This window comes from uncultured Leifsonia sp., assembly GCF_945957465.1.
Taxonomy (GTDB): Bacteria; Actinomycetota; Actinomycetes; order Actinomycetales; family Microbacteriaceae; genus Leifsonia.
In genome coordinates, this window is the sequence record NZ_CAMFLC010000006.1 from 55,115 (window position 1) to 138,322 (window position 83,208).

Annotated in this window: 81 protein-coding genes and 1 pseudogene (1 of these 82 running past the window's edge); 42 read left to right on the plus strand and 40 right to left on the minus strand. The window is 70.6% G+C overall.

Features of this window, described 5'->3' with window-relative positions:
• The 5 genes from Q0Q23_RS04860 to Q0Q23_RS04880 all read right to left on the minus strand — a co-directional run.
• Nucleotides 1–144, minus strand: partial view of an isoprenylcysteine carboxyl methyltransferase family protein gene (locus Q0Q23_RS04860; RefSeq protein WP_295120163.1) — the 5' portion only. It extends 390 nt beyond the left edge of the window; 144 of the gene's 534 nt are visible here — the first part of the coding sequence; the start codon lies at nucleotides 142–144; the stop codon falls past the left edge of the window.
• Entirely contained in the window at nucleotides 141–1,250 is a 1,110-nt protein-coding gene (locus Q0Q23_RS04865) for a type III polyketide synthase (protein WP_295120166.1), read from the minus strand. Before Q0Q23_RS04865 ends, Q0Q23_RS04860 begins: the two co-directional genes overlap by 4 nt.
• A gap of 73 nt (nucleotides 1,251–1,323) precedes the next feature.
• Nucleotides 1,324–1,728 carry a RidA family protein gene (locus Q0Q23_RS04870; RefSeq protein ID WP_295120169.1) on the minus strand — a complete coding sequence of 135 codons (405 nt, stop codon included), beginning with the start codon at nucleotides 1,726–1,728 and terminating at the stop codon, nucleotides 1,324–1,326.
• A complete protein-coding gene (locus tag Q0Q23_RS04875; protein ID WP_295120172.1) occupies nucleotides 1,725–2,507 on the minus strand; it encodes an IclR family transcriptional regulator in 783 nt (260 codons plus the stop codon). The genes Q0Q23_RS04870 and Q0Q23_RS04875 overlap by 4 nt, the downstream gene beginning before the upstream one ends.
• Nucleotides 2,504–3,523, minus strand: a complete 1,020-nt coding sequence (locus Q0Q23_RS04880; RefSeq protein WP_295120175.1) for a sugar kinase — start codon at nucleotides 3,521–3,523, stop codon at nucleotides 2,504–2,506. Before Q0Q23_RS04880 ends, Q0Q23_RS04875 begins: the two co-directional genes overlap by 4 nt.
• A gap of 98 nt (nucleotides 3,524–3,621) precedes the next feature.
• Between Q0Q23_RS04880 and Q0Q23_RS04885 the strand changes: the two genes are divergently transcribed.
• From Q0Q23_RS04885 to Q0Q23_RS04900, 4 genes are read left to right on the plus strand one after another with little or no spacing between them, the layout of a single operon-like run.
• Nucleotides 3,622–4,902 (plus strand): alanine racemase, encoded by a 1,281-nt coding sequence (locus Q0Q23_RS04885; RefSeq protein WP_295120178.1) that lies wholly within the window; start codon nucleotides 3,622–3,624, stop codon nucleotides 4,900–4,902.
• 25 nt (nucleotides 4,903–4,927) lie between these two features.
• Nucleotides 4,928–5,548 (plus strand): bifunctional 4-hydroxy-2-oxoglutarate aldolase/2-dehydro-3-deoxy-phosphogluconate aldolase, encoded by a 621-nt coding sequence (locus Q0Q23_RS04890; protein ID WP_295120180.1) that lies wholly within the window; start codon nucleotides 4,928–4,930, stop codon nucleotides 5,546–5,548.
• Nucleotides 5,545–7,161: an amidohydrolase family protein gene (locus tag Q0Q23_RS04895; RefSeq protein ID WP_295120183.1), complete on the plus strand. Its 1,617-nt coding sequence runs from the start codon at nucleotides 5,545–5,547 to the stop codon at nucleotides 7,159–7,161. The genes Q0Q23_RS04890 and Q0Q23_RS04895 overlap by 4 nt, the downstream gene beginning before the upstream one ends.
• Complete coding sequence (locus Q0Q23_RS04900; RefSeq protein WP_295120186.1) at nucleotides 7,146–7,721, plus strand: alpha/beta hydrolase; 576 nt, start codon at nucleotides 7,146–7,148, stop codon at nucleotides 7,719–7,721. Before Q0Q23_RS04895 ends, Q0Q23_RS04900 begins: the two co-directional genes overlap by 16 nt.
• A gap of 24 nt (nucleotides 7,722–7,745) precedes the next feature.
• Here Q0Q23_RS04900 and Q0Q23_RS04905 read toward each other — a convergent pair whose 3' ends face one another.
• The 6 genes from Q0Q23_RS04905 to Q0Q23_RS04930 all read right to left on the minus strand — a co-directional run bounded on the left by Q0Q23_RS04905 (nucleotide 7,746) and on the right by Q0Q23_RS04930 (nucleotide 13,321).
• Nucleotides 7,746–8,897, minus strand: coding sequence for a mannitol-1-phosphate 5-dehydrogenase (locus Q0Q23_RS04905; RefSeq protein ID WP_295120189.1), 1,152 nt, complete (start codon nucleotides 8,895–8,897; stop codon nucleotides 7,746–7,748).
• Between the two features lie 13 nt (nucleotides 8,898–8,910).
• Entirely contained in the window at nucleotides 8,911–9,348 is a 438-nt protein-coding gene (locus Q0Q23_RS04910; RefSeq protein ID WP_295120192.1) for a PTS sugar transporter subunit IIA, read from the minus strand.
• Nucleotides 9,345–10,961: a PTS mannitol transporter subunit IICB gene (locus tag Q0Q23_RS04915; protein ID WP_295120195.1), complete on the minus strand. Its 1,617-nt coding sequence runs from the start codon at nucleotides 10,959–10,961 to the stop codon at nucleotides 9,345–9,347. Before Q0Q23_RS04915 ends, Q0Q23_RS04910 begins: the two co-directional genes overlap by 4 nt.
• A gap of 30 nt (nucleotides 10,962–10,991) precedes the next feature.
• Nucleotides 10,992–12,680 carry a phosphoenolpyruvate--protein phosphotransferase gene (ptsP, locus tag Q0Q23_RS04920; RefSeq protein ID WP_295120198.1) on the minus strand — a complete coding sequence of 563 codons (1,689 nt, stop codon included), beginning with the start codon at nucleotides 12,678–12,680 and terminating at the stop codon, nucleotides 10,992–10,994.
• A 2-nt stretch (nucleotides 12,681–12,682) separates the two neighbouring features.
• Entirely contained in the window at nucleotides 12,683–12,949 is a 267-nt protein-coding gene (locus Q0Q23_RS04925; protein ID WP_055921832.1) for an HPr family phosphocarrier protein, read from the minus strand.
• 63 nt (nucleotides 12,950–13,012) lie between these two features.
• Entirely contained in the window at nucleotides 13,013–13,321 is a 309-nt protein-coding gene (locus Q0Q23_RS04930; protein WP_295120203.1) for a PTS sugar transporter subunit IIB, read from the minus strand.
• Nucleotides 13,322–13,523: 202 nt separating this feature from the next.
• Between Q0Q23_RS04930 and Q0Q23_RS04935 the strand changes: the two genes are divergently transcribed.
• From Q0Q23_RS04935 to Q0Q23_RS04945, 3 genes are all read left to right on the plus strand, one after another.
• Nucleotides 13,524–16,265 (plus strand): glycoside hydrolase family 97 catalytic domain-containing protein, encoded by a 2,742-nt coding sequence (locus Q0Q23_RS04935; protein WP_295120206.1) that lies wholly within the window; start codon nucleotides 13,524–13,526, stop codon nucleotides 16,263–16,265.
• 82 nt (nucleotides 16,266–16,347) lie between these two features.
• The gene (locus tag Q0Q23_RS04940) at nucleotides 16,348–17,472 is read left to right on the plus strand and encodes an acyltransferase (RefSeq protein ID WP_295120208.1); all 1,125 of its coding nucleotides are present in this window, start codon (nucleotides 16,348–16,350) and stop codon (nucleotides 17,470–17,472) included.
• Between the two features lie 77 nt (nucleotides 17,473–17,549).
• Entirely contained in the window at nucleotides 17,550–19,451 is a 1,902-nt protein-coding gene (locus tag Q0Q23_RS04945) for a transcription antiterminator (protein WP_295120210.1), read from the plus strand.
• Nucleotides 19,452–19,591: 140 nt separating this feature from the next.
• On the opposite strand, the gene Q0Q23_RS04950 is transcribed toward Q0Q23_RS04945, so the two are convergent.
• The 4 genes from Q0Q23_RS04950 to nucS all read right to left on the minus strand — a co-directional run bounded on the left by Q0Q23_RS04950 (nucleotide 19,592) and on the right by nucS (nucleotide 21,934).
• Nucleotides 19,592–20,002, minus strand: coding sequence for a hypothetical protein (locus Q0Q23_RS04950; RefSeq protein ID WP_295120213.1), 411 nt, complete (start codon nucleotides 20,000–20,002; stop codon nucleotides 19,592–19,594).
• Nucleotides 20,003–20,086: 84 nt separating this feature from the next.
• Nucleotides 20,087–20,782, minus strand: coding sequence for an HAD hydrolase-like protein (locus Q0Q23_RS04955; protein WP_295120216.1), 696 nt, complete (start codon nucleotides 20,780–20,782; stop codon nucleotides 20,087–20,089).
• Between the two features lie 37 nt (nucleotides 20,783–20,819).
• Entirely contained in the window at nucleotides 20,820–21,239 is a 420-nt protein-coding gene (locus Q0Q23_RS04960; RefSeq protein ID WP_295120219.1) for an SseB family protein, read from the minus strand.
• The gene (nucS, locus tag Q0Q23_RS04965; protein WP_295120221.1) at nucleotides 21,239–21,934 is read right to left on the minus strand and encodes an endonuclease NucS; all 696 of its coding nucleotides are present in this window, start codon (nucleotides 21,932–21,934) and stop codon (nucleotides 21,239–21,241) included. The genes Q0Q23_RS04960 and nucS overlap by 1 nt, the downstream gene beginning before the upstream one ends.
• A 57-nt stretch (nucleotides 21,935–21,991) precedes the next feature.
• Here nucS and Q0Q23_RS04970 point away from each other — a divergent pair, with 57 nt between their 5' ends.
• Complete coding sequence (locus tag Q0Q23_RS04970; RefSeq protein WP_295120224.1) at nucleotides 21,992–23,041, plus strand: lactonase family protein; 1,050 nt, start codon at nucleotides 21,992–21,994, stop codon at nucleotides 23,039–23,041.
• An 84-nt stretch (nucleotides 23,042–23,125) separates the two neighbouring features.
• Here Q0Q23_RS04970 and Q0Q23_RS04975 read toward each other — a convergent pair whose 3' ends face one another.
• A complete protein-coding gene (locus Q0Q23_RS04975; RefSeq protein WP_295120227.1) occupies nucleotides 23,126–24,385 on the minus strand; it encodes an MFS transporter in 1,260 nt (419 codons plus the stop codon).
• 66 nt (nucleotides 24,386–24,451) lie between these two features.
• Here Q0Q23_RS04975 and Q0Q23_RS04980 point away from each other — a divergent pair, with 66 nt between their 5' ends.
• The gene (locus Q0Q23_RS04980) at nucleotides 24,452–25,522 is read left to right on the plus strand and encodes a LacI family DNA-binding transcriptional regulator (RefSeq protein WP_295120230.1); all 1,071 of its coding nucleotides are present in this window, start codon (nucleotides 24,452–24,454) and stop codon (nucleotides 25,520–25,522) included.
• 150 nt (nucleotides 25,523–25,672) lie between these two features.
• Nucleotides 25,673–26,881 (plus strand): amidohydrolase, encoded by a 1,209-nt coding sequence (locus tag Q0Q23_RS04985; RefSeq protein WP_295120233.1) that lies wholly within the window; start codon nucleotides 25,673–25,675, stop codon nucleotides 26,879–26,881.
• Between the two features lie 103 nt (nucleotides 26,882–26,984).
• Here the strand turns inward: Q0Q23_RS04985 and Q0Q23_RS04990 are convergent, their stop codons facing one another.
• Nucleotides 26,985–28,319: an MATE family efflux transporter gene (locus Q0Q23_RS04990; protein WP_295120236.1), complete on the minus strand. Its 1,335-nt coding sequence runs from the start codon at nucleotides 28,317–28,319 to the stop codon at nucleotides 26,985–26,987.
• A gap of 74 nt (nucleotides 28,320–28,393) precedes the next feature.
• Between Q0Q23_RS04990 and Q0Q23_RS04995 the strand changes: the two genes are divergently transcribed.
• From Q0Q23_RS04995 to Q0Q23_RS05030, 8 genes are all read left to right on the plus strand, one after another.
• Nucleotides 28,394–29,023, plus strand: coding sequence for a hypothetical protein (locus Q0Q23_RS04995; RefSeq protein ID WP_295120239.1), 630 nt, complete (start codon nucleotides 28,394–28,396; stop codon nucleotides 29,021–29,023).
• Nucleotides 29,020–29,787 (plus strand): HNH endonuclease family protein, encoded by a 768-nt coding sequence (locus Q0Q23_RS05000; RefSeq protein ID WP_295120242.1) that lies wholly within the window; start codon nucleotides 29,020–29,022, stop codon nucleotides 29,785–29,787. Before Q0Q23_RS04995 ends, Q0Q23_RS05000 begins: the two co-directional genes overlap by 4 nt.
• Nucleotides 29,788–29,850: 63 nt before the next feature.
• Nucleotides 29,851–30,810 (plus strand): ABC transporter ATP-binding protein, encoded by a 960-nt coding sequence (locus tag Q0Q23_RS05005; protein ID WP_295120245.1) that lies wholly within the window; start codon nucleotides 29,851–29,853, stop codon nucleotides 30,808–30,810.
• Nucleotides 30,807–32,507, plus strand: a complete 1,701-nt coding sequence (locus Q0Q23_RS05010; RefSeq protein WP_295120248.1) for an ABC transporter permease — start codon at nucleotides 30,807–30,809, stop codon at nucleotides 32,505–32,507. The genes Q0Q23_RS05005 and Q0Q23_RS05010 overlap by 4 nt, the downstream gene beginning before the upstream one ends.
• Before the next feature lie 8 nt (nucleotides 32,508–32,515).
• Entirely contained in the window at nucleotides 32,516–32,992 is a 477-nt protein-coding gene (locus tag Q0Q23_RS05015) for a GbsR/MarR family transcriptional regulator (protein ID WP_295120251.1), read from the plus strand.
• A 303-nt stretch (nucleotides 32,993–33,295) separates the two neighbouring features.
• A complete protein-coding gene (locus Q0Q23_RS05020; RefSeq protein WP_295120254.1) occupies nucleotides 33,296–33,697 on the plus strand; it encodes a hypothetical protein in 402 nt (133 codons plus the stop codon).
• A gap of 32 nt (nucleotides 33,698–33,729) precedes the next feature.
• Nucleotides 33,730–35,721, plus strand: a complete 1,992-nt coding sequence (locus Q0Q23_RS05025; RefSeq protein ID WP_295120257.1) for a M13 family metallopeptidase — start codon at nucleotides 33,730–33,732, stop codon at nucleotides 35,719–35,721.
• Nucleotides 35,722–35,879: 158 nt separating this feature from the next.
• Entirely contained in the window at nucleotides 35,880–36,794 is a 915-nt protein-coding gene (locus tag Q0Q23_RS05030; protein WP_295120261.1) for a serine hydrolase, read from the plus strand.
• Nucleotides 36,795–36,821: 27 nt separating this feature from the next.
• On the opposite strand, the gene Q0Q23_RS05035 is transcribed toward Q0Q23_RS05030, so the two are convergent.
• The 3 genes from Q0Q23_RS05035 to Q0Q23_RS05045 form a co-directional block, all read right to left on the minus strand.
• On the minus strand, nucleotides 36,822–38,504 hold the full coding sequence (locus Q0Q23_RS05035) for an FtsX-like permease family protein (protein ID WP_295120264.1): 1,683 nt from the start codon (nucleotides 38,502–38,504) through the stop codon (nucleotides 36,822–36,824).
• Nucleotides 38,505–38,618: 114 nt separating this feature from the next.
• Nucleotides 38,619–39,767: a peptidoglycan-binding protein gene (locus Q0Q23_RS05040; protein WP_295120267.1), complete on the minus strand. Its 1,149-nt coding sequence runs from the start codon at nucleotides 39,765–39,767 to the stop codon at nucleotides 38,619–38,621.
• Between the two features lie 7 nt (nucleotides 39,768–39,774).
• A complete protein-coding gene (locus Q0Q23_RS05045) occupies nucleotides 39,775–40,281 on the minus strand; it encodes a hypothetical protein (protein ID WP_295120270.1) in 507 nt (168 codons plus the stop codon).
• A 145-nt stretch (nucleotides 40,282–40,426) separates the two neighbouring features.
• On the opposite strand from Q0Q23_RS05045, the gene Q0Q23_RS05050 reads away from it, so the two are divergent.
• On the plus strand, nucleotides 40,427–41,092 hold the full coding sequence (locus tag Q0Q23_RS05050) for a response regulator transcription factor (RefSeq protein ID WP_295120421.1): 666 nt from the start codon (nucleotides 40,427–40,429) through the stop codon (nucleotides 41,090–41,092).
• Nucleotides 41,089–42,378 (plus strand): HAMP domain-containing sensor histidine kinase, encoded by a 1,290-nt coding sequence (locus Q0Q23_RS05055; protein WP_295120272.1) that lies wholly within the window; start codon nucleotides 41,089–41,091, stop codon nucleotides 42,376–42,378. Before Q0Q23_RS05050 ends, Q0Q23_RS05055 begins: the two co-directional genes overlap by 4 nt.
• Before the next feature lie 57 nt (nucleotides 42,379–42,435).
• Here the strand turns inward: Q0Q23_RS05055 and Q0Q23_RS05060 are convergent, their stop codons facing one another.
• From Q0Q23_RS05060 to Q0Q23_RS05075, 4 genes are all read right to left on the minus strand, one after another.
• Nucleotides 42,436–45,006 carry a DUF2156 domain-containing protein gene (locus tag Q0Q23_RS05060; RefSeq protein WP_295120274.1) on the minus strand — a complete coding sequence of 857 codons (2,571 nt, stop codon included), beginning with the start codon at nucleotides 45,004–45,006 and terminating at the stop codon, nucleotides 42,436–42,438.
• Between the two features lie 53 nt (nucleotides 45,007–45,059).
• Nucleotides 45,060–46,448, minus strand: a complete 1,389-nt coding sequence (locus Q0Q23_RS05065; protein ID WP_295120275.1) for a glycine--tRNA ligase — start codon at nucleotides 46,446–46,448, stop codon at nucleotides 45,060–45,062.
• Nucleotides 46,449–46,513: 65 nt separating this feature from the next.
• Entirely contained in the window at nucleotides 46,514–47,137 is a 624-nt protein-coding gene (locus tag Q0Q23_RS05070; RefSeq protein WP_295120277.1) for a GNAT family N-acetyltransferase, read from the minus strand.
• A gap of 32 nt (nucleotides 47,138–47,169) precedes the next feature.
• Nucleotides 47,170–48,474, minus strand: a complete 1,305-nt coding sequence (locus Q0Q23_RS05075) for a glutamyl-tRNA reductase (protein ID WP_295120280.1) — start codon at nucleotides 48,472–48,474, stop codon at nucleotides 47,170–47,172.
• A 113-nt stretch (nucleotides 48,475–48,587) separates the two neighbouring features.
• On the opposite strand from Q0Q23_RS05075, the gene Q0Q23_RS05080 reads away from it, so the two are divergent.
• The 11 genes from Q0Q23_RS05080 to hemL are packed head-to-tail and all read left to right on the plus strand — an operon-like array spanning nucleotide 48,588 to nucleotide 58,517.
• Entirely contained in the window at nucleotides 48,588–49,757 is a 1,170-nt protein-coding gene (locus tag Q0Q23_RS05080; protein WP_295120283.1) for a uroporphyrinogen decarboxylase, read from the plus strand.
• The gene (locus tag Q0Q23_RS05085; protein WP_295120286.1) at nucleotides 49,754–51,397 is read left to right on the plus strand and encodes an NAD(P)/FAD-dependent oxidoreductase; all 1,644 of its coding nucleotides are present in this window, start codon (nucleotides 49,754–49,756) and stop codon (nucleotides 51,395–51,397) included. Before Q0Q23_RS05080 ends, Q0Q23_RS05085 begins: the two co-directional genes overlap by 4 nt.
• 7 nt (nucleotides 51,398–51,404) lie before the next feature.
• Entirely contained in the window at nucleotides 51,405–51,719 is a 315-nt protein-coding gene (locus Q0Q23_RS05090; protein WP_295120289.1) for a hypothetical protein, read from the plus strand.
• Between the two features lie 36 nt (nucleotides 51,720–51,755).
• Complete coding sequence (locus Q0Q23_RS05095; RefSeq protein WP_295120293.1) at nucleotides 51,756–52,166, plus strand: phage holin family protein; 411 nt, start codon at nucleotides 51,756–51,758, stop codon at nucleotides 52,164–52,166.
• Complete coding sequence (locus Q0Q23_RS05100; RefSeq protein ID WP_295120295.1) at nucleotides 52,156–52,371, plus strand: DUF3618 domain-containing protein; 216 nt, start codon at nucleotides 52,156–52,158, stop codon at nucleotides 52,369–52,371. The genes Q0Q23_RS05095 and Q0Q23_RS05100 overlap by 11 nt, the downstream gene beginning before the upstream one ends.
• Before the next feature lie 40 nt (nucleotides 52,372–52,411).
• Nucleotides 52,412–53,161 carry a hydrogen peroxide-dependent heme synthase gene (hemQ, locus tag Q0Q23_RS05105; RefSeq protein WP_295120298.1) on the plus strand — a complete coding sequence of 250 codons (750 nt, stop codon included), beginning with the start codon at nucleotides 52,412–52,414 and terminating at the stop codon, nucleotides 53,159–53,161.
• Nucleotides 53,158–54,339 (plus strand): ferrochelatase, encoded by a 1,182-nt coding sequence (locus Q0Q23_RS05110; protein ID WP_295120301.1) that lies wholly within the window; start codon nucleotides 53,158–53,160, stop codon nucleotides 54,337–54,339. The genes hemQ and Q0Q23_RS05110 overlap by 4 nt, the downstream gene beginning before the upstream one ends.
• Nucleotides 54,336–55,337, plus strand: coding sequence for a hydroxymethylbilane synthase (gene hemC, locus Q0Q23_RS05115; protein ID WP_295120304.1), 1,002 nt, complete (start codon nucleotides 54,336–54,338; stop codon nucleotides 55,335–55,337). Before Q0Q23_RS05110 ends, hemC begins: the two co-directional genes overlap by 4 nt.
• Nucleotides 55,334–56,122 carry a uroporphyrinogen-III synthase gene (locus Q0Q23_RS05120; RefSeq protein ID WP_295120308.1) on the plus strand — a complete coding sequence of 263 codons (789 nt, stop codon included), beginning with the start codon at nucleotides 55,334–55,336 and terminating at the stop codon, nucleotides 56,120–56,122. The genes hemC and Q0Q23_RS05120 overlap by 4 nt, the downstream gene beginning before the upstream one ends.
• 47 nt (nucleotides 56,123–56,169) lie before the next feature.
• Nucleotides 56,170–57,141 carry a porphobilinogen synthase gene (gene hemB, locus Q0Q23_RS05125; protein ID WP_295120424.1) on the plus strand — a complete coding sequence of 324 codons (972 nt, stop codon included), beginning with the start codon at nucleotides 56,170–56,172 and terminating at the stop codon, nucleotides 57,139–57,141.
• Nucleotides 57,129–58,517 carry a glutamate-1-semialdehyde 2,1-aminomutase gene (hemL, locus tag Q0Q23_RS05130; protein WP_295120311.1) on the plus strand — a complete coding sequence of 463 codons (1,389 nt, stop codon included), beginning with the start codon at nucleotides 57,129–57,131 and terminating at the stop codon, nucleotides 58,515–58,517. The genes hemB and hemL overlap by 13 nt, the downstream gene beginning before the upstream one ends.
• 19 nt (nucleotides 58,518–58,536) lie before the next feature.
• Here hemL and Q0Q23_RS05135 read toward each other — a convergent pair whose 3' ends face one another.
• The 5 genes from Q0Q23_RS05135 to Q0Q23_RS05155 all read right to left on the minus strand — a co-directional run bounded on the left by Q0Q23_RS05135 (nucleotide 58,537) and on the right by Q0Q23_RS05155 (nucleotide 63,497).
• Nucleotides 58,537–58,773: a hypothetical protein gene (locus Q0Q23_RS05135; protein ID WP_295120314.1), complete on the minus strand. Its 237-nt coding sequence runs from the start codon at nucleotides 58,771–58,773 to the stop codon at nucleotides 58,537–58,539.
• 38 nt (nucleotides 58,774–58,811) lie between these two features.
• Nucleotides 58,812–60,065, minus strand: coding sequence for a sugar ABC transporter permease (locus tag Q0Q23_RS05140; protein ID WP_295120316.1), 1,254 nt, complete (start codon nucleotides 60,063–60,065; stop codon nucleotides 58,812–58,814).
• On the minus strand, nucleotides 60,065–60,901 hold the full coding sequence (locus tag Q0Q23_RS05145) for an ATP-binding cassette domain-containing protein (RefSeq protein ID WP_295120427.1): 837 nt from the start codon (nucleotides 60,899–60,901) through the stop codon (nucleotides 60,065–60,067). Before Q0Q23_RS05145 ends, Q0Q23_RS05140 begins: the two co-directional genes overlap by 1 nt.
• Nucleotides 60,902–61,048: 147 nt before the next feature.
• Nucleotides 61,049–62,167, minus strand: a complete 1,119-nt coding sequence (locus tag Q0Q23_RS05150) for a sugar ABC transporter substrate-binding protein (protein ID WP_295120319.1) — start codon at nucleotides 62,165–62,167, stop codon at nucleotides 61,049–61,051.
• A gap of 148 nt (nucleotides 62,168–62,315) precedes the next feature.
• Nucleotides 62,316–63,497 carry an ROK family transcriptional regulator gene (locus Q0Q23_RS05155; protein WP_295120322.1) on the minus strand — a complete coding sequence of 394 codons (1,182 nt, stop codon included), beginning with the start codon at nucleotides 63,495–63,497 and terminating at the stop codon, nucleotides 62,316–62,318.
• Nucleotides 63,498–63,661: 164 nt separating this feature from the next.
• Between Q0Q23_RS05155 and Q0Q23_RS05160 the strand changes: the two genes are divergently transcribed.
• Nucleotides 63,662–64,048 (plus strand): hypothetical protein, encoded by a 387-nt coding sequence (locus tag Q0Q23_RS05160; RefSeq protein ID WP_295120326.1) that lies wholly within the window; start codon nucleotides 63,662–63,664, stop codon nucleotides 64,046–64,048.
• 93 nt (nucleotides 64,049–64,141) lie between these two features.
• A pseudogene (locus Q0Q23_RS19980) lies at nucleotides 64,142–64,759 on the plus strand (DUF3800 domain-containing protein); the annotation flags it as partial.
• A 281-nt stretch (nucleotides 64,760–65,040) separates the two neighbouring features.
• On the opposite strand, the gene Q0Q23_RS05165 reads toward Q0Q23_RS19980, so the two are convergent.
• Nucleotides 65,041–65,430, minus strand: coding sequence for a DUF1304 domain-containing protein (locus tag Q0Q23_RS05165; protein ID WP_295120329.1), 390 nt, complete (start codon nucleotides 65,428–65,430; stop codon nucleotides 65,041–65,043).
• Nucleotides 65,431–65,454: 24 nt separating this feature from the next.
• On the opposite strand from Q0Q23_RS05165, the gene Q0Q23_RS05170 reads away from it, so the two are divergent.
• Nucleotides 65,455–66,675: an FAD-dependent oxidoreductase gene (locus tag Q0Q23_RS05170; protein ID WP_295120332.1), complete on the plus strand. Its 1,221-nt coding sequence runs from the start codon at nucleotides 65,455–65,457 to the stop codon at nucleotides 66,673–66,675.
• A gap of 6 nt (nucleotides 66,676–66,681) precedes the next feature.
• On the opposite strand, the gene Q0Q23_RS05175 is transcribed toward Q0Q23_RS05170, so the two are convergent.
• The 3 genes from Q0Q23_RS05175 to Q0Q23_RS05185 are packed head-to-tail and all read right to left on the minus strand — an operon-like array spanning nucleotide 66,682 to nucleotide 68,921.
• Nucleotides 66,682–67,062: a DUF1304 domain-containing protein gene (locus Q0Q23_RS05175; protein ID WP_295120335.1), complete on the minus strand. Its 381-nt coding sequence runs from the start codon at nucleotides 67,060–67,062 to the stop codon at nucleotides 66,682–66,684.
• Between the two features lie 26 nt (nucleotides 67,063–67,088).
• Nucleotides 67,089–68,111: an MDR family oxidoreductase gene (locus Q0Q23_RS05180; RefSeq protein WP_295120338.1), complete on the minus strand. Its 1,023-nt coding sequence runs from the start codon at nucleotides 68,109–68,111 to the stop codon at nucleotides 67,089–67,091.
• Between the two features lie 33 nt (nucleotides 68,112–68,144).
• Complete coding sequence (locus Q0Q23_RS05185) at nucleotides 68,145–68,921, minus strand: isocitrate lyase/phosphoenolpyruvate mutase family protein (RefSeq protein WP_295120341.1); 777 nt, start codon at nucleotides 68,919–68,921, stop codon at nucleotides 68,145–68,147.
• Between the two features lie 45 nt (nucleotides 68,922–68,966).
• On the opposite strand from Q0Q23_RS05185, the gene Q0Q23_RS05190 reads away from it, so the two are divergent.
• A complete protein-coding gene (locus Q0Q23_RS05190) occupies nucleotides 68,967–70,490 on the plus strand; it encodes an LssY C-terminal domain-containing protein (RefSeq protein WP_295120344.1) in 1,524 nt (507 codons plus the stop codon).
• Nucleotides 70,491–70,526: 36 nt separating this feature from the next.
• Here the strand turns inward: Q0Q23_RS05190 and Q0Q23_RS05195 are convergent, their stop codons facing one another.
• On the minus strand, nucleotides 70,527–72,119 hold the full coding sequence (locus Q0Q23_RS05195) for a Na+/H+ antiporter (protein ID WP_295120347.1): 1,593 nt from the start codon (nucleotides 72,117–72,119) through the stop codon (nucleotides 70,527–70,529).
• Nucleotides 72,120–72,200: 81 nt separating this feature from the next.
• A complete protein-coding gene (locus Q0Q23_RS05200) occupies nucleotides 72,201–73,088 on the minus strand; it encodes a rhodanese-related sulfurtransferase (RefSeq protein ID WP_295120351.1) in 888 nt (295 codons plus the stop codon).
• 81 nt (nucleotides 73,089–73,169) lie between these two features.
• On the opposite strand from Q0Q23_RS05200, the gene Q0Q23_RS05205 reads away from it, so the two are divergent.
• The 4 genes from Q0Q23_RS05205 (at nucleotide 73,170) to Q0Q23_RS05220 (ending at nucleotide 75,249) form a co-directional block, all read left to right on the plus strand.
• Nucleotides 73,170–73,949: a polyprenol monophosphomannose synthase gene (locus Q0Q23_RS05205; protein ID WP_295120353.1), complete on the plus strand. Its 780-nt coding sequence runs from the start codon at nucleotides 73,170–73,172 to the stop codon at nucleotides 73,947–73,949.
• 152 nt (nucleotides 73,950–74,101) lie between these two features.
• Nucleotides 74,102–74,689, plus strand: a complete 588-nt coding sequence (locus Q0Q23_RS05210; protein ID WP_295120356.1) for an amidase domain-containing protein — start codon at nucleotides 74,102–74,104, stop codon at nucleotides 74,687–74,689.
• The gene (locus tag Q0Q23_RS05215; RefSeq protein ID WP_295120359.1) at nucleotides 74,686–75,006 is read left to right on the plus strand and encodes a hypothetical protein; all 321 of its coding nucleotides are present in this window, start codon (nucleotides 74,686–74,688) and stop codon (nucleotides 75,004–75,006) included. The genes Q0Q23_RS05210 and Q0Q23_RS05215 overlap by 4 nt, the downstream gene beginning before the upstream one ends.
• A gap of 87 nt (nucleotides 75,007–75,093) precedes the next feature.
• Entirely contained in the window at nucleotides 75,094–75,249 is a 156-nt protein-coding gene (locus Q0Q23_RS05220; RefSeq protein WP_295120363.1) for a hypothetical protein, read from the plus strand.
• Nucleotides 75,250–75,256: 7 nt separating this feature from the next.
• Here Q0Q23_RS05220 and Q0Q23_RS05225 read toward each other — a convergent pair whose 3' ends face one another.
• Both Q0Q23_RS05225 and Q0Q23_RS05230 read right to left on the minus strand, forming a co-directional pair.
• Nucleotides 75,257–76,378, minus strand: coding sequence for a HAMP domain-containing sensor histidine kinase (locus Q0Q23_RS05225; protein WP_295120366.1), 1,122 nt, complete (start codon nucleotides 76,376–76,378; stop codon nucleotides 75,257–75,259).
• Complete coding sequence (locus Q0Q23_RS05230) at nucleotides 76,371–77,057, minus strand: response regulator transcription factor (RefSeq protein WP_295120369.1); 687 nt, start codon at nucleotides 77,055–77,057, stop codon at nucleotides 76,371–76,373. Before Q0Q23_RS05230 ends, Q0Q23_RS05225 begins: the two co-directional genes overlap by 8 nt.
• A gap of 464 nt (nucleotides 77,058–77,521) precedes the next feature.
• On the opposite strand from Q0Q23_RS05230, the gene Q0Q23_RS05235 reads away from it, so the two are divergent.
• The gene (locus Q0Q23_RS05235; RefSeq protein ID WP_295120371.1) at nucleotides 77,522–78,052 is read left to right on the plus strand and encodes a YbhB/YbcL family Raf kinase inhibitor-like protein; all 531 of its coding nucleotides are present in this window, start codon (nucleotides 77,522–77,524) and stop codon (nucleotides 78,050–78,052) included.
• Between the two features lie 22 nt (nucleotides 78,053–78,074).
• On the opposite strand, the gene Q0Q23_RS05240 is transcribed toward Q0Q23_RS05235, so the two are convergent.
• Nucleotides 78,075–78,713: a LysE family translocator gene (locus tag Q0Q23_RS05240; RefSeq protein WP_295120375.1), complete on the minus strand. Its 639-nt coding sequence runs from the start codon at nucleotides 78,711–78,713 to the stop codon at nucleotides 78,075–78,077.
• Nucleotides 78,714–78,779: 66 nt separating this feature from the next.
• Between Q0Q23_RS05240 and Q0Q23_RS05245 the strand changes: the two genes are divergently transcribed.
• Nucleotides 78,780–79,907 carry a bifunctional 2-methylcitrate synthase/citrate synthase gene (locus tag Q0Q23_RS05245; RefSeq protein WP_295120407.1) on the plus strand — a complete coding sequence of 376 codons (1,128 nt, stop codon included), beginning with the start codon at nucleotides 78,780–78,782 and terminating at the stop codon, nucleotides 79,905–79,907.
• 31 nt (nucleotides 79,908–79,938) lie between these two features.
• Here Q0Q23_RS05245 and Q0Q23_RS05250 read toward each other — a convergent pair whose 3' ends face one another.
• Nucleotides 79,939–81,144: an acetyl-CoA C-acetyltransferase gene (locus Q0Q23_RS05250; protein ID WP_295120409.1), complete on the minus strand. Its 1,206-nt coding sequence runs from the start codon at nucleotides 81,142–81,144 to the stop codon at nucleotides 79,939–79,941.
• Between the two features lie 132 nt (nucleotides 81,145–81,276).
• Between Q0Q23_RS05250 and radC the strand changes: the two genes are divergently transcribed.
• A complete protein-coding gene (gene radC / locus Q0Q23_RS05255) occupies nucleotides 81,277–82,023 on the plus strand; it encodes a RadC family protein (protein ID WP_295120412.1) in 747 nt (248 codons plus the stop codon).
• Here radC and aspS read toward each other — a convergent pair.
• On the minus strand, nucleotides 81,953–83,208 hold a 1,256-nt coding region (aspS, locus tag Q0Q23_RS05260), incomplete at its 5' end, for an aspartate--tRNA(Asn) ligase (RefSeq protein WP_295120415.1). The two genes, radC and aspS, sit on opposite strands and share 71 nt — an antisense overlap.

An 83,208-nucleotide genomic window follows, 5' to 3' on the forward strand; every position in this document is an offset into this window, starting at 1 on the left:
CAGCGCGACCATCGGCGGGAAGTGGCGCCGGCCGTACTCGACGCCGCCGCGGGCGAACGACCAGCGGGCGTTGCGGGCCGACACGAGCAGTTCGGCGATCCGCTCCGCCCCCGTGGCGAGGACGAGCACGGTGTACCAGATCACGCGACGGCCCCCAGCTGCGGTGCGGTGCGTACGCCCGGCGCACCGTCGGCCCAGCGCAGCAGCACCAGTTCGCTGGTGACACCGGGGCCGAGGGCGAACAACAGCCCGATGGTGTCCGGCGGGTGCGCGCCCAGCTGCTCGGCGAGCACGTGCAGCACGGCGGCCGACGACAGGTTGCCCACGCGGGCGAGCGATCGCCAGCTGGCGTCGAGCGCGTCCGGCGGCAGGTCGAGCGCGCGCGCGAACGCTTCGAGCACCTTCGGGCCGCCGGGGTGCGCCGCCCACGCGCCGACGTCGGAGACCTCGAGGCCGTGCTCCGCGAGCAGTCCTCGGGCGTCGTCCGCGAAGTTGCGGTCGATCACGTCCGGGACGCCGGCGCTGAGCACGATGCGGAACCCGGTACCGCCGATGTCCCAGCCGATCACGTTCTCCGTGTCCGGGTAGATGCGGCTGCGGGTGTCCAGGACCTCCGGGCCGGGGAGACCGAGCTCGCGCGCGCGATCGTCGCCCGCCATCACGACGGCCGCGGCACCGTCGCCGAAGAGGCCGCTCGCCACGATGTTCGCCATCGAGTCGTCGCGCGCCTGCACCGTCAGGGAGCAGAGCTCGACCGAGAGCAGCACCGCGATCTCGCCGGGGTGACCCTGGAGATAGTCGTGCACCCGGGCGATCCCGGCCGCGCCGGCGACGCAGCCCAGGCCGAAACTGGGCAGACGCTTGACGTCGCGGCGCATCCCGAGCCGCTGGACGAGCTGCGCGTCGATCGAGGGGGCGGCGATCCCCGTGACGGACGTGAAGAGCAGGAAGTCGACGTCGCTGGCGAGCAGCCCCGCGGTCGCGAGCGCCTGGGTGATGGCGCGCTCGGCCAGCGTGGTCCCCTCGGCGATGAAGAAGTCGTTCGACTCCTGGAACGAGCCGAGGGAGCTGTATCGCTCGAGCGGCATCACGAGACTCCGGGTCTCGACGCCGCTGGCCGCATGGATGCGGCGCATGACGGCCTGGCGCTGGGGGTCGCTCGTGATCATCGCGAGCAGCGCGGCGGTGATCTCGCCCTGGCTATAGCTGCGGGCGGGAAGTACGGGCGCCACGGCCACGATACGGCTCACATGCGAAACGTACCACCGGGGACGGCCGGCGCGGTGGGGTCGCGGGGAACTGCCAGACGTGCGCCCGCGGCCGTCATCCCAGTACGGCGAAGGCGTCGATCTCCACGAGCATCTCCGCGCGCGGCAGCCCCGTGAAGACCGTGGTGCGCGCCGGGAGCACGCCGGAAGGCACCCGCGTCGACAGGAACTCGCCGTACGCCTCGTTCATCGCGGCGAAGTCGTCGCGGGTGGTCAGGTAGACCCGCAGCATCATCACGTCGTCGAAGCCGGCTCCGCCCGCGGCCAGCACGGCCTCCACGTTGCGGAGGGTGCGGACCGTCTGGGCCTTCACGTCGCCCGGGTGGAGGTACTCGTTCGTCCCGGGGTCGACCGGGCCCTGACCGGAGACCTGCAGGAACGGCCCGCGGCGCACGCCCTGCGAGAAGGTGTGCGCGGGGGCGGGCGCCTCGGTCGTGGTGACGGCGATGCGGTCGGTCATGGGGTTCCCTTCGATCGTGCAGCTGCGGTGGATTCCCGGGTGCGCGCGCCCAGCTCAGCCGAGATCCGGGCCGTCGCGTCGAGGAGCGTGGGGAGCAGGGCGAGGACGCCGTCGTGCGGCAGGACCACGTTGGGCACCGAGATCGAGACCGCCGCCGCGATCCGGCCGTCGGGTCCGTGGACGGGGGCGCCGACGCAGTTCATGAACGTCTCGTGCTCCTCGTGGTCCTCGGCCCAGCCGCGCTCGGCGCTGATGGCGACGTCGGCGAGCAGCGCCTCCGGCGTGGCGTGCGTGCGCGACGTGAAGGGCAGCAGGTCGAGTCCGGCGACGACACGTTCGCGCTCGGCCGGGTCCACGCCGCCCAGCAGCACCTTTCCCACGGCCGTCGCGTGGACGGGCGCCGGCAGGCCGATCCGCGAGTACATGCGAAGCCCCTGGCGGGAGTCGACCTTGTCGATGTACGTGACGACGCCGTCCTGGTACGTCGCCAGATGGACCGTCTGACCGGTCGCGGCGGCGAGTTCGCGCAGGATCGGCGCGGCTGCGGCGCGCACATCGAGCGCGTCGAGGGCGTCCGAGGCGAGAGCGAAGACCGCCGGGCCGACGTGGTAGCGGTGCGCTGCGTCGTGGCCGGCGAAGCCGTGGGCCTCCAGCGTCTGCAGCAAGCGGAGCACGGTCGACTTGTGCACGCCGAGCTCCTCGGACAGCGCGTCCAGCGTGCGCACGCCGCGGGCGACGAGCCCGAGCAGGTCGAGCGCCCGGGCGACCGACTGGCTCACGACGTCGCCCCGCGCCACGGGATCTCGCCCGGGTGCACGCGCCAGCGCTCCCAGGTGTCGGCTTCGACGCGGGCGATCGTGTCGCGTTCGGGGCCGCTCGGGACGGTGAGCGGACGGTCTCCGTGGCCGATCAGGGTGAGCGAGGCCAGGGCATGCCCGAGGCGCAGTGCGGCGGTGTCGTCGCGCCCCTCCGCACGGCCCGCGAGGAAGCCGGCGGCGAAGGCGTCTCCCGCGCCGACGGGTTCGACGACCTCCACAGTGAGGCACGGGACGTGCGCCTCGCGGCCGTCGCGCCGGTATGCCGCCGCGCGTTGCTCCTCGTCTTTCAGCACCACGGTCTCCAGGTGCGGCAGCTCGGCGAACAGTCGCGTCGGGTCGGTGTGACCGAAGTGCGCCTCGGCCTCCTCGTGCCCGGCGAACAGGAGGTCGGCCTGGGCGACGAGCGCGCTGAGTGCCGAGCGGTCGCGGCCGGTCCACAGCGCCGGCCGCAGGTTGAGGTCGACGCTGACGACGGTCTGCGGTCCGACGAGCGAGCGCAGTGCGCCCGTGAGCTCCGCGGTGGAGGCGGAGAGTGCCGGCGTGATGCCCGAGGTGTGGACGATCGCGGCGTCGCCCAGCAGGGCGGCCGTGGCCGCGGAGCGCAGGTGCGCCACGCCGAGCACCGACGCCGCGGACCGGCTGCGGTAGTAATGCATCCTCGTCCGGACACCGGTGGGCCCGGCCACGGGCTCCTTCACGTAGAGACCCGTCGGTCTGGTCGCGTCGCGCTCGACAGCCGAGGTGTCGACGCCGGCCTCACCGGCGCTGGCGATGACGCGGTCGCCGAAGCCGTCGGCCCCCAGGCGGGACACCCAGGCGGTCGGCACGCCGATCCGGGCGAGGGAGGTCGCCACGTTGAACTCGGCGCCGCCCACGTCGGACCCGAACGCCCGCGCCTCCGACAGGGGGAGGTGGTGCTCGGGATACAGGACGACCATGGCTTCGCCGATGGTCACCAGGCGTGCGGCGGCCGTCATCCGTCTCCCCTTCCGCGATCGTCGGGGATCATGCTAGACAAGGGAGCAGCGATTGTGCAACGTCCGTTGCGCTCTGTGCAATGACTGGGAAGGGACGAATGGAGCAGTACAAGGCCGCACCGCTCGACTTCACGGCCGCCGACATCGCCGAGCTGTCGCGGAGCCGTCCGTCCCTGAGCGCGTTCCCGACGCCGATCGTGACGCTCAGCGAGACGGCGGTCGCGCACAATCTCGCCACGATGGCGGAGTGGTGCCGGCACGCCGGTATGGGGATCGCCCCGCACGGCAAGACCACGATGAACCTCGAGCTCTGGCGGCGGCAGCTCGCGGCGGGCGCCTGGGGCATCACCGTCGCCACGCCCTGGCAGGCGTCCGTCGCGCTCGGCTGGGGCATCCCACGCGTACTGCTCGCCAACGCGCTCGTGCAGCCCGGTGCCGTGCGCTCGCTCGCGCGCGATGCCGATCGTCTGACCGTCTGGGCGGACTCCACGCGCGCAGTCGAGATCATGACCGGCGCGCTGGCCGAGGCGGAGGCGCCCGGACCGCTCGACGTGCTCGTGGAGCTCGGCGGCGACGGAGGCCGCACGGGCGCGCGAGGTCTGGAGGCCGCGCTGGCCGTCGCGACCGCCGTCGCCGACTCGCCGCGGCTCCGGCTCGCCGGGGTCGCCGGGTATGAAGGAGCGCTCGCGCACGACGCATCGCCGACATCGCTGACCCGCGTCCAGGCCTATCTGCACGAGCTGGTGCGACTGCACGACGCGATCGAGGCCGCGGGTCTCTACCCGCCCGGCGCACCGGTCGTCCTCACGGCCGGGGGCAGCGCCTACTTCGATCAGGTCGCCGAGGTGCTCGCGCCGCGCCGTGACCTCGCAGGGGCCGGCGGCCGACCCGTCGAGGTGCTCCTGCGCTCGGGCGCCTACATCACGCACGACGACGGCTTCTACCGGTCGATCACGCCACTGAGCCGCACGAATGCGGGCCGCACGAATTCGGGCCCCACGAGTTCGGGCCCCACGTTCTGCGCGGCCATCCACGGCTGGGCGACGGTGGTCTCCCGGCCGGAGCCGGGGCTCGTGCTGGTGGATGCCGGCAAGCGCGACCTCCCGTACGACGAGGGCCTGCCGATCCCGCAGGCCATCCGGCCGCTCGGCGCGACGGCCGCCCGGCCGCTGGAGGGAGCCGTCACCACCGCGCTCAACGACCAGCACGCATTCGTGCGCGTACCGGAGGACGCCGTCATCGAGGTCGGAGACGTCATCCGCTTCGGGCTCTCGCACCCGTGCACGACCTTCGACAAATGGCGTGCGCTCGCCGTCGTCGACGACGCTCTGTCCGCCGATCCACGGGTGATCGGTCTGCTGGAGACGACCTTCGGATGACCCGCCCTCGCCCCACAGGAGAACGATGCTGATCGAGACCCTCACCGCCGACCGGGCACTCGCCGTGGTGCGCGCGCCCCGCATCGACGATCCGGGCGCGCTGTGCCGTGCGCTCGCCGCGGGCGGCATCCGCGTCGTCGAGTTCACCTTCACCACTCCGGACGTGGAGGCCGTGATCGCGGCGGCGGCCGCCGATCCGGGTGGCGCCGTGGTCGGTGCGGGGACCGTGACCGACGCACGCACGGCCGAGGCCGCCATCGCCGCGGGCGCGCGCTTCCTGGTCACTCCGGGGGTCAGCGAGGGAGCGGCCGCGGCGGCCCGCGAGGCGGGCGTGCCGATCATGCTCGGAGCGCTCACCCCGTCGGAGGTCATGCGGGCCGTCGAGCTCGGGTCGGCCGCGGTCAAGATCTTCCCGGCGTCCACGGTCGGACCAGCCCACCTGAAGGACCTGCGCGGGCCGTTCCCGACCGTCCCGTTCGTGCCGTCCGGCGGCCTCCACGCCGACAACGCCGGTGCCTGGATGGCGGCCGGCGCGCTCGCTGTCACCGCCGGGTCGAGCGTGGTCAGCGCGGCCGACATCGAATCGGGCGCGTGGGAGGCGGTCACTGAACGGGCGCGGGCCTTCAGCGGAGTCGCGACGGCATGACGGCAGGCGCGGCCGCCGGAACGCTCCTGATCCGGGGTGCGACGATCCTCGACGGGAGCGGCCGGCCGGGTCGCACGGGTGACGTGCTCGTCGCCGACGGCCGGATCCGCGAGGCGGGCGACCGCAGCGACGCCTCCGCCGCGCGGATGATCGACGCCGACGGGCTCGCGGTGGCACCCGGCTTCGTCGACATGCACGCCCACTCCGACCTCGCTGTGCTCGACGACCCGCAGAACCTCGCCGCCGTCTCCCAGGGCGTCACCACCCAGGTCGTCGGCCAGGACGGCCTCGCGTACGCGCCGGCGACCGAAGCCGCACTCGACGTCCTCCGGGAGCAGCTCGCCGGGTGGAACGGCCCGCACGCCGGGGCCGGCTGGCCCGACGTCGCCGGCTACCTCGCAGAGGTCGATCGGCATGGCAGCGCCGCCAACGTCGCGGCCCTCGTGCCGCACGGAACGATCCGGCTCAACGTCGTCGGCACGCACGACCGCCGCGCGACGCCTTCCGAGCTGGCCGCGATGCGGTCCCAGGTGGAGCGAGGGATGCGCGACGGCGCGTTCGGGCTCTCGGCCGGGCTCAGCTATGCCCCCGGGATGTTCGCCGACACGGCCGAACTGGTGGCGCTCTGCGAGATCGTCGCGGCGAACGGCGGGTACTTCGCACCGCATCAGCGTTCCTACGGAGCCGGGGCTCTCGACGGCTACGCCGAGATGATCGCCATCGCCCACCGGGCGGGATGCGCCCTGCACCTCACCCACGCGACCATGAACTTCGAGGTCAACCGGGGGCGCGCCGGTGAGCTGACGGCGCTCATCGACGACGCCCTCGCACACGGGGTGGACATCACGCTCGACACGTATCCGTACCTGGCCGGATCGACCACCCTCGTCGCCCTGCTGCCCGGCTGGGCGGCTGCCGGCGGACCGGCGGAGACGCTGGCGCGGCTGGACGATCCCGCGCAGCGGGAGCGGATCATCCGCGACCTGGACATCGTGGGCTCCGACGGGGCGCACGGCGTCCCGGTCGACTGGCACGCGGTGGAAGTCTCCGGCGTCCGCGATCCCGCGCTCGCCGACCGCGTCGGGCGGACGATCGCTCAGCTCGCGGCGGCAGAGGGCCGCCCTCCCGCCGAGGCGGCGTTGGACCTCCTGATCGCCGACCGGCTCGGCACCGGCATCCTGCAGCACGTCGGCGACGAGGACAACGTCCGCACGATGATGCGGCACCCGCGCCACACCGGCGGAAGCGACGGCATCCTCGTCGGCGCCAAGCCGCACCCGCGCGCGTGGGGGACCTTTCCGCGCTACCTCGGGCGCTACGTCCGCGAGCACGGCGTGCTCACCCTGGAGGACGCCGTCGTCCACCTGTCCGCGCGTCCCGCGCGGCGGCTCGGCCTCGCCGACCGCGGGCGCATCGCACCGGGCGCGGTCGCGGACCTCGTGGTCTTCGATCCGGCGACCGTCGCCGACCGGGCGACCTTCGACGAGCCGCGACAGCAGGCCGCCGGGATCCCCTGGGTGCTCGTCGCCGGGGTCCCGGTCATCGAGGAGGGCGTGCGCGCGGAGACCGCGCCCGGCCGGGCGCTACGCTCGGCAGCATGCGTGCCTTCCTGATCCTGCACGGCTGGGACAACTTCCGCCCGCCCGGCCACTGGCAGCACGAGCTCGCCGCGAGCCTGCGCCGCGCCGGCGAGCACGTGGTCTACCCGCAATTGCCCGACGCCGCGCACCCGCAGGTGGAGGCGTGGCGGACGGCGGCCTCCGCGGCGCTCGCCGAAGCAGCGGACGACGGCGCGCAGGTGACGGTCATCGCGCACAGCCTGGGAGCCGCGCTCTGGCTGGGCGCGCGGCCGGACGACGCGGGCGCGGGGTCCGTGGTCGACCGCGTGCTCCTGGTCGCGCCGCCGTCTCCCGGCTTCCTGCGCGACAACCCCGACGTCGCGGCGTTCGCCGACCTGCCGATCAGCCGGCCGACAGCGCAGACGCACATCGTCGCCTCCGACGACGACCCGTGCTGCCCCGAGGGAGCGGAATCGGTCTTCGCCGCGCCGCTCGGCCTGCCGATCACGACGATCCCGGGCGGCGGGCACCTCACGGTCTCTAGCGGATACGGAGAGTGGCCGTCGGTTCTCGACTGGTGTCTCGATCCGACGGCCACGATCGTCCCGCGCTGACGTCCCCGCTGCGCCGGACCGGTCTCACTCCTGCGCTGCGCGCACGACCTCCACGAGCGGCTCGAACAACGCGTCGCCGCGCTGGACGCCCATCACCTCGTCCACGATGTCCTCGGCGTCTGCGCGCTGGAGGAGCTGTTGCAGCTCGAAGCTCTGCGAGTCCTCCGGAACGTCGAACCGCAACGCGGCGCCCACCGCGGCCAGCAGGGCTTCCGGGATGCCGCCGACGTACTGCACGTAGTCGGCGGCCGGCCCGATGAACCGGTCGTTACGGCCGAGCTTGCGCAGCGGCTCACGGCCGACGCGCGTCACTTCGTCGACCAGGTACGGATTGCGGAATCGGCTCAGGATCTTCGCCCGGTACGCCGCCAGCTCCTCGGGGTCGAGCCCGTGCTTGGCGCTCAGTGCGGCCGAGGTCTCCGCGAGCGCGGCTTCGGCCGCTTCGGCCACGGCCGGGATCCCGATCGCCTGGCTGATCGTGGTCGCCCCCGCCACGAAGCCCGTGTACGCCACCGTCGCGTGCCCGGTGTTGACCGTGAACAGCTTGCGCTCGATGTACGGTCCGAGCGAGTCGACGAAGTGGGCGCCGGGGATGGCCGGCTCGTGGCCGTTGAACGGGCTGCGGTCCACGACCCACTCGTAGAACGTCTCGACGGTCACGTCGATGCCGGCGTCGGGCGCCTGAGCGGGCACGATCCGGTCGACGGCGGTGTTGGCGAACACGGCGCGGGAGGCGAGCTCGTCGCGGGCGTCGTCGTCGGGGAGGCCGTCCATCAGCTCGGCGGCGAGCAGATCGGTCGCGCCGATCGCGTTCTCGCACGCCATGACCGCCAGGCGCGGCGCGTCCGTCGGCCGGGCCGCCAGACCACGGGCGATCACCGGCGCGACGAAACGCAGGATGCGCGGTCCGACCGCCGTCGTCACCACATCGGCCGACGCGATCTCGGCGACCAGGGCCTCCTCGTCGGTCGCGCTGTTGATCGCGCGGAACCCGGTGACGGTCTTCGTCTGCGACTCGTCGCCCACCAGGTGCACGTCGTACGAGTCGGCCGACGCGAGAGCGTCAATCAACTCCGCGTTCACATCGGCGAACACCACTTCGTAGCCGGCCTCGTGCAGCAGGAGCCCCACGAAGCCGCGCCCGATGTTGCCCGCACCGAAATGGACCGCCTTCATTCGAACCTCCGCCTCACTCGTTGACGTCGCCGAGGAGCGCGAACAGGGCGTCCGCGTCCGGGGCGTCGATGAGCTTCTGCACGTCGTCGTCCTCCGAGAAGAGGATCGCGATCTTGCTCAGGATGTCGAGATGCTCGTTGTTCCGCCCGGCGATGCCCACGACGAACCGCACCTCCTCGCCGCCCCAGTCGAGCGGCGAGGAGTAGCGGATGAAGGAGAGCGCCGATCGCACGATCTCGTCCTTGGACTCGTTGGTGCCATGCGGGATGGCGAGGCCGTTCCCCATGAAGGTGGAGACGGTCGCCTCCCGCTGCGCCATCGAGTCGACGTAGGCCGGCTGAACGGCGCCCGCCCTCACGAGCAGCTCACCCGCCTCCCGGATCGCGTCCTCCCGTGTGGTCGCGGTACCCGCGGCCACGACGTTCGCCCGGTCGAGAATCGTGTCGGTCATGTGGTGGCGTCCTCCGTTGCGTTCTGCTGCTGCGTGGCGACCAGGTCGACGACCTCGTCGTACTTCGGGCTGTTCATGAAATTGTCGACCGACACGTGGAGCGAGTTCGGCGACTGTCCCTTGGCGCGATCGGTGAGCTCCCGCTGGGTGATCACCAGGTCGGCCGTGCCGTCGAGGTTGCTGATGGCCTGATTGGTCACCGTGACCCCCTCCACGCCGGCCTTCTTGATCTTGTTCCGCAGCACGGACGCGCCCATCGCGCTCGAGCCCATCCCAGCGTCGCACGCGAACACGATGTTGCGCACCAGCCGATCGGTGCCGTCGCCCTGAGCGTCGCCGGGGTCGTGCTCGCCCTCGCGCACGAGGCCCTCGAGGATCGAGGACTCCTTGCCCTTGTTGGCCTCGGTCTGCGCGACGGCGGCGGTCAGGTCGCCCAGCTTGCCCGCGGCGATGTCGCGGCGGCGGCTCGCCCGGAGGATGATCGACGCGACGACGAACGACACCGTCGCGGCGCCGACCACCGAGATCACGACACCCGGGATGCTGGTGAGCGGTGCCTGCAGCAGCACGGCGATGATCGAGCCGGGGGACGCCGGGGCCCGCAGGCCGGAGTTGAAGGTCACGTTGATCGCGATACCGGTCATGCCGCCCAGGATGGCCGCGATGACGATCATCGGCTTCATGAGCACGTAGGGGAAGTAGATCTCGTGGATGCCGCCGACGAACTGGATCAGTGCGGCGCCCGGGGCGCTGGCCTTGGCGATGCCCATGCCGAAGATCGAGTACGCGATCAGGATGCCGAAGCCGGGGCCGGGGTTGGCCTCCAGCAGGAACAGGATCGACTTGCCCTGCTGCTGCGCCTGCTCGATGCCGAGCGGGGTCAGCACGCCGTGGTTGATCGCGTTGTTGAGGAACAGCACCTTGCCCGGTTCGATCAGGATGCTCGCGAACGGCAGCAGGTGCAGCGAGATCAGCCAGTTGACGGCATTGCTCAGCACGCCGCTCAGCCACTCGACGATCGGGGCGATGCCGAAGAACGCGCCGATCGAGAGCAGCATGCCGACGATGCCGGCCGAGAAGTTGTTCACCAGCATCTCGAAGCCGGCCTTGATCCTGCCCTCCCAGAGGCCGTCGACCTTCTTCATGATCCAGGCGCTCAGCGGGCCCATGATCATGGCGCCGATGAACATCGGGATGTTCGACCCGACGATGACACCCATGGTCGCGATGCTGCCGACCACGCCGCCGCGCACGCCGTAGACCATGCGGCCGCCGGTGTTCGCGATGAGGAGCGGGAGCAGGTAGGTGATCATCGGGCCGACGAGGCCGACGTACTGCTGGAACGTGTGGCCGCTCGGGTCCTGTGCCAGCACGGTGGCGGCGCCGGTCCAGCCGATCTTGGCCTGGTCGCCGAAGCCTCCGAGGATGCCGTTGATCGCCCATCCGGTGGTCTGCAGCCACCCGGTCGCGATGAACAGGGCCGTGATGAACCCCCAGGCGATGAACGCCGGGATGTTCGGCATGACCATGTTCGAGAGGAAGGTCCCGAAGCGCTGCACGTGGACGCGAGCGCTGCTGGGCTGCTTCGGCGTCGTCGCTGTCGCCGATGTCATGATGGTGCCTCGTTTCTGTGTCGGCCCGCGCTAGGGAGCGGCGGGAGTGGGGAATCCGGCGGCCGTGGTTCGGACGGCCTCCCGGGCTTCGGCCGCGCCATCGGCGGCCAGGGCGGCCTCGGCCAGGGTCCGTGCCTGGTCGAGGGTGTAACGGGTGAGGGAGAGCCGCACGTCGGCGAGCGCCGCCGGCGACATCGAGAGGGTCGTCGCGCCGAGGCCGACGAGGACGACCGCGAGGAGCGGGTCTGCGGCGGCCTCGCCGCAGATTCCCACGGGCTTCCCGTGCGCGGCTCCGGCGGAGCCGACCTCGCCGATGAGGCGGAGGACGGCCGGATGCCACGGGTCCTGGAAGCCGGCGACCGAGCCGAGGAGGCGGTCGGCCGCGAGCGTGTACTGGGTGAGGTCGTTGGTGCCGATGGAGGCGAAGGCGGCCTCGCGCAGGACGCGATCGGCGAGCAGGGCGGCCGACGGCACCTCCACCATCACGCCGACGGTCTTCAGCCCGAACTCGGTGGCGAGGCGGACGAAGTACCGTGTCTCCTCCACGGTGGCGACCATCGGCGCCATCACCCAGAGGTCGGCCTCCGTGGCGGCGTCCGCCTCTGCGAGGGCTGTGAGCTGCTCGCGCAGGATGTCCTCGTTGGCGCGCAGCGAGCGGATGCCGCGCAGGCCGAGCGCCGGGTTGTCCTCGTGGGCGTCGTTCAGGAACTCCAGCGGCTTGTCGGCGCCGGCGTCGAGCACGCGCACCACGACCTTCTTGCCGGGGAACGCCTCCAGCAGTTTCACGTACTGCTCGCGCTGCTGCTCGACGGTGGGGGCCATGCGGGCGTCGAGGAAGAGGAACTCGGTGCGCAACAGGCCGACACCCTCTGCTCCGGCCTCGATCGCCTTGGCAGCCGCGTCGGCCGAGCCGAGGTTCGCCAGCAGGGGGACGGGGGTGCCGTCGGCGAGCGCGCCGGGCTCGAGGCCGCCGGCGAGGGCCGCCTCCCGGTCGGCGATGCGGCTGCGGGCGGTGTCGCTCTGTTCGGCGCTCGGTGCGACGGTCACCGTTCCGGCGCCGGCGTCGAGGATCACCTCGGTGCCCTCCGTGAGCGCGTCGGCCCCGGTCACGCCCACGATGGCGACGATCGCCTTCTCGCGGGCGAGGATCGCGGTGTGGGAGGTCGGGCCGCCCTCGCGGGTGACCAGGCCGAGCACCTTCGTCAGGTCGAGGAGTGCGGTGTCTGCGGGTGCGAGGTCGGTCGCCACCAGGATGTACGGCCGGTCCGACTCGGGGACGCCCGGCGCGGGCCGCCCCTCCAGCGCGGCGATCACCCGCTGGGCCACGTCGTCGAGGTCGGTGGCCCGCTCGCCCATGTAGCCGCCGAGGCCGATGAGCATGTCGCGGAACACGCCGAAGCCTTCGAAGACGGCGCGCTCGGCGGTGGCGCCGGCGTCGATCCGGGAGGCCACATCCTCGGCGAGGGAGGAGTCCTCCGCCATCATCGACTGGGCTTCGAGCACGTCGGCGGCGGTGCCGGAGACCGTGCCGGCGCGTGCGCGCAGGTCGGCGGCGACGGTCTGCACGGCGGCGGTGACGCGCGCCTTCTCCTCGTCGGGTGTGCGCGTGCTGGGCGTCGTCGCCGGCTCGGGCAGGGGGTCGGACATCCGCAGGACCGGGCCGAGGGCGATGCCCTGGCCGATTCCGGCGCCGGTGAGGACTGTGCTGGTCTCGGTCATGATCAGGCGTCGTGGTCGGTGGTCAGGATCTCGGCCAGGTCGTCGAGGACGGCCTCGGCGTTCGGTGCGTCGGTCGTGAGCACGATCTTGTCGCCGTGATCGATGCCGAGCGAGATCACGCCGAGGATGCTGCCCGCGTCGACGGTGCGGCCGCCCTCCTTCGAGAGCGACACCTTCGCGCCGGAGGCGCCGACGGCTTCGACGAAGAGCTTTGCCGGACGGGCATGCAGCCCGTGGGTCGATCCGACAGTGATGATCCGCTCAGCCATGGTTTCGGTCTCCTTCGTTCTCCGGTGGCACAGTACGCCGCGATTCCGCGGTGCCATTCGTTCTCATCGTGCCCCCGCCTTCGCGCTCAGGGCCAGATCCAGCGCGCTCGAGCCGTCGAGTGCGGCGGGCGAGAGGGGCGGCAGGACGGCGACGGCGGTGCCGGTCGCGACCGCCCGTTCGCGCAGTGCGGGAACGGCGGCCTCCAGGTGCGAGCCGACGAGCACGACATCGACGCCGGCGAGCGAGCCGAGCTGACTCGCACTCCCCGCGGCGACGTCCACCTGCAGGCCGCGCGCGGCGGCGGCGGAGCGGAGCTTCACGGCGACGAAGGTGCTGGAGGCGCCCGCGCCGCAGACAACGATGATCTTCATCGACCTCTTGCCTTTCGGTGATGCCATTCGGTGAAACGGGTACGGCGGATGGAACGGGACGGATGGTCCGGTGGATCGTGACCATGCTCGTCCCGCCGCCCGGGTGAGGCCAGCAGCCTTTCTTCCGGGGGTGCGGAAGTGCGTAAGGCGATGCTCGTCATGACATTTAAACATCAAGCATTTATGCCCTAACATGTGAGCCATGACGTCACAGTCCCGCCGTACGACGCTGTCCAGGGTGAGTCGCATCGCTGCGGCCGTCGCCGCAACGCTCGCGCTCGTCGCCACCGGCACAGCGGCCCGCTGGTCCGGCGACCAGGCGCTCGCCGAGGTCCGGTCCGTCGCCTCCGCCGACGGTCGCATCTCGGCCGCGCTGACGACACGACCCGACGGGGGCGTCGGTCTCGCGATCGCCTTCGACGGACGCCCGGTGCTCGACGATGTGCGCCTCGGACTCGTGACCGAGGCGATGGATCTCACGACCGGCCTGACGTTCGAGAGCGCACAGCAGCGCCGGTTCGACCAGGCGTATGTGCCGGGCGCAGCGGTGAACGGCGCCGTCTCGTCGACCACGGACGAACTCGTGGCGGTCTACCGTGGGGGCGCGGCCGGATTGACCATCCACCTCCGGGCGACCTCCGACGGCGTCGCGTTCCGCTACGAAGTGTCGGTTCCCGGCCGTTCGGCGGTCGTCTCCGAGGCCACCGCGTTCGATCTCCACGACGGATCGACCCTGTGGGCGAGCGAGTACGAGCGGAACTACGAGGGCAAGCCGCAGCGCATCGACGCGGCAGGACTGGCCGGCCATCGGCTGGCGATGCCCGCCCTGGTCTCCACTCCGTCCGGGCCCTGGCTGCAACTGACGGAGGCCGACGTGCGGGCCGGCGGGAGCTATCCGGCGGTTCGGCTGGACGCCGGTCCCGGTTCCGGCGGCGTCCTCCGAACAGCCCTGCCCGGGCCGGACTCCGCGGTGTTCGACACGGCGCCCGCGCGGGTGCGCGTGCCGTTCGACGGGTCCCTCGTCACCCCGTGGCGCGTCGTCGGCATCGCCGCCGAGCTCGAGGCGCTCGCCGGGTCGAGCCTGCTCACCGACCTCAACGACGCACCGTCCGGCCAGCTCACGGGAGCGGCGGCGAGCTGGATCAAGCCGGGCGTCTCGCTGTGGCCGTGGTGGGCGTACTCCACGACGGGTGACGGCTACGTCCCGCTGCACCGCGAATACGTGGAGGCGGCCGAGCGCCTCGGGATCCCCTACGTGACGGCGGACTCCGGCTACAGCTCCTGGGACGAGCTGGGGGAGCTCGCCGCTTACGGCGCCTCCCGCGGAGTCGGGATCTTCGCCTGGATGCACCGCAACGAGTTCCGCCGCACGGACGGGACGCTGTTCGACCAGACGGAGATCGACTCCGCGATGACGTCCATCGCCGCGCGTGGCGTCGTCGGGCTCAAGATCGACTTCTTCGACTCCGACCGCGCCGACATCATGCAGTTCTACGACCGGCTCAGCATCGGCGCGGGCCGCGCGAAGCTCATGGTCGACTTCCACGGCTCGACGAAACCGGGCGGCGAGCAGCGGACCTACCCTCACGTCCTCACGAGCGAAGGCGTCGCCGGGGCGGAAGGCTACAAGAACGGCAATCCGGCGTCGGCCCGGGACAACGTCGACCTCGCGCTGGTCCGCGGCCTCGTCGGCGGAGCCGACGCCACACCGGTCGCACTCTCGCTCGGGGCTGCGCTGACGACCCAGGCCCATCAGCTCGCGCTCACCGTCGCTTTCACCTCGGCTCTCACCACGTTGGCCGATTCGCCGGCTGCATACGAGGGCTGGAGCGGCCTGGACGTGCTGCGGTCGCTTCCGACGGTGTGGGACGAGTCCCGCCTGATCGACGCCGCGCCCGACAGCCACGCGGTCTTCGCCCGTCGCTCGGGTCAGACGTGGTACCTCGGGGCGATCTCCGACTCGGCGAAAGAGCTCGCGGTGCCGCTGGGCTTCCTCTCCGCCGGCGGGTACACCGCGACCGTCTACCGCGATGGCGCGCCCGGCGGCCAGCCCATCGTCGAGCAGTCCACCGTCACGGCGGCCGACGCGCTGTCGCTGTCGCTGGCGCTGCACGGAGGCGCGACGGTCGTCCTGAGCCCGGACCCGGCTGAGCGGGCGCGCCTCGGCGGCTCCGGTGCCGACCGGGTGCTCGAGGCCGAGTCGGCGACGATGACCGGTGCTGCGCGGGTCGCGACCTGCGCTTCGTGCTCGGGCGGCGCCAAGGCCGGCTACGTGGGATCGGGCGGGATCGTATTCCGCGATGTCGAGGCCGAGGGGGCGTACACCGCCCGCATCGCCTATCTCTCGGGCGAGCAGCGACCGCTCGCCGTCTCCGTCGACGGCGTGCCCGTCCCGTCGCGGACGGTGGCCGAGTCCGGGCGCGGAAACGGCGAGCCGAGCGGCTGGAACGTCCCGCGGTACGTCGACGTGCCCCTGGAGCTCGGCCCGGGGAAGCACTCCATCGCCCTCTCGGGCGCGAACGGGTACGGTCCCGACATCGACCGGGTGGTCCTGATCCGGAGCTACGAGGCGGAAAGCTCTTCCGCGGTCCGCACCGGTCCAGCCGAGCGCCGGGCGTGCGCCGGCGCGGGGTGCGCGGGTGAGTCGGTCGCGAACATCGGGCAGGGTGGCTCCCTCACCTTCACCGGTGTCACGGCGCACACGGCCGGACTCACGACGGTGGGTATCCGGTACGCCTCGGCTCAGCCCCGCACGGCCGTCGTGCGGGTGAACGGCGGTGCCGAACAGGTCGTGTCCTTCCCGGCCACCGGCGGCTGGGACTCCTGGAGCGTGCGCACCATCCGGCTGGAACTCGCCCCCGGGCGGAACGCCATCTCGATCTCGGCGGAGGCCGACTGGTGGGAGTGGGCACCCGATATCGACGGCATCGACGTCGCCCAGTGAGCGCATCGCGGAACACTGCGGTCCAGTACACATAAGCTGATATTTTTACTCTGAAATGACAGCCGTTTCCAGGAGCCTACGCATGCCGATGCCCATCGACCACGCCGCGCCGACCCTCTCGCGCACACGCACCCGTGATGCGCGCGGGCGCTCCCGGCTGGCGCTCCTCGACATCCTCCGGCTCGCAGCGGCGCTCTCCGTGGTCGCGTACCACTGGCTGTTCTGGGGCATCGAGCACGACGCGATCCACTCGTTCTCCACGACGCCGGTCTCCTGGCTGGCCGCCTACGGCTTCCTGGGCGTCCAGCTGTTCTTCCTCATCAGCGGCTTCGTCATCTTCCTGTCCGCCTCCGGCCGCGAAGCCTCCGCGTTCGCGGCCGGGCGCGCGACGCGGCTGTACCCCGCCTACTGGGCCGGAGTCGCGCTCACCTCGGCGACTCTGCTGCTGACCGCGCAGGCGCAGCCGCTCGACCTGCTGCCGAAGTTCCTGGCCAACCTCACGATGGTGCCCGCCCTCTTCCGCCAGCCGCAGCTCGACGGCGTGTACTGGACGCTCACCCTGGAACTGCAGTTCTACGCGCTGGTCTTCCTCTTCCTCCTGCTGCGCAAGCGGCACTGGCTGGAGACCTTCTTCCCGCTCTGGTCGATCGCGATGCTCGGTACGACGCTCTTCCTGCCGGCTGTCGCCCGCCTGCCGCTCGGGGGCGACCTGTTCACGCTGTTCGCGGGCGGCGCGATCATCGCGATGGTCTCCCGCACGGGGTGGACGGCGTTGCGCGCGGCCGGTCTGCTGGCGAGCGTGATCGGCGGTGTCGTCGCCACCACCCGGCAGGCGGAGGAGTCGGGTGACGCGGCGACCGACCCCATCGTCCTCGGGGTCCTGGTGGTGCTGCTCTTCGCGCTCGTGCTCGTGCTGACGCGGCCGCCGGTCGCCGCGCTGCCGGTGCCGGGGAGCCGGTTCTTCGGGGCCTTGACCTACCCGCTGTACCTCAGCCACGCCGTCTTCGGGTATGCGCTGCTCAACCGGTGGGTGGATCCCGCGATGCCCTGGCCGGGGATCGCCGCGGCCCTGATCGTGGTCCTCGTCGTGTCGACGGCGATCAACCTGCTCGTCGAACGCGTGGCGGCTCCGGTCTGGCGAACGCTGTTCCGGTGGCTGTTCTCGCCCGTCGCGTGGTCGGAGCGGCGGTCCAGCCGAACTTCCTGAGGGGAGGAAATCTGTCGCGGGCGCCTGCGGCAACCGGTGTCGAGTGATTGACTCGGTTCGGAAAGGTGGTCGCGCGGATGGCGCTCTCGGCGAAGCAGACGAGGATGCTCGACATCCTGTCGCGTCGGGCTGCCTGGGTGACGGCGGCGGAGCTGGCCCACGACCTCGGCGTCACCTCCCGCAGCATCCGCAGCTACGCGGCAGCGCTCGGGGAGCTCGTCGAGTCGGGCCCGAACGGCTACCGGGTGAAGGGCGACGCCTATGCGGCGTATCTCGCGGACGCGCCGTCGACGCCTCCCTCCGCCGGGTCGCCGCAGGAACGGCTGGCCTTCCTCGCGCGCCGGCTCCTCGACGAGCCGGACGGAATCGACGTGTACGAGACGGCGGAGAGCCTGTTCGTCAGCGACTCCACGATCGAGGCCGACCTGACCCGCGTGCGCAGCCTCCTCGCCGGCACCGAGCTGGAGCTGGAACGGCACGGCGCCGTCGCGCGTCTCACCGGTCCGGAGATCGCCCGGCGCAAGCTCATCAGCCGGCTGTTCCGCGACGAGGCCCGGCAGGGCGTCGTGGACGTGTCCCGCATCCAGGAGGCGTTCGCATCGGAAGGTCTCGCCGCGTTCAAGTCCGACCTGGTCGAGATGCTCGATGCCCGCGGCTTCTTCGTCAACGAGTACGGCATCAACGACGTACTGCTGCACATGGCCGTGGCGCTCGACCGGGTGGCCAAGGACCGCGTGCTCCCCGCAGCCGGCGTCGCCGACGCGGGGGAGGCGCTGCGCGGCCTCGCCGACGACCTGGGGCGCTTGGTGCGCACACACTTCGACGTCGAGCTCGACGCGACCGAACTGCGCTACCTCGCGATCCTGCTGCGCACGCGCGTCATCGCACCCGGGGCTCGCGCGGACAGCGTCGCGGAGTTCGTCAGCGAGGAAGACCTGGCGAGCGTGCGGGGGATCGTCGCCCGTGCCTCCACCGAGTACCTGGTCGACCTCCGCGACGAGGATTTCATCGTGCGTCTCACCCTGCACGTGCAGAACCTGGTGGCCCGTGCGCACGAGAACACCTACTCGCGCAACCCGCTCACCCGCTCCATCAAGAGCTCGTACCCGATGACGTACGAGCTCGCCGTGTACATCGCGAGCCGGCTTCAGGCCGCCGAGGGCATCGCGGTGAACGACGACGAGATCGCCTACATCGCCATGCACGTCGGCGCGTATCTGGAGCAGCAGTCGCGGCGGCGGGACGCGGTGCGCACCGCAGTGGTGTGCCCCAACTACTACGACATGCACATCCTCCTGCGTGAGAAGCTCGAGAGCACCCTCGGCGACGAGCTCGACATCGTGAGCATCATCACCTCCACCGACGCCGACTGGTCGGGGATCGATGCGGACCTGGTGCTGACGACCATCGATCCGCGCGGGCGGCGCGAGAACACCGTGATCGTGCAGCCGTTCCTGACCGAGACCGACGTGGAGCACATCCGGCAGTCGGTTGCGCGCATCCGCAGGCAGCGCCGTCGCGCCGGGATCAAGAACGAGCTGCTCGAGTACTTCGACGAGAGCCTCTTCCTGCGCAACTTCTACGCGCGCGATGCGATCACCATGATCCGTGCCCTCGGCGACCGGATGATCGCGGCCGGCGCGATCGGGAGCGACTACGTCGAGCAAGCGGTGGAGCGGGAGCAGATGTCCTCCACGGCGTTCACCGACACCCTCGCGGTGCCGCACGCGATGACGATGGACGCCAAGCGCACGGCCATCGCGATCGTGGTCAACGACACGGCGATGGACTGGGGCGACGCCCGCGTGAATGTGATCGCCTTCATCGCATTCTCTGAGGGCGGTCGCGCGGCCTTCCAGACGGTGTTCGATCAGTTCGTGGAGGTCTTCTCCGATCGGGAGGCCGTGCTCGGCCTGATCCGCCGCGCCGACACCTTCACTGCGTTCATCGACGAGCTCGTCCGCATCATCGACGCCTGACCGCCGCGCTCGGCGCGGTATTCGTCACGAATGTCGCGATTCGTGGCACGAAACGCGCGATTCGTCACGAATGTGGGCCTCCCGAACGCGAAAGACCGCCGGGCACGCGGAGTGCGTGCCCGGCGGTCCGGATGGCGCGGTCAGTTGGCGGTGACGATGTACGTCACGGCCACGCCGGGAGTGCCCACGGCGACGGTGTACTTCGCGTTCGCGTACACGGCCTTGCTGTCGGTCGCGCCGGGCTGGACGGTGTAGCCGGCCTTCTCGAGAGCGGCCTTCGCGTCGGCGAAGCCGCTCTTGTCCTTCGGCTGCACGGTGACGGACCAGCCGTCGTTGTGGTCGCCGTTGGCGACGATGATCGTGCCGTCGACGAGCGGGACGTCCGACTTCGGGAAGTCGGACGGAAGCGACTTGGAGGCCGCCTCCGGCGAGGCCGTCGCCGTCGGCGACGAACTCGAACCGCTCCCGTCACCGGAGCAACCGGTCAGCGAGGCGATGGCGAGAGCCGCGACGATGGCGGCGGGGACGAGCAATTTACTGTTGGTGCGCATGATTCTTCCTAGTGCTGTACGCGGTGCGGTAATGCAACACTCAAGCCTAATGCGCGACCTCCGACGCCCTCAGCCGGGGGCGGGTCACCCCAGCAGCAGTGCGCTGAGCTGGTCCGCCGAGTGGACCACCGCGATCGCGCCCGCCGCCTCCGCGGGGGACCCGTAGCCCCACTCCACGAGGATGGTGGGCAGGCCGTGCTCGCCCGCGCCCTCCACGTCGTACTGGCGGTCGCCCACCATGACGGTGTGGTCGAGGGCGACGCCGCGCTCGGCCAGGCGACGAAGCGCCTCGGCGACCACGTCGGCCTTGGCGCTACGGCTTTCGTCGTCGGTCGCTCCTGCGATGACGTCGAAGTACTGGGCGAGTCCGAAGTGCTCCAGGATGCGCGTGGCCTGGGTCTCCGGTTTGCTGGTGGCGACGGCGAGCGGGATGCCCGCCGCCTGGAGGCGCTGCAGGAGGCCGCGGATGCCGGGGAAGACGGCGCTGTCGAAGGCGCCGTGGGTCGCGTAGTCGGCTCGGTAGACGGTGAGGGCGGCACGCGCTCCCGGTTCGTCGAAGCCGGCCATCGACTGCAGCGAATCGAGCAGCGGAGGGCCGACGTATTCGACGAGTTCGGCCGGGGTCGGCACGGGCAGGCCGAGGGTCTCGAAGGTCCGCGCGAGCGAGGCGGTGATCCCGGGCGCCGAGTCGGTGAGGGTGCCGTCGAGGTCGAACAGCACGCACGTCCAGGTGCGTGCGACCGTCGGCGTCGACGAAGTGGTGGTGGTCGGGTTGGTCATAGCGGTCCTATGGTATGTGACGTATTCGCGAGCGGCGTCAGTGGTCGCTGAGAGCGGACTCGACGTGCGAGCGGGCGACGACCATCGTGTGGGCGGCCCCTGGGTCGAACTGCACCGCGACGAAGTCCGCGTTGCGGATGTAGCCGAGAGCCTCTGCGGCCGGCACGATCACCGCCTGCACTCTGGTGCCCTTGCCTCCCGCCCCGCCGACGGCGTTGCGCAGTGCCTTCATCGACGTGAACAGCGGGAGGACCGGCTCGCCCGCGGTCGATCGGATGGTGCGCAGCCGGACTTCGTCGGGTGTCGAACCGGTGACGTCGACGACGAGGCCGCCCTTCGTCGCCGCACCGAGCAGCGCCTCCAGGTTCTCGAGCGTCGGCTCCTTCGCGATGTCGGCGAGAGCCTTGCGGACCGGAGCGTTCTCGTAGCTCTGCGGGAAGCGACCAGGGGCGGCCATCAGAACAGCCTCGATTCGCTGTCGTCGAGGCCGCGCATGGCGTCGTAGTCGAGGACCAGGCAGCGGATCCCGCGGTCTTCGGCCAGCGTGCGGGCCTGGGGTTTGATCTCCTGTGCGGCGAACACGCCGCTCACCGGAGCGAGCAGCGGGTCGCGGTTCATCAGTTCGAGGTAGCGGGTCAGCTGCTCGACCCCGTCGATGTCGCCACGGCGCTTGAGTTCGACGGCGACGGACGCGCCGCGCCCGTCCCTGGCCAGGATGTCCACCGGACCGATCGCCGTCATGTACTCGCGGCGCACGAGCACGTGGCCGTCGCCGAGGAGGTGGATCTGCTCGGCCAGAAGCTTCTGCAGGTGCGCCTCCACCCCGTCCTTCTGCAGCCCCGGATCGATGCCGAGATCGTGAGCCGAGTCGTGCAGCACCTCGTGGATCGACACGATGAGGAGGTCGGCGGTCTTCGCCTGGGTGACCCGCCACACCTGCGTGATGCCGGCCTCCCGCTGCAGCTCGTCCGGCTCGTCGATCGTGATCGTGCAGGGCGGGCTCATCCAGTTGAGCGGCTTGTACGAGCCGCCGTCGGAGTGGACCAGCAGGCTGCCGTCGGCCTTCAGCATCAGGAGTCGCTTGGCAAGGGGGAGGTGAGCGCTCAGTCGCCCGGCGTAGTCGACGGAGCAGTTGGCAATCACGAGGCGCACCGGTCAAGTGTACGGTGCCCCACGCCTGCCCGCCCGGCCTGCTGGCAGGATGATGGCATGGCTCACGACCTCGTCATCGGCACGTACACGCAGCGACTCGGGCACGTCGACGGGCACGCGGACGGCCTGCTCTCCGCCCGGTTCGACGGGGATGCCGTCGTCGACGTCGCTGTCGCGGCACGCGTACCCAATCCGTCGTGGGTCGCTGTCGCGGGCGATGGCGCACGGGTCTACGCGGTGGAGGAGACCGGCCCGGACGGCGGCGTCGCAGCCTTCGCGCGAGGCTCGGACGGGCGACTCCAGCCGCTCGGTCGGGTGTCGAGCGGAGGTGATTCGCCTGCGCACCTGACGGTGCACCCGTCAGGCCGGCTGCTGGCGACCGGCACCTATGTCGGCGGTACCGTCTCGGTCTTCGAGCTGTCCGGCGACGGCTCCATCGGCGAGCGGACCGCATTCGTCCAGCACGAGGGGCGCGGCCCCGACCCGGCCCGGCAGGATGCGCCGCACGTGCACCAGCTCGTGATCGATCCCGTCACCGGCGACCTGGTGGTCGTGGACCTCGGGCTCGGCGACGTGCGCTGGTATGCGCTGTCGGAGTCGGGCGGGCTCTCGCTGCGGCCCGAGGCGACGGTCACGGTCGGTGCGTCCGGTCCCCGTCACCTGGCGTTCCATCCCGATGGGCGGCACGCATTCCTCGTGAACGAGCTCGACAGCACCCTCACCCTGCTGCGGCGCGACGGCGACCGCTTCGAGCAGGTGGCGTCGCTCGGCACGCGCGGCCCTGCTGCCGAGAACGGCGGCAATCTGACCGCGGCGGTGCGCGTGACCGGCGACGGGCGGACGGTGCTGGTGACCAACCGCGGCGACGACAGCATCGGAGTGTTCGCGTTCGATGCCTCCGGCTCCGCGCTCGAATTCGTGCGGGCCGTGCCGGTGGGAGGCCGCACCCCGCGCGACCTGGTCGTCGCACCCGGTGGCGATCGGGTGCTCGCCGCCTGTCAGGACAGCGACGAGGTCGTGGTCTTCGCCTTCGACGCGGCCTCCCGCACGCTCGACCGGCTCGGTGCGTCGCGCGTGCCGACCCCGGTCTGCCTCGCGTTCGTGTAGGCGTCGGCGTTCGCGAGGCGGCGCACTGTCCGCCGTCTGGGCGCCCTTCGGCCGATTTCGCGCCGTCTCGGCGCCGCGACGAGGCTACTCGGCGGCCGGGGCGACCGAGCGGGCCCGGCGCTCGGCGAGCGGGCGCACGGCGGGTGCCGCCAGGAACGAGGCGACCAGCAGCACGAGGATGAGGTAGAGCGCGTTCAGGAGGCCGAACTCCTTGCCGAGGAAGCCGATGAGCGGCGGCCCCACGAGGAAGGCGCAATAGCCGATGATGGCGACGGCAGAGACGCGGGCCGCCGGGTTGTCCTGCCCCTCCGAGGCTGCCGACATCCCGAGCGGGAAGCCGAGCGAGACGCCGAAGCCCCAGAGCACGGTGCCGATCACGACCACCCAGAGCGGGCCTCCGAGGATGAACAGCAGCAACCCCGCCACGCCCAGGGCCGCCGTCATCCGGATGGCCGTGACGCGGCCCACCCGATCGACGATCGGGCCGCCGAGCACGCGGCCCAGTGTCATCGCCGCGACGAAGAAGCCGAAGACCACGGCGCCGGTGGAGTTCTGCTGGCCGTGGCCGTCGACGGTCGCCAATGCGATCCAGTCGTTCGCCGACCCCTCCCCGAACGCCATGCCCAGCATGACCACGCCGATCAGGATGAGACGCCAGTCCGCCCACACCGCGAGGGAGGCGCGCAGCCGCTGCGCGAACGGCAGACGCGGCTGCGCCTCGGTCTCGTCGCCGAGCTCGGCCTCGCGCGGGATGAACCGGATGGCGACGAGCGCCACGGCCACCATCAGCACAGCGATCACCGCGAGATGCCACGACACCGCGATGTGGAGGGCCGCCGCTGCCGCGCCGATCCCCGCGCCGAGCACGGTGCCGAAACTGAAGAAGGCGTGCATGAGCGGCATCAGCGTCTTGCCGATCTCGCGCTCGACCGCCGTGCCCTCGACGTTCATCATCACGTCCACCATCCCGTTGCCGAAGCCGAGCAGGACCAGGCCGATGGCGACGAACGGGACGGCGTGGAAGACGCTGGAGCCGAACCCGATGAGGAGGGTGCCGGCCGCCACGATCACGAGGCTGCCGACCATGCCCTGGTGCGGCCCGAACCGCACCAGCACCAGGGAGGACACCGAGAGCCCGATGATCGCGCCGATCGACATCCCGAGGATGAGCAGGCCGACGGCCGACGGGTCGCGGCCGAGCCCGAGGTCGTCGCGCACGCCGGGGATCCGGGCGACCCAGGTGGCCATCGCGAGCCCGCTCAGGATGAAGATGACGAACACCGCGTTGCGCCAGGCACGCAGCTCACGGCGCGAACGGGTCGTCGTCGGGGTCGGCTGTGACATCGGCATTCCTGGTGAATTCGGCACTCGAATCGTTTCGATCGAAACGATTCGACTAAGCTACCACACGTGAACGACAGCAGCACACCCCTCCTGGGACCCCGGCCGACACTGGCCGCGGTCGCCCGGCTGGCGGGTGTCTCCAACTCCACCGCCTCCCTGGCGTTCTCCGGCACGGGGCCGGTCTCGGACGCCACCCGCGAGCGCGTGCTCGAGGCCGCCAAGCAGCTCAACTACGCCGGCCCCGATCCGCGCGCCCGCTCGCTGCGGCGCGGCCGTTCCGGCATCGTCGGGGTCGTCATGGAGGAGCGCGTCGGCGACGCGTTCCGCGACCCCATCAAGATCGCCCTGCTCGACGGCATCTCCGACGAGATCGCCGCGGTCGACGCGGGACTGCTGATCCTGACCGACGCGGGCGAGACGGCGCAGCGCATCGAGGACGCCCCGATGGACGCGGTGGTGCTGGTCGGCTGCAGCCCACGCCTCGACGAGTCGGTGGCCATGCTGCGGCAGCGCGGCATCCCCCTGGTCGCGATCGAGGGCGGTCCGTCCGACGATGTGCCGTCGATCGGCCAGGACAACCGGGAGGCCACCCGGCTGGCCGCCCAGCACCTCCGCGACCTGGGCCACCGCGACGTCGCCATCGTCGCCCTCCCGCTGACGCGCGACCGCGCCCGAGGGCCGCTCACGGCCGAGAACGTCAGCCACAGCAGCTCGACCACGGCCAACGAACGTCTCGCCGGCGCGCGCGACGTCTTCCCCGAGGCCGGCGGGTGGATGACGCGCGGCTCCTTCGTCGAGGAGGGCCGGATCGCCGGCACGGCGCTGCTCAGCGACCCCGCCCATCGGCCGACCGCCGTCATCGCGCAGAGCGACCTGCTCGCCGCGGGAGTGATCCGCGCGGCCGAGGAGCTCGGGCTGACCGTGCCGGGAGACGTCAGCGTCGTCGGCTTCGACGGCGTGCGCGTCGACGGCCTGTGGCCCTACGACCTGACCACGCTCGTCCAGCCCGCCGTCGACAAGGGACGTGCCGCCGGCCACGCGATCGTCGAGATGCTCGAAGGTCGCGTCCCGCGCCCAGCCTCGTTCACGAGCGAGTTCCACCGCGGCAACACGACCGCGGAGCCGCGCCGGGCGTAGCCGCGCCGCGGCGCCGCCGCGCGCTGCGTCCGTGGTCAGCGGAGGAGATCCTTCCCGCATGCTCGCCAGTTCCTCCGTTGCCTGCGATTCCTGAGGCCCGCGCCGCCGATCTCCTCCGTAGGCCGCACCGCGCGCACATAAGGTGGACCCATGGATCTCGAAGCCCTGTACCGCGACCTGCACGCCCACCCCGAGCTCTCGTTCGAGGAGCACCGCACCGCCGGCATCGTCGCGGAGCAGCTGGCCGCGCTCGGCCTCGAGGTGCACACGGGGATCGCCCGGACCGGTGTCGCGGGTGTGCTCCGCAACGGCGATGGACCGACGGTGCTGCTGCGCGCCGACATGGACGGTCTGCCCGTGCTCGAGCAGACCGGACTGCCCTGGGCGTCCACCGCGACGGCACCGGGCGACGACGGGCATCCCGTGCCGGTCATGCATGCGTGCGGCCACGACATCCACATCACCTGCCTGCTCGGCGCCGTCGAGCAGCTCGTCGCGACCTCCGACGACTGGTCGGGCACCGTCGTCGCGGTGTTCCAGCCTGCCGAGGAGCACGGCGGCGGCGCCGAGGTCATGGTGCAGGACGGTCTCTACACCACCGTGCCGCTGCCCGACGTCGTGCTCGGCCAGCATGTGACGCCGTTCCCCGCCGGCATGGTCGGCGCGCACCCCGGAGCGGCGATGGCGGCGGTCGACGCCTTCGAGGTGACGCTGCACGGCCGCGGCGGCCACGGATCGCGCCCGGAGACGACCATCGACCCGGTCGTGATGGCCGCTGCGGCGGTCATGCGGCTGCAGGGCGTCGTGTCACGCGAGATCGCGCCTCAGGACACCGCGGTCGTGACGGTCGGGACGCTCCACGCCGGGACGAAGAACAACATCATCGCACCGTCCGCGACGCTGGGGATCAGCGTGCGCAGCTTCGACGAGACGGTCCGCAGCCGGGTGCTGGAGGGAGTGGATCGCATCCTCCGCGCCGAGATGCAGGCGAGCGGATCGCCGCACGAGCCGACGGTCGAGTGGGGCGAGCGCTACCCCGTCACCGTCAATGACGTGGAGGCCACCGCGCGGGTCAACGCGGCTTTCGCCGCGGAGTTCGGCGCGGAGGCCGTGCTCGAGCCCGGTGCGCTCTCCGGTAGCGAGGATGTCGGCAACCTGGCCACGGCCGCGGGCGTCCCCCTGGTGTACTGGCTTCTCGGGGGCGGTGACCCCGAGGTCGTGCGCGCAGCGATGGCGGCGGGCACGGTCGACACGGACATCCCGTCGAATCACTCGCCGTTCTTCGCGCCGCTGGCCCAGCCGACCATCGACACCGGTGTCCGCGCGCTCGTGGTGGCGGCCCGCGAGTGGCTGGCCTGACGCGAGATTCGTGACGAATGTCGCGATTCGTGCCACGAAAGTGGCGATTCGTGACGAATGTGCGGCGGCGGGACGGCGGTGAGCGACCGCATGAGGGGCGGCGCTAGCGTTCGGCGCCGGGTCGCATCCAGGCCCGGCCGCGGGCGCGGAGGCCGAGCGTGAGCGCCCGCGCACCGAGGTAGCCGAACGCGAAGGCGGCGGTCAGCGCCGCCAAGCCTCCGGCGTCGTGCGAGCCCCACGCGACGACGGCCAGGGCGAGCGGCGCGAAGACCGCCACGTTGAGCGCGCCGGTCAGCGCCAGGTAGCGCGCGTCGCCGGCCCCGATGAGCACGCCGTCGAGCACGAAGACGTACCCACCGAGCGGAGCGCTCGCGCCGATGACGGCGAGAGCGGGAGGCAGTAGAGCCGCGACCGTGGAGTCGCTCGTGAAGAGTCCCGCCGCGATCGGGCTGAGCACGACGGTCACGGCCCCGAGCACCGCTCCGGCCCCGACCCCCCACTGCACGCAGCGGCGGAGCACCTCGCGGACGTCCGCCAGCTCGCCCGCGCCGAGCCCCTTGCCCACCAGTGCCTGCGCGGCGATCGCGAGCGCGTCGAGGGCGAACGCGAGCGTGGCGAAGACGGTCATCCCCACCTGGAACGCCGCGAGCTCGTCCGGGCCCAGCCGGGTCGCAGCGAAGACCGCCAGCAGCATGGCCGCCCGCAGGCTCGCGGTGCGCAGGAACAGCCAGCCTCCCGCGCGCGCCGTGCGGCCGATGCCGCCGTTGTGCGGGAGGAGCGGAGCGCCGACACGGCGCGCGTGGCGCACCACGATCAGCGCGTAGACCGCGACCATCGCCCACTGCGCCGCGACCGTCCCGAGCGCCGATCCGGCGATGCCCAGACCGGCCCCGTAGATGAAGACGAAGTTCAGGATGATGTTCGCCCCGAACCCGCCGACCGCGACCACGAGCGGCGTCCGGGTGTCCTGCAGGCCGCGCAGGAGTCCGGTCGTGGCGAAGACGAGCAGCATGGCCGGGAGGCCGAGCATCGACAGCGTGAGATAGGTCGTCGCCTCGGCCGTGACCGCCGGCCCGGCGCCGAACAGCCCGACGAGCAGCGGCGAGGCGAACCAGCCGGCGGCGGCCAGGACGATCCCCAGGGCCAGTGCGAGCCAGCTGCCGTCAACGCCCGCGGCGACGGCGCCGCGTTCATCCCCGGCGCCGAGCCGTCGGGCGACCGCGGGCGTGGTCGAGTAGGCGAGGAACACCATCAGTCCGACGATCGTCTGCAGCACGGCGCTCGCGATGCCGAGGCCGGCCAGCGGCGCGACGCCGAGATGCCCGACCATCGCCGAGTCGGCGAGCAGGAAGAGCGGCTCGGCGACGAGCGCTCCGAGAGCCGGCACGGCGAGGCGCAGGATCTCGCGGTCGAGCGGGCGGCGGAGGCGGAGGTTCACGGCTCGACAACGCTACCGTGCACCCCCGACGTGTCGCGGCCCCCGGTGTCGGAGGCCCTTCTTACAGTGGAGTCATGAGCCACCTGATGCCGGAACTGCTGTCGACCTGGTCCTGGCGTCTCGATCGCGTCCGCAACGGTCGCACGGTGCTCACGAAGGGGCAGGCGGCCTCCGCGCGCACCGACCTGGCCCACGATCGTTCCGCGCATCCGTCCGATTACGCCGGGTATGAAGAGGAGTACGCGTCGGCCGTCGAGGCGCTCGACGTGCTGGCGCAGCAGGCCAACCGCACCGACGACCTCCTGGCGGTGCTCCGCGCCGAACGGCGCACGAGCGACCAGCCGCCTGCGCGCGAGCGTTACGCGACGGCTCCCGACAGTGCGGGAGTGCCGCGCACGTCCCTCGCCGCCGAGCACGACCGCGTGCCCGCAGGGCTTCCGGAGGCCCTCGACGAGTGGGTGCACCGGCTGATCCGGTATCGCGGCGGCGCCAAGGTCATCGCGCCCATCGAGGCGGCCCGGGCCGAGATCCGGCTGCGCAACGAGGCCGACCTTCATCCGGGTGCCTATCGCAACGCGGCGGCGGCGCCGTTCTTCGGGCGCGTGATGCGCGAGCTCGGTGAGATCGCGACGGCGCAGCGCCCCGGCGTCCACGTGTCGCGACGCGGGCTGCACCGTGGGCTCGCCGACGACTCGTTCCTGTGACGCGCTCGCGCGTGCGCGGTCGTCGCACGGCTCCCTGGCCGGTGGTCGCGGTCGCCCTGGTGCTCGCGATCGCGGGCGCGGGAGGCTACGCGGCCCTGACCCGCGTGACGGCAGACGGCGGCACTGCCGCATCGGTCGCAGACGACGCCGCGAGCAGTGCGCCGTCCGCAGCGGCGCCGGCCGGCTCTCGGTCGGCCTCCGGCCTCCTCGATGCGGCAGCGGCACGAGTCGCCCTCGCCGCCCTGCCGGTCAAGGGCCGCGCGCCTGCCACCGGGTACGACCGCGTGGCGAAGTTCGGCCAGGCCTGGCTCGACGTCGACCGCAACGGCTGCGACACCCGCGACGACATCCTGGCCCGCGACCTCTCCGGCGTCACGCGCCGGGCGGACTGCCGGGTGCTCAGCGGCACGCTGGCCGACCCGTATACGGGCGCGACCATCGTCTTCACGCGCGGGCAGGAGACGTCGGCCCGGGTGCAGATCGACCACGTCGTGGCCCTCCTCGACGCCTGGGAGACCGGTGCGCAGTCGCTGAGTCAGGAGAGACGGGTCGAGCTGGCGAACGACCCGCTCGAACTCCTGGCCGTGGACGGTCGCGCCAACCAGGCGAAGGGCGCGGGGGATGCGGCCACCTGGTTGCCGCCCGCTGCGGGGTTCCGCTGCGAGTACGCCGCCCGTCAGGTCAGCGTCAAGACGAAGTACGGACTGTGGGTCAAGCCGGCGGAGAAGGCGGCGCTCGATCGCGTCCTCGCACGGTGCCGATAGACATGCGTAAAGAAGTCGTTAGCAGTTTTCACAAATTACTGAATTAAGCGTATAGTCCCGCCTATGAGCACAGTGATTGAGGCCTCGGGCCTCGAGAAGCGATTCGGCCGGGTGCGGGCCCTCGACGGACTCGACCTCGCCGTCACCGAAGGAGAGGTCCACGGTTTCCTCGGGCCGAACGGCGCGGGAAAATCCACCACCATCCGCATCCTGCTGGGCCTGGCCCGCTCGAACGGGGGAAGCGCGCGCGTCTTCGGCAGCGATCCGTGGCGCGACGCGGTCGCGCTGCACCGACGCATCGCGTACGTCCCGGGCGATGTCAGCCTCTGGCCCAATCTCTCCGGCGGAGAGGCGATCGACCTGCTCGCGCGTCTGCGAGGAGGCACGGCCGACAAGAGCGCGTACGCCGAGCGCAAGAAGCGGCTCGTCGAGGTCTTCCAGCTCGACCCCACCAAGAAGGGGCGCGCCTACTCGAAGGGTAACCGCCAGAAGGTCGCGCTCGTGGCCGCGTTCGCCACCCCCGCCGACCTCTACATCCTCGACGAGCCGACCAGCGGGCTCGACCCGCTGATGGAGGCCACGTTCAACGCCGAGATCGCGCGTATCGCGCGTGACGGTGCGACCGTGCTGCTCTCGAGCCACATCCTGTCGGAGGTCGAGCAGCTCTGCGACCGCGTGAGCATCATCCGTGCGGGCACGACCGTCGAGTCCGGCACACTCGAACAATTGCGTCACCTCACGCGTACCGAGATCTCGTTCGCGGCCGACAGCGTCTCGCAGGAACAGCTCGCCGGCATCCCGGACGCACACGATCTGCGCGTCGTCAACGGCCGCGTGAGGTTCACGGCCGACAGCGACGCCCTCGCGCCGGTGCTCGCCGTCCTCGCCGCGCTCGATGCCAAGAGCCTGACGGTCGCTCCGCCGTCGCTCGAGGAGCTCTTCCTCCGGCACTACGGCGACGAGCTCGCCGCCGTCGAGCAGCCCCACGCGGATCGCGGTCGGGAGGGGGCGAAGGCACGATGAGCGCCACCGCCACCGACCGTGCGACCGCCCGCTCGGGAGGCCGCTCCGTCGCGCCCGCGCGCCGCCGAGGTGCGACCATGCGGGTCCTGCTCCGGCAGCGACTGCGGCGTGACCGCTGGCAGCTGCTGATCTGGATCCTGAGCATCGCTTTCCTCGCGCTGTTCTCGGCCGCCAGCATCGAGCAGACCTACGGCTCGGCGTCCGGCCGTGCCGAACTGATCCGGCTCGCGATCGCGAACCCGACCGTGCTCGTGCTGCGCGGCCTTCCCCAGGGGACCGGGCTCGCCGCGGTCACCTTCTTCGAGATCTACACTTTCCTCGCGCTGCTCGCGGGCCTGATGAACACGTTCCTGGCCGTGCGGCACTCCCGCGCAGAGGAGGAGTCCGGTCGTGCCGAGCTCGTGGGCTCGACGCCGGCGGCCCGGCTCCTGCCGACAGTCGCCACTGTCGTGCACGGTGTCGTCGCCGACATCGCGCTGGCTCTGGCCACAGCGCTCGGCTTCATCGCCGCCGGGCTCCCGGTCTACGGATCGTTCATCGCGGGTGCCGCCGTCGGCGGAGCCGGCATCGCGTTCCTCGCTGTCGGGCTCCTGCTCTCGCAGGTCATGACCACCTCCCGCGGAGCGAACGGCTACGCCGCCGCGATCGTGGTGGCCGCCTGGGCGCTCCGCGGGATCGGCGACGCGATCGGAACCGTGACGAGCACGGGCACCACGATGGTGTCGGGATGGCCGACCTGGCTCAGCCCGATCGGCTGGGGCGAGCAGTTCTCGCCGTATGAGCAGAACGATTGGTGGCCTCTGCTCCTGCAGCTCGGTTTCGCAGCCGTGCTCATCGCCGGTGTGTTCGGCCTGCAGACCGTCCGCGACTCCGGCGCCGGAATCGTGCCGGAGCGCGCGGGTCGGCGCACTGCCCTCCCGATGCTGAACGGACCGCTCGGGCTGGCCTGGCGCCTCCAGTGGCCGATCATCGTCGGCTGGGCGGTCGGCGGTCTGCTCACCGGTGTGCTGGCGGGTGCGCTCGGGAGCGTGGTGAGCTCGTCGATCGCCTCCGACCCCAACCTGTCGAACATCCGCGACGCCGTCGCCCATCTGGGCGCGGGCGGATCTGGTCCGCTGACCGCGCTGTTCCTCTCGGCCATCATGTCCATCGTCGGCGTCCTTGCCGCCGCGTGCGCTGTCCAGGCGGTGATCCGGCTGCGGCAGGAAGAGGTGAGCGGCTCCGCCGAAGTGATGATGGCGACGCCGGTCTCGCGGGTGCGGTGGCTGCTCGAGTTCGTCCTGGTCGGATTGTTCGCGATCGCGCTCGTGCTGGTCGCGGCCGCTCTCGCCGCCGGACTGTCGGCCGTGGCGGCGGGGGAGAAGGCGTCGACCTTCAATGACGCCTTCGCCGCCGCGGCCGCTCAGTTCCCGGTCGCGCTGGTCTACCTCGGTGTGCTGACGCTGATCTTCGTGCTGCTGCCGAGCTGGACCGTCCCGGTCGGCTGGGCCGCGCTCGGCGCGGGGGCCTTCATCGGCATCTTCGGCGCGCTCATCAAGCTGCCCGATTGGCTGCGGCACGTGTCGCCGTTCGCTGACGCACCGGTCGTCGTCGGAAAAGTCGATTGGACCGGGGGATACTGGATGTTCGGCATCGCGCTGGTCGCGCTCGCCGCTTCGGCGATGCTCATCCGTCGCCGGGACTTCGCGATCGGTTAGGAGGCGGCATGGCCAGGGACGAGCAGGCTCTCGCCGACATGATGGAGCACTCGGCGGCGGTCCTCACCGCCGCCGGGTTCCCCAAGATGCCCGCGCGCGTGCTGATGGCCCTGACCGTGACGGAGTCCGCCGGTCTCACAGCGGCTCAGCTCGCCGAGCGACTGGATGTGAGCGCCGCCGCGATCTCGGGGGCGGTGCGCTACCTTCAGACGCTGGGTATCGTCCGCCGGCTCTCGCAGAACGGCAGTCGCCGCGACCTCTACCAGATGCCCTCCGATTGGTATTCGCTGATGGTGAGCAACAGCCCCATCTACGGCGTGCTCGCCGACCAGGCCGAGACCGGCCTCGCTGCGATCGATGACCCCGCCGACCCGGCGACGGAGCGTCTGCGCGATATGGCGGGCTTCTACCGATTCATGCAAGAGCGGCTGCCGGTCATGATCAACGAGTGGGAGCAGATCCGGGCGGAGCGCCTCCGCACCTGATGAGGCTTGCTCGACACGCCCGGCCGGGATCGATTTGCAAAACTCTACATATCAACAATAGAGTTTCAGGCGCGCCTGAATCGGGCGCCGCGCTGTCTCGTGGGGGGAGTCAGCTGCGCCGGTTGTCGGGCGGGAGTCCGGCGATCGGGCTCGAGTGCACGCCGGATCCCAGGGGGCCGCGCCTTCGAGTCCGTTGCTGATCGGTGCCGGGGCGGCACTGCGTCCGCCCGACTTCCGGCGCGCCGCGCGAGGGCGCTTGCCAAAATCTGAAATGCTAGCCTTCGAACTCATCCAGGGAGCACCATGCGTTTCACCAGTCCGGCCCAGAAGGCGCTCGTCGTCGTCGTGCTGCTGGTGGTCGACCTCGGGCTGGTCCTGCTCTTCGACGCACTGCACTCGGAGGTCGCCTCCATCCTGCTGACGACGCTCCAGCTCCTGGGGTGGTACGTCGTATCGCGTGTCTTCCGCGGCCCAGGCGAGCCGGTGCGCGCGGCCCGGCCCTGGTGGCGGATGACGAACCGGCCGCTGCTCTCCGGTGTGCTCGGAGCCGGCTACGGCCTCCTCGCGCTGATCAACATCGGGTTCTCCGTCGCCGGCTACGGCAGCGTCTCCGGCGCGGCCTCGATTCTCGCCGAGCTCGTCCTGGCCGCGCTCTTCCTCCTCTCCTTCTCCCGGCTCCGCGCAGGTGGTCCCGCGCGCGCCTGACAGCCGGGCCGCCCGCCACGTAGGCTGGCCCCATGACGCTCACTTCCGGCATCGCAACCGACGAACTCGACCCCACGATCCGACCCCAGGACGACCTGTTCCGGCATGTCAACGGCACCTGGATCTCCCGAACCGAGATCCCGTCCGACAAGGCGCGCTGGGGTTCGTTCGCGGAGCTCGCGGAGCAGTCCGAGGCTGCCGTGCGCGCGATCGTCGAGGCGGCCCAGAGTGCGCCGGAAGGGACGGAGGAGCGCGCGTTCGGCGACCTCTACACCAGCTTCCTCGACGAGGAACGGGTCGACGCGCTCGGGGCGAAGCCGATCGAGTCGCAGCTCGCGCTCGCGAGCGATGTGGACAGCATCCCGTCGTTCCTGCAGACCCTCGGCCGGCTCGAGCGCCACGGGGTCGGCGGCTTCTACCAGCTCTTCGTGGACAACGACCCGGGCGACCCGGAGCGCTACCTCGTCTTCGCCGAACAGGCCGGCATCTCGCTGCCCGACGAGTCGTACTTCCGCGAGGAGCGATTCGCGCCGGTCCGTGAGGCGTTCGCCGCGCACATCCAGCGCATGTTCGAGCTGGCCGGCTTCGAGGACGCGCCCGAGCGCGCTCAGCGGGTGTACGACCTCGAGGTGGAGATCGCCGCACAGCACTGGGACAACGTGCGCTCGCGCGACTCCCAGAAGACGTACAACCTGTACTCGTGGGCCGACGCCGCGACCCTGTTCGCCGGTGGCGCCGACGCCGGTGGCGCCGCCGAGGGCGGCGCCGCGAACCTCGACAGCTGGGCCGAGGGGCTCGAGGCCCCCGAGGGCGCGCTCGCCGAGATCGTGCTGCGGCAGCCGTCGTTCACCTCGGGCGTCGCCGGGCTGCTCACCGACGACCGCCTCCAGTCGTGGAAGGACTGGCTGGCGTGGCAGATCATCCACGGGTCGGCCCCCTACCTTTCGGGCGACTTCGTCGACGCCAACTTCGACTTCTACGGACGCACCCTCACCGGCACGCCCGAGATGCGGGCGCGGTGGAAGCGCGGCGTCTCCCTCGTCGAGGGCGCGATGGGGGAGGCCGTCGGGCGCATCTATGTCGAGAAGCACTTCCCGCCCACGGCCAAGCGGGCGATGGACGCCCTGGTGGCCAACCTGATCGAGGCGTACCGGCAGAGCATCGAGAAGCTCGAGTGGATGGGTGAGGAGACCCGTCGCCGCGCGCTCGACAAGCTCGGCAAGTTCACGCCGAAGATCGGGTACCCGGTCAAGTGGCGCGACTATTCGTCGCTGATCATCGACCCGACCGATCTCATCGGAAACGTCCGGGCTGGGGCGCTGTTCGAGTTCAACCGCGAGCTCGGCAAGATCGGCAAGCCGATCGACCGCGACGAATGGTTCATGACACCCCAGACGATCAACGCGTACTACAACCCGGGCTTCAACGAGATCGTCTTCCCCGCCGCGATCCTGCAGTACCCGTTCTTCGACGAGGGCCGCGATGACGCCGCCAACTACGGCGCCATCGGCGCGGTGATCGGCCACGAGATCGGGCACGGCTTCGACGACCAGGGGTCCAAGTTCGACGGCGACGGCCGCCTCCACGACTGGTGGACGGCCGCCGACCGGGAGGCGTTCGAGAAGCGCACCGGCAGCCTGATCGCGCAGTACGACGCCCTCGCTCCGGCGCAGGTGCCCGATCACCACGTCAACGGCGCCCTCACCATCGGCGAGAACATCGGCGACCTCGGCGGCCTCGGCATCGCCTGGAAGGCCTACCTGCTGTCCCTCGGCGGCCAGGAGCCTCCCGTTGTCGACGGTCTCACCGGCGCCGAGCGCTTCTTCCTCTCCTGGGCGCAGGCCTGGCAGCAGAAGTCGCGGGACGAGGAGGTCATCCGCCTGCTCGCGATCGACCCGCACTCGCCGAACGAGTTCCGCTGCAACCAGATCGTGCGCAACATCGACGCCTTCTATGACACGTTCGGCGTGACCGAGGCGGACGCGCTGTGGCTCGCTCCGGAGGACCGCGTCACCATCTGGTGAGGCGGTCGGTGCCCCGGCGCGAAAGGTCTCTCGGTGACCCCCCGATCGGGGTAACATCGTGCCTATCGTGTCGGGGCGCCCTCCCCGTCGCGACGCGGCCCGGGGGGACCGCCCAACTGCCGATGGCCCGAGTCGGAAGAAAGAGCCCAGCGCAACCCGTGACGATCCAGACCCCCGAGACCGACCACAGACGCCGCCACGTGACCACGCGTCGTGGGCGCCATCGCGGATCCGCGGCATCGACGCCCGAGGTGTTCACCCGTGGGTTCGACGCGCTCGGCCGGCTGGCCCTGCACGGCGTGCAGGTGTCGGCCCGGGCGACGGACCTGTCGACGGGTGAGGTGCTGTTCTCGGTCGACGACCACGTGGTGATGCCGACGGCCAGCATCGGCAAGGTGCTGCTGCTGGTGGAGGTCGCGGCCCGGCTGCAGTCCGGGCAGCTGAGCCCGCTGGTCCAGCTCGATCGCGCGCCGCAGGACATCGCGGGCGACTCGGGCATCTGGCAGCACCTGCAGGTGCCGGCCCTGCCCGTCGCCGACCTGGCCGCCCTGGTCGGAGCCACGAGCGACAACCTCGCCACCAACGTGCTGCTCCGCCGCGTGGGGCTGGAGGCCGTGAGCGCCCGCACCGAGTCGCTCGGGTTGACCCGCACGGCACTCCTCGACCTGGTGCGCGACCACCGCGGCCCGGACGATGCCCCGCAACTGTCGGTCGGCAGCGCCAACGAGCTCACGTGGCTGTTCTCCGCGCTCGCGCGCGGCGAGGTCGTCGATGCGCAGACCAGCCGCCAGGTGATCTCCTGGCTGTCGCTCAACAGCGACTTCTCGCTGGTCTCGAGCGCCTTCGGCCTCGACCCGCACTCCCACCGCCACCCCGAGCACGGCATCCTGCTCGTCAACAAGACCGGCACCGACGCGGGCGTACGCAGCGAGGTCGGCGTCCTGCGCGGCCCGCGCGCCGGCGTCACGTACGCCGTCTCCACCTATTTCGACGACTCGTCGCTCCCGGCACGCTTGGCGGTCATCGACGGCATGCGGACGGTCGGGCTCGACCTCCTGGAGTACGTCTTCTGACGTGAGAGCGGATGGCCGCTCCCACCCTCAGGCGGTGAGTGCCGACGTCGGCGGGGTCTTCGCCGCACGGACCGCCGGGTAGAGGCCTGCCGTCGCGCCGATCGCCAGGGTGGCGGCGAGACCGGTGAGGACGGTCTCGGGCGGAAGCGTCGTCGGCCAGCCGCTGGCGATCGCCGCAGCAGCCGTCGCGCCGGCGCCGAGGAGGACGCCGAGCGCGCCTCCGGACGCCGAGAGCAGGAGCGCCTCCGCGAGGAACTGTGACCGGATGTGTCCTCTCGTGGCTCCCAACGCCCTCCGCAGACCGATCTCGCGGCGGCGCTCCAGCACCGAGATGATCATCGTGTTCGCCACGCCGATGCCGCCGACGAGCAGGGCGACGGAGCCGAGGCCCACGAGGAGGCCGGTGAAGGCCTGATCGGCGGCACTTTTGGCAGCGAGGGCGTCGGAGGGGCGCGACACCTCGACGTCGGTGGGGGACTGCGGACTGATGGTCCGGTTCAGCAGGCCGCGCACGTGCTCTACGGAGTCGTCGGCCAGGCGCTGATAGACCGTGGTCGGGCTTCCCCCGAAGCCGAAGAGCTCTGTCGCCGATGCCTCGCCGATCAGTGCTCCGGAGTCCAGTTCGGGGGCGAGCGCGACCGGGTCGAGGATGCCCACGACGGTCAGTGAGCGACCCCCCAGCCAGATCTGGGTGCCCGGGGTGACGATGCCGAGCCGCCTGGCCGCCGAGCTGCCGAGCACCACGGCCGGGAACGATCCCGTGGCGGCGTTCAACCAGGTTCCCGAATGCACCGTGCCGCCGACGACCGCGAGCAGGTCGAGGTCGGCCGCGAGGGTCGCGATTCCGCTGGTGGCGGACGGATCGGAGAGCGGGCTGCGGTAGACCTTCTGCTTCAGGTCGGCGACGCTGCTCGCCTTCTCGACACCGTCGAGGAGGCGCACCTTGCCGACCGTATCCGACGGCAGCTCGGTCTGTTCGCCGAACAGGCTCATGCCGGCCTGCGCGGTCAGCAGGTTCGTGCCGAGCGCGTCCAGCTGCGCGGTGAGGCGGGCTTGGCTGGAGGCGGAGATGCCCACCACCGAGATCATCGCCGCGATGCCGATGGCGATGCCGAGCGCCGACAGGACGGCTCTGGCAGGCCGGGAGCGCAGGCCCGCGGTGCCCAGGCGCAGGGCGTCGCGGCCGAGCAGCCGGGAGCGAAGGGTGCGGGGCGCGACCGGGGGTGGCGCGGAGGCCGCGATCGCCGCGGTATCCGACACCACGGCCCCGTCGCGGATCGTGATCCGCCGTGGCAGTCTCTCGGCCAGCTCGGTGTCGTGGGTGATCACGACGATGGTCGTCCCCTGCCGGTTGAGCTCGTGCAACAGCTCGATGATCGCCTCGCCCGAGGCGCTGTCGAGGTTGCCGGTCGGCTCGTCCGCCAGCAGGAGTGGCGGGTCGCCGACGACGGCGCGGGCGATCGCGACGCGCTGCCGCTCGCCGCCCGAGAGCTGTGACGGCTTGTGGGTCATCCGGTGGCCGAGGCCGACGCGATCCAGGGCCCGAGCGGCCCTTCTCCGCCGTTCCGCACGTGGGACACCCGAATAGAGCAGCCCGTTCGCCACGTTGTCGAGCGCGGTGACTCCCTCTGCGAGGTGGAACTGCTGGAACACGAAGCCGATGCGGTGGGCCCGCAGGGCGGAGAGCTCGCCGTCGGAGAGCGCGTGCACGTCCCGGCCGTCGACGAGGGCGGTGCCTGCGGTGGAGGGTCACGCCGGCGCAGGCCAGCACGGGAGGCTCGCCGTAGCTCCGCTCGACGCCGGAGAGGGAGATGATCTCGGAGCTCATAACGACGGCACCACCACGTTCCGGCCCTCCTTCAGGCCCTTCCCGGCGATCTCGACGCGTCCGGCTGCGAACAGCCCGGTCGTCACAGGAACCCGCTCGGTGCTGCCGTCGGGTCGCACGACCTCCACGCCGAACCGGTCGCCGTTCAGTGCGAGGAGCGCCCCGACCGGCACCGAGAGCACGTTCTCCCGCTTCTCAGTGGGGAAGCGCACCATCACCGAGGCCTGTTGGAGCGCGCCGGTCGCCGCGGGATCGTCGAGGGCGATCACCACCGGGATGACCACGGCCTTGCCCCCGCTCGGGGCATCCTTCTCGGTCGGCACGCCTACCGAGGCGACCGTGCCCGTGGTCCGCTTGCCGTCCGGCAGGTCGATGGCGACAGACGCGTCCAGCACGCCGAGCTGCTGGTCGGCCAGCTTGAGGTCGACGCTGACGGATTTGGTCAGGTCGGTCGCCGTGAGCATCCGGGCACCCGGCGCGATCTGGTCGCCGACCGCCGCGCCGAGCTCGGCCACCCGGAGCTCCCCGGGCGCGAAGACGATGCGCCCGAGCGGGATGCTGCCGGTCTGCTCCTGGCCGGTGGCCTTCTGCCAGCGCGTGATCGCAGCTCTGGTCGCCCAGGTGAACTCCTCGTCCGGTGCACGGTCGAAGTGGCCGAGGGCGGTGAGGCTCTCCTCGAGCGCCTTCACGTCCGGTCCGTCGTCCATCCCCGACTCGAACGCGCGCCACGCCGGAATGGTGCCGAGCATCAGGTACGTGGGCTGGTTGTCCACGGCGAAGAGCGATTGGCCGAGGCCGATGCTGGCACCCGCGACGGGCAGCGCAGTGATGACCCCGCCGCTGCCGCTTCCGATGCTGCGCGAGCCGGAATATGCCAGGGTCCCGGTCGTACTGCTGGTGCCCTGCAGTGTTCCCCGTTCGATCGGCGCGGTCGCGGCGTTCAGCTTCTTCGGGGCCGCCGGCTTGCGGTCGGCGGCCCCGGCCGTCAGCACTGCGGCCACACCGCCCCCGGCGAGCAGCGCGGCGAGCACGCACGCGGTCACGATGACCGCCCGCCGTAGCCCGGTCTTCCCCGTTGTGCGGATGTCCACGGATTCGTCTACGTGCACCGTCATCGCGGTGCGCTCCTGTCCGTTGCCGTCCACGCTCTTCCTACCCCTCGGTGACCGACTTGGTGGAGGTGGTGGTCCCCGGCATGCACTTCTTCACGACCTCGTCCGGCGCATCGCTGGGAATGGTGAGCGCACGGGGGTCCTCCGGATCGGGCATGTCGAACCCGGCATCGCGGAAGCACTGGGCGAGCTTCAACGCTTGTTCTTCGAGCTCCGCAGGCGACTTCTGGGTTCCCGGGTCCACCGGGGCGTCGCCGATCTTCCCGATGCACGTGTCGGATGCCGCCTCGTACACTTCCATGTCCTCCACTTTGCTGGCTTGCACGCGACCGTCCGCGTCGGGATCGGGCATGTCGATGCCCTCGTCGCGCATGCACGTGGCGTATGCGAGCTGCCACTCCTTCATGTCCGTGTACGTCTTCCCGGACGATGTCGGCGGCGTGCCGTCTCCGCCCGCGGGCGGAGTGGAACTGCAGCCGGTCATCAGGGCGAGCGCGAGCGGCAGCACGGCGAGGGCTGTCAGGGTGGCGGTCTTCTTGGTGCGCATCAGATCTCCTCATGTGGGTGGTCTTCTCGTGAATCGGACGTCACCAGTCCACTCGTTCGCACGTTGTCAGGCTGTTCAGAAAATGCTTTATGTTTCCTTGATGTCTGACGTGCTGTACTGCATCCACGACCGAAAGAGAGGCACCATGCGCGCATTGATCGTGGAGGACGAGCCGTTCCTGGCCGAGGCCATCCAGACCGGTCTGCGCCGGGAGACCATCGCCGCCGACGTCGTCAACGACGGCGACAGCGCGCTGGAGCACCTCGCGGTCAACGATTACGACGTCGTCGTGCTCGACCGCGACATTCCCGGGACCCACGGTGACGACGTCTGCGCACACATCGTCGCCGCGTACCCCTCGTGCCGTGTCATCATGCTCACCGCGGCGCGCACACTCGGCGACAAGGTCGCGGGCTTCGAGCTCGGCGCAGACGACTACCTGGCCAAGCCCTTCGACTTCCCCGAACTGGTCATGCGGCTGCGCGCACTCGAGCGGCGCACCCAGGCCGCCCGGCCGCCGGTGATCGAGGCCGGCGGCGTCCGCCTCGATCCGTTCCGGCGCGAGGTGTACCGCGGCGGCCGGTTCATCCGGCTGAGCCGCAAGGAGTTCGCCGTGCTCGACGTCCTGATGAACGCCGCCGGGGGAGTGGTGAGCGCCGAGACCCTGCTCGAGAAAGCGTGGGACGCGAACGCGGACCCGTTCACCAACACCATCCGGGTGACCGTCTCGAATCTCCGCAAGCGCCTCGGCGAACCCGCTGTCATCCACACCGTGCCCGGGGCCGGCTACCGCTTCGAGGGCCCGGCGTGAGCGCACAACCCGACGCGAGCCCCCTGCTCTCCTGGCGGCCCCGGTTCACCATCCGGTCGCGCCTGACCCTGACCTACGCCGGGCTGGTGACGGGATGCGGCGCAGTGCTCATCGCCGTCGTCTGGGTGTTCATGCGCTTCGTGCCGTCCTACGCGATCGTCGCGTCCACGACCGCAGACGGCAGTCCGGCGACGTTCGGCACCAGGACCCCGATGCCCGTGGCCACAGCGGAGCAGCCGGCGACCGTCGACACGGAACGCGTCGAAGCCCTTCGGGCCACCGCCCCGTTCTCGGTGACGAGTGAGGCCGATTTCCTGCAGCTGCTGCTGCTCATCTCCGTCGTCGCCCTCGCGCTCCTTGCCGTGCTCAGCGGGATCATCGGCTGGATCGTGGCAGGGCGCGTGCTCCGCCCCCTGAAATCGATCAACGACGCCGCCACCCTCGCCGCGGCCGGATTGCTCGACCATCGCATCGGTCTGCGGGGCCCGAAAGACGAGATCCGCAGTCTCTCCGACACCTTCGACGGCATGCTCGATTCGCTCGCCCGCTCCTTCGAGGCGCATCGTCGTTTCGCCGCCAACGCCTCCCACGAACTGCGGACTCCGCTCGCGACCGTGCAGACCATGATCGACGTCGCGCTCGCCGACCCGGAGGCGGACTCCGCGGCCCTGCGCGCGCTGGCCGGCCGCATCCGCACCGTCAACAGCACGAACCTGCAGACCGTGGAGGCGCTGCTCGACCTCGCCGACATCAGCGAGGGCAGGCTGACGTGCGAGCCCGTCGACCTGGCACTCGTCGTGGCGGGGGCGGCCCGCGCCGTCGCCCCGGAGGCCCGCCGCCGCAACGTGCAGGTTCTGGTCTCGCCGTCGAGCGCGGTGCCCGGGCACTCCGTCGTGCTCGGCGACACCGTCCTCTTGCGGCAATGCATCGGCAACCTGATGCGGAACGCGGTCGAGCACAACCACCACGGCGGAAGGGTTGAGGTCCGCGTATCCGGGCAGGGCGACACCATCGCGGTCGTGGTCCGCAACACCGGGGAGCGCGTCCCCGACGAGATCGTCGAGACTCTGCTCGAGCCGTTCGTGCGGGGCGCCGGGCGCACCTCCGGCGGCGACGCCACCCGCGGGCGCGGTCTGGGCCTCGCGATCGCGGCGAGCGTCGCCGACGCGCACGGCGGCGTCGTGCGGCTGCGCGCCAACCCCGCCGGCGGCCTGCTCGCCGAGCTGCGCCTACCACCGGCTCGTCCCCGCGGGAATCACCCCAGGAACGCACGCTCCGCCGCGTAGTCGAACCAGCGGTCCGCCTCAGCCCGTTTCACGCGGTGCGCTGCGGCGTGTCCGCGCTCAGCGCATCAGCGTCTTGGCGAGCGCGACGTACTCCTTCGCGTTCGCGTCCGGGAGGTACGCGCGGCCGATCGCGTTGCCGATCGCGGGCAGCGCGACCGCGTCGGGGTACGCCATCCACAGTGTCTCGTAGGTCGGGTTGAACTTGCTCTTGAAGGTGAAGAGCGACGCGAAGCCGTAGGCCGGCTCCAAGGTCTTCGCGAGGAAGGCCAGCAGACGGTCCATCACGGCCGGTTCGGCCCCACCCTCGGCCTCGGTCTGGTCGTCGAGGGCGCCGGCGGGCTTGGTGGCGAGCGGCGCGCCCGACAAGCTGAGCACCTCCACGCCCTCTCCGCGCATCCGCTGGGCCGCCGAGGCGATCACGAACTCCATGATCCCGGGGATGCTGCGGTCGGCGCGGCGCATGAAGTCGATCGTGTAGCCCACCACACGGTCGTCGCGCCAACTGGGCAGCCAGCTGGTCACGGCCTGCAGGTCGCCCTGCGGATCGTATGCGAGGTACAGCCGCACCTCCGGGTCCTTCAGCTCGGCCATCCCGCCGAGCGTGAAGCCCATCTCCGGCAGCTCCTTCTCGGAGACCCACTGCTCGCTGAGCGCGACGATCTGGCTCTGCTGCAATGGGGCCAGTTCGTCCCAGGTCGTCCACAGTGTCGAGATGCGCTCCTTCACGCCCCGGTTGTGCGCCTGCCGCACCTTCTGCCAGGGCTTGCCCTGCATGTCGAAGCTCTGCGGGTGCATGAGGGTCTCCTCGCCGACCGAGACGGTCTGCCAGCCGAGCGACTCGAACACCGGCAGGAACGAGCCGTGGATGCTGTAGAACGCGGGAGTCCAGCTGTTGGCGTCGCAGAAGCCGATGAAGTCGATGACGGTCTGCTCCGCGCGCTCGGGGCGGCAGACCGGATCGGACAGGGTGATGGCGACACCGTTGATGACGCGGTACGCCACGGCCGCCTCGCCGTCTTCGGAGAACCAGTAGACATTTCCGGGCCAGGTTCCCATGAATCCCAGTGTCCCGCCGCCGCCGGCGTGGAGCAGCTCGCGGAAATGCACCTCGTCGCCGAGCGTGCGCCCGGTCGACGTCGCCCGGTAGAGCCGCATCGTGCCGATGACGAAGATCGTCCAGAACACCGGTCCGACCCACTGATAGAGGAACAGGACCACCGGCGCCGTCGGCACGATCACCGGCCCCAGCACCGACTCGAAACCCGATGGCACGAAGAGCCTCAGCGTCGAGAGGAACACGTCGCCGATGCTCGCCTCCGGTACGAACGAGCCGAGAGCCGCGAGGCCCGCGATCAGGTAGGCGACTGCGAGCAGGGCGAACGAGACGACGACCAGGATCGTGAAGCGCACGACGGCATCCCGTGGCGCCCGGATCTGGAACTGCCGCCGGGTCGCCAGCAGCAGCACGATCGACGCGAACGGCACCAGGAAGGCGGCCAGCAGCCAGAGCAGCACCTCGATCGCGGGTGCGAGCGCGTCGAGGCTGTCCACCCGCACGTTGACGTCGCCCCCGGGGAGCGCGGTGAACGGCAGCACGATCATCGCGACGTTCACCACGATCCCGAGCAGCCACCCGAAGTGGCGGCCGCGGCGCAGGCCGATCGCCGTCACGATCAGCAGGACCAGCGGCAGCAGGGTGAGCAGCAGGGGTCCGACGCCCTGGATGGCGACCGAGGCGAGCTCGTCGCGGCAGTTGGAGGTGTCGGCGACCCGGCAGGCGGCGAGCACGGAGGCGGCATCCACCTCCTGGTGCAGGAACAGCGCGGCCACGAACGAGAGCGGACCCAGACCGCCCGGCGGCAGCAGCGCCGCGAGGGGCCCGACGGCGGTGATGGCGACGATCGCCGCAACGAGGTTGCGCGTCTCGGCGTGGGAGCTGCGGCGCATCCTCTGGAGGCGGCCCCGTCGCAGGATCACGCCCAGCGCGAGACCGAGCAGTGCGGCGAACAGGCGGTAGACGTTGTTCTGGTCGCCGTTGTAGAGCACGAACATCACCACGACCGCGAACGTCAGCAGCCGGATGCGCCTCCGCCACAGCGTGCTCGCGAAGGCGCTGGCCGCGACGAGCGCTCCGACGATTCCGATGGTCGGGTCGAGCGTGAAGTCGAACTCGGTCGCCCGGGCCAGGATCTCTCCGATGCCGGCCGCGGCCCATTGCCCGAGCACCCCGAGCGTGACGCCCACGACACCCGTGACGAGAAAGGCGAGCACCAGCCGGGCGGTGCCGAGCAGCCGCTCCGCCGCGGCCACGAGTGTCAGAGCGAGCACGAACGACACCACGACCTGGATGGGATCCTCGGGCACGAACAACGCCGTCAGCGGTGTCCACCAGAAGCCCGCGTGGATGGTCGTCGACACACCGGCGGCCCAGACGAGCGCCCCGCCGCCCGCGGTGGCCGCGCTCCACAGCGTCCCGGTGGCGATGGAGGTCGCCAGCACGATGAGCGCGAGCGCGACACTCGCCGGTGCGACCTGAACGTACGCGCGCAGCATCGCCCAGGCCGGGGGTCTCTCCGGCGAGGGAGTGGCCGGCGGGGCCGGCGCGGTGTTGGGGGGAGCCGTGCTCATCGTGTCTCCGTCGCGGTGGCCCCACCTTAGCGGTCGGTGGCCCTGCGCGGAGGTCAGATCTCGCGCAGACGCTCCGCGAGGTAGCGGTCGAGGCCTTCCAGGGGGATGCGCTCCTGCTTCATCGTGTCGCGGTCGCGCACGGTCACCGCGTCGTCCTCGAGGGAGTCGAAGTCCACGGTCACCGCGAGCGGCGTGCCGATCTCGTCCTGCCGGCGGTAGCGGCGGCCGATAGCGCCGGAGTCGTCGAAGTCGACGTTGCGGCGCTTGCGCAGCGTGTCGGCCAGGCCGCGTGCGAGGGGCGAGAGCGCCTCGTTGCGAGAGAGGGGGAGCACGGCGACCTTCACCGGCGCCAGACGCGGGTCGAGGTGCAGCACGGTGCGCTTGTCGGTGCCGCCCTTGGCGTTCGGCACCTCCTCCTCGTCGTAGGCGTCGACGAGGAACGCCATCAGCGCGCGGGTGAGACCGAACGACGGCTCGATCACAAACGGCACATAGCGTTCGTTCTTGTTCTGGTCGAAGAAGCTGAGGTCTTTGCCCGAGTGCTCGATGTGGGTCTTGAGGTCGAAGTCGGTGCGGTTGGCGACACCCATCAGCTCGCCCCACTCGCTTCCCACGAAGTCGAACTTGTACTCGATGTCGATGGTGCGCTTGGAGTAGTGCGCGAGCTTGTCCTTCTCGTGCTCGAGACGGCGGATGTTCTGCGGGTCGATGCCGAGGTCGACGAACCAGTCCCAGCAGAGGTCGATCCAGGTCTGGAACCACTCCTCGTCCGTTCCGGGCTCGACGAAGAACTCGATCTCCATCTGCTCGAACTCGCGGGTGCGGAAGATGAAGTTGCCCGGCGTGATCTCGTTGCGGAACGCCTTGCCGATCTGGCCGATGCCGAACGGCGGCTTCTTGCGTGCGGTCTGCAGCACGGCGGCGAAGTCGGTGAAGATGCCCTGCGCGGTCTCGGGACGCATGTAGTGGAGGCCCGACTCGTCGTCCACGACACCCAGGTAGGTCTTCATCAGACCGGAGAACTGGCGGATGGGCGTCCACTGGCCCACCTTGTCCGGGTGGTCCGGGTCGGCGATGTCGGCGAGACCGTTCGCCGGCGGGTGGCCGTGCTCGGCCTCGTACGCCTCGAACAGGTGGTCGGCGCGGTAACGCTTGTGGGTGATCAGCGACTCGGTCAGCGGGTCGCTGAAGACCTGCACGTGACCGGAGGCCTCCCACACCGCGGTGGGGAGGATGATCGCCGAATCGAGGCCGACCATGTCGCCGCGGCCGCGCACGAAGGCGTTCCACCACTCGCGCTTGATGTTCTCCTTGAGCTCGACGCCGAGGGGGCCGTAGTCCCACGCCGAGCGGGTACCGCCGTAGATCTCGCCGGAGGGGAACACGAATCCGCGGTGCTGCGCCAGCGTGATGACGGAATCCAGTCTCGACGGTGCGGCCATGGGTGCTCCCTGTTCGGTGCCGGGTGGTGTGGGGACCCGTCCATCCTACTGAGGATGCGCGGAGGTCATCGGCCCGCGCGGAACTCCTGCTCGAGGATCGCGAACACCGCGGTGTCCGTCCATTCGCCCTTGGCGATCTCGGTCTGGCGCAGAAGCGCCTCCTGCCGCATCCCGAGGATCTCGCACAGGCGGGCGGAGGCCTCGTTGCGGGCGTCGAGCTGTGCGAAGACGCGGTGCCCGCCGAGCGTGTCGAAGCACAGTTCGAGCAGGCGCGTGGTGGCCTCGGTGGCGTAACCACGACCGTGGACCGCCGGGTGGAAGACCCAGCCCATCTCGAACTTCGCCCACTCGGCCTTCTTGAGGAACAGGCTCACGTGGCCGATGACCCGTCCGTGGCCGCCATCGGGCTCCGGCAGCTCGACGGCGTACACGATCCCGTCGCCGTCGGCGGCGAGCCGGTTCATGGCGATGCGCTTGCGCAGGTGCTCCGCCGACTCGTCGTGGTCGTGCACCTCCCAGTAGAGGTAGCGGGCCACGTCTTTCACACGCTTGAACTCGTGCTCGTTCTCGAGGTCTCCGCTGTTGAGCGGGCGCAGCAGCAGGCGGTCCGTGCGGAGTTCCTCCGCGGCGTACGGGAGCCCGGCGGCGGCGTGCGGCTCTTCGGTGGTGATCGTGGCCTCGTCGCTCACGTGTCCTCCTCGGTCGGTTGTCGGGTGATCCGTCAGGATGCCGCGGTCTCGTCGTCGACGGCGTGCAGCGTCCGCGTCGCCGGCACGTCGTCGACCTCCAGGCCGAACAGGGCGGAGGTCGCGTCGACGAAGGCTTGCGCATCGCCCTGGCGGGCGAGCTCCCTCGCGCGCACCGACGGCGTGTGCAGCAGGACCCCGGCGAGGTGACGCAGGGCCGCCTCGGTCTGCTCCGACGAGTCGCCGCGCGAGCGCGCACGGGCGATCTCGGCGTCGAGGACGCCGAAGACGTGGGAGCGGAGCGCGATGAGAGCCGGCGTCACGGCCTGCTCGGTGGTGCGAGCGGCGAACTCGGCCGCGGCCGCGTCGACGAGCTCGCGGGCGTCGGCGGCGGCGTTCAGCTCCTCCACCGGGGCATGGATGCTGATGGTCTCGAGGTCGAGCAGCTCGACTCCGGACAGCCCGGCGACCGCAGGGTCGACGTTGCGCGGCAGGCCGAGGTCGATGACGAGGCGGCGCTCCGCGGCTCCCGGGAGGCGGAGCGCCTCGGCCAGCAGGGCGTGCGTGACGACGTGGTCGGTGACGGCGGAGCAGGCGACCACGAGGTCGGCGCCCGCCAGCTCCTCGAGGAGGCCTCCCGGCGCCACGGCCGTCACGTCGTGCGAGAGCGCGAACTTCGCCGCCCGTCCGGTGGGCGAGTAGACGCGCACATCGCTCACGCCGTGGTCGCGCAGCGCCGCCAGGCTGGCACCGGCGTACTTGCCCGTGCCCACCAGCAGCACGCGCACGCGACTCCAGTCGGCGACCCGGCTCTCGGCGAGCTCGAGTGCGAGCCGCACCATCGAGCGCCCGGCGGTCATGATGCCGGTGCGGTTCTTGACGCCGCGCGAGGTGCGGGACGCGACCTGGAAGAGGCGTTCGAGGTCGCCGGTCACCGTTCCCGCCGCACGCGCCGTCTGGAGCGCCCGGCGCACCTGTCCGGCGATCTCGCCCTCGCCGACCACGACGGACTCGAGGCCGCTGGAAACGGAGAAGAGGTGCTCGGCGACGTCGTCGTCGCGGTAGACGGAGCTGGAGGCCCGGAGCTCGTCGGCGTCGATGCCGGTGGCGGCACTGACCGTGTCGATGACGGCCTCCGCCGGGACGGCGCGCGCGGCTGGGAGGGGCTCGTCGATGTCGAGGTAGGCCTCGAAGCGGTTGCAGGTGGCGAGAACGACCGATCCGCTCACGAATTCGCTGTGCTCTGCGAGTGCCGCTGTGACGGCCGGCGCATGGCGCTCGAGCCGTTCGAGGAGGTCGAACCCCGCGGTGCGGTGGCTCGACGAGAAGCAGAGAAGCACGGGGGAAAGCCTACGCTCGCCGCCCGCGTTCCTCGAATCGGGATACCGCGTCCGGCGGACCATCGCCGAGATTCCCGGAGGATTGGCAGATTCGTCCCTGGGAGAATGGGCGGGTGACCTCCCTCGACCCGTCCCACCCGCTCTCCGCCGGCCGCACTGCCGACAGCCGCCTCGTGCGCTCCTACCAGGGAGAGCGCCAAGAGGTCGTGCCCGTCTGGTTCATGCGCCAGGCCGGTCGGTCCCTTCCCGAGTACCGCGAACTGCGCGTCGGCACCCGGATGCTCGACGCCTGCCTCGATCCGGCGATGGCCAGCGAGATCACCCTGCAGCCGGTGCGCAGGCACGGCGTCGACGCCGGCATCTTCTTCAGCGACATCGTCGTCCCGCTCAAGCTCGCCGGCGTCGCCGTGGAGATCCAGCCCGGTCGCGGCCCGGTGTTCGAGCAGCCGGTGCGCACGGCGGCCGACGTCTCGCGGTTGGAGGAGACCGACCCGGCCGCCCTCGACGCCGAGACCTTCGCGCCGATCGCCGAAGCCGTGCGGCTAACGACGGCCGAGCTGGGATCGACGCCGCTGATCGGCTTCGCCGGAGCGCCGTTCACGCTGGCCGCGTACCTGGTCGAGGGCGGCCCGTCGAAGGACCACATCCGCGCGCGGACGCTGATGCACGCCGACCCGCAGACCTGGGCGCGGCTCATGGCCTGGAGCGCCGATGTCACGGGCGCCTTCCTCCGCGCGCAGCTCCTGGCGGGTGCGAGCGCCGCGCAGCTCTTCGACTCGTGGGCCGGATCGCTGTCGTTGCGCGACTATGTGGAGCACGTCGCTCCGGCGTCGGCGCGCGCCCTGTCGCACGTGCGCGACCTCACGTACGAGGTGCCGCGGCCCGCGGGCGAGGCGTCGCCGACGGAATCCGGGGAGCCGGCGGAGGCCGATGCGAACGAACCGCTGGTGCGCAACGTCCCCATCGTCCACTTCGGCGTCGGGACGGGGGAGCTGTTGAAGGCGATGCACGATGTGGGCGCCGACACGGTCGGCGTGGACTACCGCACCCCGCTCGACGAGGCGGCCCGCCGGCTCGGCCACGTCGTGCCGGTGCAGGGCAACGTCGACCCGGCGATGCTGGACGCACCATGGGAGGTGCTGTCGGCGCACGTCGTCGATGTGCTGGAGCGGGGGCGCGAGGCGCCGGCGCATGTGCTGAACCTCGGCCACGGCGTCCCGCCCGAGACCGATCCTGCCGTGCTGACCCGCGTCGTGGAGCTCGTCCACGGGTGGCGCGCGTGACCTCCGGGCCGCTCGACCACGACGCTCTCGCCGCGGAGGTGCGGCACGCGGTGGAGGCTCCGCCCACGCGCATCGCGATCGTCGGCGGAGGCGTAGCGGGACTCGTGGTCGCGCGGGAGTGCGCCCGGCCCGGGTTCGAGGTCACGGTGTTCGAGGCCTCCGATCGCGTCGGCGGCTCGGTGGCTCCGCTCGCGATCGACGGCCTGACGCTGGACGCCGGTGCCGAGAGCTTCGCGACGCGGGGCGGCCACGTGGCCGACCTCCTCGACGACCTCGGCCTCGGTGAGGCGATCGTCACGCCGAACCCGGCCGGGGCGTGGGTGCGGAACGGCTCGCGCAGCGTTCCCTTGCCCCGGGCGGGTCTGCTGGGGATCCCGAGCTCCCCCCTCGCCACCGACGTCGTCGCGGCGATCGGGTGGGGCGGCGCGGTTCGCGCATACATGGACCGGCTGCTTCCCGTGCTCAAGATCGGCCAGGAGCGCCGACTCGGAACGCTCGTCCGCAAGCGCATGGGGTCGAAGGTCCTCGACGAGCTGGTGTCGCCGGTCGTCACCGGTGTCTACTCGGCGAACCCCGACGAACTCGACGTCGATGTGGTCGCCCCCGGACTGAACGCCGCGCTGACACGGCTCGGCTCGCTCTCCGGCGCGGTGGGCGACCTGCGCTCGTCCGCCAAAGCGGGCAGCGCTGTGCAGGGAATCCGCGGCGGCATGTGGAAGCTGCCGGCTGCGCTCGCCGACGACATCGTCGCCCGCGGCGGCGTCATCCGCACGGAGGCGCCGGTGATCGGCGTGGAGCCATGGGTCGCCCCTGGCCCGGAGGAAGTCGCGGCACACGCTGTCGAGGAGGCCCTGGCCGGATCGTACGACGATGCCGATGCCGATGCCGACGCCGGCGCCGGCAGGGCGGCCGGGGAGCCGTCCCCGCCGCTGCCGAGCCCCGCGGACGACCGTCCGGCGCGCTGGACGCTCCGGCTGGCCGGTGGTTCGACCGTCGATGCCGACGTCCTCGTCGTGACGGCCCCCGCCGACGCCGCGCTCGCGCTGCTGCCCGGCACCGACGCGCGGCTCGCCGATCTGGCTGCGCTGGACTGGCCCGCCGCGTCCAGCGTCGAGCTGGTCACGCTGGTCCTGACGGACGATCGCATCGGCGCCGCTCCGGTCGGCACGGGTGTCCTCGTCGCCGACACCGGCGCGTCGGGCGTCGGCGCGAAGGCGATGACGCACTCCAGCGCCAAGTGGGCGTGGGTGGCGGAGGCCGCGGGGCCCGGGCGTCACGTGGTGCGCCTGTCCTACGGCCGTGCCGGCCGCCCGGCCGAGACGGTCGCCCTCAGCGACGACGAGCTCCGCCGTCGCGCCGTCGCGGATGCCGCGGCTCTCCTGAATATTCCGCTCACGGAATCCGATGTCTCCGCATTCGCCCGGACCCCCTGGACGAACGCGCTTCCCTATGCGACAGTGGGGCAGCGGGAGCGCATCCAGCGGGTCCGCGACGAGGTCGAGGGCGTCGAGGGTCTCGAGGTGACCGGCTCCTGGCTCACCGGCACCGGGCTGGCATCCGTCATCCCGGACGCACGCCGGGTGGCGGAGCGAGCACGGGGTCTACGCTGGAAGGCACTGACCGACGACCTGAAGAGGTGAGGGACGTATGCGGGGAAAGCTTCTCTTCGTGACCGGAGCGGCCGTGGGCTACGTGCTCGGCACGCGCGCCGGGCGCAAGCGCTACGAGCAGATGAGGTCGGCGGCGCTGAAGGTCTGGGAGTCGCCCGGCGTGCAGAAGCAGGTGAACGCCGTCGAGGACTTCGTCGCCGAGAAGATCGGCGAGGTCCCCGAGGCCGTGTACATCACGGTCAAGAAGGCCGTCGTGCGCGCCAACGACCGCCGCAGGGAGGCGCGGCAGCCCGGCCCGCGGCCGTCGGGGGTGGCCGTGGTGCCCGCGACGCGGGATGATCACCAGGAGTAGCGGCCGCCGGATGCGACCGAAGGGGCAGGTGAGCGGATGACCGATCGAGAGCGGGCGAGATCTCAGTCGTTGGGCGAGCTGATCACGGCGCTGCCCCGGCTCCTCATCGGCTTGCTGAAGGCCGAGCTGGCCCACCTGCGTGCGGAGTTCGCCGAGAAGGCCAAGTATGCCGGCATCGGCATAGGGCTCTTCGTGGTCGCCGCGGCCCTGCTGTTCTTCGCCGTGGGCGTCCTCGTCGCGGCCGCGATCCTCGCGCTGGCCGTGGTGCTCCCGGGATGGGCGTCGGCGCTCATCGTCTTCGCGGCGCTCGTGATCGTCGCCGTCGTCCTCGCTCTGATCGGCGTCTCGTCGCTCAAGCGGATGAACGGCGTCGCTCCGACGGAGACGATCGCGAGCGTCAAGACCGACATCGACGCGCTGAAGGGGCTGGGCAAGTATGACAACTGACCGCAGTGACGTCGATCGTGCTCGCGCCGAACTGGCCGCCACCGTCGACGCGATCACCTACAAGCTGAATGTGCCCCAGCGCACCGCGGAACGGGTTCGCCGGCTGCGGGAGGACAACCCGCTCGCCCTCGTCGGCATCGCGGTGGGGGCCGCCGTCGTGGTGGGCGGAGTCGTCTGGGGGATCGTGGCGGCCTCCCGCCGGTGACCGTTTTTGCCTTCACAGGTTTGCGAGGGAGACTGTCGGTATGAGTACCCCGGCTGCCGTCCCGGCAGAGTCGACCTCCCCCGAATCACGTCCCTCCGAACAGGCTGCCCCCGAAGTCCCGAGCGGGTTCACCCTGTGGGCTGTGCTGCGCCGTGACCCGGCGCGCCCCGACGACCTCGACGGCACCGACGTCCCGAAGGCGGTGCAGGAACTCGAGGGCGTCATCGCCGATCTCGAGCTGCAGAACGTCACCACCCGCGGCCTGTACGACGTGAGCGGCCTCCGCGCCGACGCCGACGTGATGGTCTGGTTGCACGGCCCGGACGCGGAGGGCCTGCAGTACGCGCTGCGCCAGCTCCGCCGCACCCGTCTGCTCAAGGCGCTGCTGCCGACGTGGAACGCCATGGGCGTGCACCGCGACGCGGAGTTCAACCGCTCGCACGTCCCCGGATTCCTGCGCGGCAAGGAGCCGAAGGGCTGGCTGTGCGTGTACCCGTTCGTGCGCAGCTACGAGTGGTATCTGCTTCCCGAGGAGGAGCGGTCGCAGATGCTGGCCGAGCACGGGCGCAAGGGCGCCGCGTTCCGCGGGGTGCTGGCGAACACCGTCGCATCGTTCGCGCTCGGCGACTACGAGTGGATCCTCCCGCTCGAGGCCGACGACCTCACCGACCTCGTCGACATGATGCGCGACCTCCGCTACACCGAGGCTCGGCGCCATGTGCGCGAAGAGGTGCCGTTCTTCACCGGCCGCCGCATCCTCCCGGCCGAGATCGTGGAGGTCCTGCAGTGACGGGGACCGAGGCTGCGCCCCGGGTCCTGGGCGCCACGCCTGCCGCCGCATCCGGCCCGGCGCACGTCACCGAGCCCGTCGCCTACGACGCGATCCTCCTCGCCGGGTTCGGCGGGCCGGAGGGCCAGGACGACGTCATCCCCTTCCTGCGGAACGTGACCAGGGGCCGTGGCATCCCGGAGGAGCGCCTCGAAGAAGTCGCGCACCACTACCGTCACTTCGGGGGCGTGAGCCCGATCAACGACCAGAACCGCGAGCTCAAGGCGGCCCTGGAGGCCGAGCTCGCCTCGCGCGGGATCGACCTGCCCGTGCTGTGGGGCAACCGCAACTGGGACCCGTATCTCGAGGACGCGCTCCGGGAGGCCGACGAGCGCGGCCACCGGCGGATCATCGCGATCGCCACCAGCGCATACTCCTCGTACTCGAGCTGCCGCCAATACCGTGAAGACTTCGCCCGCGCGCTCGAGGAGACCGGGCTGGAGGGCACGATCCAGATCGACAAGGTGCGTCAGTTCTTCGACCACCCGGGCTTCGTCGAGCCGTTCATCGAGGGTGTGCGCAACGCCGTCGACGAGCTCCGCGAGCGGGTGCCGGGAATCGACCCGGCCACCGAGATCCGTATCCTCTATTCGACGCACTCGATCCCGTCGACCGACGCGGCCAAGTCCGGGCCGGCCGAGCGCGGCTTCGGCGAGGGCGGCGCCTACGCCGCTCAGCATCTGGCGGTGGCCGAAGTCGTCTCGCAGGCGGCGGCGGACGGCGTCATCGGGTGGGACCTGGTCTACCAGTCCCGCTCCGGCCCTCCCTCGATGCCGTGGCTCGAACCCGATATCAACGACCGGATCGCGGAACTGCCCGCGCTCGGCGTCAAGGCCGTCATCATCGTGCCGCTCGGGTTCGTCAGCGATCACATGGAGGTGCTCTGGGACCTCGACAACGAGGCGATGGAGACGAGCGAAGAGAACGGTCTCATCGCGGTGCGCGTCCCGACGCCCGGTACGCACGCGCGCTACGTGAAGGGCCTGGTGGATCTGGTGCTCGAGCGGCGTGACGGCCTTCCCGTGGACCAGCGCCCGGCCCTGACTCCGCTCGGCCCGTGGTACGACGTGTGCCGCCCGGGCTGCTGCGAGAACGTCCGACTGGGCTTCAAGCCCGCCGCTGCGGGGCTCGCGCCGTGACCGGCACGGTGAGCCTGGCCGAGGGCCGCGCCGACCGGCGCGACGGCGTTCTGCGCATCGGCACCCGCGGGAGCGCGCTCGCGATCGCGCAGACCCGCGCGGTCGCCGAGTCGATCGCGCGTGCGACCGGCCTCGATGTCGAGCTGATCACCGTGACCACCCACGGCGACACCTCACGGGAGTCGCTGTCCGACCTGGGCGGCACCGGCGTGTTCGCGACCGCATTGCGGGAGGCGCTCCTGGCCGACGAGTGCGACCTGCTGGTGCACTCGCTCAAGGACCTCCCGACGGCTGCGGCCCCGGGCTTGATCGTCGGAGCCGTGCCGAAGCGCGCGGACGCCCGCGACGCGCTGTGCGCCCGCGAAGGCTGGACCCTCGAGACCCTGCCCGAGGGGGCGACGGTGGGCACCGGCTCGCCACGCCGCGTCGCGCAGCTGAAGTCGGCACGACCGGATCTGCAGGTGATCGACATCCGCGGCAACGTGGACACGCGGCTCGGGAGGGTGACCGAGGGCGACCTCGACGCCGTCGTGCTGGCGGCCGCCGGCCTCGGCCGGCTGGGCCGGACCGACGCGGTCACCGACTTCTTCGCGCTCTCGCAGGTTCCGACCGCACCGGGCCAGGGCGCCCTGGCGCTGGAGGTCCGCGAGGGCGAGCAGAGCGGCCGCGGCGACGTCGCGCGTGCGCTCAAGGCGGTCGACCACGCGACGACGCACGCCTGTGCGACCGCGGAGCGGGCCGTGCTCGCCGGCCTCGAAGCGGGCTGCGCGGCACCGATCGGCGCGTCGGCACTCGTCGACGACGGTCTGCTCTTCCTCACCGCCACCGTCTACCGTCCCGACGGCACCGAACGACTCACCGCCTCCCACGCCGCCACTCCCGACTCGTTCGGCGCCGCCGACCTCGACGAGGCCGCGCGCGACGTCGGCGCACGCGTTGTGGCCGAACTCCTCACGGCGGGAGCCGCCGACCTGGCCCCACTGGGGAGCTCACGATGACCTCCACGTCTCCTGCCCCGAAGCCGCTCGCCGGCTGGCGGGTGCTCGTGCCGCGGGGCGGTCCGTGGGGAGACTCCGTCGCGGCCGACCTGCGCGCCAAGGGCGCCTCGCCGGTCGTCGCCGCGATGATCAACTTCGCGCCCACCGCCGACGCGCCGGCACTCGAGGCCGCCCTGGCTCGCCTCGCCGCCGGCGGGTTCGACTGGGTCACCGTCACCAGTGCGACGACCGTGGACGTCCTGAGCGCGGCGCGGGCGGTCGTGCCGCCGACCACGCGCATCGCAGCGGTCGGCGAGACCACGGCGGCAGCGCTCGCCGCCGCCGGCTACAGCGTGGACCTCGTCCCCGCCGAGGACAACTCGGCGCGCGGGCTCCTCGAGGAGTGGGAGGCCGCGACCGGAGGTGCCGTCCCGCTGCGCATCCTCACGCTCCGTTCGGAGATCGCCAAGCCGCTCCTGACCGAGGGGCTGCGTCGCATCGGTCACCACGTCGAGTCGGTCGTCGCCTACCGCACGGTCGGCATCCCGGTGCCAGAGAACATCGTCGCCGACGTGCGCGACGGGCTGGTGCAGGCCATCCTCGTCACCAGCGGTTCGGTGGCGGAGCAGGTCCAGGTGCAGCTCGGCCCGATCCCGGAGACGACCCTGGTCGCGGCCATCGGGCCGCAGACCGCGCGCGATGCGCGCGAGTACGGCCTGCGGGTCGACGTGGTGGCAGAGGAGCGCACGGCGGCCTCCCTCATCGATGCCGTCGCCGCTGCCGCCGGTCGCGCGAACGCCTCCTGACGGCGGGCACCCAGCGGCGCGGGCGTAGGCTGGGGAGAGTGAGTGAGTTGCATCCCGTTGTGCGGCCGCGACGGCTCCGGCAGTCGCCGGCGCTGCGCCGTCTGACCGCAGAGACCCGCCTCCATCCGGCGGAGCTGATCCTCCCGCTGTTCGTCCGGGAGGGCGCCTCCGAGCCGCAGCCGATCGCGTCGATGCCGGGCGTCGCGCAGCACAGTCTCGACTCCCTGAAGCGTGCGGCTGTGGAGGCCGCGGAGGCCGGTGTCGGCGGAGTCATGCTCTTCGGCGTGCCCGAAACCCGCGATGCGACCGGCACCGCCGCCACCGACCCGCATGGCATCCTCAACGTCGCGACGCGCGCGGTCGCCGACGAGGTCGGCGACGCCCTCGTGGTGCAGACCGATCTGTGCCTGGACGAGTTCACCGATCACGGTCACTGCGGCGTCCTCGACGGCGACGGTCACGTCGACAACGACGCGACGCTCCTGCGCTACCGCGACATGGCGATCGCGCAGGCCGAGGCCGGTTCGCAGCTGCTCGGCCTGAGCGGCATGATGGACGGTCAGGTGGCCGCCGTCCGCGACGCCCTCGACGCGGCGGGCCGCACGGACGTCGTGATCCTCGCGTACGCCGCGAAGTACGCCTCCGGCTTCTACGGCCCGTTCCGGGAGGCCGTGGACTCCCAGCTCTCCGGCGACCGCCGTGCTTATCAGCAGGACCCGGCGAACCGCCGTGAGGGTCTGCGCGAGGCACGGCTCGACCTCGAGGAGGGCGCGGACATCCTGATGGTGAAGCCGGCCCTGAGCTACCTCGACGTCCTGAGCGATGTCGCGGCGATGAGCGACGTCCCCGTCTGGGCCTATCAGGTCTCCGGCGAGTACGCGATGGTGGAGGCCGCGGCCGCGAACGGCTGGATCGACCGTGAGCGCGTGATCGAAGAGACCCTGGTCGGCGCGCGCCGCGCGGGCGCCGACGCCGTGCTCACCTACTGGGCGACCGAGGTCGCGGGATGGCTGCGATGAACGACGTGAACAGGGGCAGCGGTCACGCCGGCGACACGCAGGATCTGCAAAGTCTGGCCGACGGCGCCGCGCTCGGCGACGTCAACCTCGCGCAGTTCGAGCGTGCGCAGCGCGTGATCCCGGGCGGGGTCAACTCGCCGGTGCGTGCGTTCCGCTCGGTCGGCGGTACCCCGCGCTTCATGGTGTCTGCGCGCGGCCCCTACATCGTCGACGCCGAAGGGCGTGAGTACGTCGACCTGGTCGCATCCTGGGGGCCGGCGATCCTCGGTCACGCGCATCCCGCCGTCGTCTCGGCGGTCCAGGAGGCCGCGGGTCGGGGGCTCTCGTTCGGCGCCTCCACGCCCGCCGAGACCGAGCTGGCGGAGGCCGTGCTCGGCCGGGTGCCGTTCATCGACAAGCTGCGGCTGGTCTCCACCGGCACGGAGGCGACGATGACGGCGATCCGCCTGGCGCGCGGCTACACAGGCCGTCCGTTGCTGATCAAGTTCGCCGGGCATTACCACGGCCACTCCGACGGCCTGCTCGCCGAGGCCGGGTCGGGTCTCGCGACCCTGTCGCTGCCGGGCTCCGCCGGCGTGACCGAGGCGACCGCGGCGCAGACGCTCGTGCTGCCGTACAACGACCTCGACGCCGTGCGTGCCGCGTTCGAGGCGAACGGCCCGGACATCGCGGCCGTGATCACCGAGGCGGCCGCGGCGAACATGGGCGTCGTCGCGCCGGACGAGGGCTTCAACGCCGCGTTGACCGACCTGGCCCACGAGTACGGCGCCCTGCTCATCCTCGACGAAGTGCTCACGGGATTCCGGGTGAGCGAGGCAGGCTATTGGGGGCTCGACCGGAGCTACACGCCCGATCTCGTCACGTTCGGCAAAGTGATCGGCGGCGGGATGCCGTTGGCCGCCGTGGGCGGTCGGACCGAGCTCATGGACTTCCTCGCGCCGACCGGGCCGGTCTATCAGGCCGGCACCCTGTCGGGCAACCCGGTCGCGGTGGCGGCCGGCCTCGCTACGCTGGCGCACGCCGACGAGGCGGTGTACGACCGGCTCGACGTCGTGGCCGGCACGCTGTCGGCCGCGGTCTCGGGCGCGCTGGCGGCGGAGGGCGTCGCGCATCGCGTCCAGCGCGCGGGCAACCTGTTCAGCTTCGTGTTCGGCGACTTCGCGGCAGCACCGCGCTCGTATGCCGAGGTCCAGTCGCAGGAGGCGTTCCGCTACCGGCCGTTCTTCCACGCAATGCTGGATGCCGGAGTATCACTGCCGCCGAGCGTGTTCGAGGCGTGGTTCGTCACGGCCGCTCACGACGACGCGGCGGTCGACCGCATCCTGGACGCGCTCCCCGCCGCCGCGCGAGCCGCGGCCGCGGCCTCCGCGAGCTGATACCCCTCGGCGGGGCGGATCACTCGTCGGCGGCGGAGGGGTCGCGCGCGAGCGACTCGACATAGGTGTAGGTGGCCGACGCGGGCCAGCCATCGGCGTCGAGCAGCGCGTACACGTCGAAGTTGAGCTGACCTCCGCCACCTGCTGCGCGCCGCAGCGTGCGGGGAGGCACGTCGGACGGCGCCCGCACCGTCACCGTCTGCGGGTCCGCTCCGGAACGCAGAAGGCGGGCGTGGAAGGTGGTGGTCCGGGTCACCGATCCACCTTCTCACACCCGCCCCGGGTCGCCGGCCGCTAAGCCTGCCCGTGCGATTCGCGCGAGCGGCGGGACAGCGAGTCGATGATGACCGCGAGCAGCAGCACCGCGCCCGTGATCATGAAGCGGTACGACGAGTCGAGGTTCAGCAGCGTCAGGCCGTTGGAGATCGACTGGATGACCAGGATGCCCAGCAGCGCCGACCACGCCGACCCGCGGCCGCCGAAGAGGCTCGTGCCGCCGATGACCGCCGCGGCGATGGCGTTCAGGTTCGTGTCGGTGCCGCCGGACGATGCGCTCACCGACGCGAGGCGTGCCGCGGCGAGCAGACCGCCGAGCGCAGCGAACGTGGAGCACAGGATGAAGACGCTGATGAAGACGCGGTTGACCTTGATGCCGGCTCGACGGGCGGCCTCCACCGAGCCTCCGACGGCGAACACCGAGCGGCCCCACTTGGTGCGGGTGAGGAAGAAGTTCATCACGATCACCAGGATCACGAACAGCAGGAACATCGCGCCCGTGCCTCGGTCGGTGGAGAGGTACCAGACGGCGATGCACAGGCCGATCAGCAGGAGTGCTGCCTTGACCAGGACGACGGCTACGGAGCCCTCGGACAGCCCGGCCTTGCGTCGGCGGGCGTTGCGGCGCCAGTCCGAGAAGAACATGCCGAGCGCGGCGATCGCGGCGAGCGTGTACGCGGCCCACGGCGGCAGGAAGGTCTGCTGCGCGAACTTCACGATCCACGAGTCGTAGGGGATGTTGATCGAGCTGTTCGGTCCGAGGATCCAGAGCTGGACGCCCAGGAAGCCGAGGAGGCCGGCCAACGTGATCACGAAGCTCGGGACGCCGAACCGGGTGAACAGCAGCCCGTACAGGTAGCCGATGGCCGAGCCCGCGAGGATCGCGACGATCACGGTCAGGGCGAGCGGCCAGTGCAGCTGGGTGAAGCCGACGCCGAGGATGGCCGCCGCGACACCGCTCACCGAGCCGACGGACAGGTCGATCTGCCCGAGCAGCAGCACCAGGACGATGCCGATCGAGATCGTACCGATCGCCGCGCACTGCAGGGTGAGGTTGACCAGGTTGTTGGCGCTCAGGAAGTTGGGGTTCAGGATCTGGAACACGACCCAGATCACGATGAGCCCCACGACGACGGGCAGCGAGCCGAGGTCGCCTCCCCGCACGCGACGCCCGAAGGCGCGCACCGCGCCGCCGAGGCCCTCCTCACGGATCAGGCGTTCGTCCTGCAGGTCGGCGGCGACCTGGGCCGGAGTCTCTGGTGCCTTGGTCATCAGGCCTGGTTCCCTTCGCTGTTCTCAAGGCGCTCGACGCGCTCCTCGATGCGTTCGGCCCGCTGCGCGACGACGTTGTCGGTCGCGCCGGTGATCGCCGAGATGATCTCTTCGTAGCTGACGTCGGGAACCCGGAAGTCCCCGTTGTTCCGGCCGAGCCGCAGCACGGCGACGCGGTCGGCGACGGCCTGCACATCGGCCATGTTGTGGCTGATCAGGATGACGCCGAGCCCGCGCTCGCGGAGGCGCTCGATGAGGTTGAGCACCTCCGCGGTCTGTGCGACGCCGAGGGCGGCGGTCGGCTCGTCGAGGATGACCACGCGCGGGTCGCCGATGAGCGAGCGCGCGATGGCGACGGTCTGCCGCTGGCCTCCCGAGAGCGAGGCGACGGCGATCCGCACCGAGGGGATCCGCGCCGAGAGCTGACGGAGCAGGCTCCACGAACGCTTCTCCATCTCCTCCTCGTCGAGCGTCCCGCGGGTGATCTCGCGCCCGAGGAAGAGGTTGGAGACGACGTCGAGGTTGTCGCACAGCGCCAGGTCCTGGAAGACCGTCGCGATGCCGAGCGCGCGCGACGCGGCCGGCGAGGGGATGTGGACGTCCTGCCCGTCGAAGCTGATGGTCCCGGAGTCCTGCGGGTGGACTCCCGCGAGGATCTTGACCAGCGTCGACTTGCCCGCTCCGTTGTCTCCCACCAGGGCAACGACCTCTCCGGGGTAGACGTCGAGGTGGATGTCCGTCAGGGCTTGGACGGCACCGAATCCTTTCGATACTCCTCGTAATGAGAGGACGGGCTGTCGGCTGGACCGCTCCTGGTCGGTGACCGCGGATTCCATCGTCACGGCGTTCTCCTTCGAGCCTGACGCTACCGATCACGCTGCGCGATCGTTCGCGTGCTTTCTTGCTAACTGTATGGCGGAACCACCCGGCCCGGGATGGCGGATGTCCGCATGCCCGGGCCGGGTGGGTGGTGCTCTCGGTGACTACTTGATGCCGTACTTGTCGCAGTACGCCTTGTAGTCGGCGGTGCAGATCTTCGAGGCGGAGTCGGGGCCGTAGAAGTTGTCCTTCACGACCGTCGACTCGATGTTGTCGGTCGTCACCGCGACCGGGTTCAACAGGATCGAGGCGATCTTCGCGCCGCCTGCCGTGGCGACCTCGGTGGTCTGCTCGGTCGGCTTCTGGCCCTTCGTCAGAGCGACGGCGAGGGTCGCCGCCTGCTCGGCCTCGGGCTGGAGCGCCTTGTAGACCGTCATGTACTGGTCGCCTGCGAGGATCCGCTGGATGCCAGCGAGCTCGGCGTCCTGACCGGTGACCGGCGGGAGCGGGCTCAGGTTGGCCGCCTTCATGGCTGCGATCGCACCGCCGCCGGTGCCGTCGTTGGCCGCGTAGACGCCCTTGATCTGGTCCTTGAACTGCGAGACCTGACCGGACACCCAGTCCTGGGCCTTGGCGGGGTCCCATCCTGGTGTGTCGTACTCGGCGAGCACCTTGTAGCCGCTGGAGTCGATGACGCTGTGCGCACCCTTCTTGAACAGGGTGGCGTTGTTGTCGGTCGGCGAGCCGTTGACCATCAGGATGCCGCTGCCGGCGGGAACGTTGTCCTTCTTCAGCTTGTCGACCAGGGCCTGCGCCTGCAGCTTGCCGACCTTCTCGTTGTCGAACGAGATGTAGTAGTTGAGGTCGGGGCTGTTGATGAGGCGGTCGTAGGAGATGACCGGGATGTTCTTGGCCTTCGCCTCGCCGACGATCGACGCGGCGGCCTCACCGTCGAACGGGTCGAGGACCAGGACCTTGACGCCCTGGGTCAGCATGGACTCCGCCTGCTGCTGCTGCTTGCTGGCGTCGCCGTCCGCGTTCGCGTAGAGGACCTGGCAGCCGGAGCAGAGGTCCTTGACCTTCGCCTCGAAGAACGGCTTGTCCGCCGACTCGTAGCGGGCGGTGACCGAGTCGGGCAGCAGGAGGCCGATCTTTGCGTTGGCGGCATCCGAGGCGTTGTTCGACGAGGAGTTTCCGGAACCGTTCGAACACGCTGTGAGTGTGAGGGCTGTGGCCAGGATCGCTGCGGACGCGACGACCGCTCTCTTGGTGGCGATCTTCATTGAAAAACCTCCGATTCGAGGCCGCCTTCTTTGGCGGCTGGGTTGAGTGTGTCAGTGCGGGAGCTTGGCGTCAATACTTGAATTCAAGCTTTCGATAACGGTTCGTCACGGACGGGGGGCACGGCGGGCCGAGGATGGGGGACGAGCGTCACACGGCGACGCCGACGCCGGTGATCGAGACGCTGTCGACGGCATGCGCGACGGCTCCCAGCGTCGCGGCCCGCACTCCGAGCTGGCCTTGGACGATATCGGGCATCAGGTCTTCGTTGACGATGATCGAGCGCTCCACCGCGTGCCGCATCGGCCCGAGCAGCAGCTCGCCGGCGCGCGCCAGTTCGCCGCCGACGACGACGCGCTCCGGGTCGAGGAGGTTGCAGAGGTTCGCCGTGGCGATGCCGATGTGCTTGCCGGCGTCGGCGATCGCCCGGATGCAGCGGGCATCGCCGGCCATCGCCTGCAGCACGACGTCGCCGAGCTTCAGGCTGCCCAGATGGTCGCGCAGCTCGTCGAGGATGGCGGGGCCTCCCGCGATCGCCTCCAGGCAGCCGCGGTTGCCGCAGCGGCAGAGCGGGCCGTTCTCGCGGATCGTGGTGTGACCGAACTCGCCTGCCACCCCGTTGTTGCCGCGGAACAGCTGCCCGTTGAGGAGTAGCCCGGCGCCGATCCCGTCGCCGACATCCAGCGTGATGGTCGTGCGCTTGCCGCGGCCCGCGCCGAGGCGCGACTCCGCGAGCGCGGTCAGATTCGCGGCGTTGTCGATGAACACCGGCCGCTTGACGCGGCGCTCCAGGGCCTCGGCGATGACCACACCGTCCCAGCCCCGCATGATGCCGCTGCGGGCGATGGTGCCGGTGCGGCGGTCGAGCGGCGCCGGCACCGCGAGCCCGATGGCGAGCACCTCGTCTCGCGATGCGCCGACGGACTCGAGCATGTCGGTGAGGAGCATCGACACCTTGTCGAGCTCGTTGTCGGCACGATGGTCCTTGGCCAACGGCATGTGGTTCTCGGCCACCACGGTGTTGGCCACGTCGGCTAGCGCGACGCGCAGGTGGCGCGTGGAGAAGTGGACGCCGACGACGAGGCCGAGCGCGTGCGCGAGCGTCACGTGCTGGGCGCGTCGTCCCGAGCGGATGCTCTGCGCAGTGTGGAGCACGCCCGAACTCGACAGCTCCTTGACGATGTTCGAGACCGTCGCGGGGGAGAGGCCCGTCGCGCCGGCCAACTCGACCTGGGTCAGGCCGCCGTGCTTCTTGATGGCGTCGACGATGCGAGCCCGGTTGGCTTCACGAAGTGAAGTCTGCGAGCCCGGAGTCCGCCGCTGCGTTGCCACGACGAGAAGGATACATGGCGGCTGCGTCGGCGGATCATGTGAGTCCGTGCAGCCCAGGGCTGCGACCCGGCAGCCCTGCGGATGCCGTCGATTCCAAGCCAACGGTTACGGCTTTGTGAGATTCGCGACCCCCGCGCACGGCGGTCGCCGGGCAGGATAGACCTATGGCCGACCTGCACGTTCACCCCGATCGCCTGGAGATCCATCTCACGCGGGCTGAGAAGGCGCTGTCGTTGCGCCGGGACGATCTCGTCATTCCGCGCGACAGCATCCGGTCGGTGGCCATCACGGAAGACCCGTGGATCTGGATCCGCGGCATCCGCGCACCGGGTGCCGCTGTCCCGCTCACGCTCTCGGTCGGCACCTGGAAGTTCCACGGCGGCAAGGACTTCCTGCTCATCAAGGGCAAGCAGCGCGCGGCCGTGGTGGTCGACCTCGACGGCGAGGAGTTCTCGCGCGTGATCGTCTCGACGCCGCACGCCGCGAAGCTGGTGGAGGCCCTGCGGGTCGACGTCAGCGAGATTCCGGCCGACGGGGAGATCATCGACTGACCGTCACCCCGGCAGTGTCGTATAGCCGATTTCACATTTGAGTACCGGGCGTGGCGTGCCGGTTTCCTTCGAATCCTGGGAGATCCTGGATCGATGTTGCTTGCCTACATCGACGAGTCCGGGAATACGGGCAGCTCGTCACTGAGCGGGGCGACCTCGCATTACGTCTTGGGGTGCGTACTCATCCACGCGGATACGTGGTCCACGGGTTTCGATCAACTCGTGGAATTCAGGCGACGCCTGCGTGACCGCTTCGAACTTCCAGTTACAGCGGAGGTGAAGGCAAACTACCTGATCCGCTCCAGCGGGGCGTTCAGAACACTCGGGCTCGCTCCGGCCGAGCGCGATCTCATCTACCGGGCTCACCTCGACATCGTGGGCCGGATCGGAGCGCGAGCGTTCGCAATCGTGATCGACAAGGAACGCAATGGGCTGAGTGGCTCGAACTGCTTCGAGTTCGCGTGGACGACTCTGCTTCAAAGACTCGAGCGCACGACCCACTACGAGAGGCAGAGGATGATGATCCTCCACGACAACGGGGAAAACGACTCCATCCGACGTATCGTACGAAAGGCGCGACGATTTCTGACCGCAGGAAGCATGCTCGGAGACGGGACCATCCGTGTCGACGCCAGGCATTTCGTCGATGACCCCGTGCCAAGAGCGTCGCACGAGTCCTACTTGGTTCAAATGGCCGATCTTGTCGCGTATGCCGGGTGGCGAGCGATAGTTCCCCCGAGTAGGTCTGTCGCAGGGGTCGCTCCGCAGAGCACTTGGTCGCACGTAGGTAGTGCCGTGCATGCCGCTGTCAATCGCTATTCGGGAGGGGTGCCCGGGGTAGTTGCCCGTTACGATGAAGGCCCCCGGCAACGGCCGGGGGCGGGAAGCGCCTACCCCGAGCATGCGCCGGGCTCAGCACTTTACACCCACCTTAGCAACAGCGCATCCACGGCACGCGAGACGCAAGCGGTGTGTCGGGAGCCCGCCGGCGCTCAGCCCGCGTGCGCGATCGAGAACAGCACGAGCGCGACCAGCGATGGGAGTCCCTGCAGCAGTGCTGCCCGCCAGTGGCGGCGGCCCGTCGTGAGCAGCACCATCGCGGCGAGTGCCATGCACGTGCCGGTGAAGAAGATCAGCCCGAAGCCCACGTGGCGCAGTGTCGTCCAGTACAGCACCAGTCCGACTGTGGCGCCTCCGGCCAGGAACAGGTTGTAGAAGCCCTGGTTGTACGCCATCGGGCGCACGACGTCGGCGTCGCGCTGGTCGGCGATCCCGAAGCGGCGCCAGACGTTCGGCGACGACCACAGCATGCTCTCCATGGCGAAGAACACGAGCTGCACGACTGCCGCGAGCGCGATGAGAACCGATCCGACGATCGCCATGTGGGGAGGATACGCTTCGGGGTCATGGAAATGATGCAGGCGTCCTGCGCCATCTCAGGCGGCGGCCCGGCCGGGATGATGCTCGGGCTCATCCTGGCGCGCGCCGGGCTCGACGTGGTCGTCCTCGAGAAGCACGCCGACTTCTTTCGCGACTTCCGCGGCGACACCATCCACCCCTCGACCGTGAGCGTCCTGGGTGAACTGGGACTGCGCGACGACTTCCTGGGCCTGCCGCACAACAGCATCCGCACCCTCGACGCCGTGGTCGACGGCACCCGGCTGCACCCCATCGACTTCGGGAGGCTGCGACCGCCCGACGATTTCCTCGTCCTCGCGCCGCAGTGGGATTTCCTGAGCTTCCTCGCCCGGCAGGCGGAGCGGTATCCGAACTTCCGGCTCGTGATGCAGACCGAGGTCACCGGCGTGATCCGTGACGGCGACGCCGTGCGCGGCCTGGTGGCGCGGGGTCCGTCCGGCGAGCTGCGGGTGGAGGCCGACCTGACCGTGGCGGCCGACGGTCGTGACTCGGTGCTGCGATCGGCCGTCGGCCTCCGCCCTCGGCGCTTCGGCGTGCCCATCGACGTGATCTGGTTCCGGCTCCCGAAGCCTGCCGAGACCCAGCCGTCGACTCTCGCGTACCTCGGCGGTGGCGCCATGGTGGTGACGATCGATCGCGGCGACTACTTCCAGACCGGCCTGGTGATCGCCAAGGGCGGGATCGACGCGCTCCGGGAGGCCGGTCTGCCGGCGTTCCGGTCCGCCGTGGCCGGGGCCGCGCCCTTCCTCCGCGAGCCGCTGGAGACGATCACGGACTGGGAGCCGCTCAAGCTCCTGAACGTGCAGATCGACCGGCTCCCGCGCTGGTACCGGCACGGCTTCCTGGCCATCGGCGATGCCGCCCACGCCATGTCGCCGGCGTTCGGCGTCGGCGTGAACTACGCGGTCCAGGATGCCGTCGCGACAGCGAACGCTCTGGCGGCTCCGCTGCGCGACGGTCCCGTCGACCTCCGGCTGCTCGACGCCGTCCAGCGGAGGCGCCTCCCGCCGGTGGAGTGGATGCAGCGCATCCAGTTGGCGGCGCACCGCCGCATCAGCCGGACGGGGGCGGGCCCCATCCTGCCCTCGCCGCCGCCGCCCGCGCTGAGGGCGGCGATCACCGTGGCGACACCGCTGGCCCAGCGGTTCACGGCGCGATTGGTGGGCAGAGGGCTGCGTCCGGAGTCGGTCGCTCCCGAGCTCCGCTGACCCGCGTCAGGAGAGCAGCATCAGCACGATGCCGATGAGCGGCAGCGTGCCCTGGATGATCGCCGGTCGCACGTAGCCGCGACCGGTGGTCACCAGGACGATCGACGCCGCCAGCATGCTCGCCATGGTGAACAGGATGAGCGCCAGGCCCGCCGCGTGCAGGCCGACGCCGAACAGGATCAGGCCGACGATCGCGCCGATGGCGAGGAACAGGTTGTAGAACCCTTGGTTGTAGGCCATCGGGCGCGTGGTGTCCGCCGTCGCCTGGTCGGCCACTCCGAATCGCTTCCACACGGCCGGTCGTGCCCAGGCGACGCTCTCCATTACGAAGATGCCGATGTGCAGGGCGGCGGCGAGGGTGACGACGACGGTCGCGAGCACGATCATGCGGTCAGCCTACGGCAGCGCGCGCTCTAAGCCCGGACATCGACGACGGTGCGCCCGTGCAGACGGCCGGCCAGGATGTCCTCGGCGGCGGGGATCGCCTCGGCCAGTGGGATGAACCGGGTCATCGCGGCGAGCGCCTCTTCGTCGAGATCGGTGGCGAGCCGACGCCATGCCGCCTCGCGGAGCGCCAGGGGCGCCTCCACCGAGTTGATCCCGGAGAGAGTGATCCCGCGCAGGATGAACGGCATGACGGTCGCCGGGAGGTCGGGGCCCTGCGCGAGCCCGCAGGCGGCGACCGTGCCGCCATAGCGGGTCTGGGCGAGCACGTTCGCCAGGGTGTGGCTGCCGACCGAGTCGATCGCGCCCGCCCAGCGCTGCGATTGCAGTGCCCGGCCCGGGTCGGCGAGCTCGGCGCGGTCGATGACAGCGGTGGCGCCGAGATCGGTGAGGTAACCGCCCTGCTCCTCCGGCCGGCCGGTGGATGCCGTAACCGGGTATCCCAGTTTCGCGAGAATGGCCACGGCCACCGACCCCACGCCGCCGGCCGCGCCCGTGACCAGGACGCTCGACCCCGAGGCGTGCACCTGCTCGGGATCGACGCCGTTGCGCTCCAGTGCGAGCACGGCGAGCATCGCGGTGAACCCGGCGGTGCCGATCGCGGCGGCCTGCTCGTTGAGCAGGGTGTCCGGCACCCGCACCAGGGCGTCGCCACGCACCCTGGCGCGCTCGGCCAGTCCGCCGTGGTGGCTCTCGCCGATGCCGTCCCCGTTCAGCACAACCCGGTCTCCCGGCCGCCAGCGCGGGTCCTGCGACGTGTCGACGATACCGACGAGGTCGATGCCGGGGATGAGCGGCGACACCCGCGCAACGCCCGGTCGGCCGGCGATGGCCAGGCCGTCCTTGTAGTTGAGGTCGGAGAACTCGACGGCGACCGTGACGTCGCCCGGCATCAGGAAAGCGTCGGTCAGCTGCCTCACCTCCGCTGTGTGCGCCAGGATACGGCTGCCCTCAGTCTCTTGCTCGATGACGATGGCGCGGAAGTCGGCCATGGCTCTCCTTCGGTCGGTGCGATCGCTGACGTGTCAGTTCAGGACGGGAACGGTGTCCGGCAGCTCGCCGCCGGCGTACAGTTCTGCGGCCGTGCCCTGCAATGCGGCGAGCGCGACCCGTTGCGTCCACGGGCCGTACGACACCCGGGCCACGCCGAGTTCGCTCAGCCGGGCGGGGGAGAGGGAGCCAGGGACAGCGATGACGCTGAGCGTGCGGTCGCCCAGGCCGCCGACCAGCCGGGACACCGTCTCCTCGTCGAGCCGCCCGGGCACGAAAACGCACGTCGCGCCCTCGTCGAGGAAGGCCCGGCCGCGCCGGATGGCCTCCTCGGTCCTCTCATCGGCCGTGGGGAACCCCTCGCGGATCCAGACATCGGTGCGGGCGTTGAGCGCGAACGGCACGCCCTCCGCCTCCGCAGCGGCCACGGCGGCCCGCACGGCGGCGACCGCCTCGTCGAAGGGGCGTACCCGGTCTTCGAGGTTCGCGCCGACTGCGCCGACGCCGATCGCCCGGCGGATGGTCTCCCCCGCATCGCCGTAGCCTGCCTCCAGGTCGGCGCTCACCGGAAGGTCGGTCGTCGCGACGATGCGGGCGACCATGTCGAGCATGAGCTCGCGCGGGATGCGTTCGCCGTCCTCGTAGCCGAGGGTGGCGGCGATCGAGTGGCTGGCCGTGGCCAGCGCCCGTGTCTCCGGCAGCGACGCGACGGCCTTCGCGCTGATCGCATCCCACACGTTGACGACCTGGAGCAGCTCGGGCGCGGCGTGCAGTCGGCGCAGCTCGGCGCCGCGTTCGGTGATGGAGGTCATGAGGCCACCCTACGACCCGTGCCGTCGCCCCTCTAGGATGGGCGCATGGTGGCCGCCGGGGAGCCGGGACGATCGCCGCGGGCCGCGCCCGTGGGCGGGAGTCCCCTGCCGCCCACGCCACGGCCCGAGCCGACGAAGACGCTTTCGGCCACCGGTCGCCGAGTCTCGGTCAACGCGGTCGTGGACAACGTGTTCTTCGTCTTCGGCGGCGTCGCGGCGATCTGGCTGGCGTGGCTCGTCCTCACCGAGAGTTTCGCGTGGGGCTGGTTCCTCGTCCTCTTCTTCCTGCTGTTCTGGATCGTCCTCGCCTATCTGGTCTTGCCGAGGCTGCACCGCATCCTCACCCAGATCTACGTTCCGGACTACTTCATCGGGCGGGCGAGAACCAGCGACGGCCTGCTGGGAGACCCGATCAACCTTGCGCTGCTGGGTTCGGAGGCGCAGCTCGACGAGGCGATGACCGCGGCGGGCTGGACCCGTGCCGACGATGTCACAGCCGCCTCCAGCCGGCGCATCATCACCTCGACGCTGTTCCGCCGGAGCTACGACGAGGCGCCGGTGAGCCCGCTGTTCCTGTTCGGTCACCAGCAAGACATCGCGTATCAGCAGGAGGTGCGCGGCAACCCGGCGAAGCGGCATCACGTGCGGTTCTGGAGATGCCCCGAGGGCTGGCTGCTTCCGGGCGGCCATCGGGTCGACTGGCTTGCGGCGGGGACCTTCGACCGGTCGGTCGGCTTCTCGTTGTTCACGCTGCAGATCACGCACAAGATCGACGCGAACACCGACATCGAGCGTGACCACATCGTCGCGACCCTGACCGACGCGGCCGTCGGCGCGGAGGTGTCGGTCATCCGGGACTTCTCGACCGGCTACCACTCGCGCAACGGCGGTGGCGACAGCATCGAGACCGACGGCGACCTCCCCGTGATCGACCTGACCGCGGTGGTGGTCGAGCCGTGGGCCGTCGCTCGAGCCGCCGGCGCCGACGAGCGCCGGCTGGAGCGGGCGGAGCGGCGGCCGGTGCCGACGACGCTGGGCTTCCTGCTGATGGTCCTGCGCGTGCTCGCGGGTGTGCTCACCGTCGTCCTCACGGTGCTCGCCTGGCCGACGTTCATCCGCTCGGAGCTGGTCTCGCAGACGGGCCGTGCGCTCACAGCCACCGAGCAGCAGGGGGCCGACCTCGTGTTCGGGATCGCGATGGGAGTCTTCGCCGCGGGACTGGTGTTCTACTTCTTGCTCGCGCTGCTGGTGTTCACGGGCAGCAACTGGGCGCGCATCGCGTCGATGTCGTACAGCGGCCTGCTGATCGTCCTGGCGGCGATCGACTTCTTCAACGGCGGCGAGCAGGTGACGCTGCGCACCAACATCTTCGGCTTGCCGCTGGACATCCTCGTCGTGCTCGCGCTCTCGTCGCAGCGGGCGCGACTCTGGGCACGGCGACCTCGGGTGCGGTCGCGGCGCGGTGCGGCCGCCGGCGCAGCGGCCGCCGCGGCTCAGGCGGTCGAACAGCAACGAGCGCAGGCGCTCGCCGCAGCGGACGCTCCCGCGGATGACACGACCCTCCGCTGAGGAGACCCATTCGGCTCATCGCCCGCTCAGCCGGGCTCACATCAGCTTCTTGCCCTCGCTTCCGCCCGCTTTCAACGCCGACTCCTCCGCGTCCAGGAACGCCAGCACCGATCGCACCGCCGCCTCCTGGTAGCGGCCCTCCGCACGCGCGTCGAGCACGGCCTGCCGTTCGGCGACGATCATCGACCTCCGGAGGCGGCTGTATTCGATCGGCGGGTCCTCCGTGTCGTCGGGCGTCGGATTCTCGAGTGCGTCGGAGAGGAACACCGCATTGATCCGGAGCCGTTCGATCACCCGATCGTCCTCGTCGCCGGTGACCTGCGACTCGAGGTGCTCGAGCCCGGCGGATTGCGCCTCGGCGAGCAGCCGCTGCATCTCGCTCGCCTCCTGCGCGAAGTCCGGCGGCGGCAGTCTCAGGCGGCGGATCACCCAGGGCAGCGCCAGCCCTTCGAGCAGGGTCGCGACCACGACGACGAACGCCAGGAGCTGCAGGAACTCCCGGTGCGGCGTCTCCTCGGGAAGCAGGAAGACCGCCGCCAGCGTCACCACGCCGCGGATGCCCGCGAACGACACGGCGATGCCGGTCGGCCAGGTCCACCCGCGTTCTCGCAGACGCTGCGGGCCGTACCGGTAGAGGGCTGTGGTGCCGACCATCCAGAGCAGCCTCGCGAGGAACAGGGCGATGAGAACGGCGATGCTGATCCAGATGGTCTCGGCGACCGTGATGCCCGACCGGAACGCCGAGTTGAGGATGCTGGAGAGCTCGAGCCCGATGAAGAGGAACACCGCGTTCTCGAGCAGGAACTCGATGGTGCGCCAGTTGATCGTCTCGGCGATCCGGGCCTCGGCCGTCTGGATGGCGGGTGAGCGATAACCGAGGTACAGCCCGGCGACCACCACGGACAGGATGCCCGAGCCGTGCAGGAACTGCGACGGGATGAACGCGAGGTACGGCGTGATCAGTCCGAGGGACGTGTCGAGCACCGGTGAGCGCAACTGCCTGCGGATCAGCGACAGCGCCCATCCCACGACGAGGCCCATCCCGATGCCGACCACCACCGCGATCACGAAGTCGCCGGCGATCGCCCACGGGTTGACGACGCTGACGACGGCCGCGATCGTCGCGTTCAGCGCCACGAGAGCGGTCGCGTCGTTGAAGAGGCTCTCGCCCTCGAGAACCGTCACGAGTCGCCGGGGCAGATGACCTCGGCCCGCGATCGCCGTCACGGCGACGGTGTCCGTCGGCGCCACGACCGCTCCGAAGGCCAGCGCCGCGGCCAGCGTGATCGCCGGCACGACGAGCCACGTGGTCAACCCCACGACCACCACGGTGAACACGACCAGCCCCACCGAGAGCAGCAGGATGCCGTCGCGCCTGGCGCGCACATCGACGACGGAGGTCTGGATCGCCGCGGCGAACAGCAGGGGCGGCAGCAGACCGAAGAGCACGACTTCCGGCTCCAGGGCCACCTGGGGTACACCGGGGATGAACGACGCGATCGCGCCGACGACCACCAGGACGACGGGCGCGGACCAGCCCACGCGACGCGAGAGTCCGGTGACCGTGACCGTCACGACGACGAACGACACGATCCAGACGATGGTGGAGACCGGATCCATGCTGTTCATGATGGCGGCAACGCGAAAGACGCAGCAATGGTTCCCGGCAATCGGTGGATGTCCGCGACCGTCAGCGCGGCTGTGGAGGACTCAGGCGGCGTGCGCAGCGCACTCCACGACGGCGCACTCCTCGCAGACCACCAGCTGCTCGCGGCAGGCCGGATCCGAGCAGTTCCGCATCCGCGCGGTCGGCGCGCCGCACCCCGTGCACCGGCCGATCACCGCGGAGTGATCCGAGAACCGTACCGACCCCCGGCCGTCGAACACGTAGAGCGAACCCTCCCAGAGACCGTCGTCGCCGAAGCGCTCGCCGTAGCGCACCACGCCGCCGTCCAGCTGATAGACCTCGCCGAATCCGCGCGAGCGCATCAGGCCCGACAGGACTTCGCAGCGGATACCTCCCGTGCAGTAGGTCACGACCGCTTTGTCCTTCAGATGGTCATAGCGTCCGCTGTCGAGTTCGGCCACGAACTCCCGTGTCGTCGCGACATCGGGCACCACCGCGTCGCGGAACCGCCCGATCGCGGCCTCGAAACGGTTGCGGCCGTCGAAGAAGACCACGTCGTCCCGCTGACCGAGCAGTGCGTGGAGGCCGTCCGGATCGAGGCGATCGCCGCCGCCGACCACGCCGGTCGAGTCGACGCGCAGCTCGGCCGGGGCGCCGAACGAGACGATCTCGTCGCGGACGCGCACCGAGAGCCGCGGGAAGTCGAGGCTCAGGCCGTCAGCGTCGAACCCCGAGCCTTCGCTCCACTTGACGTCGAGTCCGCGGAAGGCGGCGTACTCCTTGGTCTTGCGGGCATAGCGCTTGAGTGCCCCCAGCTCGCCGCCGAGCGTGCCGTTGATTCCGTCCTTCGAGAGCAGGATGCGCCCGCGCAGCCCGAGGGAATCGCAGAGATCGCGCTGCCACAGCCGTACGGCCTCCGGATCGGGGAGCGGGGTGAAGGCGTAGAACAGCAGGACCTTGGCAACGGGCACCGCGGGATGCTAGCAGCACCGACTGCGAATACCGACAGATTCGTTCGCCTCCCGTTCAGCAGAATGGATGATGGTAGGAGTATGCGAACCATCGTGATCCTTCCGACGTACAACGAGCGCGAGAACATCGGGTCCGTCGTCGGACGGATCCGCGCCTCCACGCCCGACGTCGACGTGCTCGTGGTCGACGACGGATCGCCGGACGGCACGGGCGCGATCGCCGACGCGCTCGCCGCGACCGACGCGCAGGTGCGCGTTCTGCATCGCGCGGGCAAAGAAGGCCTGGGCGCTGCGTACCGCGCCGGTATGGCCTGGGCCCTCGACGCGGGCTACGACGCTGTCGTCGAAATGGACGCCGACGGGTCGCATCGACCGGAGCAGCTGCCGGCGCTACTGGCAGCGCTGCGCGCCGTCCCCGCGGGCGACGGCGCCGACCTGGTTCTGGGTTCCCGCTGGGTCGCCGGCGGCGGCGTCGTCAACTGGCCGGCGCATCGCCGTCTGCTCTCCCGCGGCGGCAGCGCGTACTCCCGGTTCTGCCTCGGTGTGCGAGCGCGCGATGTCACGGGAGGCTACCGGGCCTTCACAGCGGACGCGCTGAGACGCATCCACTACGCCGATGTCGCGAGCCAGGGCTACTGCTTCCAGATCGACATGCTCCGACGCGCATATGAAGCCGGCCTCACCGTGGCCGAAGTGCCGATCACATTCGTCGAACGCGAGCACGGCGCCTCCAAGATGACCGGCGGCATCGTCGCGGAGGCGATGTTGCGGGTGACCGGCTGGGGGATCACGGGCCTGCCCAAACGGTTCCGAAAGCAGCCGGAACGATCGGCCGCGACGGAATCCGCGCAGCGGGCTTAGCGGCCCCGGTATCGAAAACATATGCAGAAGCGGAAACGCCACCGCAACTGACCCCCTGATGGACTCGGTGTACGAAGCGCGCAGCTCGCGCAGGCTTCGAAGCACACTCGAGGAGTCAGATGAACACCCTTCGCTCACGAAGCATGGCGTCCATGGCGGGATTCGGTCTCGTGCTCGCCCTGACGGGCTGCTCCGACGCAGCCTCCCGCTCCGATGACACCGCCGTCACCGGCACAGTCCGCGATGCCGCGGCGAGCGCCGACAAGCAGCTCGCCTACGCCCTGGCCCATTGGAACGATTACAACACGGCGGAGTACGGCGATCTCAACCCCGTCGGCGGGGACTGCGCGAACTTCGTCAGCCAGACGCTGATCGCTCGCGGTTGGCAGATGAACTCGCAGTGGTACAACCACGGTGCCGCTGCCGGCTGGAGTCCGGCGTGGGGCTACGTGCCCGCGATGGACGGCTACCTCCGTTCGGCGGCGTCGAAGCTGGGGATCACCGAGTACTCGTTCGACCAGCGCGACAAGGTCAAGGTCGGCGACATCGTGATGTTCGACTGGGACGACGACGACTCGCTGGACCACGTGCAGATCGTGTCGTCCGTGCAGGAGATCGACGGCACGATCGTCATCAAGATGGCCGGCCACAACATCGACACCGACTACCGCGACCTCGACGAGACGATCACGGTCGATCATCCTGGTGCGGTCGGCCACTTCTGGGGGTTGTCGAAGTGACGCGGACCACTCGTCAGGTCGCCCTGCTGAGCGCTTTCGTGCTCACCGTCTCCCTCGCGGCGTGCGCCGCGGGGCCCACGTTGGGCGAGAAGCTCCAGACCGCCGCCGACCCGGTGCAACTCACCGACGCGGACGGCTACATCCCGAATGGCGACTCCCTCACCCTCGCGAGTGACAAGCCCGCGATCAGCAAGCTGAACCCCGCGCTCCTGGCGGCGCTCCGGGAGGCCGAGAAGGCCGCACACGACGAGCGCGGCATCTCGATCACGATCACGGACGGCTGGAGGTCGGTGCGCTACCAGGACTACCTCTTCTAGCGCGCCGTTCAGAAATACGGCAGCGAGCAGGAAGCCTCGAAGTGGGCCAGGCGAGGTACCGAGTCCTCTCACGTCACCGGAGACGCCGTGGACATCGGCACGGCCGACGCGATGGACTTCCTCAATCGCTTCGGCTCGCGCTGGGGCATCTGCCAGGCCTACGCCAACGAGATCTGGCACTTCGAGCTGCTGACCACCCCTGGCGGCACCTGCCCTCCGATGGCCGACGACGGCCGCGGGTGAGGGGAGGCTAGGCTGCGCGGCTCGGCAGTGTGGCCGCTACCGTCAGACCCCCTCCTTCTCGGGCGGTGATCTGGAGCTCGCCATCGTGCACGCGCGTGATGCTCGCGCAGATCGCGAGACCGAGTCCCGCGCCGACATGGCTGCTGTCGGCCGTGCGCGAGCGCGCGCCCCGGTGGAAGGGCTTCGTCAGGGTCGAGACGATGAGGGGATCGACGCGGGCGCCCGTGTTCTCCACCCGCAGAATGGTGCTCTGCGGCCCGGGAGCAGCAACGACCCGGACTCGCCGGTCCGGCCCGGAGTTGTGGACGATCGCGTTGTGGACGAGGTTCGACAGGAGTTGCTCGATCAGCGGTCGGTTCCCGAACACGACGGGTTGGTCGATCGTCGAGTTGATCGTCACGCCGCTCCGCGCCGCCACGCTCTCGAGGCTCCCGATCACCTGCGCGATCATCGAGGCGGTATCGATCTCCTCGATGGGGAGCTCGAGCGATGAGCGGGCGAGTCGTGCCAGGAGCAGGAGGGCTTCGGTCGCGGAGATCGACCGCTCGTTGATCTCGGTCAGGCGGGCGAGTGCCGTGCCGATGTCGGCGTCGGGGTCGGCGCGGGCGACCTCCAATATCGTGCGCGTCATCGCGAGCGGAGTGCGGAGCTCGTGCGACGCGTTCGCGGCGAAACGCTGTTGTTCGCCGACCTGCTGCTCCAGCCGATCGAGCATCAGGTCGAGCACGTCCGACAGGATCCGGAATTCGTCCGTTCGGCCGGGCAGCTGCACGCGCTGGGTGATATCGCCGTCTGCGATCCGCCGCGCGGCCTGGTCGATGAGCGACAGCGGTCTGAGCATCCGCCCGGCCAAGACCCACCCTCCCACCAGACCGACGGCGCTCAGAAACGCCAGCATCGCTCCTGCGGCGGGGAAGAAGACGCGAAGCAGATCGGAACGATTGGGCGCCCAGGCCCGATCCACGTCTTCGCCGATGATCTGGAGGTTGCCTTGCGGGACGAAGCGCAGCAGGTACCAGACGACGGCCGCCAGCGCGAGTCCGGCGAACACGAGGAAGCCCGCGTAGGACAGGGTCAGCTTGATCCGGACCGAAAGGCCGCGCCGACGGAGCGGAGCGGGCTCAGCCATCGCGTTCCGCGGCCGGCTCCGCGGCGCGGATCCGGTATCCGACTCCCGGGACGGTCTCGATGATCGACGGCTCGCCGAGACGCTTGCGCAGGGAGGAGATCGTGATCCGGACCGCGTTCGTGAACGGATCCGCGTTTTCGTCCCATGCCCGTTCCAGGAGCTCCTCCGCGCTGATCACCCCGCCGCCGGCAGCGACCAGGACCTCGAGGACCGCGAACTGCTTGCGGGTGAGGGCCACATATCTTCCATGGCGGAAGATCTCCCGCCGGAACGTGTCGAGGGTGAGGTCGCCGACGCGTCGAACGGGGGGTATCGCCTCGACCGGTCGTCGAGCGATCGCCCGCAGCCGCAGCACCAGTTCGCGCAGGACGAACGGTTTGGTCAGATAGTCGTCAGCTCCGGCCTCGAACCCGGTCTCCTTGTCGTCGATCCGATCGGCCGCAGTGAGCATGATGATCCGAGTGGAGGGAAGATTCTCCATCACGTGGCGGGAGATCTCGTCGCCCGACGGTCCCGGTATGTCGCGGTCGAGGATGGCGGCGTCATAGCGGTTGAAGGCGAGGAGTTCCAGCGCACGGTGGCCGTCTTCCGCGATGTCCGCTGAAATCGCTTCGAGCCGGAGGCCATCCCGCAGCGCTTCCGCGAGATAGGCCTCGTCTTCGACGATCAACACGCGCATGGAGCAAGACTAGCCGCGACATGTTTGCATACACATACAAAACCTGGGACTTCACCCGCGGGTCACACAAGTGGGGCGCGAGGAGGTCGGTGTTCGCGACCCGGGGCGTGTGGCCGACGCTGACGCAGCGGCTCCCCCGAGCCAGCTCTGCGGTAGACGCAGAGAGGTGAGCGCTGGTGATCGCCGGACGGACGTGGACGTCGGGAGCGACCTCCTGGAAGGCGACAGCCTCATCGGGTGTGCAACCGAACACGGTGACCTTCGTCAGTGACGCCGGTGGAAGGGACCGGATGCGTGGATCGCTGGATCGGTCGGTGCTCGTGGTGGCCATGAGTCCAGCGAAGCCGACCCGAGGTTGCGTCGGCGTATCAGCAAGCCGATAAGCCGACGATATATTCGGCCGTGATGCGACCGCACGGCGCTGACGGCGACGCGCACCGGCCGGTGGGCGTACCGTAACCTCCATGTCGAAAGATCCGCTGGAGCGCTTCGGCGCCGTTCCTCAGTTCACACTCACGAGCGATGACGTCGCCGACGACCGACCGCTGGCGCGGGCGCAGTGGGGCGCGGGCGGGGGCGGCGGCGATATCTCGCCGCAACTGTCCTGGAGCGGCTTCCCGGCCGAGACGAAGAGCTTCGCCGTCACGATCCACGATCCGGACGCACCGACCGGGTCCGGGTTCTGGCACTGGGCGGTGTACAACATTCCGGCCTCGGTGACGTCGCTGGCCCGGGGGGCGGGAGCAGAGGGCGGCGCCTCCCTGCCACAGGGTGCCGCCATGCTCTCCAACGAACTCCGGTCCAAGAGCTTCACGGGCGCTGGGCCGCCTCCCGGAACCGGGACGCACCACTATTACATCGTGGTCCACGCCCTGGACGTCGACCATCTCGACCTCGACCCCGAGTCGACGCCGGCGGTACTGGGCTTCAACGCCCACTTCCACTCGCTGGGCCGGGCGGTGCTGGTACCCGTGGCCACGGCAGGGGACATCTAGCCGTGCGACGCCGCGCCGGCTCCTAGTGCTTGTTCCCCGTCAGGGCGAGCACGCCGCCGAGGCCGATCATGAGCACGCCGCCGGTGGCGCCCAGCCGCTCGACGCGCCGCGGCGACCGCCCGAACCACGCGCGGGCCGCGCCGGCGACGAGCGCCCAGATGCTGTCGAACGTCAGTGCGAGAAGAAGGAAGACCACGCCGAGCTCGAACAGCTGCACAGGGATGGCGCCCGCGCGGTAATCCACGAACTGAGGCAGCACCGCGACGAAGAACACCAGCGACTTCGGGTTGGTCAGCCCGACGAGGAAACCCTCGCCGAGGATCCGCAGCCGGGAACGCCTCGGCGGAGTCGCCTCATGCGTGACCGCGGTGTGGCGGCGGTGCCGGATCGCCTGCACCCCCAGGTACATCAGGTAGGCCGCACCCGCGAACTTGATGATCGTGAACGCCACCAGCGACTGCGCGACGATCGCGCCGATCCCGAGAGCCACCGCGATGACGAGCGGCAGCATCCCCAGGGCGTTGCCGAGCACGCTCAGGAGCCCGCCCAGCCGGCCCAGGGCGAGCGACCTCCCGATCACGAACAGCACGCTCGGCCCGGGGATGACGATGAGCGCGATCGACGCGAGCGCGAACGCGAGCAATGACGGACCGGGGACCATACCAGGAGCGTAGGGGAGGTAGGTTCGTCCTGTGAAGACGAGCACCGCAGCGAAGGAGCAGCACACATGACCGACCCCGAGATCCACAAGGGCCTCGCCGGCGTCGTGGTCGACACCACGACCATCTCGTCCGTCAACCCGCAGACCAACTCGTTGCTCTACCGTGGTTACCCCGTCCAAGAGCTTGCGGCGCAGTGCTCGTTCGAGGAGGTCGCGTGGCTGCTGTGGCACGGCGAGCTGCCCACGGAGGAGGAGCTCGAGGGCTTCGAGAAGCTCGAGCGCGGCCTCCGCAGGCTCGACGATCGCACGCGCCGGACGCTCGATGACATCCCGGCCTCCGCCCATCCGATGGATGCGCTGCGTACGGCGGTCAGCCAGCTCGGCGGCCTCGATCCGACCCTGGAGCAGGAGGGCGGCATCCTGGATCCCGAGCTCAATCTCGGGCGTGCCGTGCACCTGTTCGCGCAGCTCCCGACGATCGTGGCGTACATCCAGCGCCGCCGCCGCGGGCTCGAGATCGTGGAGCCGCGGGACGACCTCGACTACGCGCGCAACTTCCTCTGGCTGACGTTCGGGGAGGTGCCCGACGACGTCGTGGTCGACGCCTTCCGTGTCTCGCTGGTCCTGTATGCGGAGCATTCCTTCAACGCGTCGACGTTCACCGCGCGCGTGATCGCCTCCACCCTCTCCGACGTCTACTCGGCCGTGACGGGTGCGATCGGCGCGCTCAAGGGGCCGTTGCACGGAGGCGCCAACGAGGCCGTGATGCACGCCTTCGACGAGATCGGCAGCGCCGACCGTGCGGAGGCCTGGCTCGACGAGGCTCTGGCGCAGAAGCGCAAGATCATGGGCTTCGGCCACCGCGTCTACAAGAACGGCGACTCGCGGGTGCCGACCATGCGCGCGTCGCTCGAGACCCTGGTCGAGCACTACGACCGTCAGGACATGCTCGACCTCTACGATGCCCTCGAGAACGCGATGGGTGCCCGGAAGAACATCAAGCCGAACCTCGACTACCCGTCGGGGCCCGCCTACAACCTGATGGGTTTCGACACCGAGACGTTCACGCCGCTGTTCGCAGCGGCGCGCGTCACCGGGTGGACCGCCCACGTCTTCGAGCAGTACGCGGCCAACTCCCTCATCCGCCCGCTCTCGCTGTACACCGGCCCCGCCGAACGGCACCTGAGCCGCTAGCAGCGCCGGGTTTCATCAGCGCCGGGTTTCGTCAGCGCCAGAGCAGCAGCCCCTCTCCCTGCCCGCCGCCGCCGCAGAGCGCGACGGCCGCGCGGCCGGAACCGCGGCGCGCGAGCTGATGGGCGGCGTGACCGGCGAGCCGCGCCCCGGATGCTCCGATCGGGTGGCCGAGCGCGATCGCACCGCCGTGGATGTTGACCTTCTCGGGATCGAGGTCCAGGTCCGCCGTCGACTGCAGCGCGACGGCGGCGAAGGCCTCGTTGATCTCGATCAGATCGAGGTCGTCGACGGTCCAGCCCGCACGTGTGAGCGCGGCCTGGATCGCGTTGGACGGCTGCGAGTGCAGAGAGTTGTCCGGGCCCGCGACCTGCCCGCTCGCCCCGACGACCGCCAGCCAGTCCAGTCCCAGACGTTCGGCGTTCTCGCGCGAGGTGAGGATGAGCGCGGCCGCGCCGTCGCTGAGCGGGGAGGAGTTGCCCGCCGTGAGTGTCCCCTGCGCGGCGAAACTGGGTCGCAGTCGGGCGAGCACGTCCACCGTGGAATCCGGTCGCACACCCTCGTCGGCCGCGATGACGAGCGGGTCCCCCTTGCGCTGCGGGATGCTGACCGGCGCGATCTCGACGTCGAAGACCCCGGAGGCCGCTGCCGCGCCTGCCCGCCGATGGGACGAGGCGGCGAATGCGTCCTGCGCCTCGCGCGTCAGCCCGAGCCGCTCCGTGTACTGCTCGGTGGAGGCGCCCATGGAGATCTTGTCGAAGGCGTCGGTGAGGCCGTCGTGCGCGGCCGAGTCGACCGCTTCCATCGAGCCGTACGTCCAGCCTTTCCGCGATCCGGGCAGCACATGCGGAGCGTTCGTCATCGATTCCTGACCGCCGGCCGCGACGACCGTCGCCTCACCCGCACGGATGAGGCGGGCCGCGTCGATCACGGCGGCGAGGCCGGAGAGGCACACCTTGTTGATCGTGGTGGCCGGCACGTCCCAGCCGATTCCGGCGGCGATGGCGGTCTGGCGGGCGGGATTCTGGCCCGCGCCCGCCTGGAGAACCTGGCCGAAGATCACCGCGTCGACGTCCGAGGCGTCGACGCCGGACTGCTCGAGCGCGCGACGAAGAGCGACTGTCCCGAGCTGTACGGCGCTCTGGCTGGCGAGCGCGCCCAGGATCTTGCCCTGCGGGGTGCGCGCGGCCGCCAGGATGACGACGTCGTCGGGTCGGGGTTCGGGGAGGGGACTGGTCATTGCGGGGCGACTCCTTCGTTGCCGGGATGCTCTTCGTCCATTGTCATCCACAGAGTGGAGTTCAGAGTCGGTTGTCCACAGATTGGTCCGCTCCGTGCACACCGGCGTCGACGCATTCGTAGCGTGGACTCCATGTCCCCCACGGAAGAGGCCGAGCGACCGCTCGCCGACGTCCCGAGCCACGACCGGCCGCGGGAGCGTATGCGGCGCCTCGGCATCGGCTCGCTCACCGACGACGAAGTGCTCGCGCTCATCCTCGGCTCGGGCCAGACCGGAAGGAGCGTCCTGTCCCTGGCCAGGTCCATCCTCGGGCGCTGCGGCGGCTTCCCGGGGCTCGCGACCATGGATTTCGCACGGCTCGAGAACCTCCCCGGGGTCGGTCCCGCCACCGCGGGGCGGCTCGTTGCGATCATCGAGATCTGGAGGCGCGCCGGGCGGTCCTCGGCGTGGACGCGCCTGGTCGACCACACCGCGATCGCCGACGTGGTGCGGCCGGAGCTCCTGCACCGCGACAGCGAGCGCTTCGTCGTCGTGGTCGCCGACCGCGCCGCGCGCCCCCTCGAGCTCGTCCTGCTGCGCGACGGCGGCGTCGACGAGCGCTCGATCCAGCCGGCCGACATCCTGCAGGCGGTGCTCACCCGCGGCGGCCGGTCGTTCGCGGTCGCCCACAATCATCCGTCGGGATCGCTCGACCCCTCCGTTGCCGACACCGTGCTGACGCGCAGGCTCGACCAGGCGGCAGCCACCATCGGCCTGCGCTTCCTCGGTCACATCCTGGTTGCGGGCGATCGGTGGGCGCCGCTGTCGGCTACGGGGTCAGTCGTGTCGGTCCGCGGAAGAGATAGGTCGTCTCACGCAGGTTCGACAGGTGCAGCATGAGCATCAGCACGCGCGCGAGTCCCATCCCGAATCCGCCGTGCGGGGGGATGCCGTACCGGAAGGTCGCGAGCACGTCCTCCAGCTCCTCCACCGAGAGACCCTTGTCCTCCGCCTGCTTCTCCAGGATGTCCACCCGGTGTTCGCGCTGCGCACCGGTGGAGATCTCCACACCGTTGAAGATCAGGTCGTAGCTCTTGGTCAGCGACGGGTCGTCCGGGTGGCGCATGTGGTAGTACGGGCGGATGCTCGAGGCATAGTCGGTCAAGAAGACGAACTCGTGGCCGTACGTCTCCTTCACGTACTGGGAGATCCGGCGCTCGCCCTCCGGGTCCATGTCGTCGTCGGCACGGGGCACTTCGTAGCCCTGTTCGGCGACGATGCGCTTGGCCTCTGCGAGCGGGATGCGCGGGAACGGCGTCGTCGGAACCGTGACCTCCACGCCGAAGAGCGCCTCGATCTCGGCCCCGTGCTTCTCTTTGACCGCTGTGAAGCCGGCGACGAGGAGGTCCTCGTGCACCTTCATGACGTCCTCGTGGCTGTCGATCCAGCTGAGCTCGGTGTCGACGCTCGTGAACTCGGTGGCGTGCCGGCTGGTGAAGCTGGGGTCGGCGCGAAACGCCGGCCCGATCTCGAACACGCGCCCGAAGCCCGCCGCCTGAGCCATCTGCTTGAAGATCTGGGGGCTCTGAGCGAGGTACGCCGTCGTCTCGAAGTACGGCAGCTCGAAGAGCTCGGCGCGCGACTCGGAGGCCGACGCCATCAGCTTGGGCGTGTGGATCTCGATGAACCCGTTGTCGACCCAGTACTGCCGCATCGCGTGCTCGAGCGTGGTCTGCACGCGGAAGATGAGGTTGTGCTTGGGCTCGCGCAGGTCCAGGAAGCGCCAGTCCATGCGCTTGTCGATGCCGCTGTCTGCGGCGATCGGCGTCTCCGGGATCGCGGCCGTCTCGACTTCGAGAGTGTTCAGCTTGATCTCGATACCGCCGAGCTTGACCCGCTCGTCGTGCTTGAGCTCGCCCGTGGCGCGCACGAACGAGCCCTGCGCCAGGCCGGAGATCGTCGTGGCGGGCTCGTCGGCGACGACGGTGCCGTCTTCGGCGACCGTGCGCGGGTTCACCAGCTGCACAGCCCCCGACTCGTCGCGCAGCACGACGAACTGCACCTTCTTCTGGTCGCGGACGGTCT

What these genes read in the sequence shown, in the direction of transcription:
- Q0Q23_RS04870 (WP_295120169.1), bottom strand. Translation starts at nt 1,728, where the DNA reads ATGACCGACCGCATCGCCGTCACCACGACCGAGGCGCCCGCCCCCGCG.
- Q0Q23_RS04880 (WP_295120175.1), bottom strand. Translation starts at nt 3,523, where the DNA reads ATGACGGCCGCCGCACGCCTGGTGACCATCGGCGAAGCCATGGTCGTC.
- Q0Q23_RS04885 (WP_295120178.1), top strand. Translation starts at nt 3,622, where the DNA reads ATGGAGCAGTACAAGGCCGCACCGCTCGACTTCACGGCCGCCGACATC.
- Q0Q23_RS04890 (WP_295120180.1), top strand. Translation starts at nt 4,928, where the DNA reads ATGCTGATCGAGACCCTCACCGCCGACCGGGCACTCGCCGTGGTGCGC.
- Q0Q23_RS04895 (WP_295120183.1), top strand. Translation starts at nt 5,545, where the DNA reads ATGACGGCAGGCGCGGCCGCCGGAACGCTCCTGATCCGGGGTGCGACG.
- Q0Q23_RS04900 (WP_295120186.1), top strand. Translation starts at nt 7,146, where the DNA reads ATGCGTGCCTTCCTGATCCTGCACGGCTGGGACAACTTCCGCCCGCCC.
- Q0Q23_RS04905 (WP_295120189.1), bottom strand. Translation starts at nt 8,897, where the DNA reads ATGAAGGCGGTCCATTTCGGTGCGGGCAACATCGGGCGCGGCTTCGTG.
- Q0Q23_RS04910 (WP_295120192.1), bottom strand. Translation starts at nt 9,348, where the DNA reads ATGACCGACACGATTCTCGACCGGGCGAACGTCGTGGCCGCGGGTACC.
- Q0Q23_RS04915 (WP_295120195.1), bottom strand. Translation starts at nt 10,961, where the DNA reads ATGACATCGGCGACAGCGACGACGCCGAAGCAGCCCAGCAGCGCTCGC.
- ptsP (WP_295120198.1), bottom strand. Translation starts at nt 12,680, where the DNA reads ATGACCGAGACCAGCACAGTCCTCACCGGCGCCGGAATCGGCCAGGGC.
- Q0Q23_RS04925 (WP_055921832.1), bottom strand. Translation starts at nt 12,949, where the DNA reads ATGGCTGAGCGGATCATCACTGTCGGATCGACCCACGGGCTGCATGCC.
- Q0Q23_RS04930 (WP_295120203.1), bottom strand. Translation starts at nt 13,321, where the DNA reads ATGAAGATCATCGTTGTCTGCGGCGCGGGCGCCTCCAGCACCTTCGTC.
- Q0Q23_RS04935 (WP_295120206.1), top strand. Translation starts at nt 13,524, where the DNA reads ATGACGTCACAGTCCCGCCGTACGACGCTGTCCAGGGTGAGTCGCATC.
- Q0Q23_RS04940 (WP_295120208.1), top strand. Translation starts at nt 16,348, where the DNA reads ATGCCGATGCCCATCGACCACGCCGCGCCGACCCTCTCGCGCACACGC.
- Q0Q23_RS04945 (WP_295120210.1), top strand. Translation starts at nt 17,550, where the DNA reads ATGGCGCTCTCGGCGAAGCAGACGAGGATGCTCGACATCCTGTCGCGT.
- Q0Q23_RS04950 (WP_295120213.1), bottom strand. Translation starts at nt 20,002, where the DNA reads ATGCGCACCAACAGTAAATTGCTCGTCCCCGCCGCCATCGTCGCGGCT.
- Q0Q23_RS04955 (WP_295120216.1), bottom strand. Translation starts at nt 20,782, where the DNA reads ATGACCAACCCGACCACCACCACTTCGTCGACGCCGACGGTCGCACGC.
- Q0Q23_RS04960 (WP_295120219.1), bottom strand. Translation starts at nt 21,239, where the DNA reads ATGGCCGCCCCTGGTCGCTTCCCGCAGAGCTACGAGAACGCTCCGGTC.
- Q0Q23_RS04970 (WP_295120224.1), top strand. Translation starts at nt 21,992, where the DNA reads ATGGCTCACGACCTCGTCATCGGCACGTACACGCAGCGACTCGGGCAC.
- Q0Q23_RS04975 (WP_295120227.1), bottom strand. Translation starts at nt 24,385, where the DNA reads ATGTCACAGCCGACCCCGACGACGACCCGTTCGCGCCGTGAGCTGCGT.
- Q0Q23_RS04985 (WP_295120233.1), top strand. Translation starts at nt 25,673, where the DNA reads ATGGATCTCGAAGCCCTGTACCGCGACCTGCACGCCCACCCCGAGCTC.
- Q0Q23_RS04995 (WP_295120239.1), top strand. Translation starts at nt 28,394, where the DNA reads ATGAGCCACCTGATGCCGGAACTGCTGTCGACCTGGTCCTGGCGTCTC.
- Q0Q23_RS05005 (WP_295120245.1), top strand. Translation starts at nt 29,851, where the DNA reads ATGAGCACAGTGATTGAGGCCTCGGGCCTCGAGAAGCGATTCGGCCGG.
- Q0Q23_RS05010 (WP_295120248.1), top strand. Translation starts at nt 30,807, where the DNA reads ATGAGCGCCACCGCCACCGACCGTGCGACCGCCCGCTCGGGAGGCCGC.
- Q0Q23_RS05015 (WP_295120251.1), top strand. Translation starts at nt 32,516, where the DNA reads ATGGCCAGGGACGAGCAGGCTCTCGCCGACATGATGGAGCACTCGGCG.
- Q0Q23_RS05020 (WP_295120254.1), top strand. Translation starts at nt 33,296, where the DNA reads ATGCGTTTCACCAGTCCGGCCCAGAAGGCGCTCGTCGTCGTCGTGCTG.
- Q0Q23_RS05025 (WP_295120257.1), top strand. Translation starts at nt 33,730, where the DNA reads ATGACGCTCACTTCCGGCATCGCAACCGACGAACTCGACCCCACGATC.
- Q0Q23_RS05045 (WP_295120270.1), bottom strand. Translation starts at nt 40,281, where the DNA reads ATGCGCACCAAGAAGACCGCCACCCTGACAGCCCTCGCCGTGCTGCCG.
- Q0Q23_RS05050 (WP_295120421.1), top strand. Translation starts at nt 40,427, where the DNA reads ATGCGCGCATTGATCGTGGAGGACGAGCCGTTCCTGGCCGAGGCCATC.
- Q0Q23_RS05060 (WP_295120274.1), bottom strand. Translation starts at nt 45,006, where the DNA reads ATGAGCACGGCTCCCCCCAACACCGCGCCGGCCCCGCCGGCCACTCCC.
- Q0Q23_RS05065 (WP_295120275.1), bottom strand. Translation starts at nt 46,448, where the DNA reads ATGGCCGCACCGTCGAGACTGGATTCCGTCATCACGCTGGCGCAGCAC.
- Q0Q23_RS05090 (WP_295120289.1), top strand. Translation starts at nt 51,405, where the DNA reads ATGCGGGGAAAGCTTCTCTTCGTGACCGGAGCGGCCGTGGGCTACGTG.
- Q0Q23_RS05095 (WP_295120293.1), top strand. Translation starts at nt 51,756, where the DNA reads ATGACCGATCGAGAGCGGGCGAGATCTCAGTCGTTGGGCGAGCTGATC.
- Q0Q23_RS05100 (WP_295120295.1), top strand. Translation starts at nt 52,156, where the DNA reads ATGACAACTGACCGCAGTGACGTCGATCGTGCTCGCGCCGAACTGGCC.
- hemQ (WP_295120298.1), top strand. Translation starts at nt 52,412, where the DNA reads ATGAGTACCCCGGCTGCCGTCCCGGCAGAGTCGACCTCCCCCGAATCA.
- Q0Q23_RS05120 (WP_295120308.1), top strand. Translation starts at nt 55,334, where the DNA reads ATGACCTCCACGTCTCCTGCCCCGAAGCCGCTCGCCGGCTGGCGGGTG.
- hemL (WP_295120311.1), top strand. Translation starts at nt 57,129, where the DNA reads ATGGCTGCGATGAACGACGTGAACAGGGGCAGCGGTCACGCCGGCGAC.
- Q0Q23_RS05140 (WP_295120316.1), bottom strand. Translation starts at nt 60,065, where the DNA reads ATGACCAAGGCACCAGAGACTCCGGCCCAGGTCGCCGCCGACCTGCAG.
- Q0Q23_RS05145 (WP_295120427.1), bottom strand. Translation starts at nt 60,901, where the DNA reads ATGGAATCCGCGGTCACCGACCAGGAGCGGTCCAGCCGACAGCCCGTC.
- Q0Q23_RS05150 (WP_295120319.1), bottom strand. Translation starts at nt 62,167, where the DNA reads ATGAAGATCGCCACCAAGAGAGCGGTCGTCGCGTCCGCAGCGATCCTG.
- Q0Q23_RS05160 (WP_295120326.1), top strand. Translation starts at nt 63,662, where the DNA reads ATGGCCGACCTGCACGTTCACCCCGATCGCCTGGAGATCCATCTCACG.
- Q0Q23_RS05165 (WP_295120329.1), bottom strand. Translation starts at nt 65,430, where the DNA reads ATGGCGATCGTCGGATCGGTTCTCATCGCGCTCGCGGCAGTCGTGCAG.
- Q0Q23_RS05170 (WP_295120332.1), top strand. Translation starts at nt 65,455, where the DNA reads ATGGAAATGATGCAGGCGTCCTGCGCCATCTCAGGCGGCGGCCCGGCC.
- Q0Q23_RS05175 (WP_295120335.1), bottom strand. Translation starts at nt 67,062, where the DNA reads ATGATCGTGCTCGCGACCGTCGTCGTCACCCTCGCCGCCGCCCTGCAC.
- Q0Q23_RS05180 (WP_295120338.1), bottom strand. Translation starts at nt 68,111, where the DNA reads ATGGCCGACTTCCGCGCCATCGTCATCGAGCAAGAGACTGAGGGCAGC.
- Q0Q23_RS05185 (WP_295120341.1), bottom strand. Translation starts at nt 68,921, where the DNA reads ATGACCTCCATCACCGAACGCGGCGCCGAGCTGCGCCGACTGCACGCC.
- Q0Q23_RS05190 (WP_295120344.1), top strand. Translation starts at nt 68,967, where the DNA reads ATGGTGGCCGCCGGGGAGCCGGGACGATCGCCGCGGGCCGCGCCCGTG.
- Q0Q23_RS05195 (WP_295120347.1), bottom strand. Translation starts at nt 72,119, where the DNA reads ATGAACAGCATGGATCCGGTCTCCACCATCGTCTGGATCGTGTCGTTC.
- Q0Q23_RS05205 (WP_295120353.1), top strand. Translation starts at nt 73,170, where the DNA reads ATGCGAACCATCGTGATCCTTCCGACGTACAACGAGCGCGAGAACATC.
- Q0Q23_RS05210 (WP_295120356.1), top strand. Translation starts at nt 74,102, where the DNA reads ATGGCGGGATTCGGTCTCGTGCTCGCCCTGACGGGCTGCTCCGACGCA.
- Q0Q23_RS05225 (WP_295120366.1), bottom strand. Translation starts at nt 76,378, where the DNA reads ATGGCTGAGCCCGCTCCGCTCCGTCGGCGCGGCCTTTCGGTCCGGATC.
- Q0Q23_RS05230 (WP_295120369.1), bottom strand. Translation starts at nt 77,057, where the DNA reads ATGCGCGTGTTGATCGTCGAAGACGAGGCCTATCTCGCGGAAGCGCTG.
- Q0Q23_RS05235 (WP_295120371.1), top strand. Translation starts at nt 77,522, where the DNA reads ATGTCGAAAGATCCGCTGGAGCGCTTCGGCGCCGTTCCTCAGTTCACA.
- Q0Q23_RS05240 (WP_295120375.1), bottom strand. Translation starts at nt 78,713, where the DNA reads ATGGTCCCCGGTCCGTCATTGCTCGCGTTCGCGCTCGCGTCGATCGCG.
- Q0Q23_RS05245 (WP_295120407.1), top strand. Translation starts at nt 78,780, where the DNA reads ATGACCGACCCCGAGATCCACAAGGGCCTCGCCGGCGTCGTGGTCGAC.
- Q0Q23_RS05250 (WP_295120409.1), bottom strand. Translation starts at nt 81,144, where the DNA reads ATGACCAGTCCCCTCCCCGAACCCCGACCCGACGACGTCGTCATCCTG.
- radC (WP_295120412.1), top strand. Translation starts at nt 81,277, where the DNA reads ATGTCCCCCACGGAAGAGGCCGAGCGACCGCTCGCCGACGTCCCGAGC.